Origin of the sequence: Pseudomonas sp. RIT409 (assembly GCF_003052515.2) — a bacterium.
Taxonomy (GTDB): Bacteria; Pseudomonadota; Gammaproteobacteria; order Pseudomonadales; family Pseudomonadaceae; genus Aquipseudomonas.
In genome coordinates, this window is sequence record NZ_QARE02000011.1 from 1 (window position 1) to 115,343 (window position 115,343).

The window sequence follows — 115,343 nt, forward strand, 5'->3', positions numbered from 1 at the left end:
AAATCGCCTGCTCACCGGCCAGGACCCGATGCAGATCCTTGGGCAGATCGCGGGCCAGATGGGCACGCAACAGACCAGCGCGGTCGATCCGCAAACCCGTCAGGCGCCGCCGGCCAACGACGAACAGGCTGATTTCGTGCGGGCGATACTGGGTGACACCGAGGACACCTGGCGTCAGGTCTTCCAGCAAGGCGGCCGTCAGTACAAGGATCCGACGCTGATCCTCTTCCGAGGCCAGGTGCAATCGGCCTGTGGCTTTGCTTCATCGGCCAGCGGGCCTTTCTATTGCCCGGCGGATCAGCAGGTCTACTTGGACATGGATTTCTTCCGCGAAATGGCCCAGCGCTTCAAAGCCGCCGGAGATTTCGCCCAGGCGTATGTGATCGCACATGAAGTTGGCCATCATGTGCAGACCTTGCTTGGGGTTTCAGCTAAAGTTGACGCCGCCCGTCAGCGCGGCGCCCGCATGGAAGGTGATAACGGTCTGCTGGTGCGCCAGGAACTACAGGCGGACTGCCTGGCCGGTGTTTGGGCCTACAACGCTCAAAAGCGTTTGAACTGGCTTGAGCCCGGTGATATTGAAGAGGCTTTGAATGCGGCCAACGCCATTGGCGACGACCGTTTGCAACAACAAAGCCAAGGGCGGGTAGTGCCCGACTCGTTCACCCATGGGACGTCTGCCCAGCGCGTCCGCTGGTTCAAGACAGGTTTCGCCCAGGGACAAATCAACCAATGCGACACGTTCGCCGCCAAGAGCCTCTGAATCCTATGATGAAACCGCTTTCGATCCTGTTGTTGGGCACCCTGATGAGCGTCACTGCTCATGCTGCGGATCAGGCGGTCAAATCCATCAGCCCCGACCGGCTGCTGATAAACGGAACCTCCCAGGCGACGCTGGGCCTGAGCCAGAACTGGGTCCATCCCAGCCCCAACATCCAGCGTGTGGTGATCGTGTTTCACGGTCGCCTGCGTAACGCCCAGACTTACCTGCGCAGTGTCGAGCGTGCCGCCAATCAATCGCGGCAACGCTCGAAAACCTTGCTGATCGCACCGCAATTTCTGGACGAGAAAGACATCACCGCCCATCGCCTGCCCGACAGCATCCTGCGCTGGCACGGCAACGACTGGATGGCAGGCGAAAAATCGCTGGGAGCCAAACCGGTCAGCTCATTCGTGGTCATCGACCACATCCTCAAGCGCCTGAGCGACAGCAAGCTGTTTCCGAACCTGAAAGAAATCGTGATTGCCGGCCACTCCGGCGGTGCCCAAGTGGTGCAGCGTTACGCTGTGATCGGCGGCAAGGAAGACGCGCTTTTGAAGAAGGAAGGGATCAAATTGCGTTACGTGATCGCCAACCCGTCTTCGTATGCCTATTTCGATGCCACCCGCCCCCTGCCGGTCAATGCGGCCACCTGCCCGGCGTTTGATACCTGGAAATACGGCATGAACAAACTGCCGCCGTATGCGGGTAAGGACACTCCAGCCGAGCTGGAAGCGGCGTACGTGAAGCGTGATGTCACTTACCTGCTGGGCGATCAGGACACCGATCCCAACCACCCCGCGTTGGACAAGGATTGCGGCGCGGAAGCCCAGGGGCCGTTTCGTCTGGCACGCGGGCACAATTATTTCGACTACCTCACCCGGCGTCATCCGGAAGGCATTAACCAGCGGTTGATCGAAGTCAAAGGGGTGGGTCACAACGGCAGCGCAATGTTCACCTCGCCAGAGGGGCAGGCGGCGTTGTTCAAAGGGAACTGACCGGCGTCGCTCGCGACACCCCGCCCTGTGGAATGAGCCTGCTCACGCCCACGGGGCGAGGTGTGCGGCGCGATCAAAACGTTAACGCAGCCATTCACGCACTGCGCCGCAATCCTGCGCGTGCCAGTCCGTCAGTTCCGGCCAAGGGTTATCCGGCAGGTTGACCAGGACCGTATGCGTTCCCGCCGCTTTGCCACAGCGCAGGTCGAACTGATAGTCCCCCACCATGACCATCTGCGAAGGCGCGACGTCCCAAGCCCGCGCCAGCTTCAACAGCCCATCCGGATCAGGCTTGGGTGCAGCTTCATCGCGCCCGAGCACATCATCCACCTGAAAACAGTCCGCGATGCCGATGGCCTCCAGGGTCACATGCGCCAATTCGCGGGCATTGCGGGTCAGTACGCCCAGGCGACAGCCCCGCTGCGCCAGTTCACGCACCAGCTCGACAGCGCCTGGCGCAGGTTTGGAGGCGATGGCCAGTTCACGTTCGTGTTCGAGCAACCAGGCGTGCTTGGCTGCGGCCTCCTCAGAGGGCAGTGCGGCAAGGTGGCTGAGAATGTCGTCTTCCTGCGGGATGCCCAGCGCCCGCTTGATTGCCGGGAAGTCATGCACGGCAATCGTCAGGGTGCCGTCCATGTCGAACACCCAATGGCGCAGTTGCGCGAGGCTCATGACCAATCCTTGCGATGGCGAATGAGGCCTTCCTGGCTGACCGATGCGACGAGGTTGCCCGCACGGTTGTAAACACTGCCCCGGGAAAAGCCCCGAGAATTGCCGGCCCAGGGGCTGTCCATGGCATAGAGCAGCCAATCATCCGCGCGCAGCTCGCCATGGAACCACAACGAGTGATCGAGGCTGGCGATCTGCATGTCCTTCTGCCAGACAGTCTTGCCGTGGGGCAACAGCGACGTGGTCAGCAGGTTGAAATCCGACGCGTAGGCGAGCATGTATTTATGCAGCGCCGGAATATCCGGCAGCGTGCCATCGGCGCGGAACCACACGTACTTCACCGGATCGGTCGGCTTCGGGTTATAGGGGTCCGATTGGGTGACCGGCCGGAATTCGATCGGTTTCGGGCACAGTAATTTGTCTTTCAGGTGCTCGGGAATCAGGTGCTCGCGCTGGCGCATCAACTCCAGTTCGGAAGCCAGGTTCTCCGGCCCGACCACTTGCGGCATCTGGCTCTGGTGCTCGAAGCCTTGCTCGTCGTATTGAAACGAGGCGCTGCAGGTGAAGATGGGGTTGCCCTTTTGAATGGCTGTCACACGGCGCGTGCTGAAACTGCCGCCATCGCGCACGCGGTCGACCTGGTACACCACCGGCAGATGCGCATCGCCGGGGCGTAGAAAGTAACCATGCAACGAATGGACATGGCGCTCGTCTTCAACGGTCTGGCTCGCCGCCGACAGCGACTGACCCAGCACCTGCCCGCCAAACAGCTGACGAAAGCCCAGATCCTGGCTACGTCCACGGAAGAGGTTTTCTTCGATGGGCTCCAGGCTCAACAGCGACACCAGATCATCCAGCACATGGCTCATTGGGGGTTCCTCGCACACAGTCATCACAAGCAGATCCAGCCACGGGCACCGTTGCGCGCCGGATGTGGCAATCGCGCGAGATGATACAGATGTTTACCGCGCGATTCGCGCCTCTTACAAGGTTGCGAGCCATTGCTGACGATTGATGCGATACAGCACATGCGCACGCAGCGGGTGGCCTTCGGGTAGGTTGGGGTGGTCGAAATCGTCGTCGGGGCGGTTGTGCATGCCGATGGCCTGCATCACCTTTTGCGAAGGCAGGTTGCTGACAGAGGTGAATGAAACGATCTCGTCCAGCTCGACGTGTTCGAACCCACAGCCCAGCACGGTCCAGGCCGCTTCACTGGCGTAACCCAACCCCCAGTGTTCTCGTGCCAGCCGCCAGCCGATTTCAACCGCGGGGGTGAACGGCGCGTCGAACCCGACCACATTCAGTCCGGTGAAACCGATGAATTCACCTGTGTCCCTGCGCTCGAGCGCCCAGAGCCCGAAGCCGTACTCCGCAAAATGACCGCGAATGCGGCCAATCATCTTTGCGCTTTCTAGGCGCGTCAACGGCTGCGGGAAATAACGCATGACCTGAGGATCGGCGCACAGGTGCGCGAAGGCTGGCAAATCGTCATCGCGCCATTGACGCATCAACAAGCGCGGGCTGTTGAGCTCCAGTATCGGCTCCATCGAACATCTCCCCTGATTCACTGCTCAAATCCCTCACCGATGAATCAGCAACCGGCTTGCCATTCGGCTGTGCGCTGACGGCCATAACTGGCAAGATCCCCTTTCGCATTCGACACGTAGCCGCCATGCCTCTGCCGCTTATCTACCACGAAGATTACAGCCCGGCGTTTCCGCCCGACCACCGTTTCCCGATGGACAAGTTCCGTCTGCTTCACGACCACCTTATCGACAGCGGCTTGACCACGGATGCTCAACTATTCCGCCCACAGGTCTGCCCTGACGATATTCTCGCGTTGGCTCATGATCCGTCCTACATCCGTCGGTACATGGATGGCGATCTTTCCCGCGAGGATCAGCGTCGTTTGGGGCTGCCTTGGAGTGAAGACCTGGCTCGCCGTACCGTACGCGCCGTCGGCGGTTCGTTGCTCACGGCCGAGAAGGCGCTGCAGCATGGGCTGGCCTGCCACCTGGCCGGCGGAACCCACCATGCGCATTACGATTACCCCGCCGGTTTTTGCATCTTCAACGACTTGGCCATCATCAGCCACTACTTGCTGCAGAGCGGCCGCGTGGACCGCGTCTTGATCTTTGACTGCGATGTGCATCAGGGCGACGGCACCGCGCGGATTCTCGAACACACCGACGACGCCATCACCGTTTCCCTGCATTGCGAGAAAAACTTCCCCGCGCGCAAGGCCCGTAGCGACTGGGACATTCCCCTGCCAATGGGCATGGGGGACGGCGATTACCTGAAAGTAGTCGACGACACGCTCAATTACCTCTTGCCGCTCTACCGTCCCGACCTAGTGCTCTATGACGCCGGGGTGGATGTGCATAAGGATGATGCGCTGGGGTACCTGAAGCTCACGGATGATGGTGTTGCGCAACGGGATGAAGCGGTCATGCGTCACTGCCTTGGGCGGGACATTCCGGTAATGGGCGTGATTGGCGGCGGCTACAGCAAGGACCGAGAGGCCCTGGCCCGGCGGCACGGGATTTTGCACCACAGCGCCAATAAGGTCTGGATGTCGGAAGGGTTGTAAGCTCGCCTTGGACGGACGGAGGCCTGGCGAGTCAAAGACTTACCCACATCGGCTGTGGAGCGGCCTGTGGATAAGCTGAGCGCAAGCATAGAGGCTCCTGTAAACACGGGCGCGGCAGCCCGCTGTACATTTTTTGCTCAATAGTTTTCCACAGGGCGCTCGTTCATCACAGCGCTCGGGTAGAATGCGCGGCCCACTTCTCGATTCGCACCTCGCTCATGACATCAGCCACCCTCACTTCCCTCCCATCCGTCGCCATTATCGGGGGAGGCCCCGCAGGGTTGATGGCCGCTGAGGTGGTCAGCCGGGCAGGTTATCCTGTCGACCTCTACGACGGCATGCCCTCCGTTGGGCGCAAGTTTCTGCTGGCGGGCGTCGGCGGCATGAACATCACCCATTCGGAAGCCTACCCCGCGTTTATTTCCCGCTACGCCGAACGCGCCGCGACGATCGCTCCCTTGCTGCGCGGTTTTGATGCCCCTGCGCTGCGCGACTGGATTCACGGGCTGGGCATTCAGACCTTCGTCGGCAGTTCGGGCCGCGTGTTCCCCACCGACATGAAAGCCGCGCCACTGCTGCGTGCCTGGCTCAAACGCCTACGAGAGCACGGGGTGGCGATTCACACTCGCCATCGCTGGCTGGGCTGGAATGCCGACGGCAGTCTGCGCATCGCCAGCCCCGAGGGCGAATTGGCCGTTGCTCCAGCCGCCACCCTGCTTGCATTGGGCGGTGCCAGTTGGCCACGTCTGGGGTCAGACGGCGCGTGGCTTCGGCTGCTGGAGGAGCGCGGCGTCAGCATCGCCCCCCTTCAGGCATCCAATTGTGGCTTCGAGGTGGCCGCTTGGAGTGAGGTGCTGCAGAGCAAGTTCGCTGGCGCACCATTGAAGAACGTCGCCATCGGCTTGCAGGGGCAATCGTTGCGCTTGGGCGAATGTGTGATCACGCAGTCCGGAATCGAGGGCAGCCTGATCTACGCCCTTTCGGCGCAGATTCGCCAACAGATCGTTGATCAGGGTGCGGCGACGGTGGAAATCGATCTGCTGCCCGGCAGACGACGGGTGGATGTGGAGAAGGCACTCGCCAGACCCCGCGGCTCTCGCTCGATGGCCAAGCACCTGCACAGTCAGGTCGGCATCGATGGGGTCAAGGCCGCCCTGCTGCGGGAACTGGCCTCTGCAGAAACCTTCAACGACACCCGCCAGTTGGCGCAGGCCATCAAGGGGCTGCCGCTGACGCTGGTTCGGCCTCGCCCGCTGGAAGAAGCGATCAGCACCGCAGGTGGTGTTCCTTTCGAGGCGCTGGACGATAACCTCATGTTCAAGTCGCTGCCCGGCGTTTTCTGCGCAGGTGAGATGCTCGACTGGGAAGCGCCCACGGGTGGCTACTTGCTGACCGCCTGTTTCGCCAGTGGGCGTGCCGCCGGGTTGGGGCTGGTAGCGCACCTGCGCGGCAGTTCCTGACTCGAGCACCGCCGCGCCCACGCTCACGCCACTCGATCGACCTGCGGCTTCAGCGGCTGCACCGCCTCCGGCTTGTCGGCAGCGGGCCTGGCCTTGCCCGCCCCGCCCAACACCCGTTTGCCCAGTTCGTAGCCTTTCATCTCGATGTATTTATGGGCAAACGCGGCGAGGATCACGCAGGCGCCTGCCACGGCGATGACGAAGAGGTTGTTCGCCCACACCGATCCCGTGTCCATGAACCGCTGACCACCGATCATCGGCGCCAGAGCGAGCCCTGTGACCTTCTGCGCGACGATGAAAATCGTCGACAGTGAGAACAGCAGCGCGGCATGGGTCATGTAGATCGAGTAAGACAACTTGCCCAGCAAAACGAACGGGCCAGTCTTGAGCAGCGTCGACACCAGGCCACCCTCGAAGGCGAACAAAAGCACCAGCGCACAGAACGTCAGGCTGCCGACCGGCGAGCGAAAGTTGAAGTCGTTCATCACGATCCACCAAGTGGCATACATCATGGCGCATTCGAGCACCGTGACCAGCCACGGCTTGAACGTCCACTTATCGCGGATCATCAGGTAGACCAGATAGGTGATATTACCGGCGAAGAAGCAGGACAGGCCGAGCATTGCCCGCTCCACCAGTGGCTCGTTTTCCGAAAAGATCAGCATGAAGGCGACCAGCGAAATGGCAGCGAACATCAGAAAGCGGTTCTTCATCGACAACAGGCACAGCGCGCCGAACAGCAGATAAATGTAAAACTCGATGCTGATGGTCCAGGAAGGGTAATTGAACGACATGGTTTCGGTGAGCGAAGTCCATGCCTGCACGAGAAACAGGTTGGGCAGGATCTCGCGCGGGGCAAACAGGCCGGTAAACGGCACGTTGTTCAGATCAAAGCCCTTCTTGTAGGCCGTCCAACGGACCGTTTCAAACAGAATGAATACCGCCAGCATCGTCAGGTGCAGCGGGTACAGGCGAAAGACCCGGGAGATGAAAAACGCTTTGAATGAGAGGTTGGGCTTCATGCCGTAGGTATGCGCCAGAACGAAGCCACTGAGCACGAAGAAGAAGTTGAGCAGAACTTCGTCGCGACGAAAGAATGGCAGCGTGATGAAACTGTCAACGACATGCAAATGGAAAAAAACAACCAACAAGGCGCAAATGCCTCTGAAACTGTCGAGGGTGGTAAAGCGCTGAACAGGCTTCATAACGCAACTTCCGTACTGGTTGATGAAATCGCCACCCTGCCGAAGCTGGCGCCAGTACACGGTATTGGGTTCCCCTGTGCCTCAACAGTTGAAATATTTCATCCCGCCGGTTCCCGGGTGCGCAAAAGTTGACGCCATCGATCGTGATCAATGACTTTACAGTCACCGAAAAATGTATCGCCCACGCAACGTCGGGAAATTGGCTTCGTGAACGCCGCATCCAGACGGCTTCTCCGGCAACCCAGCCCCACGAACGCGCTTCGCTCAACTATCAATGGCGGCGATGATCGCTACCACTCGTATTGACTTCTTAATGATTCGGCGCGGCGTAACATCACCTCCATACCGAGTCACCCACTACCGACTTCTGGAGCTACCGACATGAACACTCAAAAACTGATCCTGGGCCTGGCCTTCTCTGTACTGGCAACCGGCGCGTTTGCACTGCCCACTGTCCACGGCACCAGCGCCGTAGCGGAAAACGGTTCATCCCATACCCACATCGAGCGCGTGGCCGCCGATGGCGCGGACCGTGTAGGTGCCAATCGCGTGGCTGAAAACGGCTCCGATCGCACCGCTCTGGGTCGCATCGCTGCCGACGGCGCGGACCGTGTAGGTGCCAATCGCGTGGCTGAAAACGGCTCCGATCGCACCGCTCTGGGTCGCATCGCTGCCGACGGCGCGGATCGCGTAGGTGCCAACCGCCTGAGCTGATCTTTCCGCCCCCAGCCCCTCCCAGCCCGGCCTTTGCCGGGCTTGATTTTTCCCCCCATCAATCCGCGTCACCCCATGCACTTCTTCGCCCTGGCGTCTGATCCTCAGCCATGCTTTCAAGAAGCCCCGAGAGGCGTCCTGACATTTCTTTCAGTTTTTCCGAGACTGGCCGATGCATTCGTAAGACTCACTGTTTCGCTGGCCCTGATAACAATAACTCTCCAGCTGACGACTTCGAAAAAACGGACATTCTGGAGATTGACATGAAAAGCTGGTTCGCAAACATCAGCGTCAACACGAAACTGGCCCTTGGGTTCGGCATCGTTCTCGTTTTCACTGCCTTGCTGGCTCTCATCGGCTGGAACAGCCTGGGCAACATGACCTACCGCAGCGAGCGGGTGGCTGACATCACCAAGCTGGGTCAAAAACTCACCGACCTTCGCGTGACCCGACTGCAATACATGCTCAGCAGTGGCGACGAAACCGCCGCGCAAAGCGTCCAGACGGCGCTGGATAACTACAAAGCCCAGCAGCAATTCCTGCTCACCACCTTCAGCAACCCGCTGAACGTGCCGGTGATCAAGGCGCTGAGCGATCAGATCAGCGCCTATCAAAATTCACTCAACAAAATGCGTGACGGCTATAGGCTCAGCGCCAAGGTCCGTGCCGACATGGGTGTGGACGCGGTGAAGGCGGCCGATCTGATCGCCGCAATCACCGATGACGTGATGAAGCTCGACCCGAGCGACGAACGACGATTCGCGCAGTACCAGACCATCATCAAGGCCAAGGAAGACGTTATGCTGGTGCGCTACGAAGTGCGCGGCTACACCGGTAATGTCACGGCCAAGACCGAGGAAGCGGCTCAGCGTCAACTGGCAGCGGCCATCAGCGGGCTGGATCAGCTGAAGGCGACCTTCAGTGGCACCCAGGCCGATCGTCTCAAGCAACTGGAAGCGTCGCTGATCGGCTACCGCAACTCGGTACAAGGCTTCAAGGACGCTACGGACAGCATCAATGCCGCCCGCGCCGAGATGACGGAAGAGCAGACGAACATCGTCAAGCTCAGCCAGCAATTGGTCGATATTCAGAACTCGCTGGGCGAGTCGGATACGCGCCAGGCACGTATGCTGCAGATTGGCGGCACCCTGCTGGCGCTGATCTTCGGCGCGCTGGCGGCGGTACTCATTACTCGCCAGATCACCCGCCCCCTGCAAGAAACCCTGGCGGTGGTCGACCGAATTGCATCTGGGGACCTGACGCAGAACCTGGTTGTGACGCGCAAGGACGAGTTGGGTGTGTTGCAGCAAGGCATTCAGCGAATGGGCGCGACCCTGCGCGACCTGATCGGCGGCATTCGTGACAGCGTGACGCAGATCGCCAGCGCTGCTGAAGAACTGTCAGCGGTCACCGAACAGACCAGCGCTGGCGTGAACAGCCAGAAAGTCGAGACCGACCAGGTGGCCACCGCTATGCACGAAATGTCGGCCACCGTGCACGAGGTTGCGCGCAATGCCGAACAGGCCTCTGTCGCCGCCTCGGCCGCCGACACGGAAGCGCGCGCGGGTGACAAGGTGGTTGGCGAGGCGATCGCGCAGATCGAGAAACTGGCCACTGAAGTGATTCGCTCGACAGACGCCATGAGCGTGCTGGAAAACGAAAGCGACAAGATCGGCAAAGTCATGGACGTGATCAAGGCCGTGGCCGAGCAGACCAACCTGCTGGCTTTGAACGCCGCCATCGAGGCAGCCCGAGCGGGCGAAGCCGGACGTGGATTTGCCGTGGTGGCCGACGAAGTGCGCGGTCTGGCGCAACGCACCCAACAATCGACGGAAGAAATCGAAGGCCTGGTTGCGGCGCTGCAGAACGGCACACGTCAGGTGTCGGACATGATGCTCAGCAGCCGTAACCTGACCGACAGCAGCGTCGCGCTGACCCGCAAGGCGGGCACGTCGCTGGAAAGCATTACCCGAACGGTGTCGAACATCCAGGCGATGAACCAGCAGATCGCAGCCGCAGCCGAGCAGCAGAGCTCGGTGGCTGAAGAAATCAGCCGCAGCATCGTCAACGTTCGCGACGTGTCCGAACAGACCGCCGCCGCCAGCGAGGAAACCGCCGCGTCCAGCGTCGAGCTGGCCCGCCTGGGCAATCAACTGCAGATGCTGGTCAGCCACTTCAAGGTCTGATACGCAAAAGCCGCGTTCCGGGAGCTACCCGGACGCGGCTTTTTTGCAACTTCACCTTCTTGCAGCAGCCCGGTCAGTCACCCTTCACGGATTAGAACCGAAGAAGAGGGTGGACTGGATGCCCGCTCCCCCTTCACATCGCACAGGCCTCAGCCCGAAAGCTGATTGGCAAATTGCCCCACCGCGCTCACCACTTTTCGCGCGCCGTCCTGGATCTCCACGATCACCGAGCCCGCCTCACTGGCCAGTTCCAGTCCCTGCTGGGCCTGTTGCTTGCCATTGATGATCACGTTGACGGCCTGTTCGGCCAGTTGCTGGTTCTGTTGAACCACGCCCACGATTTCTTCAGTGGCTTTGCTGGTGCGCGAGGCCAACTGCCGGACTTCATCGGCAACCACTGCAAAGCCGCGCCCTTGCTCGCCGGCGCGCGCTGCTTCGATGGCCGCGTTGAGTGCCAGCAGGTTGGTCTGATCGGCAATGCTGCTGATGCTTTGAATGATCGAACCGATCAACTGCGACTGTTTGTCCAACGCTGCAATGCGTTCGGCGGCCTGCTCCATGTGCCCGGCCAGCTCACGCAGCGCGTCGACGGTCTGACTGACCACGGCGGCCCCTTTCTGCGCGCTGCCGTCGGTTTGCTGAGAGGTACTGAAGGCGATGCTCGCCGCATCCGCGACTGCCATCTCGCGGTTAACCTGATCGGTGATGACGGTGGCGAATTTCACCACCTTGTACAACCGGTCGTGAGCATCGGTGATCGGGTTGTAGGACGCTTCGAGCCAGACCTCACGGCCGCGGCTGTCGACGCGTTTGAAACGTCCGGTCACGAACTCGCCACGGCGTAACGTGTCCCAGAACGCTTCATACGCCGGCGAGTTGGACTCCACCGCGTCGCAGAACATGCGGTGGTGCTGACCTTGAATCTGCGCTAGCGAGTAGCCCATGGAGCCGAGAAAACGCTCGTTGGCCGTCAGCACTTCGCCGTCAAGATTGAACTCGATCACCGCGGTAGAACGCTGCAAGGCTTCGATCAGATTTTCATGTTCGCGGGAGTTTTCGATGGTGCGTGTGAGGTCACTGGAGTGGACGGTGAAATGCTTCACCACCCCGGCACTGTCACGCACGGGCTGAACGATCGAGCGCAACCAGGCTTCCTGGCCGTTGCCTCGCATCAATCGCAGCGCGCCGCTGAGGTGCTCTCCCCGGCTGATTGCCGTTCTTACCCGATGATGGAAATCCAGGTTCATCACATGCGCAGGAACCAGTTCCTCGATGGAGCGCCCGACGAGGTCGGCGTTTCGATAATGCATTTCGTTTTCGAAATTACCGTTGACCGACTCGATACGACCTTGCGCGTCCAGGCGCATGCACAGCATCTCGCTGTCCAGACTGCTCCTCACCTGCTCTACGGAAGAAAGTTCTTCGCGCAGGGCAGCCAACTCTTGTTTTAGACGTTTATTGAACATGAACGACGAGCTTCCGAAGAGGTGACGGGAATCGCCCTTAGCATCGGCCCTGCAGTAGCTTTCTTGAGGTGCGCCCCAGGCCAGCCGTCGTATTTCCCGGCAGGCAAACCGAGGGAAACCTCACCACGCCCTCGTGCTCATGATCGTGCCGATTGTGCATAAAGGGATTTACACCTCCGACAATTGCCACATACTTGCCGGCGCCTTTTTTATTTCGTCAGCATCATTTTCAAAAGCCAAGGTCATCTTCATGAAGAAAATTCTCCCCTACCTTCTGAGCGCCGCCATCACCTTCATCCCGTCGGCCTTCACGCAGGCCGCAACCCCGGTCGCGCCCGTTCAACTGATCGTCCTCAGCTCCGGTGGCATCATGGGTGCGTTCAAGGCGGTCTCGCCGGATTACGAACAACGCGTGGGCGTCAAACTTCAGGGCGAAGTCGCGCCGTCCATGGGCGCCACGCCGCAAGCCATCCCCAATCGCCTTGCCCGTAACGAACCTGCCGATGTGGTGCTGATGGTCGGGGCGGCGCTGGACAAGCTGATCAAGGACGGGCAGGTCGATCCGAAAACCCGCGTCGACCTGGGCAAATCCTACATCGCGATGGCCGTCAAGCACGGCGCGCCGCATCCGGACATCAGCACCATGGAAGCTTTCAAGCAGACCCTGCTCGACGCCAAGAGCATCGCGTATTCCGATAGCGCCAGCGGCGTGTACCTGTCACGGGTGCTGTTCAACCAGATGCACATTGCCGAACGCATTCAAGGCAAGAGCCGGATGATCCCGGCCACGCCGGTCGGTGAAGTGGTTGCCCGGGGTGATGCGGAAATCGGCTTTCAGCAATTGAGCGAACTCAAACCGGTGGAAGGTATCGACATCATTGGCCTGATCCCCGACCAGGCGCAGCAGATGACGCTGTATTCGGCCGGCGTGGTCGCCCGCAGCAAGCACCCGGAACAGGCCCGGCAATTTCTGGAATTTCTGAGTTCGTCTGCTGCGGCGCCCGCGATCAAGGCCAGCGGATTGGACCCGATCGCGAAGTGAGTCGGCGGCTGAGGCCGTTGGCGCGGTCTCTCCCTGGCGGCGCAGGCCGCCTCAGGTCAGATCCAGCTCGACCAATTCGCCCCGCACCGCGAGGCCATCGATGTGCAGGATTCCCACCGTGATCGGCAGTTTGAATCGTCGCGGCCCGGCACTGCCGGGGTTGATGAACAACACGCCGTGCCGTAACGCTTGCAGCGGCTTGTGGGAATGCCCCGTGACCACCACGCCAATGTCGGGCGGCAATGTCTCAGGAACATCGGCCAAAATGTGGGTCACGTAGATCCCGACCGACCCGACACGCACGGTGGCCTCGAAGGGCACGCTTGCCGCCCAGGCATCGTCGGTGTCGTTGTTGCCGCGCACCACGGTCAGCGGGGCGATGTTCCTGAGCGCATCGAGGATCTCAGGCTTGCCGATGTCACCACCATGAATCAGGTGATCGCAGCCCCGCAATGCGTCGACCGCCTGGGGGCGAAGCAAGCCGTGGGTGTCCGAAATCAGGCCGACTTTCGTTGCCATCGCTCAACTCCCGCTCGCCGCCAGTGCCGCTTGGCGAGACTGCACACGCTTCATGCTGATCATCGCCAGCAATGCGACCAGTGCCACCAGCGTCGCAAAGAACTCGCCAACGTGGGGCAAGCCGAATGACCGGACGCTGAAACCGACCGCCACCACGGGCACCGAGATGGAGATATACAACACCACGAAAAACGCCGACGTCACGGCCGCCTTCTGATGCGCAGGGCTGCAGGCGGTGACCGCGCCCATGCCCGCGCGCAGGATCATGCCCTGCCCGAGGCCCGCCAGCAGCCCCGCTCCCACCAACAGCAGCAACTGCGCCGTAGCAATGCTCAACCCCAGGCAGACCATGCCTGCGATCAACCCTGCGCAGCCCAGGGTCATATGCACGCCTTTGGGCAGCCATTGCAGCAACGCCTGCCCGAGGATCGACGCCACGAAAAACAAGCCGATCACTGCACCGATCAGGACCCCGCCCCGAACCTGCATGATATGCATCATCACCGAGGGCACCATGCTGGTAAACAATCCCGCTACGCTGAACCCGGCCAGCCCCGCAATCGACGCCGAGATGAACACGCCACGCACCGAGGCGGGCACCGAAGGTTTCTGTATGGCCAGCTTGAGCCGTGGTGGGCGCTTTACCGTCTCGCGGATCACGGCAACGCCTAGCGCGGCCAGCACGAGCAGCGCGAGATGAACGTAGAAAATCAGATTCAGCGGGTCTTGCAGATATTGGGAGGTGAACCCTGCCAACAATGGGCCGACGCCCAGGCCCAGCATGTTCGCTGCAGTGGCCACCAGCGTGGCGTTCTTCCAGGTTTTAGGCGCCAGTTCGATCACGGCGACAGTGGCGGTCCCCGTCATGATGCCAGCGGAAAAACCGGAAAACAGGCGCCCCAGCAGCAGGCCCCCGATCGAATCGGACAGTAGAAAAATCACCGCACTGAGCGCCCCCATGAACAACCCGGCGAGCAGCATGGGGCGCCGCCCCACTTGATCCGACCAACTGCCGACCGCCAACAAGGCCGCGATCACGCCTGCCGCGTAGATCGAAAAGATGATGGTCAGCCAACTCGCATCAAACCCCAGCCGCTGTTGATAAATCGCGTAAAGCGGGGTGGGCAGCGTCGTGCCCACCATGGCAATCAGCAGGGCAGCCGCCGCGATGAGGAAATCGCGTGAGGACGTTGAATCGGGCGAGGTCATGAACCCTCCATGAACGACAAAAAAGGACACACAGTATTGGTCAATTCGATACCGGGCGCCCTGAAAGTTCTGCGAAGGGTGACCTGCTGCGCCTGAAACGGTGACCGAGCCCGGCGGACCAAGGCATGTGAGCGCCCGAAAAACCGACAATGAAAACGTTAACATCTGCAGCGTTCTACTGAGCCGTTCAACCTGTCATCGTGCTAGCCTTAGCCCTTTAAGCGTCCATGCGGCCCTGCCGATGACGTCTCGTTTCAAGGCGCCCGGAATTCATGAGTAAAAAGACGCCCGTCACCATTTCCGACATTGCACGGCGAGTCAACATGACGCCGGTCACAGTGTCTCGTGCACTCAACAAACCTGACTTGGTCAAGCCTGCAACCCTGGCGCGGATTCTGGAAGTGGCGCAGGAGTTGGACTATGTGCCCAACGCTTTCGCCCGCAGCCTGAAGCGCAGCGAAAGTCTGATCATCGGTGTGATTACCGCGTCGGTGGATAACCCGTTCTACAGCGAAATGATCAAAGCCATCTCCCGTGAGGCGAAGAAGCACGGCTACACCATCATGCTGGTGGACACCGATGGCTCCGAGGAGTTGGAGCGCAAGGCAGTCGACACCCTGCTCAGCTATCGCGTGGCGGGCATCGTGTTGTCGCCGGTCTCGGACGAACCGGAATACCAGCCCAATTACCTTCATCGCTTGAGCAACGGCGACGTGCCCGTCGTGCAACTCGACCGCGCGCTGCACGGCAGCCCCTTCAGTCACGTGGTGCTCGACAACTATCACAGCGGGCTCAAGGGTGCCCGCTATCTGCTGGCGCAAAGTCCAGACATGCGTCGACTGCTGGTGCTGACGGGGCCGGCCCACTCACGGATTTCCGAAGAGCGCCTCAAAGGCGTGAAAGCGGCGCTGGCCGAAAGTGGCAAAGCGGTGCAGTTGGACATTCGAGTCGGGGATTACACCCTCGAACCCTCTTACCAGAGCACACTGGACTACCTGCGCGACAACACCGCACCGGACGCGATCTTCGGCTTCAACCAGTTGATCACACTCGGTGCAATGCGGGCATTGCGAGACCGCGGCATCGCCCACGACAGCCTGCCCATCTGCGGTATCGATCGCCTGCCCTTCGCGGATATTTTCGGCATCCCCATCGCATGTATCGCCCACGATGCCTCCCGGGCGGGAAGCAGTGCAGTCACGTTATTGCTCGAGCGTATTCAGGATCGCTACTTGCCCAAGGCGAAGGTGGTAATCGCAGGGGAGTTGGAGAACGGCACGGTCGGGTGAGGTCACCGCGGAGCCGACGAGGGGCACGAGCATGCCCGCCTGCTGATCTGCCCCGCAGAGGTTATGGCCCCTCCCGGGTTTGAGGGGCAGCTCCACAAGGTTATCGACTGGTGTAACCCCCATCGATGGGCAGCGTGACCCCACTGATCATCGAGGCCGCCTCGCTCAGCAGAAACAGAATCGGTGCCGCCACTTCCGCTGTTTCAGCGAAACGGCCCAATGGAATGGCCGCCAGCGCCGGGTCGCGCTTGCTCGGCTCGCTCCAGGCCATCTGCGCCATGGGGGTGAGGGTAACCGTGGGATTGACGCTGTTGACACGTATCCCGTACCGGCCCCACTCGCCGCATTGCACCCGCGTCATGGCATCCATCGCACCTTTCGACGCGCAGTAACTCAGGTGGTCGTCCAGCGCCACCAGAGAGGCCTGACTCGAAACGTTGACGATGCTGCCTTTCACCCCGTCCCTGATCATGGCTTTCGCCACCTGCGCGGCAACCAGCGCCGAGGCACGGACGTTGACCGCCATGACCTGGTCGAACGCCAGTGCGCTGACCTCGGTGGCAGCTTCCAGAATGGAAATGCCAGCGCAATTGACCAACCCGTGCATCGTGGGCAGATCATCGAGCGAAGCGCTCAGTTGCGCCTGATCCGCCATGTCCACCCGCAGGACCCGGCAACCCTGCCCTTCCAGTTTCTGCAAGGCGGCCGGATCACGGCCCATCCCGTACACCTCCGCGCCGCCGGCCAACAACTGCTGAACGACCTCCCAGCCGATGCCACTGCTGGCGCCGGTGACCAGCAACCGCTGGCCGCTGAAGTCAAAACGGACGTTACTCACATTCACGCTCCCTGTAGACGATGCATGATGGGTTTGAGCGCCGGGTAAAGCGCCACGTAATCGGCGAACAACCGCGAGTAGACGGCAACGTTTTCGGCTCGAGGTTCGGCTCGGCGCTCCAGTTGCACCCAGCCTTTGTGCACTTGGGCTTCGTCGACCAGCCCTACCGCGTGGGCCGCGAGAAGCGCCGCACCGAGTGCTGCCTCGACCTCCTGAACGATGGTGTACACGGGAAATTGGGTAACGTCGGCGATGATCTGCATCCACAGGTCCGAGTGACTCGCGCCGCCGACAACAATCAAACGGGGATCCAGCGACCGCGCGCCTTTGGTGCCCGCTTCGATGTTGTGGCGCAGCGCGTAGGTGACGCCTTCGAGCACCGCACGGTAGAGATGAGTCCGGGTGTGATACAGGTTGAGGCCGACAAAACTGCCACTGGCTTTCGCGTCCCAGACCGGACTGCGTTCACCCATCAGGTATGGCTGGAACAACACCCCGTCGCTGCCCGCCGGAATCTTCGTGGCGGCACGTTCCAGAATGGCGTGGCTGTCTTCGCCCGTCTCGCGGCTTTGGTTTTCTTCAGCCTGGCAGAACTGCTCGCGAAACCAACTGACGGACGCCCCGGCGGTGATTGCACCGCCAAAAATGTAAAGATCGCTCGCGCCATTGAAGACGTGGGGAAAACTCACCAGCCCGTGACGCGCATCGACCTGCTGATTGAGGTAGCCCCAACACATGCTGGTGCCGATCATTGCGACATGGTTACCCGCCTCTGTGACACCTGCGGCGAAGGTCGCCATGGCCGCATCGACCCCACCGCCGAGCAAAGGAGTTCCGGCCTTCAGTCCAAGGCGCTCGGCCCATTCCGGCAGCAACCCAGCGACGACATCACCGGAATGCACCAGCCGCTCGGGCATCATCGCCCTGGGAATGCCCAGCGCATCCAGCATCTCGACCGACCAACGCCTGGCCTCGATATCGTAGACACCGCCGATATTGCCCGCCGAACTGTGGTCCACCGCCAACTCACCGGTGAGGCAATAGTTGATGTAGCTGTTGGGTGGCAATAGGTAGCGGGTATCCGCCCAAACGTTCGGCTGTTGTTCCTTGAGCCAGAGCATCTTGGTGAAGCCGTAATAACTGTCCACCCCGTTCCCGGTAATCGCGTACAGGCGCTCAAGATCCACGTGAGCCCGAACCCACTCCACCTGCGCTTCGGCGCGCCGATCCATCCAGATCAGGCAGGGGTAGAGCGGCGTGATCTGCGCATCCACCGCAATGCCGGAACCGCCGTACAGGCTGCTGACACAGAGCGATTTGACACGGTCCTTCGGCACCTGGCTTTTAGCCATGCAAGCCGCGACGCACACCTCCACCGCATCGAGCCAGACTTGCGGCCACTGCTCGGCCCAACGCGGCTTGGGCGTATCGACCTTATACGCGTGGCTGTGCTGCGCGACGATTCGCCCCTCGGCATCGACCAGCAATGCCTTGGTGCTCTGGGTGCCGATGTCGACCCCGATGACGTATTCCATCTTCACCCGCTCTCTTGTTAGGGGATCAGCCACAGGCGCCGGGCTGTCCGTCAGGCCCCAGTGACCGGCTTGAGCAGCACCTTGATCGACCGAGTCGAATTCGCCAGCTCGAACGCTTCGGCGAAGTCATCCAGGCCGAAGTCATGGGTGACGATACCCTTGGAGGTCACCAGGCCGCGCTCGAACAGGTCGATAGCGATCGGATAGCAATACGGCCCCAGGTGAGCGCCGCGCACATCCAGCTCCTTGCGGTCGCCGATGATGGACCAGTCGGCGCTGGTTTCGGCACCAAACACGCTGAACTCGACGAAACGGCCCAACTTGCGAATCAGGTCCAGGCCCTGCGTCACGCCCACCGGCACCCCAGTGGTTTCGATGTAGACGTCGCAGCCATAACCGTCGGTGAGGCCGTTGATGATTTCTTTGGCATTGTCACGGCTAGGGTTGATCACCACGTCAGCACCGAACTTCTTCGCCAGCTCCAGACGCTCATCGACCATGTCGATGACCACAAGCTTTTTCGGCGTTTTGAGGGCGGCTACCTGCACCATGCACAGGCCCAGCGTCCCTGCGCCAGCGATCACCAGCACATCGTCGAGTTGCACGTCGCCGCGGTTGACCGTGTGAATCGAGCAGGCCATGGGTTCGATCAGCGCCGAGTCCTCCAGCGACACGGATTCCGGGATCTTGTGCACGATGGCAGTTTTCGGAATACGCATGTACTGAGCCATCCCGCCTTCGGCGACGTCCTTCTGGAAACCGAAGATGTTGTGCACCTCACACATCCAGTACTTCCCGGACTTGCAGAATTTGCACTTTTCGCAGGGGACGATCTGCTCGGCGATCACTTTGTCGCCGACCTTCACGCCGAAGTGCTCTTCGGCGCCCTCGCCGATGGAGTCCACATAACCGAAGAATTCGTGGCCCGGCACCACCGGTGCCTTGACCCAGGGGCTTTCGCCGCCCCAGAACATGGCCGCGCCGGAGTGACATTTGCAGTCGCTGGCACAGATGCCACACGCGCCGATGCGAATCACCAGTTCGTTTGCACGGGCCACCGGCTTGCCGATGCGCTCCAGACGGTAGTCTTTCGGCGCGTGGCAGACGACAGCTTGCATGGTGTTCGTTGTGTTTTGTTCCATGTCGGTTCACCTGTTGAGGATGTTTGATGACCCGTAGGAGCGCGCTTGCCCGCGATCGCGCTCTGCCGTTGACAGCACCGCCTTCGGCCCGCTGCCATCGCGGGCAAGCGCGCTCCTACATACGTTGTTGTTCCATCTCTATTTGTGCCGCTGCCGACTGATGAAAATCGCCAGCAGGATGATTCCGCCCTTGATGACGCTCTGTACGTAGGGCGACACGCCCAGCATGTTCAGGCCGTTGTTGAGCACCCCCAGCAACATGGCTCCCACGAGCGTGCCGATGATCACGCCGCGCCCACCGGCGATGGACGCGCCACCGAGCACCACCGCTGCGATAGCGTCCAGCTCGAAGCCGACCCCGGCGTTGGGCTGGCCACTCATCAACCGCGAGGACAGCACCAGCCCGGCAATCGCGGCAGTGAGGCCGCTGATCGAGTAGACCAGCAACTTGAAACGCGACGCACGCACCCCTGAAAGGCGCACCGCCTCTTCATTGCCGCCAATGGCGTAGACGTAGCGCCCGATACGGGTGTGTTGAAGCAGCACCCAGGCGAAGAGATAGGTCAGCAGCATGATCAGGATCGGCACCTGAATGCCGAACAACGTGCCGCGACCGAACCAGGCGAACCAGTCCGGCATGCCGGAAATCGGATAGCCATCGGTGTACATCAGGCCCAGGCCGCGAGCGATGCCCATGGTGGCCAGGGTGACAATGATCGGGGGCATTTTCAGGTAAGCGACGAATACCCCGTTCCCCACACCGAACCCCACGCCGATGAGCAACCCGATGAGTATCGCGATCGGCGCCGGTACGCCTGCCACCATCAGGCCAGTGGTCAAGGTGCCGGACAAGGCCATCACCGGCCCCACCGACAGGTCGATACCGCCCGTGAGAATCACACACGTCATGCCCACGGCGATGATTGCGTTGATCGAAACCTGCCGGGCAATGTTTTCCAGATTCGCACCGGTGAGAAATTTGTCGCTGGCGAAGATCATGAAGATCGTCACCACCACCAGCCCGACGAAGGGGTAAAACGCCGGTGAGCGAAGCAACTGGGCGACATTGAATTTCGCGCTGGCCTTGGGGCGATCGGTTTGTGCGGTCATGGATTTAATGGACGTGTTCACTGTTCAGACTCCCGGTGGCATGGCGCATCACTTCTTGCGGGTTGATAGCCGATGACTCCAGCACGTTGACGATGGCGCCTTTGTTGAACACCGCCACGCGATCGCACATGCCGATGATTTCCGGCAATTCCGAGGAGATCATGATGATCGCGAAGCCTTGTTCGGTGAGTTTGCGCATCAGGTTGTAAATCTCTGCCTTGGCGCCGACGTCGATCCCTCGTGTCGGTTCGTCGAAGATCAGAATGTCGCAGTGGTGATTGATCCAGCGCGCGATCACCACCTTCTGCTGATTGCCACCGCTGAGGTTGATGACGCGGCTTTCACAGGTCGGCGCCTTGATCGACAGCTGCTTCATCAGCGCCGCCGTGGTGGCGTCTTCCTTGTTCCGGTCGAGCAGGTGCGCAGCGCCTTCGTATTTGCCCAGGTTGTTCAGCGAGATGTTCTCGCGAATACTGAAATCGACGATCAACCCTTCGCTCTTGCGGCTTTCCGGCAACAGGCCGATGCCATTGGCGAGCGAATGCGCAGGGTCGCTGAGGTTGACCGGCTGGCCACGCAACACCACGTCCTTGGTGACCACCGGCAAGGCGCCAATCACCCCGAGGGCCAATTCCGTCCGGCCTGAGCCGACCAGGCCGGCAAACCCGAGAATTTCGCCCTTGTGCAAATCAAAGCGGTTGTGCGGGCCATTGCGCGTCAGTTGAATGTCACGGACTTGCAGCACCACATCGCCCAGCGGCTTATTGGGCTTGGGTGGGAAACTGGCCTCGAGGCGTCGCCCGACCATCATCTCCACCAGCGTGTCGATGTCGCTGTCGGCCACGGTCAACGCCCCGACGTTGGCACCGTCACGTAGCACGCTGATGCGGTCGCACACTTGGAAGATTTCCTCCAGATGGTGCGAAATGAAGATCACCGCCACACCTTGGCTTTTCAGCTCACGCATGATGTCGAACAGCAGATCGGCTTCGGACGGTGTCAGCGTGGCGGTCGGCTCATCGAGAATCAGCAAGCGCGCATCCAGGGCAAGGGCCTTGGCGATTTCGACGAATTGCTGCTCGGCGACGCTCAGGTGCTCAACGGAGCAGTCGAGGTTGATCTTCACCCCCAGCCGATCGAACAGCGCGATGGCTTTTTCGCGCATGTCCTTTTTGCGCAACAAGCCCAGCCCATTGACCCACTCATGGCCAAGAAAGATGTTCTCTACGGCCGTGAGGTAAGGGATCAGGCTGAACTCCTGGAACACGATGCCGATCCCGGCCGCGATGGCTTCGTTGTACGTTGCGAAATGCTGCTCGGCCCCATCGATGAGAATGCTGCCTTTGTCCTGATGTTCGACACCGGCGAGGATCTTCATCAGGGTGGATTTACCCGCGCCGTTCTCGCCCAACAGCGCGTGGATCTCACCCCGCTCGACCTGCAGATTGATCGACTTGAGCGCATGCACGCCAGGGTAGCTTTTACAGATGTTTTCCAGTTGCAGAAGGCAGCTCATGGGCACCTCGTCAAACCGCAGCTCGGCTGAAGCCGCACCGCTCGCCTTACCGGACGAGCAGCGACGTTTCGTTTACCAGGAAAAGGTTTTGGCCTTGGCCTGATCCACCAGCAGGATGTTGACCGGAAGGGTCGCCGGGACTTGCGCGCCCCATTTTTTGGCCAGCGCCACGCCAAGGGCCAGACGCACCTGATCGCGTGGGTACTGGGCGGAGGTGGCGATGAACTTGCTGTTCGGCTTCTGGATTTCCTTCACCGCCTCAGGCGAGCCATCGACGCTGGTCAGCTTCACGTCCATGCCACTGGATTCGATGGCGGCCAACGCACCAAGCGAGCCGTTGTCGTTGACGCTGAACAGCCCCTTGAGGTTTGGCTGCGCCTGCAGCATGTTTTCGGTCACGCTGAGGGCCTGGTCGCGTTCCTGTTTGCCGTTCTGAATGCTGACAATCTTGATGTCGGGATGCTTGGCCAGTGCGTCCTTGCAACCGCGGACACGCTCCAGGATCGGCACCACGGCAATACCGTCGAGGATCGCGACGTCGCCTTTGCCACCGATGTTCTTGGCCAGGTACTCACAGGCCTCGACGCCCGCATCGTAGTTCTTGGACCCCACGAAGGAGTCCAGCGGACCGTCGGCCTGAGCGTCGACCGCCACGACGACCACACCCTTGTCGTGGGCCTGCTTGACGGCGGACTGCACGCCAACCGAGTCGGTGGGGTTGATGATCAGGATATCGATGCCCTTCTGCAGCATGTCTTCGATATCGCTGATCTGTTTGGAAACGTCATGCCGCGCGTCGGTGACCAGCAGCGTCGCACCAATGCTGCCGGTCGCGTCCTGCAGGGCGTTTTTCATGGTGACGAAATAGGGGTTGTTGATCTCTTGGAAAGACGCACCGATCTTCAGCGGCCCGGTCTTGGCGTCAGCGGCGTGCACGGAGAAAGACCCGGCGCACGCGACAGCTACGGCGAGAGAACACAAAACAGAGGAAAAGCCTTTTCTGAGGCGAGTTGTCATAGCGAAAAATCCCGTTGTTTTTATTGTTAAAGCGGAAATGTCATCGTTAACATTTTTGAAATTAGCAGAGAATATTAGGGTTCGCAACAGGCCGTCTCTGACCACATATCGGTTGACTCGGGCAAGGAGGTATCTCCTTCGATAGTTGCCGGGTTTCGGGGCGGGCCCTGGCTGTAGCCATCTGCGTTGACAAATTTCGTAACCGCTGCCGATAATCCAGCCCATGTCATACGACAACCGATAACACCCTTACAAGAACGTCAATATCAGGGCCCCTTACATGACTGAATCCGTCGCCCATTCCCCTTTCAACTGCATTCTGCTGACCGGTGCGGCAGGCGGGCTCGGTAAGGTACTGCGCGAGAGCCTGCGCCCTTACGCGCGTACCCTTCGCTTATCCGACATTGCCGAGATGGCCCCTTCGGATGGCCCTCATGAGGAGGTCAGGGTCTGCGACCTGGCCGACAAAAACGCGGTCGATCAACTCGTAGAGGGCGTCGACGCCATCGTTCATTTCGGAGGGGTGTCCACGGAGCACGCGTTCGAGGACATTCTCGGCCCGAACATCTGCGGCGTTTACCACATCTACGAAGCCGCTAGACGTCATGGCGTCAAGCGCGTCATCTTCGCCAGCTCTAACCATGTCATCGGCTTCTATCGCCAGGATCAGACACTCGACGCCGCTGCGGTGAAGCGGCCCGACAGCTACTACGGGCTGTCCAAGTCGTACGGCGAGGACATGGCCAGTTTCTACTTCGACCGGTATGGCATCGAGACCGTCAGCATCCGTATCGGCTCGTCATTCCCTGAAGCGCAAAACCGTCGCATGCTCAGCAGTTGGTTGAGTTATGACGACCTCACCCAACTGATCGAACGCGGCCTGTTCACGCCCAATGTCGGGCATACCGTGGTGTATGGCGCTTCGAACAATCGGACAGTGTGGTGGGACAATCGCCTGGCCAGCCATCTGGATTACCAGCCCAAAGACAGCTCCGAACAGTTTCGCGCAAAGGTCGAAGCGCAACCTGCACCTGCCGCCGATGATCCGGCGATGGTGTACCAAGGGGGCGCATTCGTTGCGGCGGGGCCGTTTGGCGACGACTGAGTGCCTGTGCCGCAGGCACTCTTTCCTCTACGGATGAACCCTCATGCAGGCTGAGTTGATTCTCGACGCGCGTAACGCAACAGGTGAAAGCCCGGTGTGGCATGTCCAGGAACAGGCACTTTACTGGGTCGACATTCCTGCCGGGCGTTTGCACCGCTGGCGAATCAGCGATGGGCGCGCCGGCACCTGGACAGCCCCGAACATGCTCGCCTGCATTGCGAGCCAAGGCGATGGCAGTTGGCTGGCAGGCATGGAAGATGGGCTGTACCGCATTCACCCCAACGACGATGGCACGCTTGCGTCAGACTGTTTGACCCACGTTGCGCATCCGCAAGCAAACATGCGCTTCAACGACGGACGTTGTGACCGTCAAGGCAGATTCTGGGCGGGCACCATGGCGATGGACATGGCTGCGGCCAGCGCCGTCGGCTCGCTCTACCGCTACACCGAGGATCAGCGAGAGCCGCTTCGCCCTGCCCTCTGCGACATGCTGGTGCCCAACGGACTGGGCTTCAGCCCCGATGGGCGCGTGATGTACCTCTCCGACTCCCACCCCTCCGTGCAGCGCATCTGGGCGTTCGATTACGACATCGATAGCGGCACCCCTCACAATCGCCGCCTGTTCGTGGACATGAATCACTACCCGGGCCGCCCGGACGGCGCTGCGGTGGACGCTGACGGCTGCTACTGGATTTGCGGCAATGACGCCGGCCTGATCCATCGCTTCACCCCTGCCGGCAAACTGGATCGTTCATTGTCCGTGCCCGTGAAAAAACCCGCGATGTGCGCCTTTGGGGGGCGCGATCTGAGCACATTGTTCGTGACGTCCATCCGGCCGGGAGGGGACATCAGCGACCAGCCACTGGCCGGCGGTGTATTTGCGCTGAGACCTGGCGTCGAAGGCATGGCGGAATCCCATTTCGGTGGGTGATCGGGCCACTAGAATGGGGATTGCGCTCGCCTCAGGGCGCGTTTTAAACAACACCTGGTGGATCCAGACATGCCGGAATGGTCGAGCTCAATCACGGTATCTGTCCCGCGCAAGCGCTCTCCAATCCGCTGAAAACTACAAAATAGAATTTTGAATAACCTTATGTAATCCGGTTATCTTCATAAATTTCCTGCATAAACTACTCTTCTATATTTATGACAAATCGTGATTAGCGTTCAGCGGATTTATATCTTTATGATCTGAGCCACACCAACCTAAAAACAGGGGTTCAGGCATGGCCATTCAGATCAAACCCGTGGCAGGGAAAATCGGTGCCGAGTTGAGCGGCATCAAACTCTCCGGCGACATTTCCGAGCAAGACTTCGACTTCATCCACCAGGCACTGCTGAAACACAAGGTGCTGTTTTTCCGCGATCAATTCCTCACCGACGAACAGCACGAAAACTTCTCCCGCCGCTTTGGCGAACAAGTGCCCCATCCGACTGTTCCCTCAGCCGAACAAAGTGCTGCCATCCTGAACCTCGATTCCCGGGAAACCCGCGCCAATTCCTGGCACACCGACGTCACCTTCGTCGCCAATTACCCGAAAATCTCCATCCTGCGCGGCGTGGTCATCCCGCCTTATGGCGGCGACACGGTATGGGCCAACACCGCCGCTGCATACGCTGACCTTCCCGCCCCGTTGAAAACCCTGGCCGACAGCTTGCGTGCATTGCACACCAACCTCTACGACTACGCAGCGCCAAAGGACACCGGCGAGGCTGGCCTGAAACGCTATCGCGAGCAGTTCACCGCGCAGGTGTACGAAACCGAGCATCCACTGGTGCGCGTGCACCCGGAAACCGGCGAGCGCAGCCTGATTCTCGGCCACTTCGTGAAGCACATCCTGGGCGTCAGCAGTAACGACTCCAAGCAACTGATCCGCCTGTTCCACGATCGCATCACTCAAATCGACAATACCGTGCGCTGGCGCTGGAGCGAGGGGGATGTCGCCATCTGGGATAACCGGGCGACCCAACACATCGCCATCAACGATTACGGCCAGGCGCAACGCATCGTACGCCGCACCACCGTTGCCGGTGACATTCCAGTGGGCGTCGATGGGCGTTTCAGCCAGGCAATCAAGCCCACACCTGAAACCCTTTCTCCACGAACAGAAGCCGATAAAAAACACTTGGCTGCCTGATTCCCTAACCCCCCCTCGTTCAAGGAAGCACCGTCATGGCAAAGGCCAAGCGAACATCTGTATTCAGCAAAACAAGCGTAGCTACCGCACTGGCGGCGCTGCTGATGATGCCCTTGGTTCAAGCCGATGTACTGCGCATCGGCGTGGCCAGTGCAGGCGGCGGCGACCCCGTGACCTTCAGTGGCTCACCGCTGGGCATCGTGCGCAATCAACAATTACTGGAAAAAGCCTTCGAGGGCACGGGGACCGAAATCCAGTGGTTCTTCTTCAAGGGTGCTGGCCCTGCCGTCAACGAGGCGCTGTCGAACAAGCAGCTGGATTTCGCCTACGAGGGTGACCTGCCGCAAGTGGTGGGCCGCGCCAACGGCCTGGACACCAAGCTGCTGGCCGCCATTGGCGTGCGCTCGAACGTTTACCTGGCCGTGCCGAAAGGTTCCGATATCAAAACCATCGAAGATCTCAAGGGCAAGAAAGTCGCTGTGTTCCGGGGCACCAACGGGCATCTGGTTTCGATCAACTTGCTGGCGGACCACGGCCTGACCGAGCGCGACCTGAAAGTGATCAACCTCGACAGTGGCAGCAGCCAGGCGGCGCTGGTTTCCAAGGGTGTGGACGCCGCGTTCGGCGGGCGCGAACTGTTCAAACTGCGCGACCAAGGGCTGGCCGACATCATTTTCGACAACCCGACCAACGATGTCCGATACACCCGACAGTGCGCCCTGTTGGTTCGTGGGGAATACGAAAGAGAGCATTCCGCCAACGTGCAGAAAGTCGTCGATACACTGGTGGAAGCCGCCAAGTGGGAATCAGAGGAAAGCAACCGGGACGCCGTGCTCAATGAGTGGGCCAAAACCAACGAGCCGGTTGCCTCGCTCAAGGCCGATTTCAGCCACATCGCTCTGCGCGACAGTGCCTCGCCACTGGTGGATGACTTCCTGCGCGGGCGTTACCAGGCGGTGGCCGATCAAGCCCGGGATGAAAAGATGATTCGCCGCCCGGTGAGCATCGATGGCTGGTTCGAGACCAAATACCTGGATAACGCATTGAAGTCCAAAGGCTTGCAGCATTACTGGACGGCCTACGGCGCGGATGGCAAATCCACCGGCAACACCGCCACGGCGTCGTCGGACAAAGCCGTCAATAACGGAGGCTGACGCCATGGCCAGAGCCAATGCCACCGCACTTGATCGACGAGAGCCCTCGACCAAAGCGCTCGCGCCGGTGGAGCGACTGCCCAACTTTCCCTCCCGTGCGCCCCGACGGCTCGTGGTCCGCGAGGGTCTTCGATCACCTTGGCGGTACACTGCGTTGAACGCCGCCTTGCCGTGGCTGCTGCCGGTCACGTTGCTCGGGCTCTGGTACCTGGGCGCCGAGAGAGGCTGGTTGTCGGAGCAGGTGCTGCCGCCGCCCGCCTATGTCTATCAGACGCTGGTCGACCTGGTGACCACTGGCGACCTGTGGCTGAACGCTTCAGCCAGCCTGCAACGGGTGCTGGTGGGCTTCCTGATCGGCTCGGGGCTTGGCGTGCTTCTGGGTTTGGTCATGGGGCTGTCGAAGACGGTCGAGGACTATGTGCTGCCGACGTTCAACGCCTTGGTGCAAATCCCGGTCCTGGGCTGGATGCCATTCGCGCTGCTGCTGTTCGGCATCGGCGAACCGTTGAAATATGTGCTCATCGCCCACGCAGCGCTGGTGCCTGTCACGCTCTGCACCTTGCAAGCCTTCCATCAGGTGCCCAAGCGTCTGCTGGAAGTCGGTCGCGCCTACGGTTTCAGCCAGCGTCAGATCGTCACCGACATCGTTATACCGTCAGCGGTGGCCCCGATTTTCACCGGCCTGCGGCTCGGTTTCACCAAGGCCTGGCTCTCACTGGTGGTGGTCGAGTTGCTCGCGTCCAGTGAAGGCCTGGGTTACCTGATCGCGTATGGGCGTCAGTTGTTCCAGCTGGATTTGGTGATGGCGGCCGTGGTGGTGGTCGGAACCGTCGGGCTGCTGATCGACCGCGGCTTCGAAGCCATGGAACGTCGTCTCAACAAAGGGCGACCCATTACGTCGGGGAGGCTCATATGACCAGCGCAACACTCATACAGGTCTCTCGCCCGCATCGTTATCGCGGCTGGGTACTGCCCGTCGTCGGCGTCGCAGTGTGGTGGCTCGCGGCAAGCCAGGGCTGGAGCGATTCGGGCCTGCTGGTGGCCCCGCAGAAGGTCGCCCTCACCGCTTGGGACCAAGTGACCTCGGGGCAATTCTGGCGGGCTATCTCGTCGAGCCTGGCGCGCAACCTCAGCGGCTTTTTCATTGGCACTGTGCTTGGTCTCATCCTTGGCTGTCTGCTGGGTATCTCGCGGCGTTTCGAGCGGCTCGTCGGCCCGAGCTTCAATACCTTCAAACAGATATCCCTTTTTGCGTGGATTCCACTGATCTCGGTGTGGTTCGGCTTGGGGGATGTGGCGAAGGTCGTCTTTCTGTCGCTGGCCGCGCTGGTGCCCGTGGTGGTGAACACCTGCGACGGTTTGCGCAATGTCCCCAATGCCTTTCTGGAGGTCGCGAGGGTGTATGGCTTCAGCCGCTGGCAGACTATCTTCGGCGTCATGCTGCCCGCCGCACTGCCTTCGATTTTCACCGGCATCTACCTGGCGCTGGTGTATTCCTGGCTGGCCACCATCGGCGCGGAATACCTGCTGGTATCCGGCGACGGGATCGGTAACACACTGATCGATGGCAGCGAACATTTCATGATGGACCTGGTGCTGTTCGGCATGGTGATCATCGGGCTGGTGGGCTGGGCGCTGAATGTGCTGGCACGCCGACTGGAGCGACGCCTGCAACGGCTTTATGGCATCACACCTCGTTAACGATTTTGCACAAGGGAATTACCATGACGGCCACCCCCCAGCTTTCTCTTCCTGCGCAGCACGGCAATGGCCTGCGCCTGGAGCACGTCAGCAAACGCTTCGTCAACGCGGGCGGGGACACTCAGTTGCACGTGCTCGACAACATTCAACTGGACATCGCCCCGGGAGAATTCATCACCATCGTCGGTGCCAGCGGCTGTGGCAAGTCAACGTTGCTGCGGCTGATTCTGGGCCTGGAGGAAACGAACGAAGGGCGGATTCTGCTGGACGAGAAACCGATCAAAGGCACCGGGCTTGAGCGTGGCATCGTGTTTCAGGACCACCGCCTGTTCCCTTGGCTGACCGTTGAACAGAACGTCGCCGTGGGCCTGAAAAACGCGCCACTGTCCCCTGCGCAAAAGCGCGACACAGTTCGGGAACACATTCACCTGGTCGGCCTTCAGGACTTTACGGCGTCCTACCCGCACCAGATCTCCGGCGGCATGGCGCAACGCGTGGCCATTGCGCGCGGGCTGGTCAATCGCCCGAGCGTCCTGCTGCTCGACGAACCCTTCGGCGCCCTCGATGCGCTGACGCGCACGCGACTCCAGCGGGAACTGCAGAACATCTGGCAGCAGGAAAGGATCACGATGGTCCATGTCACCCATGATGTGGACGAAGCGGTTTACCTGGGCGATCGCGTTGTGGTCATGCAACCCCATCCGGGGCGTATCCGGCGTATCGTCGACATTGACCTTCCCCGCCCGCGCAATAGCAGCGACGCGCGGTTCATTGCCCTGAGGGACGACGTCCTGAGCGACTTTGCGGAAGTTTCATAGGCGCGCTTGTCGCGTTGCCCCTGGCCTCAGGCAGCGCCGTGCAGCGATACCCGATTCCGTCCATTTTTCTTGGAGGCGTATAACGCCTGATCCGCCCATTCGATGAGGGTCTTGTGCTCCGAGAGTGGGGAGGTCATGTCGGCGACACCCAAGCTGATGGTGATCCGGATGGTTTCGCCTTCATGCTGGATTTCCTGAGCCTCGACCGCCACCCGCAGGCGCTCGGCGAACATCCCGCCACCGTATTTGTCGGTGTCCGGCAGCAACACGGCGTACTCCTCCCCCCCGTATCGCCCGGCGATGTCGGAATCGCGAACGTGCTCACGGATCACGTCGGCCACGCGCTGAATCACCTTGTCACCGCCTTGATGACCAAAGGTGTCGTTGACGCGTTTGAAGTGGTCGATGTCGAACATCACCAAGGCCGCCGAAGTGCCGTAACGCACGTGCCGCGCATATTCCAGGCGCAGCGCCTCCTCCCAGTGCCCGCGGTTGTAGAGCCCCGTCAACCGATCGGTGCTGGACAGCTTCTGCAGTTCCTGGTTGGCGGCCTGCAGTTGCAGCCGGTTGGTCGCCACGTCGGTCACGTCATAGATGACCAGGCAGACGTGCGTCACTTCACCGCTGGTGGCCCGTAGCGGGAACATCGTGGTGTTCTGGTACATGAAGTCCTGTTGCCCGGTGATCGGCTGGTAGCTCTTGAAACGCACCAGGTAAGGACGCTGTTCCCAAATCGTGAACGCCGGGGTGCCGAGGGTGACCACACTGTCGATCTTCTTTTTCAGCCACTCCTGATGGACCTCGGGAAACAGCTCGAAGAACGAACGGTTCGCCGCTTCATACGGCAGCACGCCCGAGCGGTTTTCCATGAAGGTGTTCCACACCTGTACGCGGTATTCCTGATCCAGCACCACCACACCGACGTCGATGCTTTGGGTGATGGTCAGCAGCCAGTGCAGCTCTTTGATGTCGATACGATCGTTCATGAATCAACTCATCAGGTAGGCGAGTTTGCCTGACAGCCGCTCTACCGAGTCCTCGGTGAACAACATCAACAAATCGAAATGAATGTTGTGCCCTTCCAGGCTGTAGCTGATCTCGACAGCGAGGGTCTTCTTCCAGCGCTGCTGATTGATGCGGATCAGTTCCTCGATACCACTGTGGGCGCCGAGTACCTGAGGATGACCTTGGGAGAATGCGATGTCGATCTGCTCGGCGATACCACTGAGACACGCGCCGATGAGGATCGACGACAGGTCCAGCAGCATTTCCATGTCCGAGTAATCCTTGTCGCGGATCTTCATCAACTGCGCCATGTCGGCGATCTCGGAATCGTGGAACAGGAGCAATGCCTCGCCTGCAATTCCACCGCCGATGTAGCCCTGGCATACCGCGGTCAGGCGCTCGCTGCCCTGTGCATCGGCCAAGGCCATGTGCAGCTCGCCCACCTCCAGAATGTTGACGTTGGGCACCGGCAGTTGCACGAACACGCCCAGTACCCTCGCCAGGAGAGCAGCGGCCCGCCCCATGGCGACGTTGACCGTCTCACGGAACGCGTCCTGGAAGCTGATGGCGGTCGGCTCGGCCTTCGGTGTCAGCACCTTGGGCGCACTCGGCTCGCCCATGAGGCCCAGCCGTTGCAACGTGAGATGAAGTTCGAGAGGGTCTGCCGGCTTTTTCAGGAATGCCAAGGCACCGAGCTCGCGCGTCCGGCGCACCGCTTCGTCTTGAACGTCACCGGAAACCACGATCACCTTGGCCTGCAGGTTTTCCTCGCGAATGGCTGCGAGTGCCTGATACCCGTCCATGTCCGGCATGGTCAGGTCAAGTAACACCACCTGCCCCAACCCAAGCCGAATGGCCTCCAGGCCTTCGTGCCCATTGGTCGCGGTTGTAACCGACACGCCCCAGTCAGGGGGCAAGGCGCGCATGAGCTGTTTGCGCGCCATGTTGGAGTCATCGCAAATCAGCAGGGGAATCGTGGGCATTGCTTTCGATCTCACGGCAAAAGAGTTTCAGGCGGTGCCCGGATAATCTGTGCAATCAATTGTTTGGCAGTACGCTCTGCGCTTTCAATCCAAACCTATCGATAACGAGTAGCAGAGAAAGTGAGTCGAATCTTCACTCATTCAGCAACAAGCTGCACCCTATGCAATATTTATGCTCATAAAGACTTCAAACAGCAAACTTCAACAACATAAAGAAACGCTGGAATGTTGACGTCAACCGGCCAGCGAAATCACACGCCTGGCTTAATAAAAACAGCGAAATGTTTCGAAAAGGAGTGGCAAGGCCGGGTTTAGAGCGGGGGTAGATGACGAGAGTGGGTAGCCTCATCACGAGGTGCCGGTACTAAAGGATGAGTCATGAAAGTATCGCTGAAGCGTAACAACAATGCCGATGCGATAAACACGTGCAGTGGGATCCTATTGATCGCCCACGCCTGAACCAAGTCAGTGCGCGGCTGCAACGCGATAAACATTCTTCAACTCAAGGTTGATTCAAGACAATCAATCAATGTTTGAGTGTGAAAAGGTTTGGCAAGAAAACAAATCGCACTCCCGGTCATCGCACGCCGGCGAATCGATTCTTCCGCAAAGGCGGTAATGAAGATGGTCGGAATGTGTATGCCTTGCGCAGCGAGGTGTTCATGCAATTCCACGCCGCTCATGTTCGGCATCTGCACATCCGTGATCAGGCAATCGGTCCGCCCTATATCCTCCGAGCCAAGAAAGGCTTCAGCCGAGGAAAAGACGCAAACGAGAAAACCCAGCGAACGAACGAGGCTATCGATACTGGCGCGGACCGCTTCATCGTCATCGACGACAGCGATCAGGGGAGAGCTGGACAAACAAATTACCTTCGATAGCAGACGGGTATGAATGCACGGTACCGTGCTCGACAACGGGTCACACGTTACCGGCCTCGCTTACCGCCGAGAATTATACGGTTGTATGAAAATGACGAGAGGAAGATTTCTGACTGCCCAGACAATTTTCCTTACGCTCATACCCACCGCTCAGTGGTGAACGCGAACTCGATACGCTCTTGAAGGAATGTCTCGAAAGCATGGGCTTCCAATGCCTTGGCATAGTAATAGCCCTGCGCTTCGTCGCAACCGCGCACTCTCAACGCGTCGAGAACGGAAAAGTCTTCCACCCCTTCAGCAATCACCTTCATATCGAAACTGTGGCCGAGTGTGATGACTGCTTGCACGATGGCCGCATCCTGCGCATTGCTGAGCATGCCGCGCACGAAGGACTGGTCGATTTTCAACTTATCCACTGCGAAGCGCTTCAGGTAAGCCATGCTGGAATAACCCGTGCCGAAATCATCGATGGACATCCGCACCCCCAGCGCCTTCAACCCGCGAACCGTGTCCAGCACCCGCTCGGAGTGCTCGATCAGAATCGATTCGGTCAACTCCAGCTCCAGCAGATGCGGCTTCAGGCCGCTTTCGTAGAGTGCCCGCCTCACGTCCTGAACCAGATTGCCTTGGCGGAACTGCACCGCCGAGCAATTCATCGCCACGCTCAGCTCACCCAACCCCGCCGCTTGCCACGCGACGGCCTGATGGCACACCTGGTGTAACAGCCAGCGGCTGATCGGGATGATCAAACCGCTGGACTCCGCAACCGGAATGAATTCGCCGGGAGCAATCGGACCCTGTCCCGGATGGTTCCAGCGCAGCAACGCCTCGGCACCGATGACGGCCCCCGTACCCAGGTCGATCTGCGGCTGGTAGTGCACTTGCAATTCGCGTTGTTCGAATGCCAGCCGCAATTCGCTCTGGACATGCAGAAAGCGCAGCTCGCGCGCGCCCATGGCCGCTTCGTAAAGCACCCATGTGTTTCGTCCATTGCGCTTGGCCTGGGCCATGGCCGTGTCGGCGGCTTTCAAGAGCGAGCCGAAATCATGCCCGTGGGCAGGGTACGCCGCGATACCGACAGAAGCTGAAACGGACAACGTGTAGCCCGCCAATTCGAGAGGTTGCTGCATGACATACAGCACGTCTTTGATTATCTGCGCGATGCGCGAAAAATCGTCATCGTTCACCAGCACGAGAAACTCGTCGCCGCTCAACCGGGCCACCGTATCGACTGTTGGTCTGAGCGCGAGCAAGCGCTGCGCCAGACGCGTCAGCGCCGTATCCCCTGCGACGTGTCCCAGCGAATCATTGATGGTCTTGAAGTTATCGACGTCAATGTAAAACAACGACAGACGCGACACCCCATCACCTTCGTTGATGGCCTGGTTGACCCGCTCCAGCAGATAGCGGCGGTTGGGCAAGCCGGTCATCTCATCATGGAATGCACTGTCCCGGAGCTCGTCCAGGATCTGCTGCCGACGAAGGCGATTGGCCTGTAGGCGCAACGTCAGGCTGACAACCAGCAAGTACAGCCCACCGCACACGATCGATGACGCGATGACGGTGTATTTCCAGCCCAGCAGGTAATCTTCCGCCGCGAGCCCGATGACCAGCGCCAGCGGCAACTCATCGATGCGCCGGAAGCTGTACAGGCGCTTGACGCCGTCCACCGGAGAAAAGGTGATCAGGGTCCCTTCCTTGGCATTCTCAGTCAGCATGCGACCTATGGGGTCGGCGGCGGACGGTGCCGGAGTGCCGAGAGGCGCGGGTGGCATCCGGAGCAGGTTTTGCGCAACGTCAGTACGGCGCAAGGTGATGACGCCGTGAGCGCCGACGTCGACGTCTCTTAGCACCTCACGCACTTTTTCCAGCGGGACGTTTTGAACGTCGTACGGGATGTCGTGAAAGGTATTGCTCAGCCGCGCCTCCAGGATGCGGCTCAAATTGCCCACATCGGAAATCGCCTGCCGCTGCGCTTGCTGATGCAGCCATCCAAGGAGCGCACCCAGCAGCAATGCGATTGCCAGCGCCAACCCGCCCCAGAGCCAAACGCGAAATTCCGGCGCGGCTCCCTTTGTGTCGTCGGTGATAGACGCCGGCAGGAAAGCGGTCAGCGCGCCGCCAGCGGGTGCGGTGTACTCAGTCATCGATAGCGCTCAGGAGGATGGGGTGCAGGCCTGAAAGAACTTTCAGGCTCGTGAAAAGAAATTATCACTATCATCCACTGATGCCGATTAGCTATCAGGCTGACCTGCTCATACTCAGGTATGAGCGCCCTACACCCCCTCGAGCACCTGCGACATCTTCACCAGATCGGCGAAGGTGCGGGCCTGCATCTTTTTCATGGCGTGGCCCCGGTGAATCTTGACGGTGATTTCGCTCAGTCCCATTTCCGCCGCGATCTGTTTGTTCATGAGGCCTCTCACTGCGTAGGCCATCACCTCCTGCTCGCGGGCGGTGAGGGTCTGGTAGCGCGTCAACAGTTCCGCTGAAGCCTTGCCACTTTCGCGGCGCCGGGCATCCTGCTGCAACGCCAATGAAACGGCATCCAGCAAGTCCTGCTCGCGGTATGGTTTGACCAGGAAATCCAGCGCACCGGCCTTCATGGCCCTCACCGACATGGCAATGTCGCCGTGTCCGCTCACGAACACGATTGGCATCGCCACTTTCATGTCCGCCAGACGCACTTGAAAATCCAGACCGCTCTCCCCCTGAAGGCGCACGTCGAGAATCAGGCAAGCGGGAACGTCCTCGAAGGGGTGCCGCAAAAACTCCGCCCCCGATGCATAGGTGTGCACCCTCATCCCCACCGATCGCAACAGGCTATCGAGCCCTGTGCGGATCGCCGGATCGTCATCGACGACGAACACCACTGGACTCAGCTCAGGGCCGCTCATGACGCAACCGGCTCACAGAGTGGAAGCGAGAAATTCAGGCTCGCCCCATGCCCCAACTCACTTTCCGCCCAGATCCGCCCACCATGAGCATCGATGATCGAGCGACAGATCGACAGGCCCATGCCCATCCCCTCCGGTTTGGTGGTGAAAAAAGGATTGAACAGATTCGGTAGGTTCTGCGCTGAAATGCCTGGCCCGTTATCCCGAAGGCAAAGCGTTGCGTCGCCGTCCTCACTGTTGCCCAGCGACACACTCAAGGTGCGCGCCCGGCCATGCATGCCTGACATGGCCTGCACCGCGTTGATCAGCAGGTTGATGATGACCTGCTGTAACTGTACGCGATCGCCCCTGACCCAAACGGGCTCATCGGCCGCCTGCAGCACCAGGCTCACTCGATGCCGCGACACTTCCCGGCGGACCAGATCCGCAGCCTCATGCAGCACGTCATGAAGGTCAAGCAGGACATGTTGAGGATCGGTCTTGCGCGACAGCGTGCGAATGCGACGGATCACCTCACTGGCCCTATGCGCTTCGCTTTTGATGCGTTCGATGGCGCTGCGCACTTCGTCCAGATTCGGGACTTCCCGGTTCAACCAGCGCAACCCCGCTTCGGCATTGGTGGTCACCGCTGACAGGGGCTGGTTGACTTCGTGCGCAATGGAGGCTGCCATTTCCCCCAGTGTGGTCACGCGGGTGACGTGCGCCAATTGGCTTTGGGAGCGATGAAGCGCCTCCTCTGCCTCTTTGGTCGCCGTCACGTCCATCAACGCACCGATGTACTCACAGCCGCCAGAACCATCCTCCACCTGCTGCGCGAGCATACGCACCGATTTGCAGGATCCGTCCGGCATTAACAGGCGAAACTCCGCTTCCATGTTGGCGTGCCGGGCATAGGCCTGCTCGATCAGCGATTTGAGGTCGTCGATGTCGTCGGGGTGGGTACGGCTCATCATGTATTCGAGCGTTGGTTGCAGCGACTCATCGAACTGGAAAATACGCCGCGCCTCGTCGGACCAATACATCCGGGCGCTGGGCATCTTCAGCCCGATGCTGCCCGTCAGGCTCAAGCGCTGGGCACCGGCCAAGAAAGCCTCGCTGCGATGCAACAAATGGATCTGCGCCTGGAGGGCGTCCCGAGATGCCATGTGCTTCATCGCAAGGAACGCCGTGATGGCGATGGCGCACAGACTGACCAGGCAACGTGCGAAGGGAGGCACCATCCATTCGGCGCCGTGGGACAGCAAAAAGGCAGCGAGCGTAAGCACTCCGCAACCGATCGACACCGCCATGACGCTCTTGCGCGAGAACACGTCGGCGCACATCAGGATGACCGTGACGTACAAGACCGCGATGGCCACGTCCAACGAGCTGAGCCAGTCGATCAGGAAGATGATCATCGCCAGCATCACCGCCCCTGCTCGCAACAGCCAGATGCTGGGTGACACCTCCGTATGAGGAGCGGCCGATGGTCCGGCGGAAAACCTTTTCATTGCGACAGTCTTGCCTTGTTATGAGTCGTTGGTGAGGCAGCGCAAATCTTTTCGCGGGCGACGCACGCCTGCGGCTAACTCTACGTCAGGGCGCAGGCCAGAATAATAAGGTGCAGCATCGACACGCTTCCATTGCACTCAGGTATAGATAGCCAGGAAGAGCCTCCCCGGATAGGGCCTCAAAAAGCGGACAGCGAACCAGCGTAATGCCGAAACGAGAGGAAGACTTGAGCGAATGTGCTCAATTGAGGAAATCGCACCAGCTCCGAACAGAGCATGGCTGGAAATAGAACAAGCCCCGGCGCGGGCGCCAGGGCTTGTAATGGCCACATCCTTATGGCCTTCGCATGAACCTCGAATCGATAGATCCGCGGCCTCCCTGGCCGTAAATCATCGGGTTCCCCGGTTCCTGAGAATTGGCTTACTCAGCTTTCAGGCCGTCAGCCGATACGGCTTTGACGCCTTTGATCTTTTTGGTGATGTCAACAGCCATCTTCTTCTGTGCATCGGTGACCGCGACATCCGAAGACAGGGAAACCACGCCTTTGTTGGTTTCGACCTTGATGTCGGAGCCAGGGATGCCTTTCTCGGTCAGCAGGTCGGATTTAACCTTGGTGGTGATCCAAGTGTCAGAAGTGGCTTCTTTAGCTTTGGTAACTTCACCTGCGGCTAGCTGCATAGGCGCCTGATTGGAGGTTTCGGCCATGGCTACGTTAGCCATGGTCAGGGTCAGAGCGGTGGCAGCGGCAGCAGCGATAGCGAACTTCTTCATACGAGTAACTCCTGTTTTTCTCAGAATCTGCAACCAACCTCATTGGCTGCAGGGTTACCCTACTATCGCAAGCGGTGTGCCAAACTTCTTACAACCTATAAATACTGTTAAATCAATGAGTTATAAATTCTCGGATCCAGCCTGATCGTGCAGATTGCCCGTTTCCAAAAAGTTCCGCTTGCAAGATGCATGTTGCCACCGTGCGTCGATTGTTTGGAGGGCGTCGTAACCTGTTATTTATGTTCAAAAAAAAGGGCCCCGAAGGGCCCTTCCATTCATCCGTCACGACGTGCGGTCAAACGCCCGACGCTTTGGCTGCCGCAACGTCTTTGATCGACAGCTTGATGCGGCCGCGGTTGTCCACGTCCAACACCAGCACTTCGACTTCCTGACCTTCTTTCAGTACGTCGGTGACTTTCTCGACGCGAGCATCGCTCAGCATGGAGATGTGCACCAGACCGTCCTTGCCAGGCAGGATGTTGACAAAGGCGCCGAAGTCGACGATGCGCTCGACCTTACCGAGGTAGATCTTGCCGATTTCGGCCTCTGCAGTGATGCCCAGAACACGCTGGCGCGCGGCTTCGGCAGCTTCTTTGGTCTCGCCGAAGATCTTGATCGAGCCGTCGTCTTCGATGTCGATGGAAGCCTTGGTTTCTTCGCAGATGGCACGAATGGTCGCGCCGCCCTTACCGATGACGTCACGGATCTTGTCGGTGTCGATCTTCATCGAAATCATCGTTGGAGCATTTTCCGACAGCTCGGAACGCGATTGGCCGATGACGTTGTTCATCTGACCCAGAATGTTCAGACGAGCTTCCAAGGCCTGACCCAAAGCGATCTCCATGATCTCTTCGGTGATGCCCTTGATCTTGATGTCCATCTGCAGCGCCGTGACACCGTTCGCGGTACCGGCCACTTTGAAGTCCATGTCGCCGAGGTGGTCTTCGTCACCCAGGATGTCGGTCAGAACAGCGAATTTCTCGCCTTCCTTGACCAGGCCCATGGCGATACCGGCCACAGGTGCCTTCATCGGCACGCCCGCGTCCATCAAAGCCAGCGAAGCGCCACAAACGGACGCCATGGAGCTGGAACCGTTGGATTCGGTGATTTCCGAAACGACACGAACGGTGTACGGGAACTCGTCAGCCGGAGGCAGCATGGCCTGAACGCCACGACGTGCCAAACGACCGTGGCCGATTTCACGACGACCGGCACCGCCCATGCGGCCGCACTCGCCCACCGAGAACGGTGGGAAGTTGTAGTGCAGCATGAAGGAATCTTTCTTCTCGCCTTCCAGGGTGTCCAGCAACTGAGCGTCACGCGCGGTGCCCAAGGTAGCCACGACCAGCGCCTGAGTTTCGCCACGGGTGAAAAGGGCCGAGCCGTGGGTCTTCGGCAGAACGCCAACTTCAATGTTCAGCGGACGCACGGTGCGGTTGTCACGGCCATCGATACGCGGTTTGCCGTTGACGATGTTCTCGCGAACGGTACGGTATTCGATCTCGCCGAAAGCGGCTTTGACTTCCGAAGCCGACGGGCTCCCTTCTTCGACGGCCAGTTTGGCAACGACCTGATCCTTCAACTCGCCCAGGCGTGCATAGCGGTCAGCCTTGACGGTGATGGTGTACGCCTCGGAGATGGCCGCACCGAATTCGGCGCGGATCGCGTTCAGCAGCGCCGTGGCCTCAGGCTGAGGAGCCCATGCCCAAGTCGGCTTACCCGCTTCGGCGGCCAGTTCCTTGACGGCCTTGATCACGGCCTGGAATTCGTCGTGGGCAAACAGCACAGCGCCCAGCATCTGGTCTTCGGTCAGCTCCTTGGCTTCCGATTCAACCATCAGTACCGCTTCTTCGGTACCGGCGACAACCATGTCCAGGCTCGACGCTTTCAGTTGCTCGTACGTCGGGTTCAGCAGATAGCCGGTGCTTTCGTGGAAAGCCACGCGTGCAGCGCCGATCGGGCCATCGAAAGGGATGCCGGAAATGGCCAGTGCAGCGGAGGTGCCGATCATGGCAGCGATGTCCGGATCGGTCTTTTTGCTGGTGGACACGACGGTGCAGACAACCTGCACTTCATTCATGAAGCCTTCAGGAAACAATGGGCGGATCGGACGGTCGATCAGACGCGAAGTCAGTGTTTCTTTCTCGGAAGGACGCCCTTCACGCTTGAAGAAACCGCCAGGAATTTTACCGGCGGCGTAGGTTTTTTCCTGGTAGTGAACGGACAGCGGGAAGAAGCCTTTGCTTGCGTCCGCTTGCTTGGCGCCGACTACGGTCACGAGCACGGTGACGTCGTTGTCAACGGTGACCAATACCGCACCAGAAGCCTGACGGGCGATGCGGCCTGTCTCCAGCGTGACGGTCGACTGACCGAATTGAAACTTCTTGATTACCGGGTTCACGGTTTCCTACCTTCTTTGTGGCTCTTGGGGGAACTGGTTTCTTGCGAATTCTTGGGTATCGGCGGGAATCGGACCCAGCCGTTACACCAGATAAAACTAGAGGCTGGGAGCTCGCCAGCCCACAGGCATGATGGCCTGCGGGACGTGACGAACAACCAACCTCTAACTGCGGCGTTATTAGCGACGCAGACCCAGACGACCGATCAGGGCGCTGTAACGGCTAACGTCCTTACCTTTCAGGTAATCCAGCAGCTTGCGGCGCTGGTTTACCATGCGGATCAGACCACGACGGGAGTGGTGGTCCTTACCGTTGGCCTTGAAGTGGCCTTGCAGCTTGTTGATGTTGGCGGTCAGCAGTGCAACTTGCACTTCTGGCGAACCAGTATCACCGGCAGCTTGCTGGTAGTCGGTTACGATCTGAGCTTTTTCTTCAACGCTGAGTGCCATGTGGGCATTCCTTATTTCGGGAAACCGCTCGCGAAAAGCGGTTTCAACAGGCCGGGAGCAATTCCCGTATTAAAAAAGGAGGAGTGACCATGCCTGTTGACAGCCACCCTCGTACCGCCGCGTCAGGATATCCGACACAACGGCTTCGGTCACTCTGACCGAATCAGTCGACGCGGCGCAATACGCCCGTCTTCACTCACTTCACCGATTCCGATGAAACGACCTTCATGATCCTGCACCCGCACCATGCCGAATTTCGGCGCATCCGGCGCGCGAACGGGTTGCCCGTGCAACCAGTAAAACGAACTGTGCTCGGAAAACTTCAGCAGTGGCCAGTCTTGCAGACCGCTGTCGGAGGGCATCAGGAAACGGTCGACCGCCTCGTTGCCACCTTCGGCGTGCACGGCTTCCAGCTCTTCGAGGGTGACCGTTTGTGCCAGCGTGAACGGTCCGGCTTGGGTACGACGCAACTCTGCGACATAGGCACCACAGCCGAGCTCTTCACCGATATCCTCCACCAGCGTGCGAATGTAGGTGCCTTTGCTGCAACCGACCGATAGCCGGGCAGTCTCGCCCTCGCACGCCAGTAATTCCAGGCGCGCAATAGTAACAGAACGCGCTTCACGCTCCACCACTTCCCCTGCGCGGGCCAGCTTGTACAACGGTTGACCATCACGCTTGAGAGCCGAGTACATGGGCGGTATCTGACTGATTTCTCCGCGAAAAGCAGGCAGGACCGCCTCAATATCGGCGCGACCAACGGTCACGGGACGGGTTTGCAACACCTCGCCTTCCGCGTCGGCGGTGGTGGTAGTCTTGCCCAATTGCATCAACGTCTCGTAGCCCTTGTCGGAATCGAGCAGATACTGGGAAAACTTGGTCGCCTCGCCGAAGCACAACGGCAGGACGCCGGTCGCCAGAGGGTCGAGACTGCCGGTGTGCCCGGCCTTTTCCGCATTGAGCAACCAGCGCACTTTCTGCAACGCAGCGTTGGAGGTAAACCCCAGCGGCTTGTCCAGCAGGATGATGCCACTGACGTTACGGCGGATACGCTTGACCTGAGCCACGCCGTCAGTCCTCCGAACCGTCTTGCTTCGCGGCCGGCTCGTGCTGGCTGTCCTCGGCCACAGCGCGCTCGATCAGCGCCGACAGGTGGGCGCCACGGGAGACGCTCTCGTCGTAGTGGAAGTGCAATTGCGGGACGCTGCGCAGCTTCATCTCGCGGCCCAGTTGCATACGCAGGAAGCCTGCCGCAGCGTTCAACACCTTGAGGGTTTGAGCGATGTCTTGCGCGCCATCCTGCCCCATCACGGTGATGTAGATTTTGGCGTGACCGACGTCACGGCTCACGTCCACGGCTGTAATGGTGACCAGACCTACGCGAGGGTCCTTGACTTCACGACGGATCAACTGTGCCAGCTCGCGCTGCATCTGATCGCCGATACGTTGGGTGCGGCTGTATTCTTTTGCCATGTCTTGTTACCTGTACTGACCCACGGCATGAGCCGTACGGTCTGAAAGCGGCAAACGCCCGGCCAGGCTGAAGCCGGACCGGGCGTTGCGTTGAGAGTTCATGACACTCGGCGGGCACAGGCCTGCGACGAGTATCGCGACTCTTGAGGCTCGCGATTCAGAGGCTGCGGGCCACTTCGACCTTCTCGAACACTTCGATCTTGTCGCCGACCTTGACGTCGTTGTAGCTCTTGACGCCGATACCGCACTCCATGCCGGCACGCACTTCAGAAGCGTCATCCTTGAAGCGACGCAGGGACTCCAGCTCGCCTTCGAAGATAACGATGTCTTCACGCAGTACGCGAATCGGACGGTTCCGGTACACGACACCTTCGGTGACCATGCAACCTGCGATCGCACCGAATTTCGGCGAGCGGAACACGTCACGCACTTCGGCGATACCCAGGATGTTTTCCCGGACGTCGCTGCCAAGCATGCCGGTGAGGGCCTTCTTGACGTCTTCGATGATGTCGTAGATGACATTGTAATAACGCATGTCCAGACCTTCCTGCTCGACGATCTTGCGCGCACCGGCATCGGCACGCACGTTGAAGCCGAACAGAACAGCGTTGGAAGCCAGCGCCAGGTTGGCGTCGCTTTCGGTGATACCACCGACGCCGCCACCCACGACACGCACCTGCACTTCATCGTTGCCCAGGCCGTTCAGAGCACCTTGCAGCGCTTCAAGAGAGCCACGAACATCGGATTTGAGGACGATGTTGAGCGTCTTCTTCTCTTCCTGCCCCATGCTCTCGAAGATGTTTTCCAGCTTGCCTGCGTGAGCACGGGCCAGCTTGACTTCGCGGAACTTGCCTTGACGGAACAGCGCCACTTCGCGAGCTTTCTTCTCGTCAGCGACCACACTCATCTCGTCGCCCGCATCCGGCGTACCGTCCAGGCCGAGAATCTCGACCGGGATGGCCGGGCCAGCTTCCTTGATGGGCTTGCCGTTCTCATCGAGCATGGCGCGGACGCGACCGTAGTTGGAGCCGACCAGAACCATATCGCCTTGACGCAGCGTACCGTCCTGAACCAGGACGGTGGCCACAGGACCACGCCCCTTGTCCAGACGCGATTCAACTACCACACCGCGACCCGGCGCGGAAGGCGTGGCCTTGAGCTCCAGAACTTCGGCCTGGAGCAGGACAGCTTCCAGCAACTCGTCGACGCCCGTACCCATTTTCGCCGAAACCGGTACGAATGGGCTGTCGCCACCCCACTCTTCAGGGTTCACGCCGTGGGCGGCCAATTCACTCTTGATGCGGTCCAGGTCAGCGCCCGGTTTGTCGATCTTGTTCACGGCGACCACCAGCGGCACACCGGCAGCCTGTGCGTGCTGCACGGCTTCGATGGTCTGCGGCATCACGCCGTCGTCTGCGGCGACGACCAGAATCACGATGTCGGTGGCCTTGGCACCACGAGCACGCATTGCGGTAAACGCAGCGTGGCCCGGGGTGTCCAGGAAGGTCACCATGCCACGCTCGGTTTCCACGTGGTAAGCACCGATGTGCTGAGTAATACCACCGGCCTCGCCAGCAGCGACCTTGGCACGACGGATGTAGTCGAGCAGAGAGGTCTTACCGTGGTCGACGTGGCCCATGACGGTCACGACCGGCGCACGAGGTACGGTCTCACCTTCGAACTTCAGCGACTCGGCGAGGGAATCTTCCAGCGCGGTGTCACTGATCAGGGTCACTTTGTGGCCCAGTTCTTCAGCAACCAGTTGGGCAGTTTCCTGATCCAGTACCTGGTTGATGGTGGCCGGGGTACCCAGCTTGAACATGAACTTGATGATTTCAGCGGCCTTGACCGACATCTGCTGGGCGAGGTCGCCCACAGTGATGGTCTCGCCAATCTTCACTTCACGGATCACAGGACCGGTTGGGTTCTGGAAGCCATGCGCGTTACGCTTCTTCAGTTTGGCCTTGCCACCGCGACCGCCACGACGGAAACCATCGCTTTCTTCGTCCGTGGTGCGCGGAGCAACGCGCGGCGCGGGCGCCTTCTCCTTGACGGTGGCACGATGCGGGGCGTTCTTGCGTTCACCATCACCACCGCCGCGACGGTTGCTATCGTCGTTACGGGTGCGATCAGGCCGGCGCGGCTCGTCCTTCTTCCGGGCATCGGCAGCGGGAGCGGCCACTGGAGCCGCTTCGACAGGCGCGTCCACGGCCTGTGGAGCGGGCTCTGGCTCTGGCGCAGGTGCAACGGCCTCGGCAGCTTCCGGAGCTGGAGCAGGCTGACGGCGCGCTTCTTCCTCGGCACGCAGACGGGCTTCTTCTTCAGCCTTTTGACGGGCGGCATTTTCTACCGCACGACGTTCTTCCTGCTCACGCTTGCGCTCGGCTTCGATTTCTTCCGGGCTGCGCTGTACAAAGACTTTCTTCTTGCGCACTTCCACGCTGATGCTTTTGCTACCGGCAACGCGCAGGGTACTGGTGGTCTTACGCTGCAAAGTGATCTTGCGCGGTTCTTCCACTTTTGCCTTGTGGCCGCTTTTCAGGTGCGTCAACAGGGCTTGCTTTTCGTTATCGGTCACAACTTGCTCGGCGGCGGTGTGCGGCAGACCTGCCTCACGCATCTGCTGTAGCAGGCGCTCTACCGGTGTGTCGACCGTTTTGGCCAGTTCTTTCACCGTGACTTGCGTCATGCACTTCTCTCCTCAGGCCGCATTTACTTACTCGAACCAATGGGCTCGGGCGGCCATGATCAACTTGCCGGCACGATCATCGTCAATGCCGTCGATGTCGAGCAGGTCGTCAATAGACTGCTCGGCCAGGTCTTCGCGGGTAATCACGCCGCGCACCGCCAGTTCCATCGCCAAATCCTTGTCCATGCCCTCAAGTGAGAGCAGGTCTTCGGCCGGATGGGCGTCTGCCAGCTTTTCCTCAGTAGCGATGGCTTTGGTCAACAAACGATCCTTGGCACGAGCACGAAGCTCGTTGACGATGTCTTCGTCGAAGCCGTCGATGTTGAGCATTTCTTCCAACGGTACGTAGGCAATCTCTTCCAGGCTGGTGAAGCCTTCGTCGACCAGCACCTGAGCCAGTTCTTCGTCGACTTCCAGCTCGTCGATGAAGTTGCGCAGGATGTCGCCGGTTTCCGCTTGCTGCTTGGCCTGGATGTCCGATTCGGTCATCACGTTCAGGGTCCAGCCGGTCAACTGACTGGCAAGGCGAACGTTCTGGCCACCACGGCCAATCGCCTGGGCCAGGTTATCTGCACCTACAGCGATATCCATGGCGTGGGCGTCTTCATCAACGATGATCGCCGCCACTTCGGCAGGCGACATGGCGTTGATGACAAACTGTGCAGGGTTGTCGTCCCACAGCACGATATCCACACGCTCACCGCCCAGCTCACCGGAGACAGCCTGGACACGCGAACCGCGCATGCCGATGCAGGCGCCTTGCGGGTCAATGCGCTTGTCCTTGGAGCGAACTGCGATTTTTGCACGCGATCCAGGATCGCGAGAGGCAGCCATCACCTCGATCAGGCCTTCGGCGATTTCCGGAACTTCAATCCGGAAAAGCTCGATCAGCATTTCCGGCGCGGTACGCGACAGGATCAGCTGAGGGCCGCGGTTTTCGGTGCGGATCTCTTTGAGCAATGCACGGACGCGAACACCCACACGGAAAGTCTCCCGCGAGATGATGTCTTCACGCGCCAGCAACGCCTCGGCATTGTTACCCAGGTCGACGATGACATTGTCACGTGTCACCTTTTTAACAGTGCCGGAAATGATTTCGCCCAGACGCTCGCGATAAGCATCGACGACCTGAGCACGTTCGGCTTCGCGAACCTTCTGCACGATGACCTGCTTGGCAGTCTGCGCAGCGATGCGGCCGAATTCGATGGATTCGATTTTCTCTTCTACGACGTCACCGACCTTGGCGCCCGGGTGGGTCTGAGCCACCTTCGTTGGCCAGGTTTCGATCGCCGGATCGTCAAGATCGTCTTCTTCGACAACGGTCCAGCGACGGAACGTCTCATAGGAACCGGTGTGGCGATTGATCTCCACACGCAGGTCCACTTCGTCTTCGAAACGCTTTTTGGTGGCCGTGGCCAAAGCAATTTCAAGCGCTTCAAAAATCACGCCGGCCGGTACGCCTTTTTCATTGGATACCGACTCAACAACCAGCAGTACTTCTTTGCTCATCGTACGCCTCGCCTTTCGCAAGCCATTGGATCCGCGGGATCCGCAGTATCTGGCACGTCTCAGTCAAACGTGGGAATAATGTTGGCCTTGTCGATCAGATCGATCGGCAACAGGTACTCATGGGCATCCACTTGCACCACGACATCCTGCTCCTCCACCCCGCGGAGAAGACCTTGAAAGTTACGTCGCCCTTCGAAAGGCGAGCGCAGCTTTATTTTCACTTGTTCCCCGGCATGCGAGGCAAACTGTTCGAGCGTGAACAGCGGGCGATCCATGCCGGGAGAGGAAACTTCGAGGGTGTATTCAGAGCTGATCGGATCTTCGACATCCAGAACACCACTGACCTGGCGGCTGACGCCTTCACAGTCGTCCACCAGAATCCCGCCTTCCTTATCGATATAAATGCGCAGCAACGAGTGCCGACCCTGGGAGATGAATTCAATCCCCCAACATTGATAGCCAAGGCCCTCGACCACTGGGGCCAACAAGGCCTGCAACTGTTCTAGCTTGCTCGACACCTGAACCCCCTCGTGCATGCTGTGCAAATAAAAAATGGGCGAAGCGCCCATCATGAAAACGCCGTTGAATAGCGGCGTCATAAAGTGTCCAGCTAACAAAAAGCCCCTTAAAAGGGGCTCAGCGAAAACTGGTTGCGGGGGCTGGATTTGAACCAACGACCTTCGGGTTATGAGCCCGACGAGCTACCAGACTGCTCCACCCCGCGACAAAGCTGGGGCGGAAGTATACGACCGAACCCGATCTGGGTCAATCCGACACATCCACCTACAAGAAAGCCCGCTACTGCGGGCTGCCTTGTTAATTGGTACCGAGAAGGGGACTCGAACCCCTACACCCTATGGGCACAACCACCTCAAGGTTGCGTGTCTACCAATTCCACCACCTCGGCATTACAACTCTTTTTGCAGCCCCAATATCAGCTGCGAATTCCGTATTACTTCTGTTCCGGAGCAGCAGGAACATCGGCTGGTGTAGCCGCAGGCTTGGCCTGACCTTCCAGCACCGGCACATCATCTGTCGCCGGCTTTTGTTTCACTTCAAGTACCGCTGGATCTGGCAAACCTACCTGAGTCAGCTGATGAGACTTCTCTTTAGCAAAGTAACCTAACCCTAAGCTGGTCAAGAAGAAACAGGCGGCAAGTATAGCAGTAAACTTACTAAGAAAGGTAGAGGAACCTTGGCTTCCGAAGACAGTATTTGATGCACCTGCCCCGAACGACGCGCCAGCGTCCGCACCTTTACCCTGCTGCAGCAATACCAGAGCAACCACGCCCAGGGCAGCCAGCAGATGAAGAACGATTACGACTGTTTCCAGCATTTTTTCAGTTTCCCGCGGCGCGAATGATCGCACCGAACTCATCTGCATTCAGGGAAGCACCACCAATGAGGCCCCCATCGATATCCGGCATGCTGAACAGCTCGGCCGCATTGGCCGCCTTCACGCTGCCGCCATAGAGAAGCCGCACACCTTGTGCAACTTCAGAATTCTCTTTCGCCAACTGCGCACGAATGGCTGCGTGCACTTCCTGCGCCTGCTCGGGCGAGGCTGTCAATCCGGTACCAATGGCCCAGACCGGCTCGTAAGCGATTACCGCACTAACGAATGCATCGATTCCCAACTCTTCGATGATGCTGTCGAGCTGTTGCCCGACCACATCAAGGGTCTTGCCGGCCTGACGCTCTTCAAGGGTCTCACCCACGCACAGGACCGGAATGAGGCCACTTGCCTGGGCAGCTGCAAACTTCCGGTTCAGCACCTCGTTGCCTTCGCCCATGATCTGGCGACGCTCTGAATGCCCAACCAGCACCAGCTTGCAACCCGCGTCCTGCAACTGAGTTGGCGAGATTTCACCGGTCAGTGCGCCCTGCCCCGCCTCATGTGCGCAGTTCTGCGCACCTACGGCGATCGAGTGCCCTTCGAAGCATTCAGCAACAAAGCCGATGTGCAGACTCGAAGGAAACACAGCGACCTCGACACCCTCAGGAATGGCGATATTCGCCAACCCTTCGACCAGCTCAGCGACGCTGGCGCAGGTACCGTGCATTTTCCAGTTACCAGCTACCATAGGGCGACGCATGCTGTACCTCGTCGGTCAAAGTGGGCGCAGATGTTACCCAACAGTTTCAACACTGGCAAGCCGAAATCAGGCGCAAACTTCCGTGACCAGTTTCGCGAGCTCGTCAGCGTAACTTTTCACCTGGTTTTCTTCCTCGCCTTCGACCATCACCCGCACCAGGGGCTCTGTCCCGGACTTGCGCAACAGGACACGCCCGCGCCCACCCATCGCCGCAGTGACCCGCTCGCAGGCTTCCTTCACGGCAGGGTGCTGCACAGGGTCGACCTTGCTGCCTTCAAAGCGCACATTGACCAATACCTGCGGGCATTTCTTCACACCTTGGCGCGACTCGGCCAGACTCTGACCCGTGCGCTTCAAAGCCAGGAGCACTTGAAGCGCCGCGATAATGGCGTCGCCAGTCGTGGTGTGCTGGAAGCAAACGACATGGCCTGAGTTTTCGCCGCCTACTTGCCAGTCACGCTCCAACAGCTCAGCGATGACGTAACGGTCGCCAACGTTGGCGCGAACGAACGGAATGTTGAGATCGGCCAGCGCCAGCTCCAGCCCCAGGTTGCTCATCAGCGTACCCACGACACCACCCTGAAGCCGTCCGCGCTCCAGCAAGTCTCTGGCGATGATGAATAACAGCTCGTCACCGTCGACTACCGTACCGGTGTGATCAACCATCAGCACCCGATCGCCGTCGCCATCGAAGCCAATGCCCAGGTCGGCCTTTTCGGCCACCACGGCAGCCTGGAGATTGCCCATGTGGGTCGAGCCGCAGTCGTCGTTGATGTTCAGCCCGTTAGGGGTAGCAGACAGCACCGAAACCTGAGCGCCCAACTCTCGGAAAACGTTGGGAGCGACCTTGTACGTGGCGCCGTGTGCGCAGTCGATCACAAGTTTCAGCCCCGCAAAACTGGTGCTCGTCGGCACGCTGCTTTTGCAGAATTCGATGTATCGACCCGCAGCGTCGTTGATACGCGACACCTTGCCGAGCTTCTCGGACTCGACAACCGTCATCGGCGCATCGAGCAACTCTTCGATCATCATCTCGATATCGTCCGGCAGCTTGGTGCCCTGCCCGGAGAAAAATTTGATGCCGTTGTCATAATGCGGGTTATGCGATGCACTGATCACGATGCCCGCTTGCGCCTGAAACGTGCGGGTCAAATAGGCGATTGCCGGGGTTGGCATCGGACCTAACAGCATGACATCGGCACCGGCCGCGGAGAGGCCGGCTTCGAGCGCGGATTCGAACATGTAGCCCGAGATACGCGTGTCCTTGCCCACCAGGATGCGGCACGCGCCCATCTTGCGGAACGCCATCCCCGCCGCCCAGCCAAGCTTGAGCATGAAATCCGGGGTGATCGGGAATTGACCGACACGACCGCGAATGCCGTCTGTTCCGAAATATTTCTTCTTGGTCATGGGTGCTCCAGCCTTCTTATTTTGCCGACTCGACAGCGGCAATCATCCGCACCACGTCGACAGTTTCCGCCACATCGTGGACACGTAAAATTTTTGCGCCCTGCATTACAGCCATCGCGGCCAGGGCAAGCGCGCCGTAGAGACGCTCGTCGACAGGCTTGTCCAGGACCTTCCCGATCATGCTCTTGCGCGAAACGCCGACCAAGAGAGGGCGCCCCAGCGCATGGAGCGCTGGCATGTGCTTGAACAGGCTGAGGTTGTGATCCAGGGTCTTGGCGAAGCCGTAGCCGGGGTCAAGGACAATGTTCTCAACCGGAATTCCCGCTGCGACACACGCCTCCATGCGCGCCTTGAGAAACGACGCCACCTCCCCGACGAGATCGTCGTAGTGTGGATCGTCCTGCATGTTCGTCGGCTCACCGCGCATGTGCATCAGACAAACCGGCAAACCTGTCGCGACAGCGGCATCCAAGGCGCCCTCTCGTTGAAGGGAGCGCACGTCGTTGATGAGACCCGCACCAAGGCGAGCCGTCTCCCGCATCACCGCCGGCGTGGAAGTGTCCACGGAAATGATGACATCGAGTTCGCGGGCGATGGCCTCGACAATCGGCGCAACGCGCTCCAACTCTTCGAGCGGAGCCACTGGCCGGGCGCCAGGACGCGTCGACTCCCCCCCGACATCGATGAGCGTGGCGCCCGCCGCGACCATGGACTGGGCATGCCTCAGCGCGAGATCACGCTGTGCGAAACGACCGCCATCCGAAAACGAGTCAGGCGTGATGTTGAGGATGCCCATGACATGGGGCCGCGATAAATCAAGAACCCGGTTGCCGCAAGGCAACCGGGTCGGGTACAGCGTGGAAGTCATGTCAGGCCTTAGTGATCAGCAGCGGGACCGCCGATGGGAGTTTCCGGCCGAGGGCCAACAGGCGCGGCAGGCGTACCGGAGTTACCGGTTCCACCGGACCAGTCACGGGGCTCGCGCGGCGTGCGCCCGGCCATGATGTCGTCAATCTGCTCGGCATCGATCGTCTCGTACTTCATCAGCGCATCCGCCATGGCATCGAGCTTGTCACGGTTGTCCGTGAGAATCTGCTTGGCCGTTCCGTAGCAGTGATCGATGATGCTACGCACCTCGGAGTCTATCATTCGCGCCGTATCGGCCGACAGGCTCGCGCTCTGTCCACCACCGCCACGCCCGAGATAGCCGCCGTCTTCCTCTTCGGAATACATCAATGGCCCCAGCTTCTCGGAAAGGCCCCACTTGGTCACCATGTTCCGTGCGATCTGGCTTGCACGCATGATGTCGTTCGACGCACCGGTGGTAACCCCATCGAAGCCCAGCGTCATTTCTTCTGCAATCCGCCCCCCGTACAGCGAGCAGATCTGACTGATCAGCGCGCGCTTGGACAGGCTGTAACGGTCTTCTTCAGGGAGAAACATCGTTACACCCAGTGCACGACCACGCGGAATGATCGACACCTTGTAGACAGGATCATGCTCAGGCACGACGCGCCCAACGATCGCGTGCCCCGCCTCGTGATAAGCAGTGTTCTGTTTTTCCTTCTCGGACATGACCATGGTCTTGCGCTCGGCGCCCATCATGATCTTGTCTTTCGCCAACTCGAACTCTTTCATTTCGACGACGCGTTTGCCAACGCGAGCGGCGAACAACGACGCTTCGTTGACCAGGTTCGCCAAATCGGCACCGGAAAAGCCTGGGGTGCCACGCGCAATGACAGCCGCGTTGACATCATCACCCATGGGCACCTTGCGCATGTGCACCTTCAGAATTTGCTCGCGACCTCTGATGTCCGGCAATCCAACGACGACCTGACGGTCGAAGCGGCCAGGCCTCAGCAACGCGGGGTCGAGGACATCAGGACGGTTGGTGGCGGCGATCACGATGATGCCATCGTTCATCTCGAAGCCGTCCATCTCCACCAGTAACTGGTTGAGGGTCTGTTCGCGCTCGTCGTGACCACCGCCCATGCCGGCACCGCGGTGGCGACCAACGGCGTCGATCTCGTCGATGAAGATGATGCAAGGCGCATGCTTCTTCGCCTGCTCGAACATATCGCGAACACGGCTGGCCCCCACACCGACGAACATCTCGACGAAGTCAGAACCGGAAATCGTGAAGAACGGCACTTTGGCTTCGCCCGCGATGGCTTTGGCAAGCAAGGTCTTACCGGTGCCCGGTGGGCCGACCATCAACACGCCACGCGGAATACGGCCGCCGAGACGTTGGAATTTACCCGGGTCGCGGAGAAATTCGACGAGCTCGCCGACTTCTTCCTTGGCCTCATCGCAACCTGCGACATCCGCCAGCGTGGTCTTGACCTGATCTTCCGATAGCAAACGGGCCTTACTCTTGCCGAAACTCATCGGGCCGCCCTTGCCGCCCGCACCGCCCTGCATCTGGCGCATGAAGAACATGAAGACGGCGATGATCACCAGAATCGGGAAGCTGGCGACGAGGAGCTGGGTCCAAATGCTTTGCTGCTCAGGCTGCTTGCCTTCGATCACGACATTGTTGTCGACCAGATCACCGATCAAACCGTTGTCCTGAATAGCTGGACGGATGGTTTTGAAGGAATCGCCATCGGTGCGCTTGCCCGTGATCACGTAACCATCCACGGCAACTTTCTCGACCTTGCCATCCTTCACTTGCTGGATGAACTCGGAATAGTTGAGGGTCTGCGGCTCGTTCGGGCTGGAGAAGTTGTTCATCACCGTCACGAGGACTGCAGCGATGATCAACCACAGGATCAAATTCTTTGCCATATCGTTCAATTAGCTACCCTCTGAAGCAAGCGCCAGGCTGGAGCGTGCCTCGCATGATATTCACCGGCCTAACTTACTACAGAACCTACAGGCGTGGCAGGCGGCGTCTGTAACCCTTTGTGAAACTTTGACAACAAGATGTTCGTTACGCTTCGTAAATAAAGCCATTTGAAAAAAGCTATTGCCTTTACTCGAAACCGCCCGGCACTTCATAGCCGCCCTTGAAACCCCGTCCCAGCAGGTATTGCTCGCGGGAACGGTCGCGGGACGACGTGGGCTTGCGCATCTGCACCTTGTCGAACATTTTCCGGACTTCTTTGTGGTAGGCATCGAAACCTTCCCCCTGGAAGATTTTGATCAAAAAATCACCACCCGGACGCAATACTCGACCCGCCAGGTCGAGCGCCAGCTCACACAGGAACATGGCGCGTGGCATATCCACAGCGCTTACTCCACTCATATTGGGGGCCATATCCGAAATCACAAGGTCCACTTCGGTATTCCCGATAGCCGAGAGGATCTGTTTGAACACATCGTCCTCGGTGAAATCCCCCTGGATAAAGGTCACATCAGGGATGCTGTCCATTTCCAAGATGTCGGAAGCGATCAAACGCCCTTGCCCACCAATCAGACGACTGGTCACCTGGGACCAGCCTCCTGGGGCGGCACCAAGATCGACTACCGTCATCCCTGGACGGATCAAGCGGTCCTTTTCCTGGATTTCCAGCAGTTTGTAGCTCGCACGCGAACGGTAGCCGTCCTTTTGCGCCTGTTTGACGAAGGGGTCGTTGAAATGCTCTCTGAGCCAGTTATGGCTACTTTTGGAACGCTGCGCCACGGGGCACCTCGATGATAAGGGTCGTGATTGACTGGGCGGAGCCACGGCCCCTCGGGTAAAATGCCCGCCAATTTTACAGAATCAGACGAAAAGGGTCAGATTATGCCGCTCAATAACGAGCAGAAGAAACAATACAAATCCATCGGACATGACCTGAAGCCAGTCTTGATGGTGGCAGGCAATGGGTTGAGCGAGGGCGTACTGGCCGAGCTTGACCGCGCGCTCGTGGATCATGAACTGATCAAAGTCCAGATCAAGCTGGAAGACCGCGACGAACGTCGCGCGGTCATCGATGAACTGTGCAAGCTGGGCCGTGCGGAACTCGTGCAGACCATCGGCAAAATGGCGTTGATTTACCGCAAGAACCCGCAGCCAAACAAGCAACTCTCCAACATCCACCGTTACAAATAACGGCATCAACGCTCAGGCCGCGAGTTCGCGCCCCCGAGCGTAACCTGCTTGTCATCGGAAGCCGGAAATCCCGGCTTCCGAGGCAGCAGGTCAGATGTGCTTGACCTCCACGATTTCGTACTCGACCAGACCGCTTGGGGTCTTGATCGCAACGACATCGCCTTCTTCCTTGCCAATGATCGCCCGGGCAATCGGCGCACTCACCGAGATCTTGCCGAGTTTGATATTGGCTTCATCTTCGCCCACGATCTGGTAGGTCACCTGCTCGTCGGTATCGACGTTCGCCAGATCGACGGTCGTACCGAAGATAACCTTACCGGTGTGCGCGATGGTGGTGACGTCGATCACCACGGAGTTCTGCAAGCGCCCCTCAATATCCCGGATTCGCGCCTCGACCATGCCCTGCTCTTCACGAGCGGCATGGTATTCGGCATTTTCCTTCAGGTCGCCCAACTCACGCGCCTCACCGATAGCCTGGCTCAAGCGCGGACGCTCGACCTTGCTCAGGTGATTCAGCTCTTCTTCCAGGGCGCGGGCGCCCTGAACGGTCATTGGATATTTGGTCATGCTCATGCGTTAAGTCCTGCGTGCAGATCCTGCAAGCGACGAACGGTTTTTTCCGGACCGAATTTCAACGCTTCGCAGATGGCTTCACCGGCCGCGATGGTGGTCGTGCAGTAAATCTTGTGCTGCAACGCATTGCGGCGGATCGAATAAGAGTCAGCAATGGACTGACGGCCTTCGGTCGTGTTGATGATCAGCGACACCTCGTCGTTCTTGATCATGTCGACCACGTGTGGACGGCCCTCGGTCACCTTGTTGACACGACGAACTTTCAGACCGGCCGCCTCGATGACGCGTGCAGTGCCTGCAGTGGCCACGACTTCGAAGCCCAGTTCGATCAAGTCGCGGGCAACGCCTGCAACCAATTGCTTGTCATCATCACGGACGCTGATGAACGCGGTGCCACCGGTCGGCAGCACTTCGCTTGCACCCATCTGCGCCTTGGCGAATGCCTCGCCAAATGTATCACCCACCCCCATGACTTCGCCGGTCGACTTCATTTCCGGGCCGAGGATCGGGTCGACGCCAGGGAATTTGGCGAAGGGGAATACTGCTTCCTTGACACTGTAGAAGTTCGGGATGATTTCCTGAGTGAAGCCCAACTCTTTCAGGGTCTTACCCGCCATGACGCGCGCAGCGATCATGGCCAGCGAAGTGCCGATGCACTTGGAAACGAAAGGCACGGTACGCGAAGCCCGTGGGTTAACTTCGATCACGTAGATCTTGTCGCCCTGCAGTGCCAGTTGTACGTTCATCAGGCCCACAACGCCCAGCTCGAGCGCCATCTTGCGCACCTGCTCACGGACTTGATCCTGCACGTCCTTGCTGAGCGAATAAGGCGGCAGCGAGCACGCTGAGTCACCCGAGTGAACACCCGCCTGCTCGATGTGCTGCATGATCGCGCCGATGACCACGTCGGTACCGTCACAAACCGCATCGACGTCCATCTCGATGGCGCAGTTGAGGAAGTGATCGAGCAACACCGGGCTGTCGTTGGAAACCTGCACCGCTTCGCGCAGGTAACGCTTCAATTCGTCCAGTTCATAGACGATCTCCATGGCGCGCCCACCCAGAACGTAGGACGGACGCACCACCAGTGGGTAGCCGATGCCGCCGGCAGCCTGAATGGCTTCGTCCTCGCTGCGCACGGTAGCGTTCGGCGGCTGCAGCAGGTTCAAGCGCTGAACCATCTGCTGGAAGCGTTCACGGTCTTCGGCACGGTCGATGGCATCGGGGCTGGTGCCGATGATCGGTACGCCCGCCTCTTCCAGGGCACGTGCCAGCTTCAAAGGCGTCTGGCCACCGTAGTGCACGATGACACCTTTCGGCTTCTCGACACGGCAGATTTCCAGCACGTCTTCCAGCGTCAGCGGCTCGAAGTACAGACGGTCCGAGGTGTCATAGTCGGTGGACACGGTTTCCGGGTTGCAGTTGACCATGATGGTCTCGTAACCGTCTTCACGCAGGGCCAGCGCGGCATGCACACAGCAGTAGTCGAACTCGATACCTTGCCCGATACGGTTCGGGCCGCCACCCAGAATCATGATCTTGTCGCGAGTGGACGGATTGGCCTCGCACTCTTCCTCGTACGTGGAGTACAGGTAGGCGGTGTCGGTGGCGAACTCGGCTGCGCACGTGTCGACGCGCTTGTAAACCGGCAGCACCTCCAGCTTGTGGCGATGGCGACGCAGGTTCTTGTCGGTGATGCCCAGCAGCTTGGCCAGACGCTGATCGGAGAAGCCCTTGCGCTTCAGGCGCAGCATCAGGTCTTTGTCGATGGAGGACAGGGCCAGGGTCTTGACCTTCTCCTCTTCCTTGATCAGGTCTTCGATCTGGATCAGGAACCAGTGATCAATGTTGGTCAGGGCGAAAATTTCGTCGCGCGTCATGCCCGCCCGGAAAGCGTCGGCAACGTACCAGATACGCTCGGCACCCGGCACCGTCAGTTCGCGCTTGAGGATGCTGTTGGCTTCAGGCCCGGCCAGATCGACTTTAGGGTCCAGACCGCAAGCCCCCACTTCCAGGCCGCGAAGAGCCTTCTGCAGCGACTCCTGGAACGTGCGGCCGATGGCCATGACTTCACCCACGGATTTCATCTGGGTGGTCAGGCGAGCGTCGGCTTTCGGGAATTTCTCGAAGGCAAAGCGCGGCAGCTTGGTCACGACGTAGTCGATGGAAGGCTCGAAGGACGCTGGCGTGCGGCCGCCAGTGATGTCGTTCTGCAATTCGTCGAGGGTGTACCCGATGGCCAGCTTGGCAGCGATCTTGGCGATCGGGAAACCGGTGGCTTTGGAGGCCAGGGCCGATGAGCGGGAAACCCGCGGGTTCATCTCGATCACAACCATGCGGCCGGTGTCCGGGCAGATACCGAACTGGACGTTGGAACCCCCGGTTTCAACGCCGATCTCACGCAGCACCGCCAGCGAGGCGTTGCGCATGATCTGGTATTCCTTGTCGGTCAAGGTCTGTGCAGGCGCGACGGTGATCGAGTCACCGGTATGCACGCCCATCGGGTCGAAGTTCTCGATGGAGCAGACGATGATGCAGTTGTCCTTTTTGTCACGGACAACTTCCATTTCGTATTCTTTCCAGCCGATCAGCGATTCGTCGATCAGCAGTTCCTTGGTCGGCGACAGATCCAGACCGCGAGCGCAGATCTCTTCGAATTCTTCACGGTTGTAGGCGATGCCGCCGCCGGTGCCGCCCATGGTGAAGGACGGACGAATGATGCATGGGAAGCCCAGCTTCTCGAGGACCGCATTGGCCTCTTCCATGCTGTGGGCGATACCGGAGCGCGGGCATTCCAGACCGATGGATTTCATGGCCTTGTCGAAACGGGACCGGTCTTCGGCCTTGTCGATGGTGTCGGCGTTGGCCCCGATCATTTCGACGCCGAACTTCTCCAGGACGCCTTCGCGTTCCAGATCCAGTGCGCAGTTCAACGCAGTCTGGCCGCCCATGGTTGGCAGCAGTGCGTCTGGACGCTCTTTCTCGATGATCTTGGCAACGGTCGCCCACTTGATCGGCTCGATGTAAGTGGCGTCGGCCATGGCCGGGTCGGTCATGATGGTGGCTGGGTTGGAGTTCACCAGAATGACGCGGTAACCCTCCTCGCGCAGCGCCTTGCAGGCCTGAGCGCCGGAGTAGTCGAATTCACAGGCCTGGCCGATCACGATCGGGCCAGCACCAAGAATCAGGATGCTTTTAATGTCTGTACGTTTTGGCATGGGTTGTCACTCGAATCCTGTGTCAGTCGGCAAGCCGTCTTGAACATTCTCTGAGGTGGCCGGGCAGGCTGTCGGATGAATCCGGCCTGCCGCAGCCACCTGCTCGCTACAGTCGCAAGTCAGCCGCTTAGCGGCGCTTGGCCATGGCTGTGATAAAGCGATCAAACAGCGGCGCGACGTCGTTAGGGCCCGGGCTCGCTTCAGGGTGACCCTGGAAGCTGAAGGCGTCCTTGTCGGTGCGCTCGATACCTTGCAGGGTGCCGTCGAACAGCGATTTGTGAATCGCGCGGACGTTGCCCGGCAAGGTGGCTTCGTCGACCGCAAAGCCGTGGTTCTGGCTGGTGATCATGACGACACCAGTGTCCATATCCTGAACCGGGTGGTTGGCACCGTGGTGGCCGTGACCCATCTTGACGGTTTTCGCACCCGAGGCCAGGGCCAGCAGTTGGTGACCCAGGCAGATACCGAATACCGGAATGTCGGTTTCCAGAACATCCTTGATGGCTTGAATGGCGTAGTCGCAGGGCTCGGGATCGCCTGGGCCGTTGGACAGGAATACGCCGTCCGGGTTGAGGGCCAACACTTCACGAGCAGGGGTCTGGGCAGGCACCACGGTCACGCGGCAGCCGCGCTCGACCAGCATGCGCAGGATGTTGGTCTTGACGCCGTAGTCGTACGCCACGACGTTGTACGGCAGGTCAGCGGCAGCGATGTCAGGGTGGCTGTCGGTCTGCAGGCTCCAAACGCTGGAACGCCACTCGTAGCTTTCCTTGGTGCTGACGACCTTGGCCAGGTCCATGCCTTTCAGGCCGGGGAAGCCACGCGCTGCTGCGATGGCCGCTTCTTCGGAAATGTTGTCGCCGGCCATGATGCAGCCGTCCTGGGCGCCTTTCTCGCGCAGGATGCGAGTGAGACGTCGAGTATCGATGCCTGCGATGGCGACAACGTTGTTGGCTTTCAGGTAGTCAGCCAGCGACATTTTGTTGCGCCAGTTGCTCGCGACCAGAGGCAGATCGCGAATCACCAGACCGGCGGACCACACGCGGTCCGACTCGGCATCTTCCGGGGTGGTGCCGGTGTTGCCGATATGAGGGTAGGTCAAGGTAACGATTTGCTGGGCATAGGAAGGATCGGTAAGGATTTCCTGATAGCCGGTCATTGCGGTGTTGAACACCACCTCACCAACGGTCTGACCGTCGGCTCCAATGGCTTCGCCGCGAAAAATGCTGCCATCAGCAAGGGCGAGTATGGCTGGCTTAGTCAAGAAGACCTCCCGTAATAAAGCCTGAAAGGGCGATCGCAGGTTGTAAAAAAGCGGAATGACGTATTGACACGTCACCCCGCTTTTTTTCGTCGAATTATCTGCGCGCTTTTAGTGGACACACTAAAGCTGTAGCTTACAGAAAAAGGCTTTTTTAATCCACCGCTAAAACGCCTTGAAGGCAGAGGAATGCGACAGGCCATCGCGAAGCGGTGTACCACTGCAGGTGCAATACCAGGGAAAACCTGTTTCACACCTGCAGCGGAAGGGAGATCAAACGATCAACAAAGGGCGATCAATGCAAGTCCAGCACGTCCTGCATGTCGTACAGCCCCACGTCTTTGCCATCGAGCCACAGCGCAGCGCGCACGGCGCCCTTGGCGAACGTCATCCGGCTTGAGGCCTTGTGGGTAATCTCCAGCCGCTCGCCCTCGGCGGCGAACAGCACGGTGTGATCACCCACCACGTCACCACCCCGAACGGTCGCGAACCCGATCGTCTCGCGATCGCGGACGCCGGTGTGACCTTCGCGCCCATAAACGGCGACCTTGCTCAAGTCACGCCCCAACGCATTGGCCACCACCTCGCCCATGCTGACCGCCGTTCCCGACGGCGCATCGACCTTGTTGCGGTGGTGGGCCTCGATGATCTCAATGTCGGCGTCTTCCCCCATCACCCTCGCCGCCAGATCCAGCAACTTGAACGACAGGTTCACGCCCACGCTGAAGTTCGAGGCGAAGACGATGGGAATCTCGCGCCCCGCTTCGACCAGCGTGTGTTTCTGTTCTGCGCTCAAACCCGTCGTGCCAATGACCATGGCCTTGCCGGCCTTGCGGCAGAAAGCCAGGTTTTTCAACATCACGTCCGGCAAGGTGAAATCGATCAGCACGTCGAACTCATCGACGACCTGCTCAAGGCTGCCGGTCAGTTGCACGCCAATCCGACCGAGCGACGCCAGTTCGCCAGCGTCGGCACCGATCATCGTACTGCCAGGCCGAACGATGGCAGCCGTCAAACCGGCCTGCGGTGCGCGCAACTGCACCGCCTCGACCAGATGTTTGCCCATGCGCCCGGCAGCGCCCATTACAGCAATACGTCGCATGCCATGCTCCTCAGAGGTCGCCGAAGAAACGCTTCACGCCTTCGAACCAGCCACTGGCCTTCGGCGAGTGCGAACTGTCACCTTCGAGAGAAGAGCGCAGCTCTTCAAGCAACTCACGCTGGCGACGGCTCAAGTTGACCGGCGTTTCCACCGCCACACGGCACATCAAGTCGCCTGCACCACCACCCCGCACGGGCGCGACGCCCTTGCCACGCAGCCGGAACTGCTTGCCGGTTTGGGTGCCTTCCGGGATCTTCAGTTTGACCCGACCATCCAGCGTAGGCACTTCGAGTTCGCCTCCAAGGGCCGCATCCGTGAAGCTGATCGGTACTTCGCAGTACAAATGCTTGCCATCGCGTTGGAAGATGTCGTGTTCACGGACGTTGATGACCACATACAAATCACCCGTCGGCCCGCCTTGAACACCCGCCTCACCTTCACCAGACAAGCGAATGCGGTCGCCGGTATCGACGCCCGGCGGAACCTTGACCGACAGGGTCTTGGACTCTTCCACCCGGCCCTGGCCGTGGCAGGAGTCGCAAGGGTCGGAAATGATCTTGCCGTTGCCGTGGCAACGTGGGCAGGTCTGCTGAACGGAGAAGAAACCCTGCTGCATCCGCACCTGACCAATACCGCCGCACGTTGGACAGGTGACAGGCGATGACCCTTTCTTCGCGCCACTGCCATCGCAGGGTTTGCAATTGACCAGCGTCGGCACACGAATGCTGACCGTCGTGCCACGCACCGCTTCTTCGAGATTCAGCTCCAGTGTGTAACGCAGATCGCTGCCACGCTGAGCGCCGCCGCGACCACCACCGCCACGGCCGCCGCCGAAGAAGTCACTGAAGACATCGCCAAAGATGTCGGAGAAGTTCGCCCCGCCACCGAAACCACCGCCGCCGCCCATGCCTTGTTCCATGGCCGCATGACCGTACTGGTCGTACGCTGCGCGCTTGCTGGCGTCGGACAGTACTTCATAAGCTTCGTTGGCTTCCTTGAACGCATCTTCCGCGGCCTTGTCGCCCGGATTGCGGTCAGGGTGATATTTCATGGCGAGACGGCGGTAAGCCTTTTTCAGGTCGGCCTCGCTGGAGCCTCGCTCCACCCCCAATACTTCGTAATAGTCACGCTTTGACATAAGTTTTCTGCACTCTTGAGGACGTCCGACACCACGCTCCTGAGCGTGTCGAACTCGTTGAGCCCCTTTCAGGCCCGGACCCAACTCACGTCAATTAACGATCCTGGTCTTGGTTCAACGGCCTTTGATCGACCGAGTAAAACGGCAGAACAAACCGGACTGCAGGAGCAAACCGGCTTAGCCACAAGGCGCACGACATGATTCGCGCCCCTTAGAATTTTGCGGATTCCAGACACGCCAACGCGGGAGCAAGCCCCCGCGCGGCGACATCCTACCAGCGACCACTCAAAAGTGGTCAACCGGCGATCAAGTGAGCCTGCGCTTTCTCAGGGCTTCTCACTTCACCCATTACTTCTGATCTTTCACTTCCTCGAACTCGGCATCGACGACGTCATCAGCCTTGTGCTCTTCCTGAGCCGCCTGAGCACCGGCTTCAGGCTTCTCAGCCTGCTCGGCGTACATTTTCTGTGCGACCGGAGCGGAGACTTTCGACAACTCTTCGACCTTGGCATCGATAGCCGCCTTGTCGTCGCCCTTCACAGCGGTTTCCAGTGCAACCACAGCCGCTTCGATGGCAGTCTTCTCTTCGGCAGAGACCTTGTCACCCGCGTCGGCGACCATCTTGCGAGTCGAGTGAACCAGCGCGTCACCCTGGTTACGGGCTGCGGCCAGCTCTTCGAACTTGCGGTCTTCTTCCGAGTTCGCTTCAGCGTCGCGAATCATCTGCTGAATTTCGTCGTCCGACAGACCGGAGTTGGCCTTGATCACGATCGACTGAGTCTTGCCGGTGGCCTTGTCTTTCGCGCCGACGTGCAGGATGCCGTTGGCGTCGATGTCGAAAGTCACTTCGATCTGAGGCACACCGCGAGGCGCAGGTGGAATCTCGGACAGGTCGAATTTGCCCAGCGACTTGTTGGAAGACGCCTGCTTGCGCTCACCTTGCAGCACGTGAATGGTCACCGCGCTCTGGTTGTCGTCGGCAGTCGAGAACACTTGCGATTTCTTGGTCGGAATCGTGGTGTTTTTCTCGATCAGCGGGGTCATTACGCCGCCCATGGTTTCGATACCCAGGGTCAGCGGGCTGACGTCCAGCAGCAGAACGTCTTTGACATCGCCAGCCAATACGGCGCCTTGAATCGCAGCACCCATCGCAACCGCTTCGTCAGGGTTGACGTCCTTGCGAGCTTCCTTACCAAAGAAGTCGGTGACCGCTTTCTGAACCAGTGGCATACGAGTCTGACCGCCGACCAGGATCACGTCGTTGATCGAACCAACGTCGATGCCCGCGTCTTTGAGTGCGATACGGCATGGCTCGATGGTGCGCTGAACCAGGTCTTCTACCAGCGACTCCAGCTTGGCGCGGGAAATCTTCACGTTCAGGTGCTTCGGACCGGTGGCATCTGCAGTGATGTACGGCAGGTTGACATCGGTCTGCTGGCTGGAGGACAGCTCGATTTTGGCCTTTTCCGCCGCTTCTTTCAGACGCTGCATGGCCAGCGGATCACCTTTGAGGTTCATGCCGCTTTCTTTCTTGAATTCGTCGACGAGGTAATCGATCAGACGAATGTCGAAGTCCTCACCACCCAGGAAGGTGTCGCCGTTGGTGGCCAACACTTCGAATTGGTGCTCGCCATCCACTTCAGCGATTTCGATAACCGAGACGTCGAAGGTACCGCCACCCAGGTCATAGACGATGACGGTGTGGTCGCCCTTGGCTTTGTCCATACCGTACGCCAGCGCCGCAGCGGTGGGTTCGTTGATGATGCGCTTGACCTCCAGACCCGCGATACGACCAGCGTCTTTGGTCGCTTGGCGCTGACTGTCGTTGAAGTAGGCTGGAACGGTGATGACCGCTTCAGTCACCGGTTCGCCGAGGTAGTCTTCGGCGGTCTTCTTCATTTTTTTCAGGACTTCCGCAGAAATTTGCGGAGGCGCCATCTTCTTGCCGCTGGCCTCGACCCAAGCGTCACCGTTGTCGGCTTTTACGATTTTGTAAGGCACCAGCTCGATGTCTTTCTGAACGACGTTTTCTTCGAAACGACGACCGATCAGACGCTTCACCGCGTACAGGGTGTTATGGGGGTTGGTGACGGCCTGACGCTTGGCGGACTGACCGACCAGGATTTCCCCATCGTTCGCGTACGCGATGATCGACGGCGTGGTACGCGCGCCTTCGGCGTTTTCGATGACCTTGGCGACACCGTTCTCAAGCACCGAGACGCAGGAGTTGGTGGTCCCCAGGTCGATACCGATAATCTTGCCCATGTTTGACTCTCCCGAAACTTTAATTAGGTTGCCGCAACTGCATTTACAAATTGCGGTAATTCTTTGAATGCATGGCCTTGTAATGGGGGCCGCTCAGCCGATTTCAAGCCTGCTCATCAATCGATGGCGCAACGGGCGACGGCGCCTTGCTGACCACGACCATGGCTGGGCGAAGCAGACGACCGTTGAGCTGATAACCTTTCTGGAACACCTTGAGCACGCTGTTTGGCTCGACCTCAGCGCTTTCCTGCATCGCCATGGCCTGGTGGTGCTCGGCGTTGAAAGGCTGGCCATGCGGATCGATGGCTTCCAGGTGGTAACGCTTGAGGGTGTCACCGAACATTTTCAACGTCAGCTCGATGCCTTCGCGCATCGGGCGGATGCTCTCGTCGTCCGGATTGGACAACTCCAGACCGCGCTCGAGGCTGTCGACGATGGGCAGCAAGTCGCCAGCGAATTTTTCCAGGGCGAATTTGTGTGCTTTCTCGACGTCCTGTTCGGCGCGACGGCGGACGTTTTGCAGATCCGCAGCAACACGCAGGGACTGGTCTTTTGCTGCGGCCAGTTGCTCTTCCAGCACTTGCACGCGGGTCGCCAAATCCTCTCCGGAAGTCGCCGCTTCAGCAGTCTGGTCCTGGGCTTGCGTATCCGGGTTCTGTTCGTCAGCCATTGTTCTCTCCTCCTGATCACTTCCGTGAGCTGAACTCACGCTTCTGCCCGGGTATATGGGGCCGCAATCCACGGCTTCAAGGGGTGAAAGTGCAGGATTGAACGAATAACCCCACAAATATTCCGACATGACCGTTCGCCACTCTCCGGCCAACGGCGCCTTGGGCGCCTGCTGGAAATTCCAGACGACCTGCCCGCTTCAAGCAGAGGCCGGGCATTGTCAGCACGAATCAAAACACTGTATAAATAACCAGACCTCACGTTTGGGAGCCGCTCGCATGCTGGTGCACCTGTCCATACATAACTACGCCATCGTTGAACACCTCGATCTGGAACTGGACCGAGGCATGAGCGTGATTACCGGAGAAACCGGTGCGGGCAAGTCGATCATGCTCGACGCGCTAGGCCTGACGCTGGGCGATCGCGCCGACAGCGGCGTGGTCAGGCCGGGCGCCGACAAGGCCGACATTCTCGCGACGTTCGACATCGCCGATATTCCGGAAGCCCGCAGTTGGCTCGCTGAACGCGACCTGGAAAATGACGGCCCGTGCATCCTGCGGCGAGTGATCACGGCCGAGGGTCGATCCCGGTCCTACATCAATGGCACGCCCTGCCCGCAAGGCGACCTGAAAGCCCTGGGCGAGCTGCTGATCGACATTCATAGCCAGCACGAGCATCAGTCGCTCCTGAAAACCGACACCCACCGTCGCCTGCTGGACGAATACGCAGGCGCGACCGAACTGGCGCGCCAGGTTCACCTCGCTGCGCAGCGCTGGCGCCAGACCCGCCAGGAGCTGGAGCGTCTGTCCAATTCCGGTGACGAGCAACGCGCCAAGCATCAACTGCTCAGTTACCAGCTCGAAGAACTCGAAGGCTTGAGCCTGGGCGAAAACGAGCTGGAATACCTCGAACAGGAGCACACCACGCTCACGAATGCCGAGAGCCTGCTGGGCATCTGCCGGCAGGTGGTCGAACTGTGCAGCGAAAGTGATTCGGGCAATGCTCTGAACGCACTGACCGCCAGTCTCAATCGCCTGACCAGCGTCAACAACTCGCCCGATGCGCTGAACGAAGCGACCAACCTGCTCTCCAGCGCGCAGATCCAGGTCGAAGAAGCGGTCGGTGAAATCAACCGCTTCCTTGATCGCTTCGAAGCCGATCCGGCACGCCTGCAACAGGTGGAAGAACGGCTCGACACCATTTATACCCTCGCCCGCAAGCACCGGGTCCAGCCAACGGAAGTTCCCGCGCTGCATCAAAAGCTGCTGGACGAGATCGAAACGCTCAACGCCAATGACGAAGCCATCGAACGTCTCGAGCACGAACTGGGGTCTTACGCCCGCCACTATCAGGAGAAAGCACGGGAGCTGAGCGACCTGCGGCACCGCGCCGCCCCTGACCTTGCCTTGGCGGTGGAGCAGGAAATTCAACGGCTGGGCATGCCAGGTGGTCGTTTCAACATCGAGTTGCGCCAAAGCGCCGACAAGGAGCTTTCTCCACACGGACTCGAGCACGTCGAACTGCTGGTCAGTGCCAACCCCGGGCAGCCCCTCAAAGCACTGGCCAAAGTCGCATCAGGGGGTGAGCTGTCGCGCATCAGCCTGGCGATTCAGGTGATCACTGCACAAACCTCCCGCGTGCCGACACTGGTGTTCGATGAAGTCGACGTCGGCATTGGCGGCCCTACGGCGGAAATCGTCGGTCAACTGCTTCGCAGGCTGGGCGAGCGCGGCCAAGTCATGACCGTCACTCACTTGCCCCAAGTGGCTGCCCAAGGCCATCAACATCTATTCGTGCACAAAGTGCGCGAGAACGACGCGACGCGCACCGCAGTCGCCAAGCTGACCAAGAACGAGCGTGTCGAAGAGGTGGCGAGAATGCTGGGCGGCATCGACCTGACGAAAGAGTCGCTGGCCCATGCCAAGAAGATGGTCGTGACGACGAAGTCTTGATATCCACCCGCCCTCTGGCGGAATGACGCGCTGAAACGACAAAGGCGACCCTAGGGCCGCCTTTGTTTTGTCTCGAAAACGACTTACGCCTTTTTCTTGCGCACGTAGAGCACGAGATTGTGATCCACCAGTTCGAAGCCATGTTCGGCCACGATCTGTTTTTGAAGCTCTTCAATGCCCTTGTGAAAGAACTCGATCACTTCGCCGGAATCCACGTTGACCATATGGTCGTGGTGACCTCCGTCTGCCAGTTCGAATACGGCATGACCGCCGTCGAAGTTGTGGCGAACCACCAACCCGGCTGCTTCGAACTGAGTCAAAACACGGTAAACCGTCGCCAGACCGACGTCTTCGTTGGCCTCCATGAGTGCCTTGTAGACGTCCTCCGCGCTCATGTGGCGCTGCTCTGCAGAATCGAGCATTTGAAGGATCTTGACCCTTGGCAGGGTCACTTTAAGTCCAGCTTTGCGTAGTTCGCTATTTTCAACCATGGTCAGCTTTCTCGCAGACGCTGCTTCGCAGCTTCTCTTAATGCAGGTATGATCGGGGTTTACGTTGCCAGCCAAGATAGTGGAAGTCGCCCACCGATGCAAAACACCAAGCTCTTGCTAACCAGTTTCACCTTCGTGGGACTGCTCGCACTCGCCGGTTGTTCATTCCCCGGGGTTTATAAAATCGACATCCAACAGGGCAATGTCGTCACGCAAGACATGATAGACCAGTTACGCCCCGGAATGACCCGACGGCAAGTAAGGTTTATCATGGGCAACCCCCTGTTGGTCGACACCTTCCACCCTAATCGCTGGGACTATCTGTACAGTCTCCAGCCCGGTGGCGGTGAGCGTCAGCAGGAACGTATCAGCCTGATGTTCAACGGCAGTGACCAGTTGGTGAGCCTCTCTGGCGACTTCAAACCCGGTGTCAGCCGTGACGAAGCCATCCTCGGCAAAGGCAGCGATACCACTGTCACCCCCGAAAATAAAGGGGATCAGCCGCAGAAAGAAGAGCCACCGAAGCCAGGCTCACTGCTGGAGCAGATCCAGAACGACGTCGACAAAGTCGAAACCGTCCCCGCTCCCTCTCAGGAACCCCTGGACACCAACCCGCAGTAATTCCACCTGCCGCCTCCGCGTGGCGAGTAGAAAAAAGCCCGGAATACCCGGGCTTTTTCATGCCTGCTCAATCGACCCCATGTAAAAGTTAAATCGACTTCGCCTGCCGCTTCGCCTTGGCTGCTTTCTCGGCGCGGAGACGACGCACGGCTTTGGGATCGGCGAGCAGGGGTCGGTAAATCTCCACCCTATCGCCCGCGTTGAGAATGCGTTCCTGAGGATGGGCAATGACTTTGCCGAATACACCCAAGGTGCAGCGCGTCATATCCAGCCCTGGGATTGTTCGAGCGATACCCGAAGCGTCGACCGCTGCCGATACCGTCGCACCCACAGGCACATCGACGGCCAATAGCGTCTGATGCTCAGGTGTGGCATACACCACCTCGACGCGCATCAGAGGCTCAGCCATACAGCTCTTTGGCTCGCTGGCAAAACGCATCGACCAACGTGTTCGCCGCTTGGTTGAACAGCGGGCCCAAAGTGGCGCGCACGATCGAGCCGGAATAATCGAACGACAAATCAAGGCTGATCTTGCAGGCCTTTTCGTTCAAGGCTTTGAATGTCCAGACGCCATGCAGTTGGCTGAAAGGGCCTTCTTCGAGATTCATCTCGATGGTCTGCCCCGGCGTCAGCGTGTTGCGGGTGATGAAGTGCTGGCTCAGCCCGCCCTTGGCCACTTCCACCCGTGCACGCATGCTGGTTTCACTGTGCTCGAGCACTGCTGCCCCTGAACACCAAGGCAGGAATTCCGAATACCGGGCCACGTCATTGACCAGGTCATACAGTGCCTTGGCCGGATACGGCAGCAGGGCCGAACGTTGAATATGCGTAGTCATGTCAGCGTCATTTCCAAAGCTGAGCGGCAAAGACAATCAGAATGCCGATCGGCGCCACATAGCGCATCAAAAAGAACGTCAGAGCGAAAAGGACCGGGCTGCGCACCGACAATTCGTCGCGCACCGCTTCACGGCCCATCACCCAACCCGCGAAGATCACAAAACACAAACCGCCCAGCGGCAGCATGATCCTCGACGTGAAGAAATCGATCACCCCGAAGAAATCCAGCCCCGCTGTCGCGCCCCATTGATAGAGGTGGAAGGCGCCACCTTCGTTCACGAAAAACTTGGCCTGCTTCCAGATGTTGAACGAGAACACCGTCCCCAATCCCACGAACCAGCAGATGAACGACAGCCAAAACGTTACCCAGCCGCGACGGACGTTGGTTCGCTCCACCAGGTACGCAACCATCGGCTCGAGCAGCGAGATCGCTGAACTCCAGGCCGCAACGGCCACGAGAATGAAGAACACCACGCCCATGACCGTGCCGAACGCCACGTTACCAAATGCGAAAGGCAAGGTAACGAACATCAGCCCCGGCCCCTCGCTCGGGTTGAGGCCTGCGGCGAACACGATCGGGAACAGAGCCAAACCTGCCAGAAGGGAAACGAAGGTATCCAGCAATGCAACGCCGACAACGGTGGCGCTGATCGACGCCTCCTTGGTCATGTATGCACCATAAATCATGATCGAGCCAACACCGACGCTCAGCGAGAAGAAGGCATGCCCCATCGCCGGCAACAGCCCTTCCATCACTTTCTCCGGCTTGAAGTCGAACATGAAATGCAGGCCTTCCATGAAGTGCCCGGTGGTCAGGCTGTAACCCAGCAGAATGACCATCAGCACGAACAGCAGCGGCATCAGGATACGCAGGCTGCGTTCGAGCCCCGCGTTCACGCCCTTGGCGATGGTGATTGCCGAGAGCAGCATGAACAACGTGTGCCAGCCCACCATGCGCCAGGGGTCGGCGATCATCTCACCGAAGAACCCGCCTACGCTGTCCGGGGTGACCTCCCGAAAACTGCCCTTGCCGACGTCAAGGATGTACTCCAGCGACCACCCCCCCACGACGCTGTAGAAGGAAAGGATCAGCAAAGCCGTAATCATCCCGGCGAAGGCCCCCCAGGACCATTTGCCGGAGTGCCCGGCTTCATGCGCCAGCACTTTCAACGCGTTGGCCGGGCTCTGTCGGGCACGACGACCGATCAGGGTTTCAGCCATCATCACGGGAATGCCGATCAGCGCGATGCACGCCAAAAACACCAGCACGAAGGCGCCGCCGCCGTAGACGCCGACCATGTAGGGAAATTTCCAGATGCTTCCCAACCCCACGGCCGAGCCTGTGGCGGCCAGGATGAACACCCAGCGGCTTGCCCAACTACCGTGAACCGAAACCTTGTCCTTCGACATCGTTGACACGCCCAACACCCAAAAAAGAGCGCGCATTGTCCGGGATTCACCCTGCGCGCTCAAGCACGCAGGTCACGTCGTCTCCCCATAGCCGAGAGCACCGTTGATCCCTATAATGCGTCGCCTATGGCCAAGCTCAAGAAACATCCCACAGGGACCATCGCGCAAAACAAAAAGGCGCGACACGATTACTTCATCGAACACAAGTTCGAGGCCGGTCTGGTCCTGGCCGGTTGGGAAGTAAAAAGCCTGCGTGCCAACAAGGTGCAGCTGGTGGACAGTTACGTGCTGCTCAAGGACGGCGAGGCCTGGCTGATGGGCAGCCACATCACGCCGCTCACGACCGCCAGCACTCACGTCATCGCTGACCCGACACGCACCCGTAAACTGCTGCTCAATAAGCGCGAGCTCGATCGGCTCAATGCCTCGGTCGCGCAAAAAGGCTACACCGCCGTCGCGCTGTCGCTTTACTGGAAGGCGCACCTGATCAAGTGCGAAATCGCACTGGGCAAGGGCAAGAAGGAATACGACAAGCGCGACACCGAGCGCGCGCGGGATTCCGATCGCGAACTCCAGCGGGCGGTGCGCAACAAGGGCAAGGAAGACTGATCCGATCAGCGTGCTCTACAGACGCCGACTCCTGTCGGGGTCTGTGAGCTCGCACAAAATCGCTTTCACCACAGGCGCGTCGGGCTCTAAATCCCATTCCGCCTTTCCGCGCGCGCCGTGCGCTGCACCTGCTGACGCACTTCTTCCAGCACTTCCTGCACATAGAGCAGATGACGGCTGGACACTTCCCTCGCCTCTTCAGCGCGCCCTTCGATGATTGCCAGGTACAGCTCGCGGTGCTGCTTGATCAGCATGTCGCGGGTTTCCGCGCGCTGCTTGTACATGCCACCGATGTTGATCACCACATTGCGCTTGAGCAGGTCGAACAACCCCCGAATGGTGTGCAGCAAAACGGCGTTATGGCTGGCCTCGGCAATCGCGAGGTGAAAATTGGCATCGGCGGCGCCCTCTTCCGCACGGCTCACTTCGTCGACTCGGCTGTAACAATCCTGTAGGGCATCGAATGCCTCGCGCAGACGAACGCGATCAACATCCGTGGCGCGCATCGCCGCGTAGTAAGCACAGGAGGCTTCCAGGGTGTGACGGAACTCCAGTAGGTCGCGCTGGGCCTCGGAACTGCTTTCGAGCAAATGCAGCAGCGGGTCACTGAACGTCGAGCCGAGGCTTTCGACGACGTAGTTGCCGCCACCCTGGCGACTGACCAACAGGCCCTTGGCCGTCAGTTTCTGAATGGCTTCGCGCAGCGACGGGCGCGACACGCCAAACTGTTCAGCCAGGACACGCTCGGCCGGCAGCCGCCCACCGGGGCGTAGCGTGCCTTCCAGAATCATTCGTTCGAGTTGTTCGACAATATCGTCAGACAAGCGGCGCTGACGCACCTGATCAAAGCCCATACCCCATCACTCCGCATCCCCTACTGCCCACGCCTCACACTACAGCGGGGGCGCATATTCTCGCCGATTGTCATCCGACATTCATCCGGCAGATGTAGGAGAAATCAACGTTTCAGGAAAAAACCGAGATAACTGCTACAAAAGTTCTAGAGCCATAAATTGACACGCCAATGCCAAGGCTCTTAACCTAGCACCAAGACATTGTAAATTGGTATTACCAATTTATCGATGCCGGTGACCAGTGGCGATCCCCACGGGGCACTGCAAGCGCTTCGCGACGGCGAAAGCTTGAGCTGGTGGGCTGTGCGACTCGTTCGTCAGCATCGGCAGGACGACAGACCAGCAGTTGTCGCTTGCAGAGCAGCGCACGTACGACACGGACACCGGGCCTAACCAAAAACAATTAGGGGCCTCCTACATGCAAACCTGGCAACAGTTCTACACACCCCTCGGCAGCCTGGGCCTTTCGGCGCTGGTTGCAGTCATTCCGATCGTGTTCTTCTTCGTGGCGCTGGCCGTCTTTCGGCTGAAAGGGCATGTCGCGGGCACCGTTACCCTCTTGCTTGCCGTGCTGATCGCGATCTTCGCTTTCAACATGCCAGCGGACATGGCTATCGCCTCGGCCATCTATGGCTTCTTCTATGGCCTGTGGCCAATCGCGTGGATCATCGTCGCGGCGGTGTTCCTCTACAAACTCACCGTCAAAAGTGGCCAGTTCGAGATCATCCGCAGCTCGGTCATGTCGATTACCGACGACCAACGCCTGCAGGTGCTGCTGATCGGTTTCTGCTTCGGCGCTTTTCTGGAGGGTGCAGCCGGTTTTGGCGCGCCAGTGGCGATCACGGCTGCGTTGCTCGTCGGCCTGGGCTTGAACCCGTTGTACGCCGCCGGGCTTTGTCTGATCGCCAACACCGCGCCAGTCGCCTTCGGCGCATTGGGCATCCCGATCATTGTGGCGGGCCAGGTGTCGGGCATCGATGCATTCAAGATCGGCGCCATGGCGGGCCGTCAGTTACCCGTGCTGTCGGTGTTCGTACCGTTCTGGCTGATGTTCATGATGGACGGTGTGAAGGGTGTGAAAGAGACCTGGCCAGCAGCCCTGATCGCAGGCGGCAGCTTCGCCATCACCCAGTACCTGACCTCCAACTTCATCGGCCCTGAACTGCCGGACATCACCTCTGCATTGGTCAGTCTCGTGGCTTTGACGTTCTTCCTGAAAGTCTGGCAACCGGCGCGCGCCAGCGACGTGCAAGTCGCCAGCGCAGGCGGCGGTGCCGTGGTGATGGGCGGCGGACCGGGCGGCTTCGGCCAACCACGCACGACGCAAAAATCCCCCTACTCCACCGGCACCATCATCAAGGCCTGGTCGCCCTTTCTGATCCTCACCGTGGTCGTGACCATCTGGACGCTCAAGCCTTTCAAAGCATTGTTCGCTGCGGGCGGTGCGCTCCAGGCGCTCACCAAGAGTTTCCCGGTCCCCCACCTGGATCAACTGGTGATGAAAGCCGCTCCCATCGTCGCCAACCCCACGGCAATGCCTGCGGTCTACAAGTTCGACCTGCTCGCGGCATCGGGCAGCGCCATTTTGATCTCGGCCATTCTGGCGATGATCGTGCTGCGGATTGGCGTTAGAACTGGTCTGACCACTTTCAAGGAAACCTTGATCGAACTGCGCTGGGCGATCGTGTCCATCGGCATGGTGCTGGCGTTCGCTTTCGTCATGAACTACTCAGGCATGTCCACCACGCTGGCCCTCGTACTGGCCGGCACCGGCGCTGCGTTCCCGTTCTTCTCGCCTTTCCTGGGGTGGCTGGGAGTGTTTCTGACCGGGTCGGACACCTCGTCCAACGCCCTGTTCGGCTCGCTGCAGGCGACGACCGCGCATCAGGTCGGGGTAAGCGACGTGCTGATGGTGGCCGCCAACTCCAGCGGCGGCGTGACCGGGAAGATGATTTCGCCACAATCGATTGCAGTCGCTTGTGCGGCCACCGGCCTGGTCGGCAAGGAATCGGACCTGTTCCGCTTCACCCTCAAGCACAGCATTTTCTTCGCCGCCATCGTCGGCTGCATCACCTATGCCCAGGCGTACTGGTTCACCGGCATGCTGGTTCACTGACGAGAGAGGCCCGGGCGCAAGCAAATGCGCCCGGCGCCTGCTCGCCTCAATCGGCTTTTTCCCTATAGCAGCGAGTCCTCATGATCATTTCTGCCTCTACCGACTACCGCGCTGCAGCGCAACGCAAGCTGCCGCCCTTTCTCTTTCATTACGCCGACGGCGGTGCGTACGCCGAACACACCCTGCGGCACAACGTGTCAGACCTCGCGGGGATCGCGCTGCGTCAGCGGGTACTCAAGAACATGTCTGAACTGAGCCTGCACACCACGCTGTTCAACGAAACCCTGAGCATGCCGGTGGCGCTCGCGCCGGTCGGCCTGTGCGGCATGTACGCCCGCCGTGGCGAGGTGCAAGCGGCACGGGCGGCGGCGGCCAAAGGCATCCCATTCACCTTGTCCACCGTGTCGGTGTGCCCCATCGAAGAAGTCGCACCCGCCATCGACCGCCCGATGTGGTTCCAGTTGTACGTGCTCAAGGATCGCGGCTTCATGCGCAACGCCCTCGAGCGGGCCAAGGCAGGCGGGGTCAAGACCCTGGTGTTCACCGTCGACATGCCCGTGCCCGGCGCTCGGTATCGTGACCTGCACTCTGGGATGAGCGGTGCCAGCGGCCCGACCCGCCGCGTCCTGCAAGCCATGACCCACCCACAATGGGCCTGGGACGTGGGCGTCAACGGCCGCCCGCACGATCTGGGCAACATCTCCGCCTACCGGGGCAACCCGACGGGCCTCACGGATTACATCGCCTGGCTGGGCGCCAACTTCGACCCGTCCATTTCGTGGAAAGATTTGGAGTGGATTCGCGACTTCTGGGACGGCCCGATGCTGATCAAAGGCATCCTCGATGCCGATGACGCGCGCGACGCTGTGAAATTCGGCGCGGACGGCATCGTCGTGTCCAACCACGGCGGTCGCCAACTCGACGGCGTGCTGTCCAGTGCCCGCGCCTTGCCCGCCATTGCCGATGCCGTGAAAGGCGAAATAAAGATCCTCGCCGATTCGGGCATCCGCAGCGGGCTGGACGTGGTGCGCATGATCGCGCTGGGCGCCGACGCCGTCCTGATCGGTCGCGCCTTCATCTACGCCCTCGCCACCCACGGCGAAGCAGGCGTAAAGCACCTGCTCGAACTGTTCGAAAAGGAAATGCGCGTGGCGATGGTACTGACCGGTGCCAAGTCCATCAGCGAGATCACCCGCGACTCCCTGGTGCGTGAATCTCTGATCCCGTAACGCGCCGTCAACCTGCGCACGCGGCACGTCAGATGCCGCGGCAGATGAGGAAAAACCGATGACCCTTCCCGCCACTTTCCTGGCCGATGTGAAGCGCCTGATACCTGCTGAACGGCGCTTCGACGACCCGCTCTCGACCCTCGCGTTTGGCACCGATGCCAGCTTCTACCGGTTGATTCCCAAACTGGTGATTCGGGTCGAGTCCGAGGAGGAGGTGGTCACGTTGCTCAAACTGGCGCAATTGGACAGCGTGCCCGTGACCTTCCGCGCGGCAGGCACAAGCCTGTCCGGCCAGGCCATCAGCGACTCGGTGCTGCTGGTGCTCGGCGACAATTGGAACGGGCGGGAAATACGCCGCGACGGCGAACAGATTCGTCTGCAACCGGGGGTGATCGGTGCGCAGGCCAATGCCTGGCTGATGCCGTATGGTCGCAAGATTGGCCCCGACCCGGCGTCGATCAATGCCGCGAAAATCGGCGGCATCGTGGCCAACAATTCCAGCGGCATGTGCTGCGGCACGGCGCAGAACACCTACCACACCCTCGCCGGGATGCGCCTCATTCTGGCTGACGGCACCCGGCTGGACACTGAAGATCCAGCGAGCGTCGCAGCGTTCCGCGTCAGCCATGCCGCGCTCCTCGAACGCTTGGCCGAGCTGGGTCGTCAGACCCGCGCCAACACTGAACTCGCTGCGAGAATTCGCCACAAATACCGCCTGAAGAACACCACCGGGCTTTCACTCAACGCGCTCGTCCATTTCGATGAGCCCCTCGACATCCTCAGCCACCTGCTAGTCGGTTCCGAAGGCACGCTGGGCTTCATCAGCGCCGTGACCTACGACACCGTGCCCGACTACCCGAACAAGGCCTCGGCGCTGATCGTCTTCCCGGATGTGGAAACCTGCTGCAACGCGGTGACGGTCTTGAAAACCCAGCCCGTGTCGGCCGTGGAATTGCTCGACCGCCGGAGCATGCGCTCGGTGCAGAACAAACCGGGGATGCCCGCGTTCGTGCGCGAGTTGTCAGAAAACGCCTGCGCCCTGCTGATCGAAGCCCGGGCCGCCACGCAGCCACTGCTGCACGAACACCTCGCGCAAATCATGGCGTCGATCGCGCAGTTTCCGGTGGAAAAGCAAGTCGACTTCAGCGAAGACCCCGGCGAGAACGCGCGCCTCTGGGCCATCCGCAAAGACACCTTCCCCGCCGTCGGCGCGGTACGCGAGACCGGCACCACGGTCATCATCGAGGACGTGACCTTCCCCGTCGAACAGTTGGCCATCGGCGTGCGCCGCCTGATCGAACTCTTCGACAAACACCATTACGACGAAGCGATCCTGTTCGGGCATGCGCTGGAGGGCAACCTGCACTTCGTCTTCACGCAAGGGTTCGGCGACCCTCAGGAAATCGCGCGGTACTCGGCCTTCATGGACGACGTCACGCAGTTGGTGGCGGTCGAATTCAACGGCTCGCTCAAGGCCGAGCACGGCACCGGCCGCAACATGGCGCCCTTCGTCGAACTGGAATGGGGCAGTGACGCCTACCAACTGATGTGGACGATCAAACGCCTGCTCGACCCTCGCGGCATCCTCAACCCGAACGTGGTCCTGAGCGAAGATCCGGACATCCACCTCAAGCACCTCAAACCCATGCCAGCCGCCGACACGCTGGTCGACAAATGCATCGAGTGCGGCTTTTGCGAGCCGGTCTGCCCCTCGAAAGGCCTGACCCTCAGCCCCCGCCAACGCATCGTCATGTGGCGCGATATCCAGGCAAAAAAACGCGCAGGCGCCGACACCGCCGAGCTGGAGCGCAACTACCACTACCAAGGCATCGACACCTGCGCCGCCACCGGGCTCTGCGCGCAGCGCTGCCCAGTGGGGATCAACACGGGCGAACTGGTGAAAAAACTCCGCGCTCAAGAGGCGACCCACGGCAAGACAGCCGGCTGGCTGGCGCAACACTTCAGGGCTGCCCTGCAAGGCGCACGCTTCACGCTGCACGCTGCCAACGGCGCCCGCATGCTGCTCGGTGCTCCGAGGCTGGAGAAACTGTCCGCCGCACTGACCAAAGCCTCATCAGGCCGCGTTCCGCAGTGGACGCCCGCCCTGCCGCAACCCGAAGCCGCGATCCGTTTCACGCCGCCCCGTGACGATCAGCGTCCCCGCGTGGTCTACCTGGCCGCCTGCGTTTCGCGCGTGATGGGCCCCGCGGCGGGCGACCGCGAGCAAACCTCACTCCTCGATAAAACCCGCGGCCTGCTGGAAAAGGCCGGGTACCAGGTGGTATTCCCCGAGGGGCAGGACAGCCTGTGCTGCGGCCAGCCGTTCGCCTCCAAAGGCTACGCCGAGCAGGCCGAAGACAAGCGCCAGCAGCTGCTGGCCGCACTGAGCAACGCCAGCCGTGGCGGGCTCGACCCGATCTATTGCGACACCAGCCCCTGCACCCTGCGCCTGGTTCAAGACCTCAAGGACACGCGCCTCGACCTCTACGACCCGGTGCGCTTCATCCGCACCCACCTGCTGGACAAACTGGTGTTCACGCCGCAGCAGGAAGCCATCGCCGTGCACGTGACCTGCAGCACTCAACACCTGGGCGAAAGCCAAGCGCTGATCGAACTGGCGCGCCTGTGCAGCGTCAACGTGGTCATTCCGGAAGGCATCCATTGCTGCGGTTTCTCGGGCGACAAAGGCTTCACCACGCCCGAGCTCAACGCCCACTCGCTGAGAACGCTCAAAGACGCCGTTCAGCATTGCAGCGAAGGCATCTCGACCAGCCGCACCTGCGAAATCGGGCTCACCCGCCACGGTGGCATCGACTACCACGGGCTGGTCTATCTGGTGGACCGCGTCACCCAGCCCAAAAACGCATGATGCACACAAATGGGGCAAGATGTGCCCCTTTTCCCTGTCACATCCTGCAACATGGCTTTTTCATAGCATTCGCAAAAAAAATAGAACCCCTGCATTTGTCCACAGTCCATCTCCGTAAGCGCTGATCAACAAGCGCTTGCCACCCTACTCAGGACATCAGCCCATCTTTTGAGGCGAGTCCACAGGATCAAGGAGATACACATGAAGCGCACAGCACTGACTGGTTTGTTTCTGACCGCTGCACTGATGGGTTCCCCGGTATTCGCTGCCGACGACCTGTGCGGCGCCAACCTGCAAACGCTGAAGGATGCTCACACCTCGACGAGCACCAACTTGAGCGCAGACACTAAAGACGAACTGGAAAAAACCCTGGCTGCAGCCACCGCTGCGCAAAAAGCCGGCGATGACAAGAAGTGCATCGAGCTCACCACCAAAGAGATCACCACTCTCAAAACGGGCGGCGACGGCTCTGACGGCGGTGACGCCAAGTAACTCGCTGCGGGCACTGCGGCCAGCCTTCGGGCTGGCCAGGCGACGCGGCTTCAGGCTCGGAGTCGACGTATCCCATTGATTCGGGTACACTCCGCCGCCTGACTGCCTGGAGCAGCAGAATTGGGGCCGATTAGGATTCGACGCCGGTGATGAAACTCTAGGGGCATGCCGACTTGGTAACAGAAGTCGTAAATCCACTGTTGCAACTTTCTATAGTTGCCAATGACGAAACCTACGGGGAACAAGCTCTCGCTGCGTAAGCGGCGCTAGCCTTCCTCCTGGTAGCTTCGGCTCCAGCAATCATCAGGGGATGCCTGTAAACCCGAAATGATTGTCATACAGAACAGGATCGCCGTGCAGTACGCTGTGGACGAATCGGCTAAAACTTACACAGCTCGCCCAAAGCACCCTGCCCGTCGGGTCGCTGAGGGTTAACTTAATAGACACGGCTAAGCATGTAGGCCCGAAAGCGGAGTACTGGCGGACGGGGGTTCAAATCCCCCCGGCTCCACCATTTTGTCTTCCCAGGAAGACCCAGAAAAGCCGTAAAGCCTAGAGAAATCAAAGCTTTACGGCTTTTTTATTTCCCGCGTTTTCCCACCTAATCCCAGGGCATCCCACGGTTGACGGGGGCATATATGGGGGCATAAAACGCTCATCAGCTCGCTCGGAGAGGATGTGCCCCCAATGCCCCTGAAAGACACCAACTGCCGTAACGCCAAGCCCCGGGACAAGCCATACCGCCTGTACGACGAACAAGGTTTGTACCTTGAAGTGCAGCCCAACGGAGGCCGTTACTGGCGCTTGAAGTAGCGCTTTCTGGGAAAGGAAAAGCGCCTGGCGCTTGGTGTTTATCCTGAGGTCGGCCTGCAGGAGGCCCGGCGCAAGCGTGATGACGCTCGTGTTCAGCTTGCCGGCGGCCAAGACCCTTCGCTGCAACGGCGTATGGCCAAGGTGGTCAGCCAGCTTGATCACCAGCACACCTTTGAGTCGGTTGCCACGCAGTGGCTGAGTATTCGCGAGTCATCCTGGGATCCGGAATACACCCGCACGGTGCGGCAGCGCCTTGAGCTCAATGCCTACCCCTGGCTGGGAAAACTCCCGATCAGCAGCATCAGCACGCCCATGCTGTTCGAAAACCTGCAGCGCATCATCAAGCGCGGCGCTCCCGAGACGGCGCGTCGTGTTGCCCAGATTTACAAACAGATTTTCGAGTTCGCCGAAGCTGCCGGCATCACCCCACCCAACCAGATTGGGAATCTCTCACGTACGCTCCCAGCCAAGCGGGTGAAACACTTTGCTGCCGTGACCGACCCTGAAAAGCTCGGCGCTCTGCTCAAAGCACTGGATAGCTACAGCGGAACGATGCCTGTTTGTTGTGCGTTAAAACTGACTCCGTTGCTGTTCTGCCGACCCGGAGACCTTCGACACATGGAATGGTCGGAGGTCAATCTGGATGCTGGCGAATGGCTGATTCCCGGCCACGAGATGAAAGGGCTCACTGTCACCAAACAGGATCGCCCGGATCATTTGGTTCCCCTAAGCCAGCAAGCAATCGCTGTTCTGCGCGAGCTGAAACCACTCACCGGCAGACATCGGTACGCCTTCCCCTCGGCACGAGGAGGCGACCGGCCGATGTCCAACAATGCCGTACTTAGTGCGTTACGCCGCATGGACATCAGCGGCGACGAGATGACGGGGCATGGCTTTCGTGCGACCGCGAGAACCATAGGTGCTGAGGTACTGGGGTTTCGCCCAGACCTCCTGGAGCATCAGCTTGCTCACACGGTAAAAAATCCGCTGGGACGTGCATACGACCGAACCTCATTTCTGCCAGAGCGGCGCGACATGATGCAGACATGGGCCGACTATTTGGACTCGATAAAAACTGAATGCGCGCTCATGTCATCAGCCGGCCCCTTCAAGCCAGTACAAGCACCATCGCTTCGCATCAGTACGGGCTGAATTGCTAAACTGCGCGGATTTGGCGTCTGCAATGCGCCACGCGTAGTTCAAAAGGAATTCCCGCCGATGTCAGCCTTATCAGCCTTGCTCAATACCTACCGTAGCGCTTCTGTCACCGAACGCGAAAAAGGTACTTACTTCGAAGAGCTGGTTTGCACTTACCTGCGCAACGAAGCCACCTACCGCGACCTGTACGACAAGGTATGGACATATGCGGAATGGGCGAAGGAGCAAAGCCTCAGCGGCAAAGATGCGGGTATTGATTTAGTGGCTCGCACCCAGGGCACCGGCCAATACCACGCTATCCAGTGCAAGCTGTATGCCGAGGACTACAAAGTCCAGAAGAAGGACATCGACAGTTTCTTCACTGCCTCGGGCAAAACGCCGTTCTCGCACCGCGTCATCGTTACTACCACTAACAACTGGAGCGAGCACGCCGAGGATGCGCTACAAGGCCAGCAGCCTCCAGTTAGCAAGATCGACTTACAAGCGTTGGAAGACAGCCAAATTGACTGGGCCAAGTATCAACCCAATCACGCAGTCGCCCTCAAAACCAAGAAGCAGCTACGCGATCACCAACAGACCGCCCTGAACGCCGTTGCCGCAGGCCTCAAGGAGGCCGAGCGTGGCAAGCTGATCATGGCTTGCGGCACCGGCAAAACCTTCACCAGCCTGAAGATTGCCGAGCAGCAGGCCGGCAAGGGCAAGCGTGTACTGTTCCTGGTGCCCAGCCTGTCGCTGCTATCGCAAACCCTTACCGAATGGACGCAGGAAAGCGCCACCCCGCTCCACAACTTTGCCGTCTGCTCCGACAGTGACGTAGGCAAGAAGCGTAAAGCAGAGGATGACGCGGTTCAGGTATTCACCCATGAACTGCGATACCCGGCCACTACCAAGGCAGATCGCCTCGCAGCGGAAATGCTCAAGCGCCACGATGCCGAGCACATGAGCGTGGTGTTCTCCACCTATCACTCCATCGACGTGGTCAGCCGTGCCCAGGCTGATCATGGCCTGGCCGCTTTCGATCTAGTGATCTGCGACGAAGCACACCGCACCACGGGCGCCACCTTTGGCGACGATGACGAAAGCAACTTTGTGCGCGTTCATGATGCCGACTACATCCGCGCCACCAAGCGTCTGTACATGACCGCCACGCCGCGCATCTATGGCGACAACGCCAAGCTCAAGGCTGAGTCCGGCGAAGTCACACTGTGCTCGATGGATGATGAGGCGCTGTACGGCAAAGAGCTGTTCGTCATCAACTTCTCCGAGGCCGTTCAGCGCGGCCTGCTGACTGATTACAAGGTGCTGGTACTCACCGTCGAGGAGAGCACCATCAGCCGCCGCCTTCAGGAGATGCTGAAGGACGAGAACAACCAGCTCAAGGTAGACGACGCCGCCAAGATAGTCGGTTGCTGGAAGGCGCTGGCCAAGCAGGGACTGGCCGAAAACCTGGTGGGTGATGATCAGCCCATGAAGCGCGCTGTAGCTTTCTGCCAGGTCATCTCGCCCAACTACAAGGGCACCAAGCACAAGGTCAGTTCTGTCAACATCGCCAGCATGTTCCAATCGGTGGTGGAGGCTTATCAGGAGTCAGAAAACATCGATGAAGCCTCACGCATCATATGCGAAGCCGCACACGTCGATGGCGGCATGAATGCCAGCGCCAAGGAAGCCAAACTCAACTGGCTCAAGGAAGAACCGCCAGCCAACACCTGCCGCATCCTCAGCAACGTGCGCTGCCTGTCTGAAGGTGTGGATGTACCGGCGCTTGACGCCGTGCTCTTCCTCACGCCGCGTAATTCCCAAGTCGACGTGGTGCAATCCGTTGGCAGGGTAATGCGCAACGCACCGGGCAAGAAGCGTGGCTATGTGGTGCTGCCGGTGGTCATTCCTGCCGGTATGGAGCCCCACGAAGCGCTCAACGACAACCAGACCTATAAGGTGGTCTGGCAGGTGCTTCAGGCACTGCGCTCGCACGACGACAGTTTCGACGCCATGGTCAACAAGCTCGACCTGATCGGCTCTGACCCGCGCAAGATGGAAGTCATCGCCATCACCGACAAGGCCGATAAAAAGGCTAAGAAAACCAGCGGTACGAGCAACGGGCAGGCCGGCAAAGGCCAATACGGCATTGGTGAGAAACGCGCTAAGTACGATGTCGAGGGTCAGATGACCCAGCAGGCCGAGCTGGCCTATGAGGTGGGGGAAATCGAGAAGGCCATCTACGCCAAGATCGTCTCCAAGTGCGGCAACCGCCACCACTGGGAAGACTGGGCCAACGATATCGCCAAGATCGCCCGTACCCACATCGACCGCATCCAGGGCATTTTGGAGAACCCTGAATATACCCAGGAGAGAGAGACTTTCGAGGCCTTCGCCGCAGAGCTGCGCGATGATCTCAACGACAGCATCAGCGATGGTGAGATCGTCGAAATGCTTGCCCAGCATCTGGTAACCAAACCGGTGTTCGATGCGCTGTTCGAGGAGTACAGCTTCGCCAGCCACAACCCCATGTCCAAGGCCATGCAAGGCGTGCTGGACGCGCTACATGAGCACCACCTGGCCAAGGAAGCCGATACCCTGGAGAAGTTCTACGCCAGCGTGCGTCAGCGTGCTGCCGGTATCGACAACGCCCAGGGCAAGCAAAAGATTATCGTCGAGCTGTACGACAAATTCTTCCGCAACGCCTTCCCCAAGATGACCGAGCGGTTAGGCATCGTTTACACCCCAGTCGAAGTGGTGGACTTCATCCTCCACAGCGTCAACCACCTATTGCAGCAGGAGTTCGGCCAAACCCTGGGCAGCAAGGGCGTTCACATCATCGACCCCTTCACCGGCACAGGCACGTTCATCACGCGCCTGATCCAGTCAGGCCTGATCAAGCCGGAAGAGCTAGCGCATAAGTACAGGCACGAGATCCATGCCAATGAACTAGTTCTACTGGCTTACTACATCGCCGCCATCAATATAGAAGCGGCTTACCATGGCGAAGTGATCGACGAGTACACCCCGTTTGAAGGCATCTGTCTGACCGACACCTTCCAAATGTACGAGAAGGACGATCTGGTCGAAGCCCTAATGGAAGACAACAGTGCCCGCCGCAAGCGACAGAAGGCGCTGGATATTCGGGTGATAGTGGGCAATCCGCCCTACTCCGTAGGACAGGGTAGCCAGAACGACAACAATCAAAACGTTGAATACCCTGCACTTGATCGCCGCATTGAGGAAACTTACGCACACCGATCAGCGATGACCTCTGTCCGCAATCTATACGACAGTTATATCCGCTCTATTCGCTGGGCCAGCGACCGCATTGGTGATGCTGGCATAATCGGCTTTGTCACCAACGCGGGCTTTTTAGACGCATCCTCACAGGATGGTATGCGTAAATGTCTGGCGGATGAATTCTCCAGCCTTTATGTCTTCCATTTACGTGGAAACCAACGCACCAGTGGCGAAACCTCCCGCAAGGAAGGCGGCAAGATATTCGGCAGTGGTAGCCGAGCACCTATCGCCATCTCGCTGCTGGTAAAGAATCCCGGTGCACAGGCTCACGGCCAGATCTATTTCCACGATATTGGCGATTACCTAACTCGCGAAGAAAAGCTGGAGAAAATTGCCGACTACGCGAGTGTGGCCGGTGTCGAGCAATGGCAGCAAATCACCCCGGATGCTCATGGCGACTGGTTGAAGCAGCGTGATAACAGCTTCAGTGAATTCATCGTCTTGGGTGACAAGAAGGGAGATGCACCCAAGCTGTTCGACAGCTTCTCGCTGGGCGTGGCATCCGGGCGTGATGCCTGGGTCTGCAACGCTAGCCAAGCCAAACTGGCAACCAACATGGCTGGCATGATCGACTTCTACAACTCAGAGGTCGAACGCTTCAATGCGGCGTATTCGGAGCTGGACATCAAGGTACGGCAAGCGAAAGTGGGTGGGTTTATTGATGCTGATCCGGCTCGCATCAGCTGGACGGTTAATCTAAAGCAGGATTTAGGCAAGAACCGTAACTATGCCTTTGAGAGTGAGAGCATAGTGCTAGGCTTATATCGCCCCTTTACCAAGCAGTGGCTCTATTTCAATCGCCGCTTCAACGAGCGGGTGTATCAGATGCCGCGCATCTTCCCCGATGGCGCAGCAGATAACCTGGTTATTGGCGTTTCCGCAGCTGGGGAAAAAGTGGCCTTTAGTGCCTTGATCTCGCGCCATGTGCCCAGCCTGCACTTCGTGGATATTGAAGGCTCGCAGTGCTTTCCTCTGTACCTCTATGACGAAACCGCGCAGGCCTCGAAAAAAGATCTCTTTTCCGAGCCCACTGAAGCCGGGCTGCGCCACCGCGACGCCATCACCGATGCAGGCCTTGCACATTTCAATACCGCCTACCCCGGCGAGCAGATCAGCAAAGAAGACCTGTTCTACTACGTATACGGCATCCTACATTCGCCCGATTACCGGGAGCGCTATGCCGACAACCTGAGCAAGGAACTGCCGCGCATTCCAGCCGTGAAGAAAGCAACCGACTTCTGGGCTTTCAGCAAAGCGGGTCGCGCATTGGCCGACCTTCACCTGAACTACGAAACCGTCGAACTCTACCCATTGACCATCGAGGCCAAAGGTACGCTCACCAATGTCGATTACCGCGTAGAGAGGATGAAGTTCGCCCAAAAGGGCGACAAGACCACCGTTATCTACAACCAACGCATCACCTTCAAGGGAATCCCCGAAGCGGCCTGGGACTACGTGGTCAACGGCAAAGCTGCGCTGGACTGGGTGATGGAGCGCCAGGCAGTGCGCACAGACAAAGCCAGCGGCATCGTCAACGACGCCAACGACTGGGCCAACGAAACCATGGGCAACCCCAAGTATCCATTGGAGCTCTTCCAGCGCGTGGTCACCGTGAGCCTGGAAACCCAGAAAATCGTCAAGGCGCTGCCCAAACTCGATATCGGCACAGATGACTAGTTGAGTCCGATAGAACGCTGAGCATTCAGTCAACTACTGCCTTGGTTGGGCCACCCTTTCCCAACCAAGGCAGAGCATCTGCTGATTGTCAGCCCGGCACTCTCATGTTAAATATTGTCCGTCCCAAGCGATCCCTATCGATCCGCAACGGTCCGCCACGTCGCCCTGGTAACGACGTTAAAAACTTTCGCCTCGTTCGAATCCGCTGAACGGGCCGCATCAGCTGCCATTGGTTGATTTGCGTATCTGGGCAGAACACTCTCAGTCCGTTCTGCCCCTAGAAGCCTCACGACCTAGAATTTCTGTAGCCCACAACGACCTCCGACGCTACCGAACATTAATCTCGGAAACGCGCATATACCTATGCGTGTGGCAAATGCCCGTGCTCGCTATATAGCCAGCCGATATCCGTCTTTTACCCTTTTTAGCAGTAGTGCCGGAGGACGCTGCCTCACGCTTCAGGACCTAGGACTCAAACCTATGGCAATGCACGTTAGCAACTTTGACGACGTCGGCGACGATGACAAAATTCTTCGTTTGCGCGATGTCGAGGCAATCGTCGGCCTAAAACGCTCGACGATCTATCGCAAAATATCGGAGGGCCTTTTCCCGCGCCAACGCCTTTTGTGCGGCTCCAGCGTCGGCTGGCGTAACAGTGAAATCCAGGCTTGGATTCGGCAAAGGGAGGCGCTGTGATGTAGCGCCGCACACCTCAACAGCCAGGCTGGATGGTAGAACTCACGGCAGCGATCGATATTCCAGTGGAAAAAATCCAATGGATTTCGCCAGGCTGGCTGCCAAGGGCAAAGCTATCCATTCTTGCCGGCGCAGGTGGATGCGGCAAAACCACGTTGGCAATCTCGCTGGCCGCCACGCTCACTAGAGGTGGTGACTGGCCAGACGGCAGCAAATGTGAGGCAGCAGGCAACGTCGTAATCTGGAGCGGCGAGGATGGTATAGCTGACACGATCATTCCCCGCCTTACGGCTGCAGATGCTGACCTAACCCGCGTGCACATAATCGAGGGGCTCAGAGATCAGCGCGGAAACAGGCGGCAGTTTGATCCTGCAGGCAACTTTGCCCTTTTGAATGAGGCAGCCGCACGGATTGACGGCGTTTCATTGCTGATTTTCGATCCACTGATCAATCTTATTCGTGGGGATATGCACCGAGCAAACGAGGTTCGGCAAGGGCTACAAATGGTAGTGGATTTTGCAGAGCAGCATTGTTGCGCTGTCCTCGGCATATCTCACCTGAGCAAAGGTACGGCCCAGTCCTCCGCAGCTAATCGTGTAATCGGTAGCCAGGCATTCTCCGCGCTCGCTCGCACTGTACTGGTGGCAGAGAAGGATCAAAACTCAGAAGCCAGGGTGCTTGTCCGAGCCAAGTCCAACGTTTCGATTGATAGCGGAGGGATTGAGTATTTCGTTGAGCCCGTCGTTATAGGCGAGCAGCTGGAAACAACCTGCATCCGATGGGGAGAGGCCATCGACGGGAACGCTGAAGCCATTCTCGCTGCTATCGAGCAAACGGGTGACACCCGACCCGCATCAGCTAGTCAAGAAGCGCGCAGCTTTCTTGAGGAGACGTTGCAAGCTGGGCCTGTTGCAATCAATGCGTTGATGGCTTTAGCTGAAGAACGTTGCATATCTTCGGCATCACTTCGCAGAGCCCAGAAACAGCTAGGTATACGTTCAAACAAAGCAGGTATGCAGGGCGGATGGGCATGGGAGCTACCCACCTCTCCCTGAAGGCGCTCAACGCACATCGAAGGTGCTCAATACTTGTGTTGAGCACCTTCGTTTTTATTGAACACCTTCGACTCGCGCGAGAGTCTGTATAACTGCTCCCGTTTCCCAGGCAACATCTAAAGCAACTCAATCCGCCCCAGCTCCGTCCAGCACGACACCAGGGTTGAGCCAGCGATTTTCAGGTACGTAGAAACGAGCATCAGCTTTAACTTGCGGATCCAGCACCAAGCTCAGAGCCCAGTCGGGAATCGACAGGCTGATGGCGATATCTTCGAGAATGTCTTTGGCTCGATAAGAGAGTCGATATCGAACAAACAATTCGTCGCCCCCAGGCAGCGCATCGACCAAAATCTCATGTCCGTCTAGGGTAATCGAACTCAGTATCCGCTTCTCTTCGATATCATCCGGTTGTGCTACTGGCTCTGTTCGAACAACGACCAGACACTGCCGCTCATCCCCTGGCGTGAAGAATAGGTTGGCACCGGCTGCTTCAAGCTTGGAGCGAATAAAGCCTCGCACATCCTCATGATCTTCTTTGGCGACAAGGGCTAACGGCTTCGCAAACGCTCCAGCCTTGGGCGTTTGACGCAACTCACCTTGACCGTTGAAGTAGATTTCATAAACGATGCCTGCCAGCACGTACTTCGAAGCAGGCTCCGGAAACGCCCTCAATCGCGAATCGAGGTTGAGTATGAAGTCCATGGCTTTTTGCGCATTGCCACAAGCGGCTTGGTAAATATTACGCCCCAAGACGAACCAGGAGGTAGGCGGAAAGTCTTCCTGCAGGATCGTTCTGAGCTTAAGAATCGCTGGGTTCTGGATATACCAGTTATGTGACTGCAGCGAACTGATTATTTCGTTGAGCGCATCAGGGCCGCTCGAATAGTAGTCAGCATCACGATATCCCTGAATATGGATGGCCTGTGCTATCGCTTCACCAGGATCTATGTTCGCCGGTGGTACAGGCTCGGCAGGAAGAACGGGCTCAACCGGATCAGCCTCTGTCGGCAACTCCTGGACGACCTCAGGCTCTACAGCTTGCACCTCCACCGCCGCCTCCGGCTCAACAGCAGCGGCTTCGACTCCCGCAGCTCCGGATTCAGTAGCGACACCATCGCTCGCCACCAGCTCGATCTGGATAGCAGCAGCGAGTTGAGTAACCACCGTAGGATCGGTCTTCGATAGGCCCTGAACCAATGCGGACAAGGTACAAATTGAAACGTGCTCGTGCCCCACCACCTGTTTGAATTCAGAAACCAGACGCGGATCGATAATTTTTAAGGCCGGTTTATTGTTCGGAACTGGCTTCAGCGTACCACGCACGGTATCGAGTCGCTTCGCCGGTGCGTACACCCAGTCCGACTTCTCATCGTTGGTCAAAAATAGGACATGGGTGAAGTCGTCTTTTCGGATCTCACTGTAGCGAATAATCTCCAACCAGATGATCAAATCGCCCAAGCGATTCTCAGGCTTGGCCTCATCCCTGAAGCCAGGTGGCAAACGGTGTTCGATGCGCGAAGGCCCCTCTTTGGCAGCCCGGTCGCAGAGTTGAGCGACCGGCGAATCCAGAACGACTGGCCCTAGAAACTCTTCGATCTCTGCATGGATCTTGTCGGGGTCAAACTGATGACGAAAAGCCCGCGTGTACTGCTTCAGACCATCGATTGCCTCTCGAAACCCTGTGAGATATTGAGCCCGAGTACCGGCGAAATCCGAAGCCGCGAGAACGGCTTCATCGACAAACAGCGAAGCGGTATCGAGCATCGCCTCAAGCTGGTTTCTCGGTTGATCGTCCTTACTTCTCGGGGTATAGGTGTGAAGCTGGTTTTCTCTTACGCGCGCCAGATACTCCCCTGCGCACCAGGCTGGGAGGAAGAGCCGTCCCTCGCCGATCGCCTTAGCAGTCCAGTCAAAATTCCTGCCGAGCTGCGGCATGGAGCTTGAACAAGTAGGAAATGATGTTGGTGTCGATGAAGATGAGCGTGCTTTGCGCTTTCGCCAGAGTCGCAAGGTCTGCAAGGAAATCATCTTTGGTTTGCTTCAGAAGGTTCAGACCGAGCATCATCACATAGTCCTTGGCATTCGGGTGGGCAGAGGATAACCGCACTCAATGGAGCGTAGCCATCAAAGCTGCATTCGACTCTCCAGCGGGTCGGCCAATGACCATCAAGTGATGCTGCTAAACCTCACATGGAGAGTCCACTTATCCAATTTCCGCGAAGACTAGTACGCCAGATATAACCTTCGCTCGCCTGCTCGACCACCCTTTGAGCAATTAAGCGGAAGATATCAACATCAATCAAATAGCTGCAGATGATTTCGACGGTCCAACATAGCGGTAAAGTGTTGTCCGGGAAACGCTATACCGTTGGGCAATATCCATTACCCGAATTTCAGGATCTTTGAGAAGCGCACGTATTTCACGCACCTGACGGTTATCCAACGCAGGCTTGCGCCCCCCTTCCGGCCACGAGCACGAGCCGCAGCCAGTCCAGCACGAGTTCTCTCTCGATCAGGTTGCGCTCGAACTCGGCCAGTGCAGCAAACACATGAAAGATCAACCTGCCGGCAGCGCTGGTGGTCTCGATACGCTCGTTGATTGACTCGAATCCTATTCCCCCCTGCTCCAAGCGACTGACGATACTGACCAGATCAGGCAGCGAGCGGCCGAGGCGATCCAGTCGCCACACGACGAGAATGTCACCGTTGCGTAGAGCTTTGAGACAATGCATTAGCTCCGGCCTATCCGCTGACTTGCCGCTCATGGTCTCTTCGTAAACCAAGGAGCACCCAGCCAGAGCAAGTGCATCTCGCTGCAGATCGAGATTCTGATCATCAGTTGACACTCGGGCATATCCAATCCGCTTTCCCATACGTTTTTCTCACACTGATTTCGGTACGGGAAAAGTGACAGGAAAGCGGGAAATCCCAAGTCCAAAAGATCATTGGGAATAGGTGTGCCATAAACGACCGTTTTTGAACGGCGCCTTCTCCCTACTAAGCCGTGAACACTGAGCCCCAGCCTGAGCTAGATACGGTCTGCTGGGGTGATTTTTAGAACTTATCTGGGTAGTGTCAGCAAAAAGTTGTCGGCAATTTCAAAAAGACAATCTGTAGGATCTTCACCACGCTCCTTCATATGGAGCATCTGACATACCTTCTCATCGTTCACGATAAGCATCAGCTTGCCTTGTTCGCGCATCGCCCCCTGCGTCATTGCAACCGCATGTGAGTCAGCACCAACTCTGGTCATAATAATTGCCATACGCCGTAGGCCGCGCTCTAAAAGGTACTTCTCAGTCGTGAGAACCTGCCCCTGTTTTATTTCCCCCGTATAATTCTTAAACTCAAAAAGCACATAACGACTATCAAGATGATCGATAACAAACTTCCAGAACTCTGTAGTCGGCCTTACACGACATACATAGTCGTAACGATTTAGCCCGTCATCAGTTCGCATTTGGGCATGCCAACCATGAAGATCGTTTGGAAATAGATACTTAAGAATTTTTTCACATACCTTCTCATACTTTGCCCACGAAGTTTTAACCTTCTTGATCTTCTTGAGCTCCTCGCACAATTCAGTACCATGGGTGTCTCGAACTTGGGGAGCTAAGCCTCTGAGGGGTTTGCTATCTCGTATAGGATTATAACGCGCGGGGTGTATTGACTGAGACTCGCTTGGATTAGACTCTAATAGAGCATCCAGCTTCTCTGCCAAACCGGGGCTCGTCAAACACCAATTTCTCAGATCAACTTGGTCTACAAAGGTAATACTAAACTTTTGTTCAAGCGCCTCCCTAAGTTCCACTGGAAGAAAGCATGAAACTATCAACATTCCCTTTTGAGCCTGTGCTGTTAATCCATTATGTGCTAAACGAGCAGCTGCAGCATCTATGAGAGTCGGCTGAGCACGCGTAGTTCGATAGTACTTTACCTCTATAGCCCAACGCTCCCCTCCAAAATCCGCCAGTAGATCAAACCCAGGATCGCCTCTGACACTATTAGTCCTAACGTTAAAGTTATTTGCTTCTAAGATATCGCGAACGAGACCTTCGAACGACCTCCATGTTGCTACTGATGATTCCATATATGCGGCTCCTAAAAATCAATCTAGAAAATGAGAAAAGCGCAAGACTCAAGAACCCATTAAAAAAAAACGAACAACACTTGAAATATTGCAGCACGAAAGTGCACGCTCTTTTTTAGATTTCACTTCCAGGAAAAACAGTTTTATCTACACCGGCATTCCTTAACTTTTCAAGCTCATTATGCATACGTCCATTTGCCGCCAGAAAAACGTCAAGAACTTCAACCAATAACAGATGTTCCAGCGAGCCTGGTTTTGATTGATGTATATGATCTCCCAGCTTGGAGGCCATTGCCACTCGGTCATTCAGGCGATCTCGTTGCTCTCTATATCTACTCATTCCCTGATTCATCCCCTAGGGTTGGACTTTGCATAAGAGTGAATTATGCGGACAAGCAAAGCATAACTTTGAATGTCATTTGACAGCCATCAGCAAATTTTCGCCCTCCTTGCGAACGGACAACCTCCTCAATTTTAGGCGCTGAAAGCGTCCGAAAACGAACCCCAGGATATTTTTTCTCGCTCAACATTCCCTACAGCAGCTCAGCACCTGAGCTGATTGGAGGAGTGACCATGAAGCAGAGCTTCCATCTACATTTTGATCGGGACTTGCGCAAGGCCGGCTCGGCGATCCTTCGGGAGGCAGGTCGACGCGGGCTCCTCAGTCAACACGAGGCAATGATCCACGACCATCAGTGGGCACAGTTTAGTATTTACGCCAAGGAGTCTCATGACGTGAATATCCTAGAGCTCGTCAATAAAAAACTGGTACGGCAATACGGCGAAGAACTCTGTACGCAGGTGTACCACGGGAATCTTTCGGTTCAGACCGCGGAGGGTCTTCTTGAGACCGTGAGTTCAGTTATGGCCCTCGGGACCAGTGGTGACTGGAAAGTCGTGATGCCTGATATTGGCTTTCCTGGCCATACACGGATTACGGCCCCACACAGCCTTGATCAAGCGAAGTTCGAAGCCGCAGTGGGAGATGTTCAGGCCTGCCTATCAGAGCATCTGGCGGTGGTGTTGATGTTAGTGCGGCACCTCGGCATCTCATTACGTGAAGCTGTTTTCTTCGACGCCCAAGCGGCTCTGGAGGCAGCCAAGGGGGATGGATGTATTTCCCTGGAAAGCGGCAAAGAAGGGCCGTATACACAGAGGATAATTAACATCTCGATGCCAAAGCAGATCGCCGTTTTGGAGACGGCATCCGCCGTCCAAAATGTTCATCGCTATCCACAATCAAAGCAGACATGGCGGCTCTGGAAGCAGAACAGCTTACCTGCTGCCAAGGAGATTTTACTTTTTCATGGGCTGAGCTTCTGTGATTGCCGAGCAGCGTTTGCATGTGAGCTTTACAAGCAGTGGTCCGGTCATGAAGCCCCGATTCTTGGAGGGAGCGCTCCTAACATCGAGGATCTAGATGCGCGGGATCACGTCGCCTACGAGCTCGGGAATTTGCGTATCTGGGAAACTGATGCGTACGTCGGTACCCGAATCAACCTGCGGAAGGAAGCCGCCGGTACCAATCGCTAAGCCATCACACAGCAGATTTGGGATTAGATCAGACGCCCTTAACCTTGGCAGACCTCGAAACAAAGGAGTCAGGGTATGGATCGTTTTGAATTGCTTGTATACGCCGTGCTTGCCGTCATCAGTGCGCTGACTATCGCAGGTGTAATTGGCTATATGATCGCAGCGCACCTGGACAAGAAACACGGCGACGATTGAGCCTTCAGCGGCACGACCAGATACCTGCAACAGACTGTCCGCTGCCCTTTGGCAGCGGGCGCTTACCCAATCCATCGGCAAGGCACCCTACTGCTGCGATAAGCACTATTTCCCCAAGCCTATGAGGTCACGGGACGACTTCGTATTGGCTGGCAGTTTCCGCGCCATAGAGAAAGTGAGCGGAGCGCCGAAGCGTTTAGTTCAGCAACATGCACACTCGCCATGTGGCGAGCTAGCTTGCCCAGCACGCTAAAACTCGCGCGCAACATCTCATCTTGGGTTTTCCGAAAGCTACCGGAGAGTGTCTAGCGACCTCATCTATCCGGAGCACCACCATGGAATTTCGTCACCTCGGTAACGGGCAGTACTTCCCACCTATTGCACCAAACGGTCGGGTTTACGCTGTACCTCTTGGGCAGGAAACCCAGGTAGAGATTTTCTGCCTGACACCAGTAGGTATCATGGGCGCAGGCATCAAATCGCACTGGTCAGAAATCGTTGGTTTTTACTACGACGACGAATCATGGGAGATCATTCCGCGCAATTACTCGGGACGAGGAATGCGCTTCCGCAGAGGCCTATCCTGCATCATGGTGATAGCTGGCAACGAGGCCCTCACGACCCATATCCAGGGCTACCCCATCCCCATGTGCGTAATGAACCGTATTGAGTTCGAAAAGCAGCGAGGCACTGAGGAGTAGCGCGTCACCGTCGCCACCCGCTACGCGACACGGGTACCAGCTAGGCCGGCACCTACCAATGTTTATTTTATGAAAGTGAAGCCTTTCACTAATAATACCGATCACAGTTGGCCGACTGACTCGGTCGTAAGCGTCACTGCTAATAGCAAATACGGCCTGCGCCCCCCGCGTGCACGGGCCTGCTGGCTGACAACGAGTAGATTTAGCGCCCTACACTGCTTATAGCCCGAACCCGTCGCCTTCCCTGATCAAGCGCAGCAATATATCTCGCCGTAGTTCACTGCTGATACGAAAAAGCCCCGTCAGACCAAGCTGCACGGGGCTTTCGGGATTTACAATCGGGTCAAATCTGTTCGGCACTGCTTATAGGTACTCAGCCGCTACCCTGCCGAATAGAGGTCGCCATGATTAAGCGCTTGGTATCTAGACAGCTTCTTCTCATAAGCGACCAACGTCCGACGTAGCTGACGATTCTCGCTCGCAACGCGGCGAATCTCTGCAAGCCGCTCCTCAACTTGCAGAACGAGGTGACGGTATGGGTATTCAACAAACTCAAACGAGGAAGCCGGGTACTTATGTTTGCCATTCCCCTTGGCAATAGTCAGGGGCGCGAATTTGTTTTTTTGTCCTTGCAGCGGCACCAGTTTGCACCAGTAGATCGAATACGCATTCGGGCTCACCTGCTTGATTGATACTCCGGCCACAACAGATTTGACCCCGGTCTTTTTGTACAGCTTCATAGACGCATCCACATAGCTTGCTACCAAGCATCTCGCATCCGTAAGCAGCTGCTCGTACTGCTGATCTAGCAGGGTGACTATCGTCTGTGCGTCTTTACTCATGGCCAAGGCTCTCTTCGCTGTAAGAGCCAAAATGGTGACCGATCGTTTAGCCCCCTGAATTCGATTTCAGACGGTTTTATCGGCGGAAATCTACCGAAAGGAAGTCGCTGGCCGACGCTGTGACCCTACACCGCATCAGATGGCCCCCAGATGACGACATGTCAGACGCAGAAAGCACGACGTGCAAAGGATGCACAACAGATGGCGACGGCAGCCTTAATCCTGAGCAGATCAAGACCAACATATTAGAAGAAGGTGGCCATGCTTCCCTATTTGGCTGTTTCTGCCTAAATCACCTGCCGCCTTTTAATTTCCGAACACAATCGCCATCGATACGGAATGCAGTTCCTGTGGATTGCTTGCTAGCAAACCGATCTGGCTTCGGCTGTGAAGGCATTCTGCAAATTCAGCACCCACAGCCATTGGGAAGTATTTGTGCTCGCTCAGAATGTCAGCAGGCTGGCCCCAACCAATTGCACATAAGAAATGAGAGTATGTATCTGGGTACAGGGTTGCAATCGAGGTCATCATCGTGGGCTCGATGACCTCACCGCTGTCTACCGTGAGCCAAGCATGCAAGTTTAGTCCTGCTGAACCAGGCTTGTGCATTTCCTCAATAGTAATACCCTGTTTGCTCCAACTGCGTAGGTCGTTCCATGTAGGGGAGAACAGTGCTTGGTTTTCCTTCCAGATCTGCCCTATGGTCAACCATACCTTGCGCCCATGCTGCTGTTCGATGTGCGGTGCAAGGTAATGGCACCATTTGAGGCATTGGAAAGCTGCTTTGGTCAGGTCTCTGACCCCTGCCGCTCGCAGCGCAGGTTCGAGGAAGCTGCCCTCAACCTCAAGCCTCTCGTGCGGCTTCCAATCAGGCCTTTCTACCAAGAATCCGCAAGACTCAGTAAAACGAATTGCGTTAACGAAGTTAGTCTGGTAATCGCCGAAATCTTCGCCTGACTTAGGCATTGCGGGCGGGCGGTATAGTAAATTGCGGATAGATTTGATCATGAATAAGCTTCCGAAGCTGCGCTGTGGGCTACGGTAAAAATACCTACCTATTAATGACCGCTGCATATGCTGCCCAATCAATAGCAGGAACCGTACCAAGTGACTGAAGGCGGGAGAGCAGTCTAAATAGGAAGTAGATGAGGGAGCCCTCTGAGCCAACTACTTTGAGTTTTTCATCAAAGCTATCGAACGCCCCGTCATCCAGCGCGCAGCCACAATCCAATCGCTCTAACTCATCGGTTGGCAGGTGCTTCAGAAAATGCTCCCCTAAGCCATCAGCCCAGCTTGATTTGGGGGCTACAATGCCTGCAAGGATAGGGAACAGAGGCTTAGCGGCATAGGTTCCGCCTGCGTGGGCAATCGGGACTGAGGTTCGGTGGAGCTTGCGCACCGACGCCGCTTTGTTGCCTGCGTATTCCATGTAGCTTTTATCGAAATGTGGCTTGGATTCGAAAATCGCGTACACGGCTTCGACCGGGATATAACGGTGGTTCTGTTGGTCGAGCAGAGTCGGTGTGAAATGACGGTCGAAGATCACGATATCAATTTGGTCACTTCGGTTGCCCAGGCTGTCGATCACCAGGCCGGTTGCTACTTGGTAGCGATTCGGCAGGTAGGCCCTAAACACCTCAATCCAATGATCCTCGACCACTGTGCCGTGCGTTCCTGCGTGCGAGATGGATTGGGCTGCTCGCTTCAGCTTCAAGGCCAACTCTGCCTGGACATCGACAAAGGCATCTTTCATCCAGGCGGTATCGGCGATGCGTTCCTTTTTAGTAGCCATGGTTATTCACTCGCAGGGCACGGTTGATCGGCGCGGGGTTGGGTTAGGATTGATGGTCCTGAAAAGCTGGTGTCGGCTTCATTTCCGTAGCCACTCGGACTGCTCGCCCTGCATTGATGGCCTGGGACGGGTACGCATCCAAAACTATCGACGGGATCAGGCGCTGTGTAAGGTCCGAGAAAGTAAAGCCTGGGATGTTGCCTTCCCTAGGTCCCGTTACTCTCACCAGTTCGTCGAAAGCAATGTCTGGAATACCGAGGCGCGCAAGGCATCTTGTAAGCACACTGCGACGTTGTGCATCGTTTGGCCGGCCAAATGACAATACTTCGGCAGCGCGGCGTTTGACCGCAGGGTCGAGCGCGCTGAGCCGATTGGTACACATGATCACGGCGGCAGGGAGTTGAGCGTTGGCGATTCGATCAATGCCCCGGATGAAAGCGTTCACCCCGGCACGGTCCTCGTGGTGCATTTGCGCATTTTCCCGAGACTGGGCCAAAGCATCTGCCTCATCGATGAGCAGGATCACAGCTCCTCGTGCGCGGCCATCACTCGACTTGAGCTTTTTGGCCTCTTCGATCGTGTAATCAAAAGCCGCCGATATCAGCTGAGTCATTTCACCGACTCGGCCTTGACCACGGGTCGAAAGGCTCAATGGGAAAAGCGTGATATTGATTTTTTCCTGGCGTGCCACAGCATCGCCGATTGTCTCGGCAAGTTCGGTTTTGCCACTGCCCACGTCGCCAGCTAGGACGACCAGAGGTGGGCGGCGCAACACCGTCTCAAGCAAATCCTCGGAACCGGGATGGAATTTCTTCGCCCAATCCGTGAGGCCAGCGGAGTTAACCAGCAGGCCGAGAACTTTGGTCAGCCGGGTTTTCTGGTCTTCAAGGCCCACCAGCTTGGCAAGTCTGCCCTGGGGTTCAAAGTCAGGATAGTTAACGCGGTATTCGAAAAGATCATCCAGTGCGGGCTTGCTCATCAGTAACTCCTCACAGTCGAACGATTAAGGGCGCGGCCCCCAGATGAGTATGAACGGTCAGACGTCATGTAGCCGCTTACTCCCGGCTCAGGTGCGCCGTTACGGCTAAATGGCAAATCTTTTTCGACAGCGTCGCGATCACTCTGCGCCGCAAGATCCCAGGCAGTGTTATAGGTCAGGTAGCTCGCAAATCCGGCCCCAGAAACATCTGCATTTGGGCTGATACGTCCAGGCGAATCATCTGCGCCGTCTACCGAAAGGTCTGACGCTGTGTATCTGAGGGTGGGTTCGATCCAGTTTCCGTCACGCTTGAAACCGTAGGTCACGGTACCGAGGTAGCCTGCCTTCAATAGCTTGGTCACTTCCTGTTCGAAGTCCAGGATCCGCTGGGTACTGGGTTGGCCATACAGGCGTTGAAGTCGCATCAGATCAGCTGCCACCTTCGAGGCCATATGTTTCGCGTGAGTGAGTGTGAAGGTTTGGGTTTCCGCTATCACATAGCTGTAGGACGACGACATGCTGCTACCTCAAACCTGGAAGGTTGATCCGAAGACTTTCTGCCAATAACCGACAGTGAGCTGCTTGTTTGGCGCGAAAAGCGCCGCATCAATCGCATCACCTGCATCCAGTGCGGCCTCGATGATCGCATCTACGTTCTGCTTCGTATAAAGCCGAGCGACATTATTGGTAGGGTTAACTGAGTCGATGATCTGCAAGGGGTCGGTGAACATGCCGACCTGCGATGCCGAATAGTTGTCTGTGAAGAAGATTTTCTCGCGCAACTCGGAGCGGGCGATGTAGGTGAAGAAGCTCTGAAGAGCTTCGGGGTAGTCAGAGAAATCGACCCCGTCGTCACATAGCTTCGACATGATCATTTCGATCATGAACGACTTGAAGCGGAAGCCATCCCGCTCACGCTTCATCAGGGCTGCCCAGTACTTCACGAGCCTCACTACTTGCGCATAGTGGGTCGGCTGAGCACGTTTACGGGCTTTCGCGAACTCCAGATGCAGCGGGATGCTTGTTTCCAAGAACGATCCGTCTTCCTGGCTGATTAGGTTGCCTCGCCACTGGGGAAGACCGCTATAAAGGACAGGTACGATATCGACATCCAGACCTGATCCCCGGAACGACACCGTCACGGAGTAGGTTTGAGGCACGACTTGCTCTGGACTGAAATTCGGGAAGGCCTTGCGCAACTTTTCGGCCAGGTAATCAATCAAAGCTTTTGTGTCGTGTGGCGCGTCTGATCCGCTTATGTAGACGGCCACATCGATATCGCTGAGCGAGCGCAGTGAGGTGCCTTTCGCCAGACTGCCGGAAACGAGCATTCGCCGTAGTGAAAAGTCAGGATGATCGGAGAGATAGCGCTCCAGTTTTTCCTGTAAGCGCCCGGCCTGCTCTCGGTACGCAATAGCCTTCTCTTTGGGCAGGTTCACCTTTTCCTCTGCAAACCGTGCGATGTCACGATGGTCAACGTGCTCTCTGGACATGCCATTCCCCCTGGGGATGCGTAGCAAACTGAGCCAGAGCGATCACGCCAGACAGCGCACATCGCTAGCCCAAACAAAAAGTTCGGTATAGCGAACTTTATACTTACGCTACTCCGAATTTCGGCAAAGTCAAACGCTTTGTTCGGAATAGTGGTACAATTTTTCAATCACCAACTGAAAGGAGCGAGATCGTGGCGACCCGTCTCGGTGAGAAGCTCCGCGAGCTGCGCAAGCAGCGCGGACTTACCTTGGAGAAGCTTTCAGACATGGCAGGTCTGAGTAAAAGTTATCTCTGGGAACTGGAAAACCGTGAATCTCAACGGCCATCAGCGGAGAAGCTCACTGCTCTGGCTGACGTACTGGGCGTAGCGACCCAGTACTTTTTTGAAGAAGACGTACGAGCACCTGAGGAACGCCATCTCGACGACGCGTTCTTTCGCGGGTACAAGAACCTGGAGCCGGACGCCAAGGAGCAACTTCGGAAGATTTTGGAAACCTTTAAAAAGGGAAGCTAATGGCCGACAAGCAGGTATGGACACCTCAGAAAGCCGCAAATCGGCTGTCCAAAATCATGGAAGTGGTTGGAAGCGTGCACGGTGGTAGGTTTCCAGTGGATGTGCCTATGCTGGCCAAAGAAGCAGCGAACATTTTTGGCTGGTCGGACCCAATCACTGAAGTCACCCCCGTTGACATTAAGAGCTTTGATGGCGCGCTGTTCCCAGACGATGAGCGAAAGAAATGGATGCTGCTGTACAACAGCGCAATGGCCTCGCCAGGTCGGATCCGTTTCACTCAAGCTCATGAGTTAGGACACTACATTCTGCATCGTCAGGAACGGTCGGCCTTTCAGTGCAGCAGCGATGACATGCTTGAGTGGGAAGACAAAACCATTGAGGCGCAAGCCGATCTCTTCGCTTCCTTCCTACTCATGCCGCTGGATGACTTTAGGGCTCAGGTCACGACCACTGTTGACCTGGATGTGCTCGGCCACTGTGCCGAGCGTTATGGCGTCTCGCTTACAGCTGCTGTTCTGAAGTGGCTCAACTACACAGAAGAAAACGCGGTGTTGATTCTTTCTCGCGAAGGGTTCATGCAGTGGGCGTTCCCGAGTAAGCAGGCGAAACGCGCAGGTGTTTTCTTCGCTACACGCAAGCAAACGGTCGAGGTTCCAGCTGGTTCCATTGCGGTTGCAGCAGGCGTCAAGCACGAACGTAGAGGAATCGAATTGCCAGCCAAGATCTGGTTTCCACATGCCGAAGCTGGCACCTCTCTCCGAGAGATGAAGATCTCATCTGATCAGTATGACTATGTATTGTCTCTGCTCATTCTGCCGCGATCAGCCACTGTCTGGCGTCGTGATGAGGATAGGTTCAAGCCTTGGGAGGCTAAGCGCCCATGAGGTTGATCCAGCTGATTATTGTTTAAGCTCCGCTTATGGCCGATTGCCGCCTAAGCACATGTGCCCAGCGTCAATAGAGGCCACTGTCCCTCGACGCCTAACCACCACTGCACCTTGAACAGAAGAGCTCCCACCAACACGCAGGCCAGAACACCAAGAGCCAGGCCAACCAAAGCGAACAGCCGAGCCCCTAACCTTGGATTTCCTCCATGCCAGTTCTCACTAAGGCAAAAGGGACAGTGATTCGAGGAAGGCGAATAGCCCCAGAAACCACGGCTATATGTCGCTCTCGGAACCATCGCTTTGCCACAGTTGTGACAGGTAACCATCGAGTGTCGCATACCGCACCTCAGCTCAAATCGTCCTAGATGAGCCCATGGTGCGCTAACGCGGAAAAAACCCAACTGCGCGACCTGATATCTATCCAGAACCCGCTCTGGCCTGGGTCCAAACCCTCGCTGCCAGATAACCGAAGTTATGTTGTACACGACCGATTACATTGGATGCTCGCCGGTTGCTGACTGGCCTCACTCGGTCGCAGAACGATAAATCAGGATGCCACTTCAACTCCTCAAACAGCCGCTCATCGGAAATACGTGCATGGGGGCACTTATGGGGACACTTGAGGATAAAAATATAAGTAAATCTAATTAAAACAATATGTTATGAATATATTTCAAATCCCCCCGGCTCCACCAAATGATCAAACAAAGACGTCCATGGGCGTCTTTTTTTGTGTCTGGGATTTGGCAAGAGGTGCGGCGGTTTTTCAGCGATATTGTCTACGGCGCTCCCACTCGGGCTCGCCCACCGCCACAGATCGCCTTAAGCAGGCACGTAAAAATAGCGCACCGGAACCAACCGTTTCGTTTCCGTATCTGTGGCCGGATAATGCGCCATCAGCGCCCGAGCCAGCTCATCCAGCGTCCACATCGTCAGATGGACGTTCGCCCTCCCCCCTCATAAAACGCCTCTTTAGTGAACCCGCCGGTACTGACATACAGCCCGCGATCATCCTTGTGCCTACCGCCCAGAAAGCTACGGATTTCGTTACTTCCCATTCTGGCACTTCGATGTTTGACCTCTACGACAATACGCGGCGGCTCAAAACCGGAGCAAGACCAGCTACTTTGGAACCCGCTACGAGCGCCGGAAAGATTTGAGGCTGCAAGCCATTGCAATACATGGGCTGAAATGCATTGCATGCGGATTTGATTTTGAAAAAACGTACGGAAATTACGCGAAGGGCTGTATCCACATCCATCACATGGTATCGCTATCTGCTTTTGGTGGAGAAAAAGCGGTTAATCCTGAGACGATCTCGTGACACTGTGCGCTAACTGCCATGCGGTGGTTCATCGCAAACGGGATGTGACCCTGAGCATTGCACAGTTGAAGGATATGCTTAGAGCGCAGGTGTAAACGACCGCCTCTCGCCCTGACAAGCAAGCGGCTTCGCAGACTACGCAGTTGAGCAGTGCCGTCCCTGGGCAGTGTTAGGGTTACTATCGGCGCCTAGCGCCTCAGCCCAAGCTGGCTTTTCGTTGTCGAATCAAGCGTAAAAGCACGCTGCACGCTGCACGCTGGACACAGCGCTCTGCTTGCCCGTTCATTTCTTCCTAAGAAAGCCCAGGGGAATTGCACATGCCGAATCAAGGCATGAGCCTTTTTGACGCACACCCCCCGCATTGTGACAACGTTAACAAGCGCGTAGACTCCCCCTCATCCGGGTCGCCCCTTCCCATACTCATAATAGTTTGCTGACTGCATTGCACCGCACAGGCGTTGAGCCTCGCGCGGTGTTTTGGCTTGTCGGCATTTTGTCTGTATGGGGCTTGGCGCTCCCTTGAATCCGATTTCAACTCGAGGCTGGCACGCTTTAATGAACACCACCGATGCTCGCACAGGAAGTTGGCTCAGCGTGATCGCGCTGGCCCTTGCGGCCTTCATTTTCAATACCACGGAATTCGTGCCGGTGGGGCTGTTGAGTGCCATCGGTCACAGCTTTGACATGACGACCGCGCAGGTCGGCCTGATGTTGACTGTCTACGCCTGGATCGTGTCGCTGACGTCGCTGCCCATGATGCTGATGACGCGCAACATTGAACGGCGCAAGTTGCTGACGTTCGTGTTTCTGCTGTTCATCGCCAGCCATGTGATGTCGAGCCTGGCGTCGAGCTTCGCCATGTTGCTGGTCAGCCGCGTCGGGATTGCCTTGGCCCATGCGGTGTTCTGGTCGATCACCGCGTCGCTGGCCGTGCGGGTCGCGCCTGCGGGCAAACAGGTCCAGGCGCTTGGCCTGCTCGCTACCGGAACTTCGCTGGCCATGGTGCTGGGCATCCCGCTCGGCCGTGTGCTGGGCGAGGCGCTGGGCTGGCGGATGACGTTCCTGGCGATCGCTGTGACTGCAACGCTGGCTGTGCTGGTCCTGATGAAGTCGCTGCCGCTGTTGCCGAGCCAGAACTCGGGCTCGCTGCGCAGCTTGCCGATTCTGTTCAAGCGTCCGGCGTTGGTCTCGCTCTACGTCCTGACGGCCTTAATGATCACCGCGCAATTCACGGCCTACAGCTACATCGAACCGTTCGCACAGGCTGTGGGGAGGATGAGCGGCGACATGATCACCCTGATCCTGTTGCTGTTCGGTGGCTCGGGCATCCTGGGGTCCATCGTGTTCAGCCGCTACAACAACCGCTATCCACGAGGGTTGTTGATTACCGCGATCGGCGCTCTGGCCTTGTGTCTCGTGCTGTTGCTGCCACTCTCGAGCCAGGCCTCGTGGGTCGCGACATTGAGCATCGTCTGGGGCATGGCGATCATGTGTTTCGGGCTGGTGATGCAGGCCAAGGTACTGGCTATGGCCCCGGACGCCACGGACGTGGCGATGTCGCTGCATTCGGGGATCTACAACATCGGCATCGGCGGCGGCGCCTTGCTCGGGAGCATGGTCATCAGCCAGCTGGGCATCGCCAATATCGGGCTGGTGGGCGGCCTGGTGGCGCTCAGCGGGTTGGCGCTGGCGTGCCTGGCGACCTACCGCTACGGCGAATCCATTCGCGCCTGATCGGTTTCCCTTTTAGCGATGTGTGACTCCGCTGACGGGTGGGTCGAGGGAGTTCCTTGACCCACCATCATTCGTATCGATAGCCAACATTCCTGTTATTGCCTTCCGCTCATTTTTCATGGGCGTAACATGGCCTCACACCCAAACACGAACGAGGGCAGGAAAATGGTTATTCATCTTTTGACTTGCTTGACGCTCGCAGCGCTCACCAGCTACGTCGTTGCCCTCAAACTGTTCGCGCTGGAACCCGTGCCTGTCACGGCGGACGAACAGCCCAATCGTGTTATGGCTCGAACTTAATCAAGTTCAAGTAGCTGACACTTATCAGCAGATAGTCGCTTTCAACTTTCCGATGATGCGGAGCACTCGACATGACCCGAGACGTCACCCTGCACGTTAGTTTTCCCAAATTTGGTAATAACTATTACTCACAACATGTCGTCGTACGCAAAAACCGCCACAGCCTGATTGAAGACAAACGTTTCGATGCCTTCATGATGCCTGCAGCGGAAAATCACTTCAGCAATGAAGTGGTGGGGTTCAACGATCAGTTCCGTTTCTTGACTGATGTGTTGGCCACGCACCTTCTGGAAGTCGAAGCCACGCGACCCGCCCGCAAAGCGCGTCCTTTGGGGCAGTCGCGGGCTGTTTGATTCAAGCCCTTGAGTTGAAACAGCCTTCGTCGATCAGTGGCACTCCCCCATGAATGGCATGGGGCGTACGTCAGGGTCGTCGGGTAGCGGATTAATGGAGCGCAGCGTCTTGCCACTCAGCGGGAAAGGCGTTGGCGTTGCCGTTTAATCAGCGCGGGGATCTGGCAGAAATTCGTGATCCGCTGTCTCATGCAGCAGGTTCGCTCAGAGCGCGAACCCCTCACTGACCTTCTGCGGAAAACACCATGAAACACGCGCTGCTCACCGGCCTGCTCCTGACCGCCTTCGCCCTCCCCTTTTTGGCGTCCGCCAACGACGACAACAGCCAGTGCCAGATGAATTTGAGCAAAGTCCGGGATGCGAAAGTCGCGAAACCCGACCTTAGTGATGCCGTAAGAAGCGACGTCGACACCACCGTCCATCGCGCTGAATCAGCGCTGGCCCGCCACAACGATGATGGCGCGCGCGAGTGCGTGGCGCTGACGCAACAGGCATTGCAGAAGATCCAAAGTAACTGAAGGAACGGCGCCCCCGAATCGGATACTCCCACATGCCTCGGGGGGCGCTGCGCTCCACGCTCGTTACGTCCAGACGAGCCCACCTTCCGCGAGCAGACGCTGCGTCATTTCAATACCAGCAAGCGATACACCCCGGCGTCGTTTTCGATCCCGTGGGTGTCGTGGGTGAACCCCGGGAAGGACCGGTCGAAGCTTTCCAACGCTTTCAGGTAAGCGAGCAACGGCCCATCCGCAGGCCCTGCATTTTCCCCCGGCATGAGCAGCGGAATTCCCGGTGGATAAGGCACGATCCCGGTGGCCGCAATCCGCCCGGCGGCCTCTTCCAGCGTGACCGACTCGACCTCGTTCTTGACCAGCTTTTCATAGGCTTCGACCGGGCTGAACTCAGCCTTGGGCAATGTGCCGAACGCCTGCGCCATGGCCGCGGTGGTTCGGGTTTCCTTCATTGCAGCGAAGATCTCTTGCGCCAGATCCTTCAATCCCATCCCCGCGTAACGCTGCTGATTGGCGGTCAGCAAATCGGGCAGGCACAGCTCCAGTTCGAGGTTGGTGTCGTAGTCGCGCTTGAAGTCCAGTAGCGCATTGACCAAGGTGCCCCATTTGCCCTTGGTGATGCCGATCGAAAACAGGAAGAGGATGGTGAAGTCGGTGGTTTTCTCGACCACGATGCCTTGCCGCCCCAGGTATGCGCTGAGCACGCAAGCCGGGATGCCAAAGTCGAGCAGCTTGCCGTCGTCCCCCATCCCCGGGCTGAGGATCGACACCTTGATCGGGTCGAGCATGCAGTAGCCGTCTTCGATGTCGCCGAAGCCGTGCCAGACCTCGTTCGGGTGCAACACCCAGCAATTGGGGTCGGATTTGAGCTTGATCGGGTCCACTTCATGGAAGGGAATCGACGTCGCGCCCACAGGCACCGTGGGCGGCTGCCAGCAGGCGAAAAACCAGTCGTCATGGCCGAGCATGTCGCTCTGCATCCGTGAGATGACTTGGCGAAAGGCGATGGCTTCTTCGATGGATTCATTGGTCAGGATGTGCCCACTGGGCGCTTCCATCATCGCCGAGCTGACGTCGCACGACGCCATGATCGCGTAGTTCGGCGAGGTCGAGGCGTGCATCATGAATGACTCGTTGAAGCGCCCGTGGGGAATCGGGTTGCGGCCGTTGCGCACATGGATCATCGAGGCCTGAGACAACGCCGCCAGCAGCTTATGGGTCGATTGCGTGGCGAACACGGTAGGCTTGGAAGCATCGTGATCGTCCGGGCTGCCGTGCATCGCGAACCGGTCCTTGTACAGCGGATTGAACCGGGCGTAGCCATACCAGGCTTCATCGAAATGCAGGCGATCGACACTCTGGCCCAGTAATTCCTCTACGCGGGTAACGTTGTACGTCAGGCCGTCGTAGGTCGAGTTGGTGACGATGGCATGCACCGGCGTGGGGTCGATGTGGCTTTTGACCAACGGGTTATTAGCGATGGCCGCCTTCACGCCCTCGGCGCTCAAGGTCTGGGGCAGGATCGGGCCAATGATGCCGTAGCGGTTGCGGGTCGGTACGAGGTAGGTGGGAATGGCGCCCGACAGCGTCATCGCATGCTCGGCGGATTTGTGGCAGTTCCGGTCGCACAGGGCGATCTGGTCGCGGGTCACGCTGGCCATCAGAATCACCCGGTTCGACATCGATGATCCATTGGTCACGTAATACGTGCGATGAGCCCCGAACACCTTCGCCGCGTAGCGCTCGCCTTGCCCGATCGGCCCGCTGTGGTCCAGCAGCGAACCGAGCTCACCCACCGAAATCGACAGATCGGAGCGCAGCAGGTTTTCTCCGAAGAACTCATAGAACGCGCGCCCTGCCGTGCTTTTCAGAAACGCCGTGCCGCCCGCATGCCCCGGCGTGTGCCACGAATATTCATAGCTGCGCGCGAACTTGAGCAAAGCGCCGAACATCGGCGGCAAGACGGCTTGGCGGTAACGCTCGATGGCCGCCAGGATCCGCCCACTGAGGAAGCGGCTGGTGTCCTCGGGCAACCAGATGAAATCGTCGGCGTGCTGCATGACGATCAGCGGGACACTGGACGCGGTGCTGCGATCACTGATCAAAAACACGGGCACCCGGGTATTGCGCTCACGCAGCGCGGTCAGCAGGTCGATGCATTCCTGGTGGTCCGCGCTGTCGTCCATTTCCCAACTGAGCAGCACACACTGGATCGCCGGGTCGGTACTTAGAATGGACTTGGCGTCGCTCAGGCTCTCGGATGTCAACACGCTGATGGAGCGCTCTTCGACGTCGGCGATCAGTTGAATCAACGCCCTACCGAACACGCTGCGCTTGTCCGGCTGTTTGCTGACCAGCAGTGCCAGCATGCCGAGCAGGTGTCTGTATTCCGTCATGGTTGAGTCTCCAGGGTGGCCTGACGCACGTTTTTGACAGGCAGATCGTTCACAGGGATAGGTTCACCGACGATGTGTTGCGCTGAAACGGTCTGGGTCGGCACGCTGTTGTTGAGTGCCTCCAGCTTGATCAAACGCGTATTCACAAAGCCAAAAAGCGTGTAGCCAACGATGGTGGCCACGCCACCCAGCATCAGCGCTTTTGCACCCGAGCTGTAGAGGGCCAAGTAGCTATAGGCGGCGGCGATCCACGCCACGATATTGGTAATGAGTGCCTTGTCTGGCGGAACGTTCGATACTTTTTGCAGGGTCATCAGGGTCGCCATGGAGAGGATGTAAGGCACCAGGTTGGTGACCACGGCGAGGTTCACCAGGGTGTCGAACTGTTTGGCAAGGTCGGGGCTGATGGTCAACAACGCCATGGCTGTCTGCATCGCGAGCAGAATCAGCATGCTGATGATCGGCACGCCATGTTTGTTGGCCTTGGCGAAGACGGGCAGGAAGTACCCGGTGTCTGCCGAGCTTTTGAACACCTGCGCCACGGTGAACTGCCAACCCAACAGGGAACCGATGCACGCCAGCACCATGAGGCCCATGACCAGGCTGCCGATCATGGGGCTGAACATTTTGGCGAAGACCAGGCCGAACGGCGCGGTGGACGCCACGAGCTCGGCGTTGTCGACGATCCCGGCAATGACGTTGGTCGACACGATGTAGATGACCGCCGCCCCCAATGTGCCGCCGAGCACCGCGATCGGCACGTTCTTCTCGGGGTTCTCCACCGCGTCGCCGTTGGCGCACGCCGATTCCAACCCGAGAAATGCCCACAGCGTGATCGCCACCGAAGCCCCCGCCGCGTCGTACCACGGCATGTCATGGGGGTTCCAGCCAGCGGCGTACACGCTGCTGTCGAACCAGAACCAGCCGATGGTCGATACCAACACGACAGGAGCAATTACCCCCCATACCGTCACAGCGCCAATCTTCCCGGTAATTCGCGCACCGCCAAAGTTGGCAAACGTGGTAATCCACAACAGCGCGATGGTGGCCAGCCCCACCTGCAATGCGCCAAGTTTGATATCGAACAAGGTTTGGATATATCCCACGGCCGTAATACTGATCGCCACGTTGGCAATCAATAACGAGAGACCATAGGTGTAGTTGGTGATGTAATTGCCGGATTTACCGAACGTGTATTCGGCGTATCCCCCCATCCCGCCGGTCTTTCGGCTGAGCATTCCGCATCGCGCAAAGGCATAGGCCAATGCCAATGAGCCGGTGGCGGTAATCAACCAGGAAAGAATGGAAATACCGCCGACTTCGGCGAGTTTGGTAGGCAATAACACAATACCGGAGCCCAACATGTTGACGGCCGTCAACATTGTCAGTTGTCCCACGCTCATTTTCTTCGCGACTGACATTCCGTTGCCTCATGGGATGAAGTGAGAGGCTTTTAGCTATAGCAAAGGATCGCCGCTTGGCAAGAAAGTCATACTTTATAAATAAATAGCGAAGTGCCAGATTTAATGGCTCTACTTGTTTAGCTAGGGGGCGGCTGTAATTGGAGGGGCATTGAAGTCCAGAGGGTCAAAGACAACGCCCGTGGGCACAGCGTGGGTGAGCCTGTTCCAGTAGAAGTGTGACGGCGAGGACGCGCTTCTGCCGGCGGTTGCCGTCTCGAACGCGCTGCCCCACACGCCGCTGTGGTGCCTGATGCACGAACGATCAAACCAGCAACGTCACCAAAGCAAACCCGACGTACCACACGATCGCCGAGCGGATCAGCAACTCCCAGAGCACATTGAGGCTGTTCACGCCCTCGGCGCCCACCACCGGCGCGGGCACCTCACCGGCGACGCACCCTGCACGAGTGATCAAGGCCGAGGCGCTGATGTTCCAGTTCAACAACTCGGTGAGCATCACGCGGCTGACCGCCACGAAGTTGCCCACCAAGGCGAAGCTGGCGGCGAGCAGACGCACGGGCACCCAGTCAAAGGCATGGCGCAATTGAGTCGCGCGCTCGACCAATGCGGGCGTCTTGCCCCGCTCCGAGGCCAACGCGAGCAGACGGTAAGCCACCGCAGCCACAGGCCCGAGCAGGAAATACCAGAAGATCACCGCAAAGAACCCCTGATACACCTGCCACAGCAAGTAGGTCTGCGCGCCGCCCAGCAACTGCTCTTCATTCTCGGCCCGCACGCCCAGATCGCGTTCGGCGACCAGCACGGCTGCCTCCTGATCCCCACGGCGGCAGGCGTCGCGAAACGACCCCAGGTTGGCTTTGATATCGCCGCGCCCAAGGCTGTAGACCAACGCCCAGAGATGAATCGGAAGCGCTAGCCAGCCGTAAGCCACCGACCCGACGATCACCAACACCAAGGCCAGTATCAGCACTGGCAGGAGCACCGTCAGCGTCAAAATCCACCAAGGATGCCTGGCCGTGCGCGGGTTCGATTCGAGGCGACTCAGTTGCGCCAGCCAAGCGCCGTCCCGCTGCACGCGATGGCGCAATGCGGAAAATTTCTCGATCCAAACCGCCAACAACAACACCAGAAAACTCATTACCCACTCCAGAAATCAAACCGCCAACGCTGAACGAAAACGTACCCAGTCAAAGCATGGCCCCGGATCGGTCTTGCGCCCCGGTGCGATGTCGCTGTGTCCGCAAATACGGTGCGTGGTAATGGAAGGCCAGGCTGACTGCAACTGTCGGGTCAGCGTGATCAACGTGTCATATTGCGCATCGGTGAAAGGCTGGTCGTCGGTGCCTTCCAGCTCGATGCCGAGTGAAAAATCATTGCATGCCTCTCGGCCTTCGAACAGTGAAACCCCAGCGTGCCAGGCACGGTCCAGGCAAGAGACGAACTGCGTCAGTTCGCCGTCGCGTTCTATCAAGAAATGCGCTGAAACGCGCAATTCGGCGATGCCTTCAAAATAGGAATGCTCTGTGACGTCCAGACGGTTCTGAAAGAATTGCTGCACTTTGCCGGTCTTGAACTGCGCCGGGGGCAGGCTGATGTTGTGAATCACCAGCAGCGAGATTTCTGCCTCTGGGCGGGCATTGAAATTCGGTGAGGGACAATGGTGCGCGCCGTGGCACCAGCCCGAGGCGGGGTCCAGTTGCATGGAGGGTCCTTGGATCGGAATCAATCCGCGAAGTATGCCCGCGATGGGACACGAGCGGGGCATTAATCCGAATCAGGACGGCACCTTCCCCATCAAGACCCCTTCGAAGTACGGGCAACGCAATAACCCGCCCGGCTGCCTGGGCTAGACGGCCCGCCTTACCCTTTGAGCTTGCGCAGGTTACCCAATACCGATTCCAACGCCCGATCGAACAACAGCGAATCATCCAGCACGCGAATCGTCCCGCGCCGGAATTCGACCGCCAGGCCCATACGGGTTTTTTCCAGCACTTTCATGCCGGTCCGGTTGACGAACACATAACGCCCGCTTGGCTCGACGATCGCGGCCAGTTTGCAACGCAGCTTATGATTCTCGTCCTCCTGAATCTCGACCCAGTTGCCCAGGCGCAGCTTGTCGACCTGAACCAGGCTTTCATCGTTCTCGGGCAAGTGCGGGCTAGGTTCGCTGAACATCTGCTCACCCGGCGCCACCAGCACGATCTCCTCGACCACCGCGGTCATGGCTGGGCCTTCCACCGCTTCATCGGCTGCTGGTGCTTGCTCATCCGGAGCGCGTGCGACGTGGTTGAAGGCCTGCACATGCAGCGCCTCGAGTTGGCTGAAAAACTCGCTAGTGGCGAACGGGTCGAACGCCGCGCTGCTCAATCCGTCGCGCAGCGATTTGAGCAAGCCAGGCACCAACTCCAGCAAGCGCTGACGCGCCTCGGGTTCGTCATGGGGCTCGACGCTCCAGATCAGGTCGTCCATCGCTTGAAGGCCGGCTTTCCACTCATTGGATTGCTCGCCGTGCTTGAGGCAGGTCAACAGCAACACCTTGCTCCACGCCTCTTGGAGGAGGCGAACCACGACTTCGGGCAAGGTCTTGCCACGCAGGCGGTCGTTTAACGCCTGCTGCACGCACTGCCGTGCCAGTTCGGCCAAGGCCCGGCCTTGTTCGGCGTCGCGGGTGCGCTGCTCCAGCAGTTCGCTTCGACGACGTTCTTCGCCGGTGAACGCCAGAAAATCCACCAACAGCTCGGTGAAGATCGCTGGGTCATCGACGAAATCATGCAGCAGCCGCTGTACGATCTGGTCGATACGGGTGTAGAGCGAATCACGCTGACTGTCATCGCGACCGCCCCACCCCAGCGCCGCTGCAGCAATCTCGTTGAGCAGGCGACGCGCCGGATGGCTACTGCGGCTGAAAAAGCTCTTGTCGATGACGGCCACTTTGAGCATCGGAATCTGCAACCGGCCGATCAATGCGCGCAGTGACCCGGGTAAGTTGCGGTCGTCGAGGATGAATTCGAAGAGCATCGAAATCAGGTTGATGACGTCCTCATCCATGGTGCCGACGGTGCGAAATTTCCCACTGCGGGCGCTGACGCGGCTGATGAGCTGCTCGAGCTGCACACGTAAATCAAAGTCTTCTGGCGTCTCGGCGCGCGGGACGTACTGCTGCAAGTGAGACAGCAGGCGCAGCAGATCCTGGCTGGAGATCGGGCGGGCATCGGTCACGCCCTCTGGCCGCGGCGCCAGGTTGCCGCGCACATAGACCAGCAATTCCTGCATCGCCGAAAACACTTCCTGCACGCTCTTGTCGAGCTTCTCGGCGGCCTGCACCAGCGCGGCATTCTCCGCACGCTGGGCTTCAGTCGATGCCGTGCCGGGGCGGTCGGTCGAACGGCGCGACGGCAGCACTTTGAGGTCGGGCAAGACACCCGCAGCGATCAGCAGCAGGTTGGCCTCTTCGTACAACTGGTCGGCGTTGGACAGCGCGTACTTCTCGAACAGCTTGAGGATGATCAGCTTCACCTTGATCTCCACGCCCAGGTTGTGCCCCGCCTGCAGAAAGAAATCGCACAGCAGCGTAGGACCCAGCGGGTTGGTTTCGTCAGTCAACGCTTGGGGAACCAGTTGATTGAAGCGCGCGGTCAATTGGCCGAGGGCCACACCGTCGCGGTTCATGACCTTGGTCACCATGCTGTCCACGGCCACGGTGCGTTCGAGGTCGTCATTGTGAACCAGCGAGAGCTTGTCGAAGGAAACGGGTTCGGGAAGGATGGGTTCGGCGATTTCGTATTGCCCGAGGCGCAGGAAAGCCTCGAAGAATTTGTCCAGGAAATTGCGCTCGATGCTCTTTCGCTTCAAGCGCAGGTCGCGCATGGCTTCAAAGAACACGTTTTGCTCGGCGTTGTTATGCGCGCGGTCAGCCATCTCGAACAGGGTGTCGTCGGCGTTATCGAAGAGGGTCAGCAGGCTTTCCTTGAGTTGCTGCGCAGCCTTGTCGCGCACCTGGAGCAATACGACAGGCAGCCGAGCGACAGGCGAGGACCCCGGTTGCTCCGGCCCCGACTTGCTCAAAGGCACCACTTTACTGTCGTTCTGCATCAAGGACTCCTCTCTCCAACCCACACACAACAGCCACAGCTTCATCCAAACGCAGGCGGAGCCTGGGTTCGACCGGATTTTGAAGTTTTGTCCCTGGGGTATACGGCGATAACGTCAAGGCTATGACGTCAAATACAAGGCGCAGTATCTTGTAAATCCCGTCCGCTCGCCAGCGGACTCTTCGCCCTGATTGAAATAATAGAGGTGGGCGCAGCGGCACGTGCAGCGGTAGACCGCGAAAAATGCGATCTGTCGCATGAGCGGTGAAAAAACCGACCAAGTGCAGCATGAGCCACGTTTGTAGGAAAAGGCGCAGTGGGTTGGCGCCGACGACTGCCTTATACTCCGAGCACTTAGTAAGTGGAGTCCGATATGCCGAACCTACGTCTTGCCGCCCTGACCGCTGAAATCGAAGCCAATGTACGCCGTGCATTGCTGGAGGACGTGGGCAGCGGTGACATCACCGCGCAATTGATCCCTGCCGAGCGATTGGCCAAGGCCACCGTCATCTCACGCGATGCAGCGGTGATCGCTGGCAGCGCGTGGGTCGACAGCGTGTTCCGGCAATTGGACCCGCGCGTGGCCGTGCATTGGCAAGTCGCCGACGGCGACCGGGTCACCCCCAATCAGGCGCTGTTCCACCTCGAAGGCCCTGCCCGTTCATTGCTCACAGGCGAGCGCAGCGCCCTCAACTTCCTGCAAATGCTCTCTGGCGTGGCCACTCGCTCGCAGCACTATGCCGACAAGGTCGCCGATACCCAGGTGAAGCTGCTCGACACCCGCAAGACCCTCCCCGGCCTGCGCTTGGCTCAGAAATACGCCGTGACCTGCGGCGGCTGTCACAACCATCGCATCGGCTTGTATGACGCGTTCCTCATCAAAGAAAACCACATCGCAGCCTGCGGCGGCATCGCCGAGGCCATCACCGCGGCGCACAAAATCGCCCCTGGCAAACTGGTCGAAGTGGAAGTCGAGAGCCTCAGCGAACTCAAACAGGCCCTCGACGGGGGCGCCGACATCATCATGCTCGACGAACTCAGCCTTGACGACATGCGCGAAGCCGTCCGCCTCACCGCCGGCCGCGCCAAGCTCGAAGCCAGCGGCGGCGTTACCGACGCAACCTTGCGCCCCATCGCCGAAACGGGCGTGGACTACATCTCGATCGGCACGCTGACCAAAGATGTGAAAGCCGTGGACTTGTCGATGCGGTTGAGCGTTTGAAATTGAGGCTAGTTGTGGGCCTTACTCGGAAAGTTCCGCCTGCAGACTTTTCTGACGACCAAATGCTCCGCAGCCAGACTGAAAATGTGACGCAGTGCTCATTTGTGCGTTTGTAAGATTTTTCTTACAGGCGCTACACTCGCGAGCGCTAAGCCGTTTGCTCCATGCAACGCGCTTGAAAACTTTACTCTTTGTAGGGAAACAGCCATGAAAAGAACACTCCTCTGCCTGCTCGCCGTGACGCTCCTCGCCGGTTGCAGCACCATGGGAGGCGAAGACAAGTTCAGCGCCACCTACGTCAAGAACCACATCATTCCTCACAAAACGACGCAGAGCGAAGTTCAGGCGATTTATGGCGTGCCTGATTCGCAGTTCACCACCTCAAGCGGCCATGTGAACTGGCGATACAACAAAAACGGTAACCTTAGCGACGCCGCCAACCTGGTTGGCTATATCCCAGGGGCCAGCGCCGTTTCCAGCGCCCTGAGCATGACAAACCACGCCAATAACGCATCGAATGCCGCCAATACCGCTTCGGGCAAAATTTCTGGCGACACCGAACACCACAGCGATAGCCTGTCGGTTTGGTTCGACAAGAACAAAGTCGTGGATGACTGGTCCATGTGACCGCTTAGCCCGCCCTGCTTTTCGGTCGGGCCAGCCGAATAGAAAAAGCCCGGTTCTGAGGACCGGGCTTTTTGTTTGGTGCCGAAAACAGGAATCGAACCTGCGACCTTCGCGTTACGAGTGCGCTGCGCTAATCAGACTGGGATTTGAGCCCTGCCATGACGCCCCACTTCTGCTCAAAGCGCTTCAAGAAAACACTTCACGTCTTAGCCCATGGGTCAAGATCGCGCAAAGGACCACTTCAGTTAAAATTGTTGCCCACGCCGCCCCTTCGACCCCAATGGTAGGGATCAGATAAAAATTCAGAGCCACGTTAATCGCAACAGCTAACAAGAAGCCAAAGGCAAGTAGCCGCTCATTCTGCGTAGCAATCGCATTCTGCTCCAAGACAAAATTCGGCAACGCGAAGACCAACGCGAGGAACAACAACTGAATTAACTTATGGGCGCCTTCGGCATAGACATTCCCAAAAAGTATTCCGACAATCCAAGGTCCAAAGATCCAGCCAACCACCGCCAGACAGGTCCCGATGAGCAAGGCGCCAATTACGGCGTTTCGGCTAAAACGGTTACCCGCTCCTGGCTGCATAGCCAATACTCTCATGCGTCGAAACAACATCAATACAACGGGTGTCGCGAGCAACATCAATCCGTCGTGGATACGCGTAGCGACTGCATAGTGACCGATGGCCGGAATTTCCCCCAGCAGGTTTCTCAAAATGATGATGTCTATTTGATGATAGAGGGTAGAGGCGAGACCAACTGCAAAAAAGGTCAGCGAGCTGCGATAGGCCCACGTTGGGAATTGCCACTCGATGGCTGCTAGCGTCGGGAAGTGCCTGTAATGCAGCGCCAACGACAGTAGCAAGCCTGCGCTCCATGCAAGGAATATCACAGATGGAGAAGGGCCGATCGTTAGTACCGCAACCAAAACAAATATTGCGCTGACAGTACGACTGCAGAAAAGAAATACGGCATCGCGCTCAAATTTTCCCGACCCTTTCAACCATGATGACTGCCACTGCATCAGCATAATCGCGGCGAAGCATACGATACCGGACATCAGCGATGGAGCGTCGATCCACTTGGAACAGACACCTGCGAAGACGATGAACAGGCCCGTGGTAACGAGTAGGTGCAACACCGCGACAGTAGGAAGCTGGCTGCAATGAGATCGCAGACTTGCAGAAGGTGCAGCCCGCTCGCGAAGCAGAAGCGTATTAAACCCGGCATCCTGGGCCAGCACGAGGACGCTCGCCAGCACGTAAATGTAGGTGTAATGACCGAAGGCGCTTGACCCCATGCTCCTTGCGAACAGCACAGAAAGCCCTAAAGAAACTGCCGCAGAATACGCCGTCACGCCCCACTGCATCATCAATGGCGTAAGACGCTTGAGCAGCATCTGGCGCTGCACCAGTTCCATTAGCATCGGACCTGACAGGTGAGAAATCCAGGGAGGTTTTTTACACAATTCAACGATGGCAGAAACGTTAACCTATAGAAAAAATCCACTCGACCTTCTTTTTGACGGCTGAGAAAAGTCGCGCAACCTTGGTGAGCAAACGCGAGGACCTCACCCTTTCCAAGCTGAGAGTTGCCATCCATCGCGCCGGTGGGAAATGGTGCCGAAAACAGGAATCGAACCTGCGACCTTCGCGTTACGAGTGCGCTGCTCTA

At 58.5% G+C, this 115,343-nt stretch carries 98 protein-coding genes, 3 tRNA genes, 1 other RNA gene and 4 pseudogenes (1 of these 106 running past the window's edge); 40 read left to right on the forward strand and 66 right to left on the reverse strand.

Going from position 1 to position 115,343, the window contains the following annotated elements:
* A partial coding sequence (locus DBP26_RS14965; protein ID WP_112235848.1) for a neutral zinc metallopeptidase occupies positions 1-763 on the forward strand: 763 nt, incomplete at its 5' end.
* Positions 764-768: 5 nt separating this feature from the next.
* Positions 769-1,758, forward strand: coding sequence for a hypothetical protein (locus DBP26_RS14970; protein ID WP_108240648.1), 990 nt, complete (start codon positions 769-771; stop codon positions 1,756-1,758).
* 81 nt (positions 1,759-1,839) lie between these two features.
* Here DBP26_RS14970 and DBP26_RS14975 read toward each other — a convergent pair whose 3' ends face one another.
* The 3 genes from DBP26_RS14975 to DBP26_RS14985 all read right to left on the reverse strand — a co-directional run bounded on the left by DBP26_RS14975 (position 1,840) and on the right by DBP26_RS14985 (position 3,974).
* Positions 1,840-2,430, reverse strand: coding sequence for an HAD family hydrolase (locus tag DBP26_RS14975; protein WP_108240647.1), 591 nt, complete (start codon positions 2,428-2,430; stop codon positions 1,840-1,842).
* Positions 2,427-3,296, reverse strand: coding sequence for an acyl-CoA thioesterase II (gene tesB / locus DBP26_RS14980; RefSeq protein ID WP_108240646.1), 870 nt, complete (start codon positions 3,294-3,296; stop codon positions 2,427-2,429). The genes DBP26_RS14975 and tesB overlap by 4 nt, the downstream gene beginning before the upstream one ends.
* A gap of 114 nt (positions 3,297-3,410) precedes the next feature.
* On the reverse strand, positions 3,411-3,974 hold the full coding sequence (locus DBP26_RS14985) for a GNAT family N-acetyltransferase (protein ID WP_108240645.1): 564 nt from the start codon (positions 3,972-3,974) through the stop codon (positions 3,411-3,413).
* Positions 3,975-4,099: 125 nt separating this feature from the next.
* Here DBP26_RS14985 and DBP26_RS14990 point away from each other — a divergent pair, with 125 nt between their 5' ends.
* Both DBP26_RS14990 and DBP26_RS14995 read left to right on the forward strand, forming a co-directional pair.
* A complete protein-coding gene (locus tag DBP26_RS14990; protein WP_108240644.1) occupies positions 4,100-5,017 on the forward strand; it encodes a histone deacetylase in 918 nt (305 codons plus the stop codon).
* A gap of 218 nt (positions 5,018-5,235) precedes the next feature.
* Positions 5,236-6,477 (forward strand): TIGR03862 family flavoprotein, encoded by a 1,242-nt coding sequence (locus tag DBP26_RS14995; RefSeq protein ID WP_108240643.1) that lies wholly within the window; start codon positions 5,236-5,238, stop codon positions 6,475-6,477.
* A 23-nt stretch (positions 6,478-6,500) separates the two neighbouring features.
* Here DBP26_RS14995 and DBP26_RS15000 read toward each other — a convergent pair whose 3' ends face one another.
* Positions 6,501-7,628, reverse strand: a complete 1,128-nt coding sequence (locus DBP26_RS15000; RefSeq protein ID WP_256604727.1) for an acyltransferase — start codon at positions 7,626-7,628, stop codon at positions 6,501-6,503.
* On the opposite strand from DBP26_RS15000, the gene DBP26_RS27325 reads away from it, so the two are divergent.
* The 3 genes from DBP26_RS27325 (at position 7,509) to DBP26_RS15010 (ending at position 10,582) form a co-directional block, all read left to right on the forward strand.
* Positions 7,509-7,814 carry a hypothetical protein gene (locus DBP26_RS27325; RefSeq protein WP_256601418.1) on the forward strand — a complete coding sequence of 102 codons (306 nt, stop codon included), beginning with the start codon at positions 7,509-7,511 and terminating at the stop codon, positions 7,812-7,814. The genes DBP26_RS15000 and DBP26_RS27325 overlap by 120 nt on opposite strands.
* Positions 7,815-8,063: 249 nt before the next feature.
* The gene (locus DBP26_RS15005; RefSeq protein ID WP_108576122.1) at positions 8,064-8,396 is read left to right on the forward strand and encodes a hypothetical protein; all 333 of its coding nucleotides are present in this window, start codon (positions 8,064-8,066) and stop codon (positions 8,394-8,396) included.
* Between the two features lie 263 nt (positions 8,397-8,659).
* Positions 8,660-10,582 (forward strand): methyl-accepting chemotaxis protein, encoded by a 1,923-nt coding sequence (locus DBP26_RS15010; protein ID WP_108237974.1) that lies wholly within the window; start codon positions 8,660-8,662, stop codon positions 10,580-10,582.
* Positions 10,583-10,731: 149 nt separating this feature from the next.
* Here DBP26_RS15010 and DBP26_RS15015 read toward each other — a convergent pair whose 3' ends face one another.
* Positions 10,732-12,048: a PAS domain-containing methyl-accepting chemotaxis protein gene (locus DBP26_RS15015; protein WP_108237973.1), complete on the reverse strand. Its 1,317-nt coding sequence runs from the start codon at positions 12,046-12,048 to the stop codon at positions 10,732-10,734.
* Positions 12,049-12,298: 250 nt separating this feature from the next.
* Between DBP26_RS15015 and DBP26_RS15020 the strand changes: the two genes are divergently transcribed.
* Positions 12,299-13,090 carry a substrate-binding domain-containing protein gene (locus tag DBP26_RS15020; protein WP_108237983.1) on the forward strand — a complete coding sequence of 264 codons (792 nt, stop codon included), beginning with the start codon at positions 12,299-12,301 and terminating at the stop codon, positions 13,088-13,090.
* 51 nt (positions 13,091-13,141) lie between these two features.
* Here the strand turns inward: DBP26_RS15020 and DBP26_RS15025 are convergent, their stop codons facing one another.
* Positions 13,142-13,609: a metallophosphoesterase family protein gene (locus DBP26_RS15025; RefSeq protein WP_108237972.1), complete on the reverse strand. Its 468-nt coding sequence runs from the start codon at positions 13,607-13,609 to the stop codon at positions 13,142-13,144.
* Positions 13,610-13,612: 3 nt separating this feature from the next.
* Positions 13,613-14,818: an MFS transporter gene (locus tag DBP26_RS15030; protein ID WP_108237971.1), complete on the reverse strand. Its 1,206-nt coding sequence runs from the start codon at positions 14,816-14,818 to the stop codon at positions 13,613-13,615.
* Between the two features lie 272 nt (positions 14,819-15,090).
* On the opposite strand from DBP26_RS15030, the gene DBP26_RS15035 reads away from it, so the two are divergent.
* On the forward strand, positions 15,091-16,107 hold the full coding sequence (locus tag DBP26_RS15035; RefSeq protein ID WP_108237970.1) for a LacI family DNA-binding transcriptional regulator: 1,017 nt from the start codon (positions 15,091-15,093) through the stop codon (positions 16,105-16,107).
* 100 nt (positions 16,108-16,207) lie between these two features.
* Here the strand turns inward: DBP26_RS15035 and DBP26_RS15040 are convergent, their stop codons facing one another.
* The 6 genes from DBP26_RS15040 to DBP26_RS15065 all read right to left on the reverse strand — a co-directional run bounded on the left by DBP26_RS15040 (position 16,208) and on the right by DBP26_RS15065 (position 23,265).
* Positions 16,208-16,945, reverse strand: coding sequence for an SDR family oxidoreductase (locus DBP26_RS15040; protein WP_108237969.1), 738 nt, complete (start codon positions 16,943-16,945; stop codon positions 16,208-16,210).
* Between the two features lie 2 nt (positions 16,946-16,947).
* Entirely contained in the window at positions 16,948-18,480 is a 1,533-nt protein-coding gene (locus DBP26_RS15045; RefSeq protein ID WP_108237968.1) for an FGGY-family carbohydrate kinase, read from the reverse strand.
* Positions 18,481-18,530: 50 nt separating this feature from the next.
* Positions 18,531-19,622: an alcohol dehydrogenase catalytic domain-containing protein gene (locus tag DBP26_RS15050; RefSeq protein ID WP_108237967.1), complete on the reverse strand. Its 1,092-nt coding sequence runs from the start codon at positions 19,620-19,622 to the stop codon at positions 18,531-18,533.
* A gap of 138 nt (positions 19,623-19,760) precedes the next feature.
* The gene (locus tag DBP26_RS15055; RefSeq protein ID WP_108237966.1) at positions 19,761-20,732 is read right to left on the reverse strand and encodes a ribose ABC transporter permease; all 972 of its coding nucleotides are present in this window, start codon (positions 20,730-20,732) and stop codon (positions 19,761-19,763) included.
* Positions 20,733-20,736: 4 nt separating this feature from the next.
* Positions 20,737-22,248: a sugar ABC transporter ATP-binding protein gene (locus DBP26_RS15060; RefSeq protein ID WP_108237965.1), complete on the reverse strand. Its 1,512-nt coding sequence runs from the start codon at positions 22,246-22,248 to the stop codon at positions 20,737-20,739.
* A gap of 72 nt (positions 22,249-22,320) precedes the next feature.
* On the reverse strand, positions 22,321-23,265 hold the full coding sequence (locus DBP26_RS15065; protein WP_108237964.1) for a substrate-binding domain-containing protein: 945 nt from the start codon (positions 23,263-23,265) through the stop codon (positions 22,321-22,323).
* Between the two features lie 280 nt (positions 23,266-23,545).
* On the opposite strand from DBP26_RS15065, the gene DBP26_RS15070 reads away from it, so the two are divergent.
* The 7 genes from DBP26_RS15070 to DBP26_RS15100 all read left to right on the forward strand — a co-directional run bounded on the left by DBP26_RS15070 (position 23,546) and on the right by DBP26_RS15100 (position 30,181).
* Complete coding sequence (locus tag DBP26_RS15070; protein WP_108237963.1) at positions 23,546-24,370, forward strand: NAD(P)-dependent oxidoreductase; 825 nt, start codon at positions 23,546-23,548, stop codon at positions 24,368-24,370.
* Between the two features lie 43 nt (positions 24,371-24,413).
* Positions 24,414-25,301: an SMP-30/gluconolactonase/LRE family protein gene (locus tag DBP26_RS15075; protein WP_108237962.1), complete on the forward strand. Its 888-nt coding sequence runs from the start codon at positions 24,414-24,416 to the stop codon at positions 25,299-25,301.
* 295 nt (positions 25,302-25,596) lie between these two features.
* On the forward strand, positions 25,597-26,508 hold the full coding sequence (locus DBP26_RS15080; protein ID WP_108237961.1) for a TauD/TfdA family dioxygenase: 912 nt from the start codon (positions 25,597-25,599) through the stop codon (positions 26,506-26,508).
* A 35-nt stretch (positions 26,509-26,543) separates the two neighbouring features.
* On the forward strand, positions 26,544-27,662 hold the full coding sequence (locus DBP26_RS15085) for an ABC transporter substrate-binding protein (RefSeq protein ID WP_108237960.1): 1,119 nt from the start codon (positions 26,544-26,546) through the stop codon (positions 27,660-27,662).
* 4 nt (positions 27,663-27,666) lie between these two features.
* A complete protein-coding gene (locus tag DBP26_RS15090; RefSeq protein WP_108237959.1) occupies positions 27,667-28,578 on the forward strand; it encodes an ABC transporter permease in 912 nt (303 codons plus the stop codon).
* A complete protein-coding gene (locus tag DBP26_RS15095; RefSeq protein ID WP_108237958.1) occupies positions 28,575-29,363 on the forward strand; it encodes an ABC transporter permease in 789 nt (262 codons plus the stop codon). Before DBP26_RS15090 ends, DBP26_RS15095 begins: the two co-directional genes overlap by 4 nt.
* A gap of 23 nt (positions 29,364-29,386) precedes the next feature.
* On the forward strand, positions 29,387-30,181 hold the full coding sequence (locus tag DBP26_RS15100; protein WP_108237957.1) for an ABC transporter ATP-binding protein: 795 nt from the start codon (positions 29,387-29,389) through the stop codon (positions 30,179-30,181).
* Between the two features lie 26 nt (positions 30,182-30,207).
* Here DBP26_RS15100 and DBP26_RS15105 read toward each other — a convergent pair whose 3' ends face one another.
* The 22 genes from DBP26_RS15105 to rlmE all read right to left on the reverse strand — a co-directional run bounded on the left by DBP26_RS15105 (position 30,208) and on the right by rlmE (position 53,859).
* Positions 30,208-31,167 (reverse strand): sensor domain-containing diguanylate cyclase, encoded by a 960-nt coding sequence (locus tag DBP26_RS15105; RefSeq protein ID WP_108237956.1) that lies wholly within the window; start codon positions 31,165-31,167, stop codon positions 30,208-30,210.
* 3 nt (positions 31,168-31,170) lie between these two features.
* Positions 31,171-32,169: a response regulator gene (locus tag DBP26_RS15110; protein WP_108237955.1), complete on the reverse strand. Its 999-nt coding sequence runs from the start codon at positions 32,167-32,169 to the stop codon at positions 31,171-31,173.
* 497 nt (positions 32,170-32,666) lie between these two features.
* The gene (locus DBP26_RS15115) at positions 32,667-33,032 is read right to left on the reverse strand and encodes a response regulator (RefSeq protein WP_108237954.1); all 366 of its coding nucleotides are present in this window, start codon (positions 33,030-33,032) and stop codon (positions 32,667-32,669) included.
* 155 nt (positions 33,033-33,187) lie between these two features.
* Positions 33,188-35,197, reverse strand: coding sequence for an EAL domain-containing protein (locus DBP26_RS15120; protein ID WP_108237953.1), 2,010 nt, complete (start codon positions 35,195-35,197; stop codon positions 33,188-33,190).
* 129 nt (positions 35,198-35,326) lie between these two features.
* On the reverse strand, positions 35,327-35,947 hold the full coding sequence (locus DBP26_RS15125) for a response regulator (protein WP_108237952.1): 621 nt from the start codon (positions 35,945-35,947) through the stop codon (positions 35,327-35,329).
* Complete coding sequence (locus tag DBP26_RS15130) at positions 35,944-37,437, reverse strand: ATP-binding protein (protein WP_256601393.1); 1,494 nt, start codon at positions 37,435-37,437, stop codon at positions 35,944-35,946. The genes DBP26_RS15125 and DBP26_RS15130 overlap by 4 nt, the downstream gene beginning before the upstream one ends.
* A gap of 421 nt (positions 37,438-37,858) precedes the next feature.
* Positions 37,859-38,209 carry a BON domain-containing protein gene (locus DBP26_RS15135; RefSeq protein WP_108237951.1) on the reverse strand — a complete coding sequence of 117 codons (351 nt, stop codon included), beginning with the start codon at positions 38,207-38,209 and terminating at the stop codon, positions 37,859-37,861.
* Positions 38,210-38,504: 295 nt separating this feature from the next.
* Complete coding sequence (pnp, locus tag DBP26_RS15140; RefSeq protein ID WP_108237950.1) at positions 38,505-40,610, reverse strand: polyribonucleotide nucleotidyltransferase; 2,106 nt, start codon at positions 40,608-40,610, stop codon at positions 38,505-38,507.
* 177 nt (positions 40,611-40,787) lie between these two features.
* The gene (gene rpsO, locus DBP26_RS15145) at positions 40,788-41,057 is read right to left on the reverse strand and encodes a 30S ribosomal protein S15 (RefSeq protein ID WP_027900329.1); all 270 of its coding nucleotides are present in this window, start codon (positions 41,055-41,057) and stop codon (positions 40,788-40,790) included.
* Positions 41,058-41,206: 149 nt separating this feature from the next.
* Positions 41,207-42,124, reverse strand: a complete 918-nt coding sequence (gene truB, locus DBP26_RS15150) for a tRNA pseudouridine(55) synthase TruB (RefSeq protein ID WP_108237949.1) — start codon at positions 42,122-42,124, stop codon at positions 41,207-41,209.
* A gap of 4 nt (positions 42,125-42,128) precedes the next feature.
* Positions 42,129-42,530, reverse strand: coding sequence for a 30S ribosome-binding factor RbfA (gene rbfA, locus DBP26_RS15155; RefSeq protein WP_108237948.1), 402 nt, complete (start codon positions 42,528-42,530; stop codon positions 42,129-42,131).
* Between the two features lie 157 nt (positions 42,531-42,687).
* Positions 42,688-45,219, reverse strand: coding sequence for a translation initiation factor IF-2 (infB, locus tag DBP26_RS15160; protein WP_108237947.1), 2,532 nt, complete (start codon positions 45,217-45,219; stop codon positions 42,688-42,690).
* A 27-nt stretch (positions 45,220-45,246) separates the two neighbouring features.
* Positions 45,247-46,728: a transcription termination factor NusA gene (nusA, locus tag DBP26_RS15165; protein WP_108237946.1), complete on the reverse strand. Its 1,482-nt coding sequence runs from the start codon at positions 46,726-46,728 to the stop codon at positions 45,247-45,249.
* A gap of 59 nt (positions 46,729-46,787) precedes the next feature.
* Complete coding sequence (gene rimP / locus DBP26_RS15170) at positions 46,788-47,246, reverse strand: ribosome maturation factor RimP (RefSeq protein ID WP_158541429.1); 459 nt, start codon at positions 47,244-47,246, stop codon at positions 46,788-46,790.
* 129 nt (positions 47,247-47,375) lie between these two features.
* Positions 47,376-47,452, reverse strand: a tRNA-Met gene (locus DBP26_RS15175).
* Positions 47,453-47,549: 97 nt separating this feature from the next.
* Positions 47,550-47,635, reverse strand: a tRNA-Leu gene (locus DBP26_RS15180).
* A 45-nt stretch (positions 47,636-47,680) separates the two neighbouring features.
* On the reverse strand, positions 47,681-48,064 hold the full coding sequence (secG, locus tag DBP26_RS15185) for a preprotein translocase subunit SecG (protein WP_108237945.1): 384 nt from the start codon (positions 48,062-48,064) through the stop codon (positions 47,681-47,683).
* A 4-nt stretch (positions 48,065-48,068) separates the two neighbouring features.
* Positions 48,069-48,824: a triose-phosphate isomerase gene (gene tpiA / locus DBP26_RS15190; RefSeq protein ID WP_108237944.1), complete on the reverse strand. Its 756-nt coding sequence runs from the start codon at positions 48,822-48,824 to the stop codon at positions 48,069-48,071.
* Positions 48,825-48,890: 66 nt separating this feature from the next.
* Positions 48,891-50,234, reverse strand: a complete 1,344-nt coding sequence (gene glmM / locus DBP26_RS15195; RefSeq protein ID WP_108237943.1) for a phosphoglucosamine mutase — start codon at positions 50,232-50,234, stop codon at positions 48,891-48,893.
* Positions 50,235-50,250: 16 nt separating this feature from the next.
* Positions 50,251-51,102 (reverse strand): dihydropteroate synthase, encoded by an 852-nt coding sequence (gene folP, locus DBP26_RS15200; protein ID WP_108237942.1) that lies wholly within the window; start codon positions 51,100-51,102, stop codon positions 50,251-50,253.
* 8 nt (positions 51,103-51,110) lie between these two features.
* Entirely contained in the window at positions 51,111-53,021 is a 1,911-nt protein-coding gene (ftsH, locus tag DBP26_RS15205; RefSeq protein WP_108237941.1) for an ATP-dependent zinc metalloprotease FtsH, read from the reverse strand.
* A gap of 187 nt (positions 53,022-53,208) precedes the next feature.
* Positions 53,209-53,859 carry a 23S rRNA (uridine(2552)-2'-O)-methyltransferase RlmE gene (rlmE, locus tag DBP26_RS15210; RefSeq protein WP_108237940.1) on the reverse strand — a complete coding sequence of 217 codons (651 nt, stop codon included), beginning with the start codon at positions 53,857-53,859 and terminating at the stop codon, positions 53,209-53,211.
* A gap of 102 nt (positions 53,860-53,961) precedes the next feature.
* Between rlmE and DBP26_RS15215 the strand changes: the two genes are divergently transcribed.
* Entirely contained in the window at positions 53,962-54,270 is a 309-nt protein-coding gene (locus tag DBP26_RS15215) for a YhbY family RNA-binding protein (protein ID WP_108237939.1), read from the forward strand.
* A gap of 90 nt (positions 54,271-54,360) precedes the next feature.
* Here the strand turns inward: DBP26_RS15215 and greA are convergent, their stop codons facing one another.
* The 7 genes from greA to grpE form a co-directional block, all read right to left on the reverse strand.
* Positions 54,361-54,837: a transcription elongation factor GreA gene (gene greA, locus DBP26_RS15220; protein ID WP_108237980.1), complete on the reverse strand. Its 477-nt coding sequence runs from the start codon at positions 54,835-54,837 to the stop codon at positions 54,361-54,363.
* Between the two features lie 2 nt (positions 54,838-54,839).
* Entirely contained in the window at positions 54,840-58,061 is a 3,222-nt protein-coding gene (gene carB, locus DBP26_RS15225) for a carbamoyl-phosphate synthase large subunit (protein ID WP_108237938.1), read from the reverse strand.
* 127 nt (positions 58,062-58,188) lie between these two features.
* Positions 58,189-59,325 carry a glutamine-hydrolyzing carbamoyl-phosphate synthase small subunit gene (gene carA, locus DBP26_RS15230; protein ID WP_108237937.1) on the reverse strand — a complete coding sequence of 379 codons (1,137 nt, stop codon included), beginning with the start codon at positions 59,323-59,325 and terminating at the stop codon, positions 58,189-58,191.
* A gap of 292 nt (positions 59,326-59,617) precedes the next feature.
* Positions 59,618-60,424 (reverse strand): 4-hydroxy-tetrahydrodipicolinate reductase, encoded by an 807-nt coding sequence (dapB, locus tag DBP26_RS15235; protein ID WP_108237936.1) that lies wholly within the window; start codon positions 60,422-60,424, stop codon positions 59,618-59,620.
* Positions 60,425-60,434: 10 nt separating this feature from the next.
* Positions 60,435-61,562 carry a molecular chaperone DnaJ gene (dnaJ, locus tag DBP26_RS15240; RefSeq protein WP_108237935.1) on the reverse strand — a complete coding sequence of 376 codons (1,128 nt, stop codon included), beginning with the start codon at positions 61,560-61,562 and terminating at the stop codon, positions 60,435-60,437.
* A 348-nt stretch (positions 61,563-61,910) separates the two neighbouring features.
* Entirely contained in the window at positions 61,911-63,827 is a 1,917-nt protein-coding gene (gene dnaK / locus DBP26_RS15245; RefSeq protein ID WP_108237934.1) for a molecular chaperone DnaK, read from the reverse strand.
* Between the two features lie 103 nt (positions 63,828-63,930).
* On the reverse strand, positions 63,931-64,626 hold the full coding sequence (gene grpE / locus DBP26_RS15250; protein WP_256601388.1) for a nucleotide exchange factor GrpE: 696 nt from the start codon (positions 64,624-64,626) through the stop codon (positions 63,931-63,933).
* Positions 64,627-64,774: 148 nt separating this feature from the next.
* Here grpE and recN point away from each other — a divergent pair, with 148 nt between their 5' ends.
* Positions 64,775-66,448 (forward strand): DNA repair protein RecN, encoded by a 1,674-nt coding sequence (gene recN, locus DBP26_RS15255; protein ID WP_108237932.1) that lies wholly within the window; start codon positions 64,775-64,777, stop codon positions 66,446-66,448.
* Between the two features lie 83 nt (positions 66,449-66,531).
* Here recN and fur read toward each other — a convergent pair whose 3' ends face one another.
* Entirely contained in the window at positions 66,532-66,939 is a 408-nt protein-coding gene (gene fur, locus DBP26_RS15260) for a ferric iron uptake transcriptional regulator (protein WP_108237931.1), read from the reverse strand.
* Positions 66,940-67,035: 96 nt separating this feature from the next.
* Here fur and DBP26_RS15265 point away from each other — a divergent pair, with 96 nt between their 5' ends.
* Positions 67,036-67,560, forward strand: coding sequence for an outer membrane protein assembly factor BamE (locus tag DBP26_RS15265; RefSeq protein WP_108237930.1), 525 nt, complete (start codon positions 67,036-67,038; stop codon positions 67,558-67,560).
* A gap of 88 nt (positions 67,561-67,648) precedes the next feature.
* Here the strand turns inward: DBP26_RS15265 and DBP26_RS15270 are convergent, their stop codons facing one another.
* The 3 genes from DBP26_RS15270 to DBP26_RS15280 are packed head-to-tail and all read right to left on the reverse strand — an operon-like array spanning position 67,649 to position 69,807.
* Positions 67,649-67,969: an RnfH family protein gene (locus DBP26_RS15270; protein WP_108237929.1), complete on the reverse strand. Its 321-nt coding sequence runs from the start codon at positions 67,967-67,969 to the stop codon at positions 67,649-67,651.
* Positions 67,962-68,396 (reverse strand): type II toxin-antitoxin system RatA family toxin, encoded by a 435-nt coding sequence (locus DBP26_RS15275; RefSeq protein ID WP_108237928.1) that lies wholly within the window; start codon positions 68,394-68,396, stop codon positions 67,962-67,964. Before DBP26_RS15275 ends, DBP26_RS15270 begins: the two co-directional genes overlap by 8 nt.
* 7 nt (positions 68,397-68,403) lie before the next feature.
* The gene (locus DBP26_RS15280) at positions 68,404-69,807 is read right to left on the reverse strand and encodes a sodium-dependent transporter (RefSeq protein ID WP_108237979.1); all 1,404 of its coding nucleotides are present in this window, start codon (positions 69,805-69,807) and stop codon (positions 68,404-68,406) included.
* A gap of 126 nt (positions 69,808-69,933) precedes the next feature.
* On the opposite strand from DBP26_RS15280, the gene smpB reads away from it, so the two are divergent.
* Positions 69,934-70,416, forward strand: coding sequence for an SsrA-binding protein SmpB (gene smpB, locus DBP26_RS15285; RefSeq protein WP_108237927.1), 483 nt, complete (start codon positions 69,934-69,936; stop codon positions 70,414-70,416).
* Between the two features lie 86 nt (positions 70,417-70,502).
* Here smpB and DBP26_RS15290 read toward each other — a convergent pair whose 3' ends face one another.
* A complete protein-coding gene (locus DBP26_RS15290) occupies positions 70,503-71,270 on the reverse strand; it encodes a GntR family transcriptional regulator (protein ID WP_108237926.1) in 768 nt (255 codons plus the stop codon).
* 418 nt (positions 71,271-71,688) lie between these two features.
* Here DBP26_RS15290 and DBP26_RS15295 point away from each other — a divergent pair, with 418 nt between their 5' ends.
* From DBP26_RS15295 to DBP26_RS15335, 10 genes and pseudogenes are all read left to right on the forward strand, one after another.
* Positions 71,689-73,386: a lactate permease LctP family transporter gene (locus DBP26_RS15295; RefSeq protein ID WP_108237925.1), complete on the forward strand. Its 1,698-nt coding sequence runs from the start codon at positions 71,689-71,691 to the stop codon at positions 73,384-73,386.
* A gap of 80 nt (positions 73,387-73,466) precedes the next feature.
* Positions 73,467-74,615, forward strand: a complete 1,149-nt coding sequence (lldD, locus tag DBP26_RS15300; RefSeq protein WP_108237924.1) for an FMN-dependent L-lactate dehydrogenase LldD — start codon at positions 73,467-73,469, stop codon at positions 74,613-74,615.
* A 58-nt stretch (positions 74,616-74,673) separates the two neighbouring features.
* Entirely contained in the window at positions 74,674-77,484 is a 2,811-nt protein-coding gene (locus DBP26_RS15305; RefSeq protein WP_108237923.1) for an FAD-binding and (Fe-S)-binding domain-containing protein, read from the forward strand.
* Between the two features lie 201 nt (positions 77,485-77,685).
* The gene (locus tag DBP26_RS15310; protein WP_108237922.1) at positions 77,686-77,976 is read left to right on the forward strand and encodes a hypothetical protein; all 291 of its coding nucleotides are present in this window, start codon (positions 77,686-77,688) and stop codon (positions 77,974-77,976) included.
* A 122-nt stretch (positions 77,977-78,098) separates the two neighbouring features.
* Positions 78,099-78,490: a transfer-messenger RNA gene (gene ssrA, locus DBP26_RS15315) on the forward strand.
* A gap of 173 nt (positions 78,491-78,663) precedes the next feature.
* Positions 78,664-78,909: pseudogene (locus DBP26_RS27495) on the forward strand (Arm DNA-binding domain-containing protein); the annotation flags it as partial.
* 12 nt (positions 78,910-78,921) lie between these two features.
* A complete protein-coding gene (locus tag DBP26_RS15320) occupies positions 78,922-79,941 on the forward strand; it encodes a site-specific integrase (protein ID WP_256601383.1) in 1,020 nt (339 codons plus the stop codon).
* Positions 79,942-80,007: 66 nt separating this feature from the next.
* Positions 80,008-84,906: a type ISP restriction/modification enzyme gene (locus tag DBP26_RS15325; protein ID WP_108237921.1), complete on the forward strand. Its 4,899-nt coding sequence runs from the start codon at positions 80,008-80,010 to the stop codon at positions 84,904-84,906.
* Between the two features lie 480 nt (positions 84,907-85,386).
* Complete coding sequence (locus DBP26_RS15330; RefSeq protein WP_069519582.1) at positions 85,387-85,602, forward strand: AlpA family transcriptional regulator; 216 nt, start codon at positions 85,387-85,389, stop codon at positions 85,600-85,602.
* A gap of 32 nt (positions 85,603-85,634) precedes the next feature.
* Complete coding sequence (locus tag DBP26_RS15335) at positions 85,635-86,657, forward strand: AAA family ATPase (protein WP_108237920.1); 1,023 nt, start codon at positions 85,635-85,637, stop codon at positions 86,655-86,657.
* 126 nt (positions 86,658-86,783) lie between these two features.
* Here the strand turns inward: DBP26_RS15335 and DBP26_RS15340 are convergent, their stop codons facing one another.
* The 5 genes and pseudogenes from DBP26_RS15340 to DBP26_RS26970 all read right to left on the reverse strand — a co-directional run bounded on the left by DBP26_RS15340 (position 86,784) and on the right by DBP26_RS26970 (position 91,039).
* Positions 86,784-88,592, reverse strand: a complete 1,809-nt coding sequence (locus DBP26_RS15340) for a PIN-like domain-containing protein (RefSeq protein WP_256601382.1) — start codon at positions 88,590-88,592, stop codon at positions 86,784-86,786.
* Positions 88,567-88,722: a hypothetical protein gene (locus DBP26_RS27340; protein WP_256601380.1), complete on the reverse strand. Its 156-nt coding sequence runs from the start codon at positions 88,720-88,722 to the stop codon at positions 88,567-88,569. Before DBP26_RS27340 ends, DBP26_RS15340 begins: the two co-directional genes overlap by 26 nt.
* A 234-nt stretch (positions 88,723-88,956) precedes the next feature.
* A pseudogene (locus DBP26_RS15345) lies at positions 88,957-89,530 on the reverse strand (recombinase family protein).
* 188 nt (positions 89,531-89,718) lie between these two features.
* A complete protein-coding gene (locus DBP26_RS15350; protein WP_108237919.1) occupies positions 89,719-90,747 on the reverse strand; it encodes a restriction endonuclease in 1,029 nt (342 codons plus the stop codon).
* 115 nt (positions 90,748-90,862) lie between these two features.
* On the reverse strand, positions 90,863-91,039 hold the full coding sequence (locus tag DBP26_RS26970) for a hypothetical protein (protein WP_158541428.1): 177 nt from the start codon (positions 91,037-91,039) through the stop codon (positions 90,863-90,865).
* Positions 91,040-91,320: 281 nt separating this feature from the next.
* Between DBP26_RS26970 and DBP26_RS15355 the strand changes: the two genes are divergently transcribed.
* Positions 91,321-92,280, forward strand: coding sequence for an integrase (locus DBP26_RS15355; RefSeq protein WP_108237918.1), 960 nt, complete (start codon positions 91,321-91,323; stop codon positions 92,278-92,280).
* Between the two features lie 530 nt (positions 92,281-92,810).
* Positions 92,811-93,176, forward strand: coding sequence for a hypothetical protein (locus tag DBP26_RS15360; protein ID WP_108237917.1), 366 nt, complete (start codon positions 92,811-92,813; stop codon positions 93,174-93,176).
* Between the two features lie 380 nt (positions 93,177-93,556).
* Here DBP26_RS15360 and mobI read toward each other — a convergent pair whose 3' ends face one another.
* The 6 genes from mobI to DBP26_RS15390 all read right to left on the reverse strand — a co-directional run bounded on the left by mobI (position 93,557) and on the right by DBP26_RS15390 (position 98,282).
* On the reverse strand, positions 93,557-94,018 hold the full coding sequence (gene mobI / locus DBP26_RS15365; protein WP_108237916.1) for a conjugative transfer protein MobI(A/C): 462 nt from the start codon (positions 94,016-94,018) through the stop codon (positions 93,557-93,559).
* A 306-nt stretch (positions 94,019-94,324) separates the two neighbouring features.
* Complete coding sequence (locus DBP26_RS15370) at positions 94,325-95,026, reverse strand: hypothetical protein (protein ID WP_108237915.1); 702 nt, start codon at positions 95,024-95,026, stop codon at positions 94,325-94,327.
* Between the two features lie 43 nt (positions 95,027-95,069).
* Entirely contained in the window at positions 95,070-95,810 is a 741-nt protein-coding gene (locus DBP26_RS15375; RefSeq protein WP_108237914.1) for a DUF6602 domain-containing protein, read from the reverse strand.
* Between the two features lie 43 nt (positions 95,811-95,853).
* Complete coding sequence (locus DBP26_RS15380; RefSeq protein WP_218565117.1) at positions 95,854-96,789, reverse strand: ATP-binding protein; 936 nt, start codon at positions 96,787-96,789, stop codon at positions 95,854-95,856.
* Positions 96,789-97,307, reverse strand: coding sequence for a hypothetical protein (locus tag DBP26_RS15385; protein ID WP_108237912.1), 519 nt, complete (start codon positions 97,305-97,307; stop codon positions 96,789-96,791). The genes DBP26_RS15380 and DBP26_RS15385 overlap by 1 nt, the downstream gene beginning before the upstream one ends.
* Before the next feature lie 9 nt (positions 97,308-97,316).
* Positions 97,317-98,282: a CBASS oligonucleotide cyclase gene (locus DBP26_RS15390; RefSeq protein WP_108237911.1), complete on the reverse strand. Its 966-nt coding sequence runs from the start codon at positions 98,280-98,282 to the stop codon at positions 97,317-97,319.
* Positions 98,283-98,473: 191 nt separating this feature from the next.
* Between DBP26_RS15390 and DBP26_RS15395 the strand changes: the two genes are divergently transcribed.
* Positions 98,474-98,797, forward strand: a complete 324-nt coding sequence (locus DBP26_RS15395) for a helix-turn-helix transcriptional regulator (protein ID WP_108237910.1) — start codon at positions 98,474-98,476, stop codon at positions 98,795-98,797.
* On the forward strand, positions 98,797-99,681 hold the full coding sequence (locus DBP26_RS15400) for an ImmA/IrrE family metallo-endopeptidase (RefSeq protein ID WP_108237909.1): 885 nt from the start codon (positions 98,797-98,799) through the stop codon (positions 99,679-99,681). Before DBP26_RS15395 ends, DBP26_RS15400 begins: the two co-directional genes overlap by 1 nt.
* Before the next feature lie 825 nt (positions 99,682-100,506).
* On the opposite strand, the pseudogene DBP26_RS27500 reads toward DBP26_RS15400, so the two are convergent.
* Positions 100,507-100,793, reverse strand: a pseudogene (locus DBP26_RS27500) (restriction endonuclease); the annotation flags it as partial.
* Between the two features lie 2 nt (positions 100,794-100,795).
* On the opposite strand from DBP26_RS27500, the pseudogene DBP26_RS27350 reads away from it, so the two are divergent.
* The 4 genes and pseudogenes from DBP26_RS27350 to DBP26_RS15425 all read left to right on the forward strand — a co-directional run.
* Positions 100,796-101,103: pseudogene (locus DBP26_RS27350) on the forward strand (HNH endonuclease); the annotation flags it as partial.
* Positions 101,104-101,563: 460 nt separating this feature from the next.
* The gene (locus tag DBP26_RS15415; protein WP_108237908.1) at positions 101,564-102,742 is read left to right on the forward strand and encodes a sugar transporter; all 1,179 of its coding nucleotides are present in this window, start codon (positions 101,564-101,566) and stop codon (positions 102,740-102,742) included.
* Between the two features lie 371 nt (positions 102,743-103,113).
* Entirely contained in the window at positions 103,114-103,395 is a 282-nt protein-coding gene (locus DBP26_RS15420) for a hypothetical protein (protein WP_108237907.1), read from the forward strand.
* A gap of 245 nt (positions 103,396-103,640) precedes the next feature.
* Positions 103,641-103,913 (forward strand): hypothetical protein, encoded by a 273-nt coding sequence (locus tag DBP26_RS15425; protein ID WP_108237906.1) that lies wholly within the window; start codon positions 103,641-103,643, stop codon positions 103,911-103,913.
* 104 nt (positions 103,914-104,017) lie between these two features.
* Here DBP26_RS15425 and DBP26_RS15430 read toward each other — a convergent pair whose 3' ends face one another.
* From DBP26_RS15430 to DBP26_RS15450, 5 genes are all read right to left on the reverse strand, one after another.
* Positions 104,018-106,303: an Orn/Lys/Arg decarboxylase N-terminal domain-containing protein gene (locus DBP26_RS15430; protein WP_108237905.1), complete on the reverse strand. Its 2,286-nt coding sequence runs from the start codon at positions 106,301-106,303 to the stop codon at positions 104,018-104,020.
* Positions 106,300-107,724, reverse strand: a complete 1,425-nt coding sequence (gene potE / locus DBP26_RS15435) for a putrescine-ornithine antiporter (protein ID WP_108237904.1) — start codon at positions 107,722-107,724, stop codon at positions 106,300-106,302. Before potE ends, DBP26_RS15430 begins: the two co-directional genes overlap by 4 nt.
* A gap of 304 nt (positions 107,725-108,028) precedes the next feature.
* Positions 108,029-108,865: a regulatory signaling modulator protein AmpE gene (gene ampE, locus DBP26_RS15440; protein WP_108237903.1), complete on the reverse strand. Its 837-nt coding sequence runs from the start codon at positions 108,863-108,865 to the stop codon at positions 108,029-108,031.
* 15 nt (positions 108,866-108,880) lie between these two features.
* On the reverse strand, positions 108,881-109,429 hold the full coding sequence (ampD, locus tag DBP26_RS15445) for a 1,6-anhydro-N-acetylmuramyl-L-alanine amidase AmpD (protein WP_108237902.1): 549 nt from the start codon (positions 109,427-109,429) through the stop codon (positions 108,881-108,883).
* A gap of 158 nt (positions 109,430-109,587) precedes the next feature.
* The gene (locus DBP26_RS15450) at positions 109,588-111,819 is read right to left on the reverse strand and encodes a DUF1631 domain-containing protein (RefSeq protein WP_108237901.1); all 2,232 of its coding nucleotides are present in this window, start codon (positions 111,817-111,819) and stop codon (positions 109,588-109,590) included.
* A gap of 372 nt (positions 111,820-112,191) precedes the next feature.
* Between DBP26_RS15450 and nadC the strand changes: the two genes are divergently transcribed.
* Both nadC and DBP26_RS15460 read left to right on the forward strand, forming a co-directional pair.
* Complete coding sequence (gene nadC / locus DBP26_RS15455) at positions 112,192-113,040, forward strand: carboxylating nicotinate-nucleotide diphosphorylase (protein WP_108237900.1); 849 nt, start codon at positions 112,192-112,194, stop codon at positions 113,038-113,040.
* Between the two features lie 207 nt (positions 113,041-113,247).
* Entirely contained in the window at positions 113,248-113,667 is a 420-nt protein-coding gene (locus DBP26_RS15460; RefSeq protein WP_108237899.1) for a hypothetical protein, read from the forward strand.
* A gap of 186 nt (positions 113,668-113,853) precedes the next feature.
* Here the strand turns inward: DBP26_RS15460 and DBP26_RS15465 are convergent, their stop codons facing one another.
* Both DBP26_RS15465 and DBP26_RS15470 read right to left on the reverse strand, forming a co-directional pair.
* Entirely contained in the window at positions 113,854-115,089 is a 1,236-nt protein-coding gene (locus DBP26_RS15465) for a polysaccharide biosynthesis C-terminal domain-containing protein (protein WP_158541427.1), read from the reverse strand.
* A gap of 197 nt (positions 115,090-115,286) precedes the next feature.
* A tRNA-Thr gene (locus tag DBP26_RS15470) sits at positions 115,287-115,343 on the reverse strand (it continues 19 nt past the right edge of the window).

Coding starts and splice junctions, on each gene's coding strand:
- DBP26_RS15400 (WP_108237909.1), top strand. CDS start 98,797: ATGGCCGACAAGCAGGTATGGACACCTCAGAAAGCCGCAAATCGGCTG.
- DBP26_RS15460 (WP_108237899.1), top strand. CDS start 113,248: ATGAAAAGAACACTCCTCTGCCTGCTCGCCGTGACGCTCCTCGCCGGT.
- DBP26_RS15005 (WP_108576122.1), top strand. CDS start 8,064: ATGAACACTCAAAAACTGATCCTGGGCCTGGCCTTCTCTGTACTGGCA.
- DBP26_RS15010 (WP_108237974.1), top strand. CDS start 8,660: ATGAAAAGCTGGTTCGCAAACATCAGCGTCAACACGAAACTGGCCCTT.
- DBP26_RS15290 (WP_108237926.1), bottom strand. CDS start 71,270: ATGGGCTTTGATCAGGTGCGTCAGCGCCGCTTGTCTGACGATATTGTC.
- dnaJ (WP_108237935.1), bottom strand. CDS start 61,562: ATGTCAAAGCGTGACTATTACGAAGTATTGGGGGTGGAGCGAGGCTCC.
- ftsH (WP_108237941.1), bottom strand. CDS start 53,021: ATGGCAAAGAATTTGATCCTGTGGTTGATCATCGCTGCAGTCCTCGTG.
- DBP26_RS15375 (WP_108237914.1), bottom strand. CDS start 95,810: ATGGCTACTAAAAAGGAACGCATCGCCGATACCGCCTGGATGAAAGAT.
- DBP26_RS15380 (WP_218565117.1), bottom strand. CDS start 96,789: ATGAGCAAGCCCGCACTGGATGATCTTTTCGAATACCGCGTTAACTAT.
- potE (WP_108237904.1), bottom strand. CDS start 107,724: ATGTCAGTCGCGAAGAAAATGAGCGTGGGACAACTGACAATGTTGACG.
- DBP26_RS15095 (WP_108237958.1), top strand. CDS start 28,575: ATGACCAGCGCAACACTCATACAGGTCTCTCGCCCGCATCGTTATCGC.
- DBP26_RS15080 (WP_108237961.1), top strand. CDS start 25,597: ATGGCCATTCAGATCAAACCCGTGGCAGGGAAAATCGGTGCCGAGTTG.
- DBP26_RS15275 (WP_108237928.1), bottom strand. CDS start 68,396: ATGACTACGCATATTCAACGTTCGGCCCTGCTGCCGTATCCGGCCAAG.
- ampE (WP_108237903.1), bottom strand. CDS start 108,865: ATGAGTTTTCTGGTGTTGTTGTTGGCGGTTTGGATCGAGAAATTTTCC.
- smpB (WP_108237927.1), top strand. CDS start 69,934: ATGGCCAAGCTCAAGAAACATCCCACAGGGACCATCGCGCAAAACAAA.
- DBP26_RS15465 (WP_158541427.1), bottom strand. CDS start 115,089: ATGGAACTGGTGCAGCGCCAGATGCTGCTCAAGCGTCTTACGCCATTG.
- nusA (WP_108237946.1), bottom strand. CDS start 46,728: ATGAGCAAAGAAGTACTGCTGGTTGTTGAGTCGGTATCCAATGAAAAA.
- DBP26_RS15065 (WP_108237964.1), bottom strand. CDS start 23,265: ATGACAACTCGCCTCAGAAAAGGCTTTTCCTCTGTTTTGTGTTCTCTC.
- DBP26_RS15125 (WP_108237952.1), bottom strand. CDS start 35,947: ATGAGCGGCCCTGAGCTGAGTCCAGTGGTGTTCGTCGTCGATGACGAT.
- nadC (WP_108237900.1), top strand. CDS start 112,192: ATGCCGAACCTACGTCTTGCCGCCCTGACCGCTGAAATCGAAGCCAAT.
- DBP26_RS15100 (WP_108237957.1), top strand. CDS start 29,387: ATGACGGCCACCCCCCAGCTTTCTCTTCCTGCGCAGCACGGCAATGGC.
- DBP26_RS15015 (WP_108237973.1), bottom strand. CDS start 12,048: ATGTTCAATAAACGTCTAAAACAAGAGTTGGCTGCCCTGCGCGAAGAA.
- tesB (WP_108240646.1), bottom strand. CDS start 3,296: ATGAGCCATGTGCTGGATGATCTGGTGTCGCTGTTGAGCCTGGAGCCC.
- DBP26_RS14985 (WP_108240645.1), bottom strand. CDS start 3,974: ATGGAGCCGATACTGGAGCTCAACAGCCCGCGCTTGTTGATGCGTCAA.
- DBP26_RS15110 (WP_108237955.1), bottom strand. CDS start 32,169: ATGCCCACGATTCCCCTGCTGATTTGCGATGACTCCAACATGGCGCGC.
- folP (WP_108237942.1), bottom strand. CDS start 51,102: ATGACTTCCACGCTGTACCCGACCCGGTTGCCTTGCGGCAACCGGGTT.
- recN (WP_108237932.1), top strand. CDS start 64,775: ATGCTGGTGCACCTGTCCATACATAACTACGCCATCGTTGAACACCTC.
- carB (WP_108237938.1), bottom strand. CDS start 58,061: ATGCCAAAACGTACAGACATTAAAAGCATCCTGATTCTTGGTGCTGGC.
- rpsO (WP_027900329.1), bottom strand. CDS start 41,057: ATGGCACTCAGCGTTGAAGAAAAAGCTCAGATCGTAACCGACTACCAG.
- DBP26_RS15355 (WP_108237918.1), top strand. CDS start 91,321: ATGAAGCAGAGCTTCCATCTACATTTTGATCGGGACTTGCGCAAGGCC.
- rbfA (WP_108237948.1), bottom strand. CDS start 42,530: ATGGCAAAAGAATACAGCCGCACCCAACGTATCGGCGATCAGATGCAG.
- DBP26_RS15090 (WP_108237959.1), top strand. CDS start 27,667: ATGGCCAGAGCCAATGCCACCGCACTTGATCGACGAGAGCCCTCGACC.
- DBP26_RS15340 (WP_256601382.1), bottom strand. CDS start 88,592: ATGCCGCAGCTCGGCAGGAATTTTGACTGGACTGCTAAGGCGATCGGC.
- DBP26_RS15425 (WP_108237906.1), top strand. CDS start 103,641: ATGAAACACGCGCTGCTCACCGGCCTGCTCCTGACCGCCTTCGCCCTC.
- DBP26_RS15335 (WP_108237920.1), top strand. CDS start 85,635: ATGGTAGAACTCACGGCAGCGATCGATATTCCAGTGGAAAAAATCCAA.
- DBP26_RS15085 (WP_108237960.1), top strand. CDS start 26,544: ATGGCAAAGGCCAAGCGAACATCTGTATTCAGCAAAACAAGCGTAGCT.
- ampD (WP_108237902.1), bottom strand. CDS start 109,429: ATGCAACTGGACCCCGCCTCGGGCTGGTGCCACGGCGCGCACCATTGT.
- tpiA (WP_108237944.1), bottom strand. CDS start 48,824: ATGCGTCGCCCTATGGTAGCTGGTAACTGGAAAATGCACGGTACCTGC.
- lldD (WP_108237924.1), top strand. CDS start 73,467: ATGATCATTTCTGCCTCTACCGACTACCGCGCTGCAGCGCAACGCAAG.
- DBP26_RS15035 (WP_108237970.1), top strand. CDS start 15,091: ATGAGTAAAAAGACGCCCGTCACCATTTCCGACATTGCACGGCGAGTC.
- DBP26_RS15310 (WP_108237922.1), top strand. CDS start 77,686: ATGAAGCGCACAGCACTGACTGGTTTGTTTCTGACCGCTGCACTGATG.
- DBP26_RS15265 (WP_108237930.1), top strand. CDS start 67,036: ATGCAAAACACCAAGCTCTTGCTAACCAGTTTCACCTTCGTGGGACTG.
- secG (WP_108237945.1), bottom strand. CDS start 48,064: ATGCTGGAAACAGTCGTAATCGTTCTTCATCTGCTGGCTGCCCTGGGC.
- dapB (WP_108237936.1), bottom strand. CDS start 60,424: ATGCGACGTATTGCTGTAATGGGCGCTGCCGGGCGCATGGGCAAACAT.
- DBP26_RS15325 (WP_108237921.1), top strand. CDS start 80,008: ATGTCAGCCTTATCAGCCTTGCTCAATACCTACCGTAGCGCTTCTGTC.
- DBP26_RS15060 (WP_108237965.1), bottom strand. CDS start 22,248: ATGAGCTGCCTTCTGCAACTGGAAAACATCTGTAAAAGCTACCCTGGC.
- DBP26_RS15070 (WP_108237963.1), top strand. CDS start 23,546: ATGACTGAATCCGTCGCCCATTCCCCTTTCAACTGCATTCTGCTGACC.
- DBP26_RS15330 (WP_069519582.1), top strand. CDS start 85,387: ATGGCAATGCACGTTAGCAACTTTGACGACGTCGGCGACGATGACAAA.
- DBP26_RS15105 (WP_108237956.1), bottom strand. CDS start 31,167: ATGAACGATCGTATCGACATCAAAGAGCTGCACTGGCTGCTGACCATC.
- DBP26_RS15320 (WP_256601383.1), top strand. CDS start 78,922: ATGGCCAAGGTGGTCAGCCAGCTTGATCACCAGCACACCTTTGAGTCG.
- DBP26_RS15430 (WP_108237905.1), bottom strand. CDS start 106,303: ATGACGGAATACAGACACCTGCTCGGCATGCTGGCACTGCTGGTCAGC.
- DBP26_RS15295 (WP_108237925.1), top strand. CDS start 71,689: ATGCAAACCTGGCAACAGTTCTACACACCCCTCGGCAGCCTGGGCCTT.
- DBP26_RS15135 (WP_108237951.1), bottom strand. CDS start 38,209: ATGAAGAAGTTCGCTATCGCTGCTGCCGCTGCCACCGCTCTGACCCTG.
- DBP26_RS15055 (WP_108237966.1), bottom strand. CDS start 20,732: ATGACCGCACAAACCGATCGCCCCAAGGCCAGCGCGAAATTCAATGTC.
- DBP26_RS15420 (WP_108237907.1), top strand. CDS start 103,114: ATGACCCGAGACGTCACCCTGCACGTTAGTTTTCCCAAATTTGGTAAT.
- DBP26_RS14990 (WP_108240644.1), top strand. CDS start 4,100: ATGCCTCTGCCGCTTATCTACCACGAAGATTACAGCCCGGCGTTTCCG.
- DBP26_RS15130 (WP_256601393.1), bottom strand. CDS start 37,437: ATGAAAAGGTTTTCCGCCGGACCATCGGCCGCTCCTCATACGGAGGTG.
- DBP26_RS15370 (WP_108237915.1), bottom strand. CDS start 95,026: ATGATCAAATCTATCCGCAATTTACTATACCGCCCGCCCGCAATGCCT.
- glmM (WP_108237943.1), bottom strand. CDS start 50,234: ATGACCAAGAAGAAATATTTCGGAACAGACGGCATTCGCGGTCGTGTC.
- greA (WP_108237980.1), bottom strand. CDS start 54,837: ATGACCAAATATCCAATGACCGTTCAGGGCGCCCGCGCCCTGGAAGAA.
- DBP26_RS15450 (WP_108237901.1), bottom strand. CDS start 111,819: ATGCAGAACGACAGTAAAGTGGTGCCTTTGAGCAAGTCGGGGCCGGAG.
- DBP26_RS15415 (WP_108237908.1), top strand. CDS start 101,564: ATGAACACCACCGATGCTCGCACAGGAAGTTGGCTCAGCGTGATCGCG.
- DBP26_RS15360 (WP_108237917.1), top strand. CDS start 92,811: ATGGAATTTCGTCACCTCGGTAACGGGCAGTACTTCCCACCTATTGCA.
- DBP26_RS15350 (WP_108237919.1), bottom strand. CDS start 90,747: ATGGAATCATCAGTAGCAACATGGAGGTCGTTCGAAGGTCTCGTTCGC.
- DBP26_RS15045 (WP_108237968.1), bottom strand. CDS start 18,480: ATGGAATACGTCATCGGGGTCGACATCGGCACCCAGAGCACCAAGGCA.
- DBP26_RS15075 (WP_108237962.1), top strand. CDS start 24,414: ATGCAGGCTGAGTTGATTCTCGACGCGCGTAACGCAACAGGTGAAAGC.
- DBP26_RS15215 (WP_108237939.1), top strand. CDS start 53,962: ATGCCGCTCAATAACGAGCAGAAGAAACAATACAAATCCATCGGACAT.
- DBP26_RS15120 (WP_108237953.1), bottom strand. CDS start 35,197: ATGACTGAGTACACCGCACCCGCTGGCGGCGCGCTGACCGCTTTCCTG.
- DBP26_RS15270 (WP_108237929.1), bottom strand. CDS start 67,969: ATGGCTGAGCCTCTGATGCGCGTCGAGGTGGTGTATGCCACACCTGAG.
- DBP26_RS15390 (WP_108237911.1), bottom strand. CDS start 98,282: ATGTCCAGAGAGCACGTTGACCATCGTGACATCGCACGGTTTGCAGAG.
- DBP26_RS15305 (WP_108237923.1), top strand. CDS start 74,674: ATGACCCTTCCCGCCACTTTCCTGGCCGATGTGAAGCGCCTGATACCT.
- DBP26_RS15385 (WP_108237912.1), bottom strand. CDS start 97,307: ATGTCGTCGTCCTACAGCTATGTGATAGCGGAAACCCAAACCTTCACA.
- dnaK (WP_108237934.1), bottom strand. CDS start 63,827: ATGGGCAAGATTATCGGTATCGACCTGGGGACCACCAACTCCTGCGTC.
- DBP26_RS15025 (WP_108237972.1), bottom strand. CDS start 13,609: ATGGCAACGAAAGTCGGCCTGATTTCGGACACCCACGGCTTGCTTCGC.
- DBP26_RS14975 (WP_108240647.1), bottom strand. CDS start 2,430: ATGAGCCTCGCGCAACTGCGCCATTGGGTGTTCGACATGGACGGCACC.
- DBP26_RS15050 (WP_108237967.1), bottom strand. CDS start 19,622: ATGGAACAAAACACAACGAACACCATGCAAGCTGTCGTCTGCCACGCG.
- infB (WP_108237947.1), bottom strand. CDS start 45,219: ATGACGCAAGTCACGGTGAAAGAACTGGCCAAAACGGTCGACACACCG.
- DBP26_RS27340 (WP_256601380.1), bottom strand. CDS start 88,722: ATGATGCTCGGTCTGAACCTTCTGAAGCAAACCAAAGATGATTTCCTT.
- grpE (WP_256601388.1), bottom strand. CDS start 64,626: ATGTCGGAATATTTGTGGGGTTATTCGTTCAATCCTGCACTTTCACCC.
- DBP26_RS27325 (WP_256601418.1), top strand. CDS start 7,509: ATGCGCCAGAACGAAGCCACTGAGCACGAAGAAGAAGTTGAGCAGAAC.
- mobI (WP_108237916.1), bottom strand. CDS start 94,018: ATGAGTAAAGACGCACAGACGATAGTCACCCTGCTAGATCAGCAGTAC.
- DBP26_RS15280 (WP_108237979.1), bottom strand. CDS start 69,807: ATGTCGAAGGACAAGGTTTCGGTTCACGGTAGTTGGGCAAGCCGCTGG.
- DBP26_RS26970 (WP_158541428.1), bottom strand. CDS start 91,039: ATGGCCTCCAAGCTGGGAGATCATATACATCAATCAAAACCAGGCTCG.
- DBP26_RS15030 (WP_108237971.1), bottom strand. CDS start 14,818: ATGACCTCGCCCGATTCAACGTCCTCACGCGATTTCCTCATCGCGGCG.
- DBP26_RS14970 (WP_108240648.1), top strand. CDS start 769: ATGATGAAACCGCTTTCGATCCTGTTGTTGGGCACCCTGATGAGCGTC.
- fur (WP_108237931.1), bottom strand. CDS start 66,939: ATGGTTGAAAATAGCGAACTACGCAAAGCTGGACTTAAAGTGACCCTG.
- DBP26_RS15020 (WP_108237983.1), top strand. CDS start 12,299: ATGAAGAAAATTCTCCCCTACCTTCTGAGCGCCGCCATCACCTTCATC.
- DBP26_RS14995 (WP_108240643.1), top strand. CDS start 5,236: ATGACATCAGCCACCCTCACTTCCCTCCCATCCGTCGCCATTATCGGG.